Raw genomic sequence first — 83422 nt, 5'->3', positions numbered from 1 at the left:
ACGAGAAGTGGGGCGAGGCGGTCAAGGCCGTCGTCGAGCTGCGCGCCGGCATGTCCGCCACCGAGGGCGAGGTCGTGCAGCTCTGCCGCGACCGGCTCGGCGGGATGAAGGCGCCGAAGTCCGTGGATTTCTGGGCGGCGCTGCCGCGAAGCCCCGTCGGCAAGGTGCTGAAGCGCGACGTCCGCGAACATTACTGGGCCGGGCAGGCCCGCCGCGTCTGACCCCGAGGGAGGATCGCCATGGCCGGCCGCCGCATGAAGACCCGGATCGCCACCTCCGACGCGACGTCCATCACCGTGCGCGGTCTCGACCTGGTGGAGGAGGTGATCGGCCGCTACGGCTTCACCGAGATGCTCTATTTCCATCTCGCCGGGCGCTTTCCGAGCGCGGCCGAGACCCGGATCCTCGACGCCTGCCTCGTCACCCTGATGGAGCACGGCGTCACGCCGTCGTCGCTGATCGCGCGCCTCGTCACCGACAGCGTGCCGAACCAGATGCAGGTCGCGGTGGCGGCCGGGCTGACGGTGGTCGGCGACGTCTTCGTCGGCACCATGGAAGGCTGCGCCGCCATCCTCGCCCGCGGCATCGCCGAGGGCGGCGATGCCGACGACTTCTGCCGGAGGGTGGTGGCCGAGCACCGGGCCGCCGGCCGCCGCCTGCCGGGATTCGGTCACCCCTTCCACAAGCCCGACGACCCGCGGACGCCCAGGCTCTTCGCCTTCGCCCGCTCGCAGGGCGTCGCCGGCCGGCACATCGCGCTCCTGGAGCGACTGAATGCCGCGCTCGACGCGGCGGCCGGCCGCCACCAGACGATCAACGCGACGGGCGCCGTCGCCGCCCTGCTGCTGGAAATCGGGCTGCCGGCCGACATGTTCCGCGGCATCGCGCTGGTCTCGCGCTGCGGCGGCCTGCTCGCCCACGTCCAGGAGGAGCGCCGGGAGCCGTCGGCGCGCCACATCTGGGCCGTCGTCGAGGAGAACATGGAGTACCGCGACCCCGACTGATCGCGGGACCGGTATGGACAAGGCCGGCCGCCGGGACGAAGACTGAGCGCACGGGCGCCCTGGGCTCGCCCGGGGAAGAAGGACGGCGTGAACGGTTCGGGACAGCTCGCGCGCGTGGCGGAGGCCGACCGCCCGATCGTGCGATTGACGTTGGACGGCCAGGAACTGCCGGGCCTCGCCGGCGACACGGTGCTGACGGTCGTGCTGACCCAGGGCCGGCGGCTCCGCGACAACGAGTTCGAGGGACGGCCGCGGGCGGGCTTCTGCCTCATGGGCGCCTGCCAGGACTGCTGGCTGTGGCGCCCGGACGGCAGCCGGGTGCGCGCCTGCTCGACGCCGGCCGAGGACGGGATGGCCCTGCTGTCGCGCTCGCCGCTGGAACGCTGGGCCGGAGCCCACCCATGAGCGAGCCGCGGATCGTCATCGTCGGCGCCGGCCCGGCCGGCACCCGCGCGGCCGAGACCTTCGTCCGCCACGGGCTCCGTCCGACCGTGCTCGACGAGGCGCCGCGGTCGGGCGGGCAGATCTACCGCCGGCAGCCCGCCTCCTTCCGCCGTCCGGCCCGCGCCGTCTACGGCTTCGAGGCCGGCCGGGCGGAGGCGCTGCACGCCGCCTTCGACGCGCTCGCCGGCCGCATCGACCACCGGCCGGAGACGCTGGTCTGGACGCTCCGCGACGGTACCGTCCATGCGCTCCCGGCGATGGGCGGCCAGTCGCAGGCGTTCCCCTACGACGCGCTGGTGCTGGCGACCGGCGCCTGCGACCGGGTGATCCCGTTCCCGGGCTGGACCACCGCCGGCGTCTACACCCTGGGGGCGGCCCAGATCGCCCTCAAGTACCAGGGCTGCGCCATCGGCGACCCGGTCGTCTTCCTCGGCACCGGCCCGTTGCTCTACCTCGTCGCCTACCAATACGCGAAGGCGGGGGCGAAGGTGGCGGCGGTCCTCGACACCACCTCCTTCGGCACCAAGCTCGCCGCGCTCGGCCGGATGCTGGCGGTGCCGCAGGCCTTCCTCAAGGGCGTCTACTACCTGGGCTGGCTGCGCTCGCACGGCGTCGCGATCCACGAGGGCGTGGTCCCGGTGCGGGCCGAGGGCACGGCGGCGGTGACGGCGCTGGTCTGGCGCGGCGCCGACGGCGCCGAGCGGCGGACGGAATGCACCGCCGTCGGCTTCGGCTACGGCCTCCAGTCCGAGACCCAGCTCGCCGACCTCGCCGGCTGCAGCTTCGCCTACGAGGACCATTCGCGGCAGTGGCTGCCCGAGGCCGATGGCGACGGCCGCTCGGACGTGACGGGCGTCTATCTCGCCGGCGACGGGCGGCGGGTGCGCGGCGCCGACTTCGCCGAGATGGGGGGCGAGCTGGCGGCGCTGGCCGCGCTGAAGGATCTCGGCCGGACCGTTCCGGAGCCGCGGATGGCGGAACTGCGCCGCGGCCTCGACCGCGGCCTGCGCTGGGGCGTGGCGATGCAGACGGTCTTCCCGGTGCCGCATCACTTCGTCGCCGGCCTGCCGCCCGAGACGGTGCTGTGCCGCTGCGAGGGGGTGACGGTGGGCGACGCCCGCCATGCCGTGACCGGCCTCGACGCCAAGGAGATCAACCGGGCCAAGGCGCTGTCGCGCATCGGCATGGGGCGCTGCCAGGGTCGCTACTGCGGGCTCACGGCGGCGACGGTGCTGGCGGAGACGGCGGGCGCGGCGCCGGACGCCGCGATGCGCCTGCGCGGCCAGGCGCCGGTCAAGCCGGTGCCGCTGGTGCGGCAGGAACCGGCGACGCGGGAGGGCGGCGCATGAGCCCCGAACGCTACGACGTCGTCATCGTCGGCGGCGGCATCATGGGCGCGTCGACCGCCTTCCACCTCCGCACCGTCCACGGCAAATCGGTGGCGCTGCTGGAGCGCGGCTTCGTCGGCGCCGGGGCGAGCGGGGTCAATTTCGGCAATGTCCGCCGCCAGGGCCGGTTCCTGCCGCAGATCCCGCTGTCGCACCGCTCGCGCGCGATCTGGGGCCGCCTGCCCGAACTCCTGGGCGAGGATTGCGAGTTCCTGCCGACGGGCGGCCTGCGCGTCGCCTACACGCCGCAGGACATGGCGGTCGTCGAGAAGCATGTCGCCGAGGCGCGGGAGTGGGACCTCCATCTCGAGATCCTCGGCCAGAATGTCCTGCGCGACCGCTGGCCCTGGCTCGGCCCGGACGTCATCGGCGCCTCGCTGTCACCCGAGGACGGTCATGCGAACCCGCGGCTCGCCGCGCCCGCCTTCGGCCGGGCCGCCCGTCGGGCCGGGGCGGTGATCCACGAGCATTGCGAGGTCGCCGACATAGAGCGCGAGCCGACGGGATTCCGCGTTACCGCCAGGACCGGGCTCGAGGTCCGCGGCGAGGTGCTGCTGAACAGCGCCGGCTTCTGGGGCTCGCGCATCGCCGCCCAGTTCGGCGAGCCGGTGCCGATCGTCGCCCGCGGCCCGCAGATGGCGGTGACCGAGCCGCTGCCCTACTTCATCGAACCGGTGCTGGGCGGGGTGTCGGCCGACATCTACCTGCGCCAGGTGAAGCGCGGCAACGTCGTCTATGGCGGCGGCCTGCGCGGCCCCGTCCAGACCGACCCGCCGCGCGCCCGGCCGACCCCCGACCTGTCGATGGCGCAGTGGGGCCGGCTGCTGCGCTTCGTGCCGGCGCTGGCCGGAGTGCAGGTGATCCGCACCTGGACCGGGGTCGAGGGCTACCTGGAGGACGACATCCCGGTGATGGGCGAGAGCGCGACCACGCCCGGCCTCTTCCACGCCTTCGGCTTCTGCGGCCATGGCTTCCAGCTCGGCCCCGGCGTCGGCGCGGTGATGGCCGAACTGATGGCGACCGGCCGCACCAGCACGCCGATCGAGCCGTTCCACATCCGCCGCTTCGCCGGCCGGACGGTGGCGCAGGCGGCCGAGCCGCCGCCGACGGGGTGACGGCCCGGCGCCTCAGGCCGCCGCCGGCGGAGCGACCGAGAGGCCGTCGGCGCCGAAGCGCTCGATCAGGCCGGCGACGAACCCGCTCGCCTTGGCCTGCTCGACGAACTCGGCGAGGAAGCGGGCGCCGGCAGTGCGGCCGCGCGGCGTGCCGATCGCCTGCTGCACCGCCATGAACCTGCCGTCGAGGATGCGGGCCCCCGGGATGCGGCGGAGGTCGGCGAGGAGGCGCGGCCGGAGCCCTGCCAGCACGTCCAGCCGGTCGGCCAGGAACCGCGCGCAGGCATCGTCCAGGGATTCGGTGCGGATCACCGTGGCGTGCCGGATGTTGCGCTCGAGCCAGAGGTCGTAGGCGGCGCGCGCGGTGGACGCGATGCGCACGCCCGGCCGGTCGACGTCGGCGAGGACGCGGATCGGCGAGCCCGCCGGCACCAGATAGGTCGCCTCGATCTCGCAATAGGCGGCGGTGAAGGCGATCTTCTCCGCCCGTTGCGGCTCGGCGCCGATGAGGCCGATGTCCCAGGCGCCGTCCGCCACCGCGTCGGCGAGTTCGCCCGGCCGGGGATAGGGGACATAGGCGACGGGCACGCCGAGCCGGTCGGCGATGGCCTTGGCCATGGAGGGCGAGACGCCCTCGGGATCGCCCGCGGGCGTACGGCCGGTCACGAGCAGGAAGTTGCTGAGGTTGATGGCGGCACGGAGCGTGCCGGTCGGCGCGAGTTCGGCGACGAGTTCGGGCGAGACGGCGGGCGACATGGCGATCCGGGTCTGGTGGGGTGGGCGGGGATGCAGCAAAGGCCGATCCGTGGCCCTGCGACAAGCCCTTTCCCCGGCTCGTACAGCAACTTATGTTCGAGGGCGCAATGGACGCCCCTCCGACCCGCCGTCCGGCCTCGCCCGATCGCGGCGTGACCGAGCCCAGCCTGACCATCGTGCGCCGGATCAAGGCGCCGGTCGCGCGCGTGTTCCAGGCCTGGACCGACCCCGACCGGCTGGCGCAGTGGTGGGGCCCGCATCACACCCGCGTCGAACGCGCCGAACTGGACGTGCGCGTCGGCGGCGATTTCCGCACCGTGCTGCGGGAAGACAGCGGCGAACGGCACGAGGTGTCCGGCACCTACACCGAGGTCGTGCCGGAGCGTCGACTCGTCTTCACCTGGGCCTGGAAAGCGACCCCGGAACGGCAGTCGCGGGTCACCGTCGAGTTCCGGCCGCTCGCCGAGGGGACCGAGGTGACGCTGATCCACGACCGCTTCGCCGATGCCGACGCCGCCACCCGCCACCGCCGCGGCTGGACCGAATCCTTCGAGCGCCTGTCGGCCTGGCTCGACGTGCCCTGAAGCGCGCGGGGGGTGGAGCCGGGGCCGGCTCCACCCCTGCCGGGTCAGTTGAGGATCTCGATGACCTGGCGGGTCGAGGGATCGACGATCACCTGGCGGTTGTTCACCACCGTGTAGCGGTACTGATCGACCTGCGGCACCGCATAGAACTGCACCGTCGGCGGCAGCACCGTGCCGGGGCGGACCTCGTAGTTCTCGATCATGACGGAGGGCCGCCTCTGCTGCACGACGTACTCCTGGACCACCGTGCGCTGTTCCGGGGCCAGCGTCGTGCTGCGCGTGGTCGTGGTGGTGGTCATGGTCTGGGCGAAGCCGGCGCCGGTGGACGTCAGGATCGCCGCGGCGACGGCGCCGCCGATGAGAAACTTGCTCATGTTATCTCTCCCGCAATTCACACTGCCGAGAGAGAACCCGGTTCGCCGCGGATCGTTCCGAAAGAGAATTCGCCGGCCGGCGCCGAAGAATCGGGACCGCTCGGAGGGCCCCTCAACTTGCCGGTTTCTGCAGGGCTTCCAGGATCGCGATCAGCTTGGCGTCGCGGTCACGCGCGAGTTCGCCGATCGACCGGCCCGCGGCTTCCTCGGCCACGCCCTCGATCAGCCGGCGCCGGACCTCCGGCGTCAGGTGCGGCCGGCCGAGTTCCTCCCAGCGCGTCTCCATGAACTCGCCCAGATGGTCGAGGAAGTGCGGCATGCCGCCCTCGCCGCCGGCGAGCGAGAAGGTGAGGGTCGGGCCCATGATGGCCCAGCGCAGGCCGGGCCCGTAGGCGACGGCCTTGTCGGTGTCCTCGACGCTGGCGACACCCTCGGCGATGCAGTGGACGGCCTCGCGCCAGAGCGCGCTCTGCAGGCGGTTGGCGAGGTGGCCCGGGATCTCCTTGAGGAGGCGGATCGTCTTCTTGCCCACCCGCTCGTAGAAGGCGATCGCCCAGCGGACCGCCGCCTCGTCCGTGCGCGCGCCGCCCACCACCTCGACCAGCGGGATGAGATGCGGCGGGTTGAAGGGGTGGCCGACGACGAGACGCCCCGGGTGCGCCATCCGCGACTGCAGGCGCGACGGCGTGAAGCCGGAGGTCGAGGAGGCGATGACCCGGTCGGGCGGCAGGACGGCGTCGATGCGGGCGAGCAGGTCCTGCTTCAGTTCCTCGCGCTCGGGCGCCTGTTCCTGCACGAAGTCGGCGCCGCGCACGCAGGCCTCGACATCGGCGGTGAACGCGAGGCGTCCCGGATCGGCGCCGGGTGCGAGGCCGAGCCGCTCCAGGGTCGGCCAGGCGCGGGCGACGAAGCCGCGGGCGAAGGCCTCGCCGTCGGGCGCGGGATCGGTCGCGCGGACGTCATAGCCACGGGCGAGGAACCAGGCGGCCCAGCTGGCGCCGATGGTGCCGGCGCCCACGATCGCCACGCGCCGCACGTCCTCGAGTCCGATCAATGCCATTTGCGTCCTCCCCGTTCCGGGCGGGCAGGATCGCGGGTCGCGGCGGCCGCCGTCAATCGTCGGCGGCGCTCAGGCGGGCGGCTCGAGCCCTTCGGCCGCGAGGGCGGCGCGCTGGCGCGTCTCCAGCGTGGCGCGGTCGAAATCGTCGACGAGGCCGTGGAAGAGACGATGCCAGTTGAGCTCGGCGCCGAGGCGCAGGAAGACCGAGCCGAGGCCGATCGCCGAGCGGTCCATCAGCACGAACTCGCGCGGCGGCGTGACGCCGCCGATGCGGCGCAGCTCCTTGTGGACGCCGGCCGCGACCTCGGCGCCGTAGAGGCCGCTCTTCGCCTCCTGGATCGGGCCGGTGCGGTCGGCCATCAGCGGCGCATAGACGAAGCGGGCCCAGCGGTTCATCACCTGGATCAGCTCGCGGCTGGGATTGACGAAGCCCCAGGTCTCGTAGGCATGCACGGCCAGCGCCTCGTCCTCGTCGCGCAAGGCCCGGTAGAGGTCGATCACGCCCTCGACGAAGGACGGCCGGAAGATGCGCACGCACCCGAAATCGAGCAGGTTCAGCCCGTCGTCGTCGCGGAGCGTGTAGTTGCCGAGGTGCGGGTCGCCGTGGATCACCCCGTAGCGGTAGAAGGGGATGTACCAGGCCTGGAAGAGGTTGCGGGCGATGCGGTTGCGGCGCTCGACCGGTGCGGTCTCGGCCGCCGCCAGCGGCCCGCCCTCGAGCCAGGTCATGGTCAGCAGCCGGTCGGTCGAGAGCTCCGTCCAGGCGCGGGGCACATGGACGCCGGCCTCGCCCTCCAGCATCCGGGCGTAGAGGGCCATGTGCCGCGCCTCGCGGCGATAGTCGAGCTCCTCGCGCAGCCGGTCGGCGATCTCGGCATGGATCTGGTCGAGCCCGACCGAGCGGTCGTAGCGCTGGTAGATCGCGAAGGCGAGCCGGAGCTGGCGCAGGTCCGCCTCTACCGCCGAGCCCATGTCGGGATATTGCAGCTTGCAGGCGAGCCGGGTGCCGTCGAGGGCGGTCGCGCGGTGGACCTGGCCCAGCGAGGCGGCGCGCGCCGCCTCGCGCTCGAACTCGGCGAAGCGGCTGCGCCAGCCCTCGCCCAGCTCGGACGCCATGCGCCGGCGCACGAACGGCCAGCCCATCGCCGGCGCGTGCGCCTGGAGCTGCTGGAGCTCGCGGACATAGGCCTCGGGCAGGGCGTCCGGGATGGTGGACAGCATCTGCGCCACCTTCATCAGCGGCCCCTTGATGCCGCCCAGCGCCGCCCGCAGCTCGGCCGCCTGCCGGTCCTGGTCGGGAGCCATGCCGAAGAGGCGCCCGCCCGCCATCCGCGCGGCGACGCCGCCGACGGTGGTCGAGACCCGGGCGTAGCGGCGCAGCCGCCCGCCCAGCGTGTTCTCGGTCGCCATCGCCGGGATCCCGCTCAGCCCATCCGTTCCAGCTCGTCGATCATGCCTTCGACGACGCCGAGCCCGCGGCGCCAGAAGGCGGGGTCGGCGGCGTCGAGCCCGAAGGGCGCCAGCAGCTCGCGGTGCCGCTTGCTGCCGCCCGCCCGCAGCATGTCGAGGTACTTGGCGGCGAAGCCCGCCTCGGCACCCTGGTAGACCGAGTAGAGCGAGTTCACGAGGCAATCGCCGAAGGCGTAGGCGTAGACATAGAAGGGCGTGTGGATGAAGTGGGGGATGTAGGCCCAGTACCACTCGTAGCCCTGGCCGAGCCGGATGGCGGGGCCGAGGCTCTCGCCCTGGGTCTCGCGCCACAGGAGGCCGATCTCCTTGGCCGTCAGTTCGCCCTCGCGACGGCGGTCGTGCAGCCGGCGCTCGAACTCGCAGAGCGCCACCTGGCGGACGGCGGTGTTCAGCATGTCCTCGACCTTGGTCGCCAGCATGATGCGGCGGCGGGCCGGCTCGGTCTCGCGGGCGAGCATCGCCTGGAAGGTCAGCATCTCGCCGAAGACCGAGGCCGTCTCGGCCAGCGTCAGCGGCGTGTCGGCGAGGAGCGGTCCCTGGCCCGCGGCCAGCACCTGGTGGACGCCGTGGCCGAGCTCGTGGGCCAGCGTCATCACGTCCCGCGTCTTGCCCTGGTAGTTGAGCAGCAGGTAGGGGTGGGCGCTCGGCACGGTCGGGTGGGCGAAGGCGCCGGAGGCCTTGCCCGGCTTGACCGGCGCGTCGATCCACGGCTGGTCGAAGAAGCGGCGGCCGATCGCCGCCATCTCGGGCGAGAAGGCGTGGTAGGCGCCGAGCACCGTGTCGCGCGCCTCCGACCACGGGATGACGCGGTCGTCGTCGCCCGGTAGCGGCGCGTTGCGGTCCCAGTGGTCGAGCTGATCCTGCCCGAACCAGCGCGCCTTCAGCGCGTAGTAGCGATGCGTCAGGGTCGGATAGGACTGGCGGACGGCCGCCAGCAGCGCGTCGACCACCTCGTCCTCGACGAAGTTCGAGAGGTTGCGCGACGAGATCGGTCGCGCGAAGCGGCGCCAGCGGTCCTCGATCTCCTTGTCCTTGGCGAGCGTGTTGGTGACGAGGGCGAAGAGGCGGGCATTGTCGCCCAGGACCTGCCCGAGGCTCGTCGCCGCCTCGCGCCGCACCGCCGGGCTGCGGTCCGACATGTGGTGCAGCACCTCGGCCATGGTCAGGCGCTCGTCGCCGACGGGGAAGCGGAGCGCGGCCGTCGTCTCGTCGTAGAGGCGCACCCAGGCGGAGCGCCCGGCGACCGACTTGTCGTGCAGGAGCTGCTCGGCCTCGTCGGAGAGCTGGTGCGGGCGGAAGGCGCGGGTGTCGTGGATCCAGGGCGCATAGCGGGCGAGCGCCGGGTCGGCGAGCCGGGCCGCCAGCGCGTCGTCCTCGATCCGGTTGAGCTCCAGGGTGAAGAAGATCAGGTCGGACGTGATGTCCGTCACCCGCTCCTGCATCGTCTGGTAGAAGCGTCCGACCGTCTCGTCCGACATGGCACGCGAATGCACGAGCTGGGCATAGCTCATGATCCGGCCGAGCAGGTCCTGCAGCCGTTCGTAGGCGGCGACGGCGGCGCCGAGGCCGGCGCCGTCGAGCCCCGCCAGCCGGCCTTCGTGGGCCGCCCGGAACGCCTTCGCGTCGGCGGCGGCGCGGGCGAGGTCGGCCTGGAGCGCCGGCGAATCCGGCGCCGGGTAGAGGTCGCTCAGGTCCCACTCGGGAAGCGCGTCGATCGCGGCCGGCGCGGCATTGCTCGCCATGGTCTGTCCTGGAAGGTTGGTGTGCGGGTCGACGGAGATATAGGGCGGGGGCGGGACCGGCACCACCCGCGCCGACGATGGCCAGCGAGAGCGGCGGCACCCGGATGGACGACCGGGCCAAACCGGACGTGGCGGAGAAGGGGATCGAGGGCAGCTCCGGTCAGGGCCGGTCCTGGCCTCTCCAGGGTTGGGTGACTGCCGGCCTCTCGAGCGCGCGCCGCCAATGAATCGGCGCGATACGTCCCTTGATACACAGTCGCAACTGCGCATTGGCGCGTGCATCACTCGACAAGCCGGGGAAGTGATCCACTTGCGGAGGTTACTCGCCCCGCGTTCTACTTCCCGGACTGTCGGCAATCAGTGCATGCGGGATCGTCCATGAAGCGCTTCGTCACCGCTATGGTCAAACACGAGACCAACACCTTCTCGCCCGTGCCGACCCCGCTGACGGCGTTCGGGCGCTACGGCGCCCAGGCGGGTCCTGCCTACGGGGCGGCGGCGATCGCGGCCTATCGCGGGACCGCCACCGCGGCGGGGGCGTTCATCGACCTCGCCGAGGAGGCCGGCGCGGCGTTCGCGTTTCCCATCGCAGCCAATGCGACGCCGGGCGGGTGCCCCGAGGACTCGCTGATCGACCATGCTGCCGAGCGCATCCTCGAGGAGGTCAATCGGGGGTGCGACGCGCTGTTCCTCGATCTGCACGGCGGCATGGCGACGCCCGGCTATGACGACCCGGAAGGGGAACTGCTCGCCCGCATCCGCAAGGCGGCCCCCGGGCTGCCGATCGCCGTGGCGTTCGATTTCCACACCAATCTCTCGCAGCGCACGATCGACAACGCGACGGTGATCACCGCCTATCGCACCTACCCGCACGTCGACCAGTACGAGACGGGGGCCCGCGCCGGGCGGACGCTGCTGCGCGCCCTCGCCGGCGAGGTGGAGCCGAAGATCCTCTGGCACTCGCTCCCCATCCTGTCGCACCTCAACTGTCAGACGCCGTCGCGCCAGCCGATGAAGGACATCATGGACCGGGCGATCGCCGCGGAGGCGGACGGCACCGTGCTCAACGCCTCCGTCCTCGGCTGCTTTCCGCTGGCGGACATCCCCTATGTCGGCATGCACGGGATCGTCGTCGTCGACGCGCGGACGGATCGCGGGCAGGGCGGCCGGTTGCTGCACGACCTCATGTCGATGGCCTGGGAGCGGCGTTCGGACTTCGTGTTCCATGTCGAACCGGTGGAGACCTCCATCGCGCACGCCAGGACCCTCGGCGACGGGCCGATCCTGCTGGCCGACCACGGCGACGTGGCGGGCTCCGGCGGCTCGACGGACGTCATGGCGGTGCTGGAGGAGTGCATCCGCCAAGGCCTCGACGAGATGTGCGTCGGTCCGATCTGGGACCCCGTGGCGGTCGATCGGATGATCGCCGCCGGGGTCGGCGCACCGGTGGACCTCGAAGTGGGCGGACGCACCGATGCGCCGGCCATCGGCCATGTCGGCAAGCCGCTGCGGCTGTCGGGCACGGTCCGCAGGATCACCGACGGGCGGTTCAAGGTCACCGGGCCGATGGGCACCGGCACCAGCCAGAATCTCGGCCGCTGCGCCGTGCTCGACACGGGCTGGGCCGAAATCGTCGTCTGCTCGGAGCGGCACGAACCGTTCGACACGGGCTGCTTCACCCACGCCGGCATCGACCCGGCCCGCAAGCGCTACATCCTGATCAAGTCGCGCCAGCACTTCCGGGCCGGCTTCGCGCCGATCATCCGGCATGTCGTGATGGTGTCCGGACCGGGCATCACCACCTCCGACTACTCCCAGTATCCCTGGGACCGGGTTCGCCGGCCGATCTATCCCCTCGACCCCGACACGCCGAGCAACCTGCCGCCCTCGTTCTGAGCGGGCCGGCTTTCCGCGCCCTCCGCCGGCAACTTCGACCGATCGAGTGTCAGTATCGAGCCTCACCAGGAAGTATAGACTGCATCAATAGCAGATATAGATAGGAATGGCGTAGACGATGCCCTTCGCCCGCCTGCATCATCGATCAAACGATCGGCGATGCGGGGGCTCATGTTCTCTTGCGCCAGGCGGAGGCAGCCGGCTCCTGCTGCGTCAGTGGGCTTCTTGTTACTTCCGGGCGGGTGGTCGGGTGCGCCCGAAGACCGAAGAAAGTTCCTGCAACTGCAACAGGTGAGGCGAGCGATGAACCGATTTGGGAGACTGACGGCCCGGTCCATCGGCCGCGGCGCAGCGCTGTCGCTGGTCGCATTGGCGATGGTGGCGGGCCCGGCCGCGGCGCAGCAGCGCGGCGGCGTCATCAAGGTCGCCTCCGACGCCCCGCCGGTCGGGCTCGACCCGCACATCGCCATTCCCTATTCGTCGCTCGCCGCCTACGAGCACGTCTACGAGACGCTGGTCCGCTTCAACGCCGACATGGAGCTGGAGCCGGCCCTGGCCCAGTCCTACAGCCAGCCGGACGACCTCACCTACGAGTTCAAGCTCCGGCCCGGCGTGAAATTCCACGACGGCGAGCCGATGACCGCCGAGGCCGTGAAGTTCAGTTTCGACCGCATCCTCGACCCGGCGACCGGATCGCCGCGCGCCAGCCTGATGTCGCCGATCAAGGAGGTGAAGGTCGTGGATCCCGGGACGGTCCGGGTGACGATGAAGGAACCCTTTCCGGCCTTCCTGACGATCATCGCCTCGCAGAACTATGCCGCCATCGTGTCGCCCAAGGCGGCCGCTTCGGGTGAGCTCCAGACCAAGCCGGTCGGGACCGGGCCGTTCCGGTTCACGCGCTACGAGACCGGCGTCCGCATCGTCTATACCCGCTTCGAGGACTATTGGGACAAGGGCAAGCCCTATGTCGACGGCCTCGAATTCACCTTCACCCGCGACGAGACCGCCCGCATCGCCGGTCTGCGCCGGGCGACCGCGCATATCGGCTGGGTGCGCGAGCCGCGACTGGCCCAACTGCTCGAGCGGGAACGTCACCTGACGATCCAGCAATCTTCCCCGATCCGGCACCAGCGCCTGTTCTTCCGCACGGACCGGCCGCCGTTCGACAATGTCCTCGTGCGCCAGGCGGTCTCGGCCGCGACGAACCGGGACGAGATCATCAAGACGGTGCTGCTCGGTTTCGGCACCCACAGCGCCGCCCTGCCGCCCGGCATGCCGCCCTACGCGGTGCCGGCCAAGGAGGTCATGGACCTGCCGTACCAGAAGTACGATCCGGAGCTTGCGAAGAAGCTGCTGGCGCAGGCCGGACTGCCGAACGGCTTCGAGTTCACCTTTCTGACCTCGCCCCAGGGCTTCGACTACGTCACCACCGCCGAGGTGCTGCAGAACCAGTGGGCCCGCGTCGGGATCAAGATCAACATCGAGTCCGTCGACTGGAGCGCGGCGATGCAGCGCTGGCGCGGCAAGGACTTCACGGCCTTCCTGATCGCGAGCGCGTGGGCGCCGGACCCCGACAACCAGGTGACCGAGCTGTTCCACAGCAAGTCGACGGCGAACTACTACGGCCACAACGACCCGAAGCTCGACGCGCTGCTCGACGCCCAGCGGACCATGACCAAGCTCGAGGAGCGCGCCAAGGCCTGGCGCGAGATCCAGCGCTACGTCGCCGAGACGGCGCCCGCGCTCTTCCTCTACGCGATGTCGCCGCGCTACGAGGCGGTCGACCGCTCGGTGCAGGGATATCGCTTCATGGCCAACGCGTCGCGCTCGTACCTGCGCGAGGCGTGGCTGAAGAAGTAGCGCGGGCCAGGGGGCGGGGCGGCCGGACATGCTGCGCTACATCCTGTTCCGACTGCTCGGCCTCGTCCCGGTGCTGTTCGGCATCTCGGCGCTCGTCTTCGCGGCGATCTGGGTGATCCCGGGCGACATCGTCGACGTGATGATGGGCGACGAGGTCGCCCAGTCCGAGAAGGCGATGGCACGGCTGCGCCAGCAGCTCAACCTCGATGAGCCGATCTGGATGCGTTACCTGATCTGGGTCGGCAATGCGCTCCGGGGCGACCTCGGCGTCTCGATGATCTCCGGCGAACCGGTCGTGGACCAGATCCTCGACCGGGCGCCGGTCAACCTCCAGCTGGTGCTGATCGCGATGGCCTTCGTCATCGTCATCGGCATTCCGCTGGGAGCGCTGGCGGCCTACCGCCAGTTCACCTGGGTCGACAACGTCATTCGGGTGGGCGCCATCTTCGGATACGTCATCCCCAACTTCTGGCTGGCGACGATCGCCGTGCTGATCGTGTCGCTCTACTTCCCGCGCGCCAGCATCCTCGACTACGTCCCGTTCAGCGAGGACCCCATCGCCAATATCAAGGGGCTGCTGATACCGGGCTTCGTCCTCGCGCTCACCACGCTGACCTACATCGTCCGCCTGACCCGCTCGACGGTGCTCGACGCGCTGCGGCAGGACTATGTCCGAACCGCACGCGCCAAGGGCCTGGGCGAGCGGGTGGTGCTGACGACGCATGTGCTCAAGAACTCGCTGATCCCGGTCGTCACCGTTCTCGGCATCCAGGTCGGGGTGCTGATCGGCGGGCTGGTGCTGACCGAGGAGGTCTTCATGCTGCCGGGCCTCGGCCGGATGATCCTGCTGTCGATCGAATCCCGGGATTTCATGGTGCTTGCCGGAGGGGTCCTGTTCCTGGCCGTCGTGTTCGTCGTCGTGAACCTCGTGATCGACATCCTGTACGCGTTCCTCGACCCCCGCATCACGTACTGAGCCATGCAGACCCGTTCCACGGCCGCGGCGGCTTCCACGATGGCGGCGAAGGACCAGATCCTGTCGCCCACCCGGCTTGCCTGGCGCAGCTTCCGCCGCCGCAAGCTCGGGCTGCTCGGCACCGCCATGGTGCTGGTCCTGATCCTCGTCGCGCTCGGCGGCACGCTGCTTGCGCCCTATGACCCCAACGCCATGAATTCCGCCGCCTCGCTGGTTTCGCCGAACCTGGCGCACCCGGCGGGGACGGACCGCTTCGGCCGCGACCAGCTCAGCCGGCTGATGGAGGGGACGCGCATCTCGATGCTCGTGTCCTTCGGGTCGGTCGGGCTGTCGCTGCTGATCGGGCTGCCGCTCGGGCTGGTCGCGGGCTACTACGGCGGCCGCCTCGGCGGCTTCATCATGCGGCTGGAGGACGTCGTCTTCGCCTTTCCGACCATCCTGCTCGCGCTGATGATCGTGGCGACGCTCGGCCCCAACCTTTCCAACCTCGTGATCGCGATCGCGATCATCTTTCAGGCGAACGTCGTGCGCATCGTCCGGGCGCAGGTCATGAGCGTGAAGGAGAAGGAGTTCGTCGAGGCGGCCCGCGCGGTGGCGGCGCGCGACGCCGTCATCATGGCGCGCTTCATCCTGCCGAACATCCTGTCCCCGGTGATCGTCCAGGCGACCTTCCATCTCTCGCTCGCGATCTTCATCGAGGCCAGCCTCAGCTTCCTCGGCCTCGGCGCCCAGCCGCCGACGCCGTCCTGGGGGCTCATGCTGAACGAAAGCCGCACCTTCATGGAATTCGCGCCCTGGCTGACCGTATTCCCCGGGCTGGCCATCATCTTCGCGGTCCTCGGGTTCAACCTGATGGGCGATGCGCTGCGCGACGCGCTCGATCCCCGGCTCAGCGAACGATGACGGGAGCGGCGGACACGCCGGTCCTGCGGGTGCGGGACCTCCGGACGCACTTCACGACCGGACTGGGCGTCGTCAAGTCGGTCGACGGCGTCGACCTCGATGTCGGTCGCGGCGAGACGCTGGGGATCGTCGGCGAATCCGGGTCGGGCAAGAGCGTCACGGCGCTGTCGATCATGGGGCTCGTCGCCTCGCCCCCCGGCCGCATCGTCTCGGGCACGATCGAGCTCGCCGGGCAGGATCTCCGCAAGCTCGAGCCCGCCGCTCTGCGGCGCATCCGCGGCCGGCGCATGTCGATGATCTTCCAGGATCCGCTGGCCAGCCTGAACCCGGTCCTGCGCATCGGTTTCCAGCTCGGGGAGGTGTTCCGCCACCATCTCGGGCACGACCGGCGCCGCGCCGTCTCCGAGGCGGAGCGGATGCTGAAGGCGATGGACATTCCCTCGCCGGAGACGCGCGTCCGCAACTATCCCCACCAGATGTCGGGCGGCATGCGCCAGCGCGCGATGATCGCCATGGCGCTCTCCTGCCAGCCCGAGCTTCTGATCGCCGACGAGCCGACCACCGCGCTCGACGTCACCGTCCAGGCCCAGGTCCTCAACCTGATGAAGGAGGTCTGCCGGGAGCGTGGCACGGCGCTCCTGCTGATCACCCACGACATGGGCGTCGTCGCGCACATGTGCGACCGCGTCGCCGTCATGTATGCGGGCCGGATCGTCGAGTATGCCGATGTGCGCACGCTCTTCCGCCGGCCGGCCCATCCCTACACCGCCGGCCTCCTGCGCTCGCTGCCACGCCTCGGCGGCAATGCCCGCCGCCTCGCCTCGATCGAGGGGCAACCGCCGCGTTTGACGGCCCTGCCGCCCGGCTGCCCGTATGCGCCGCGCTGCCCGCGCGTGCAGGAACGCTGCCGCCGGGACGCGCCCGAACTGGTCTCGCTGGCCGAGGGACATCAGGTGCGCTGCCACTTTCCGCTCGATCATGCCGCGGAGGCCGCCTGATGGGCGCCTTCATCGAGGTCCGCAACCTCGCCAAGCACTATCCGGTTCGGCGGGGAAGCCTGCTGAAGGCCGTCGACGGGCTCGATTTCGACATCCGGCGGGGGGAGGTCCTGGGGCTGGTCGGGGAGTCCGGCTGCGGCAAGTCGACGGTGGGGCGCCTGATGCTCCGCCTGCTTCCGCCGACGGCGGGAAGCATCCGGTTCGACGGCGCCGACCTGACGGCGCTGGGGCACGAGGAGATGCGCCGGATGCGGCGCCGGATGCAGATCGTCTTCCAGGATCCCTATTCCTCGCTCAACCCGCGCATGACGATCGGCGCGACGCTGACCTTCCCGATGCGGGTGCAGCGGATGCACCGGGGCGAGGAGGCGGATCGGGCGGCGGCGCTGCTCGCCCGCGTCGGCCTCGACCGGTCCGCCATGAACCGCTACCCGCACGAGTTCTCGGGCGGCCAGCTTCAGCGCGTCGGCATCGCGCGCGCGCTGGCGGTCGAGCCGGACTTCATCGTCGCCGACGAGCCGGTCTCGGCGCTCGACGTCTCGATCCAGTCGCAGGTGCTGAACCTCTTCAAGGACCTGCAGGAGGAGTTGCAGCTCACCAGCCTCTTCATCAGCCACGACCTCAGCGTGGTCGAGTTCCTGTGCGACCGCGTCGCGGTCCTCTACATGGGCCGGCTCGCCGAGGTGGCGCCGGCGCGGACCCTGTTCAGCGGCTGCCGGCACCCCTACACCGAGAGCCTTCTCGGCGCGATCCTCCATCCCGATCCCGACCTGGAGCGCGCCAAGCCCCCGCTCGCCCTGCGCGGGGAAATCTCGACCCCGATCGACCCGCCGCCGGGCTGCCGGTTCCAGGCGCGCTGTCCGCACCGCATGGAAATCTGCCGGCAGAAGGACCCGCCGCTGGTGACCCTGGGCGAGGGGCACCAGGCCGCCTGCTGGCTCCATGCCGACGCGAACGCCGCCGTGGCCGGAGGGGCGACGACCGCCTGACGGACCGGCTCCGTCGCGCGGTCCGCGGCGGCTTGCCAGCCGGCACCCGGATGGCAGAAGCTCGGCTGCCAACGACAAGGGCGAGCGGCCCATCCTGGCCAGCCGCCGGCAGGGGGAAACGGGGACCCATGGACTTCGATCGCTGGCAGAGCCTGCCGGCCATGCTCTTCGACATGGCCCGGCGCCGGGCGAAGCAGCCCTTCCTCGTCCACAAGCGGGACGGCGCCTGGCACCCCGTCGACTACCGTACCGCCGCCGAGCGGGTGTCGATGCTCGCCCGGGCGCTGGTGGCGGAGGGCATCCGGCCCGGCGACCGGGTGGTGCTGGTCGCCGAGAACCGCCCGGAATGGGTGATCGCCGACTTCGCCATCATGGCCGCCGGCGCCGTCACCGTCCCGGCCTACGTCACCTACACCGTCGCCGACCACGTCCACATCCTCGCCAACAGCGGCGCGCGCGCCGCCATCGTCTCCTCGGCCGCGCTGATGCAGCGGCTGGCGTCGGCGGCGGCGCAGACGGCCGGTCTCCGCTTCCTGGTCGCGATCGACCCGCCGGGTGCGCAGCTCCAGTCGCCGGTGCCGGTGCGCGCCTGGGACGACCTGCTGGCGCAGGGCGCGGCGCTGCCGGACGACGTCGCCGACCGGGTGGCGGGCATCGCCCGCGACGACGTCGCCTGCATCATCTACACGTCCGGCACCGGCGGCGTGCCGAAGGGCGTCATGCTGAGCCACGGCAACATCCTCGCCAATGCCGAGGGGGCCTGGCACGCGCTGCTGACGCTGGGCGTCGAGGACGAGACCTTCCTCTCCTTCCTGCCGATGTCCCACTCCTACGAGCACACGGCCGGCACCATGTTTCCGATCTCGATCGGCGCGCAGATCTGGTTCGCGCAGGGCGCCGAGACGCTGGGGGCGGACATGCTCGACGCCCGCCCGACCCTGATGACGGCGGTGCCGCGGCTCTACGAGACGCTCTATGCCCGCATCCGCCGCGGCGTCGAGCGGCAGAGCCCCTTCCGCCGCCGGCTCTTCGAACTGGCGCTGGCACTCGGCCGCAAGCGGGCGACGGCGCCGGGTTCGCTCACGCTCTGGGAGCGGATGCAGGACCTCGTCGTCGAGCGCCTGGTGCGGGACAAGATGAGGGCGCGCTTCGGCGGCCGCCTCAAGGCGCTGGTCTCGGGCGGCGCGCCGCTCAATCCCGACGTCGGGCTCTTCTTCACGGCGCTCGGGCTGCGCCTGCTGCAGGGCTACGGCCAGACCGAGGCGTCGCCGGTGATCGCCGTCAACACGCCGACCGCGCCGCGGCTGCACACGGTCGGCCCGGCGCTGCACGGCGTCGAGATCCGGATCGCCGAGGATGGCGAGATCCTGGTGCGCGGCGCCAACGTCATGAAGGGCTACTGGCAGGATCCCGAGGCGACGGCGGCGACGATCGTCGACGGCTGGCTGCACACCGGCGACGTCGGCCACCTGGAGGCGGACGGCTATCTCGTCATCACCGACCGCAAGAAGGACTTCATCAAGAACGCGGGCGGCGACATGATCGCGCCGCAGCGCATCGAGGGCCTGCTGACCCTGGAGCCGCTCGTCGCCCAGGCGATCGTCCACGGCGACCGCCGCCCGTACCTCGTGGCGCTGCTGGTGCCGGACGAGGAGCGGGCCAAGGAGTGGGCGGGCGAGCACGGCAAGCCCAAGGACCTGCGCCTGCTCGTCGACGACGAGGCCTTCCGCAAGGCCGTGGGCGAGGCGGTCGGGCGGGTCAATGCCGGCCTGCCGGCGATCGAACGGGTGCGGCGCTGGACCCTGGTGGCGGACCCCTTCTCGGTCCCCAACGGCCTCCTCACTCCGACCTTCAAGATCCGGCGGCACCGGATCCGCGAGGTGTACGGGACGCTGCTCGATCGGCTCTATGACTAGGGAAGCGTGATCTGATCGCTTGATCGGGGCGCGGCGCGGATGCACCATCGTCGCCGACGCCGTTTCCCGTTCGTGGAGGACCGCCTGCCCATGGCGATGGAGAGGATCACCAGCCGGGCCGCCTGGAAGGGCTCGGAGATCGATTACCGGGCCGAGATGATGCATCTCTTCACCGACGCGGAGGTGGCGGAGATCGACGCCGCGCTCCGCGCCTGCGGCGAGCGCGACCTGCCCGAAATCACGCCCGCGACCTTCCCGCTGCCCGAGTTCGGCCCGCGGATGCTGGCCTTCCGCGACGAACTGCACGACGGCCGCGGCGTGCTGCTGCTGCGCGGCTTCCCGCGCGAGCGCTATTCGGCCGACGAGATGGCGCGCATCTATGTCGGCCTCGGCGCCCATCTCGGCCAGCCGGTGGCCCAGTCCTGGCAGGGCCAGCTGCTCGGCAGCGTCATCGACATCTCCGACGTCGTCGAGAAGGTGCGCGGCTACAACGCCGGCGGCGCCCAGCATTTCCACATCGACAGCTCGGCCTGCGACATCGTCTCGCTGATGTGCCTGCGCCGGGCGCTGTCGGGGGGCGCCAGCCGGATCGTCAGCGTCTCGGCGATCCACAACCACCTGCTCGACACGCGGCCCGATCTGCTCGAGGTGCTCTACCGCGGCTACTATTTCCGCAACCACGAGATGGACGCCGCGCACTCGCTGTTCCCGGCGCAGAGCGCCGAGCGCATCCCGGTCTTCACCCAGCGCGACGGCCGGCTCACCACCGTCATCGATTCGGGCAGCCTGCGCTATGCGGTGCAGCAGGGCGGCGTCACCATGTCGGACCTGGAGATCGAGGCCTACGACGAGCTGCAGCGCCTCGCCCGGTCGGAGGAGTTCTTCCTCGACATGAATTTCGAGGAAGGCGACATCCAGTTCCTCAACAACCGCGTCATCATGCACGCGCGCACCGCCTACGAGGACCATCCCGACGTGGCGAAGCGGCGGCATCTCCTGCGCATGTGGCTCCGGGTCGACGCCTGGCCCGAGCGCCTGCCGCACCAGGTCTTCCTCAGCGATGCCGACTGCGCCCACTGGCAGGCGACCAACCGCCGCCCCTTCATGGAGCTGCCGAGCCGCTGGCTCGCCGAGATGACGGCGATGCAGGAGCGGCGGCGGCGCGAGAAGACGGTGCTGCCGCCGCTGGCGACGGCCGGGCGGTCGCCCAGCGCCCGCGGCTGGCACGAGGAGCGCGAGCGCGCGGCCGGCTGATCGGCCGACCGCTCCGACGCCGGTGCACGGCGGCGCGGACTGGCATACCATGTGCGTACCCGAGGCCGGCGACGTTTTCAGCGCCGGGGCGATGAAGGAGTGGCTGCCGTGGAGATGACGAGGATCGGAGGCCCCGCCGCCTGGAAGGGGTCCGAGGTCGACTACCGGACCGAGATGATGCACCGCTTCACCGACGGCGAGGTGGCGGAGATCGACGCCGCGCTGAAGGCGTGCGGCGAGCGCGACATCCCGGAGATCACGACCGAGACCTTCCCGCTGCCCGGCATGGGCGCGACCATGCTGCGCCTGCGCGACGAGCTTCTCGACGGGCGCGGCGTCGTGCTGATGCGCGGCTTCCCGCGCGAGCGCTATTCGGCCGACGAGATGGCGCGCATCTATGTCGGCCTCGGCGTGCATCTCGGCCGGCCGGTGGCGCAGTCCTGGTTCGGCCAGCTTCTCGGCAGCGTCATCGACGTCAGCGACATCGTCGAGAAGGTGCGCGGCTACGCCGCCGGCGGCGGCCAGCATTTCCACATCGACACCTCGGCCTGCGACATCGTCTCGCTGATGTGCCTGCGCCGGGCGCTGTCGGGCGGGGCCAGCCGGATCGTCAGCCTGTCGGCGCTGCACGACCACATGCTGGCGACCAGGCCCGACCTGCTCGAGGTGCTCTATCGCGGCTTCTACAACCAGCACCACGAGATGGACGCCCGCCATGCGGTGACGCCGCCGCTCAGCGCCGAGCGGATTCCCGTCATGACGCAGACCGCCGGCCGGCTCATGGGCGTCCTCGATTCCGGCAACCTGCGCTATGCGGTCCAGCAGGGCGGCGTCACCCTGTCCGACGTCGAGATCGAGGCCTACGACGAGCTGCAGCGCCTCGCCCGGTCGGAGGAGTTCTTCCTCGACATGAATTTCGAGGAAGGCGACATCCAGTTCCTCAACAACCGCAACATCATGCACGCCCGGACCGACTACGAGGACGATCCGGAGGTGGCCCGGCGCCGCCACCTCCTGCGCCTGTGGCTGCGCGTCGATTCGTGGCCGCAGCGGCCGCCGCATCAGGTCTTCCTGACCGACGCCGACACCGCCAACTGGCTGAAGAACCGTCGCCCCTTCATGGAATTCCCGTCGCGCTACCTGGCCGAGATGACGGCCCTGCAGGAGAAGCGCCGGCGCGAGAACACGCTGCTCCGCCCCGAGAAGCCGTCCGGCACCTTCGTCAGTGCGCGCGGCTGGCAGGAAGCGCGCGACCGGCAGATGGCGGCCGCCGGCTAGATGCGAGGCACATCGGCCGGACCGGGCGGCGCCCGGTCCGGCCGCCAGGATCACGAAACGATCGACGAGCGAGCAGGAGAGGGTTCCATGACGCGGCGTTCCGACGGCCCCAGCAAGGCCCCACCCGGCCTCATTCTTCCCCGGCGACGGTTCCTGCAGCTCGCGGCGGCGGGGGCCGCGGCGGGCGCATTTCCGGGCGGCGTCGCGTGGGCGCAGGGCGCCCGCCCGCCCAAGGGCGTGCGCAAGGGCCAGGTCACGGTCGGCATCTCCCAGGAGCCGACGGTGTTCAACCCGCTCCGGGCACGCATCGAGGTGGACGAAGGCGTCCACATGAACCTCTTCAGCCCGCTGTGGTCGATCGACCCCAAGGGCAACCTCGTGCCCGAACTGGCGGTCGAGATCCCGACGGTCGAGAATGGCGGCGTCTCGGCCGACGGCCTCAACTGGCGCATCAAGCTGCGCCCCGGCGTCACCTGGCACGACGGCAAGCCGTTCACCGCCGAGGACGTCAAGTACACGCTCGACCTCATCAACGACCCGAACTTCCCGGCGATGCTGCGCTCGGGCCACAACCAGCTTCGCGACATCAAGGTCGTCAGCCCGACCGAGATCACCTGGCGCATGGAGACCTTCTTCGCGCCCTATTTCTCGGTGCTGGCCTGGACCTACATCGTGCCCAAGCACATCCTGGGTGCCGGCGGCGATCCCAAGGATTCGCCCTTCAACAACAAGCCGGTCGGCACCGGACCCTTCAAGTGGGTCGACCGCCGGCCGGGCGACCACATCCTGCTCGAGGCGAACGACAAGTTCTACGGCGAAGGGCCGTTCATCGAGAAGCTGATCTTCAAGTACATCCCCGACCTCACGGTCCTGAAGACGCAGTTCCAGACCGGCGCCATCGACCATATCGGCCTGCAGGGCATCACCGCCGACAATTTCGCCGAGGCCAAGGGCTATGCCGGCCGCAAGGTGCAGGCGGCGCCGCTGCCCTTCGTCGAGGCGATCGTGCTCAACAACGAGCGGCCGTACTTCAAGGACGCGGCGGTCCGCCAGGCGATGTACCTGGCGATGGACAAGAACACCATCATCAAGGACCTCTTCTACGGCGTGCCGCGCCCGACGGAGAGCTTCCTGCCGCAGGAATCCTGGGGCTACAACCCGGGCCTGCCGGTGCACAAGTACGACCCGGCGCAGGCGAAGAAGCTGCTCGACGACGCCGGCTGGAAGCCCGGCGCCGGCGGCGTGCGCGAGAAGAACGGCGTCAAGCTGGACTTCACCACCTCGACCACGGCCGGCAACCATCTGCGCGAGCAGACGCAGCAGTTCCTGCAGCAGGGCTGGCAGCAGATCGGCATCAAGGTGACGATCAAGAACTTCCCGCCGGCGGTGATGTGGGGCGACTACTGGCGCAAGGGCCAGTTCGACACGGCGATGGCGGGCTCGGTCTACAGCGTCGGCTCCGATCCCGACCCGTCCGAGCGCCTGTCGAGCGGTTCGATCAGCGCCAAGACCGGCACCGGCCAGAACACCTCGCAATACTCCAACCCACAGGTCGATGCCCTCCTGGCGGCGAGCCAGAAGGAGGTCGACCGGGACAAGCGCAAGGCCAACTACCACAAGGTCCAGGAACTGGTGCGGGCGGATCTGCCGATCCTGCCGATCTACCAGTGGAGCATGATCGAGGGCGTCAAGAGCGGCCTCGTCGGCTACCAGCCCAACGTCAACTACCGTTCCAATTGCTGGAACATCAACACCTGGTACTGGGCCTCGTGAGGCTCGGGATCCGCCCGGCGACGGGTGCGGCCGGGGGAGGGCGGGAAGCATGACGAGCTTCCTCCTCCGCCGGCTCGCCCAGAGCATCGTCCTCCTCTTGATCGTCTCGGTGATCGGGTTCGCGCTGCTGCACCTGACGCCGGGCGGTCCCCTGTCCCAGTTCGCCAATACCCCGGGGATGACGGACGAGGACCTGAACCGGCTGGCCGAGCAGATGGGCCTCAACCGCCCGCTGCCGGTGCAGTACCTGGAATGGTTCGGGCGGATGCTGACCGGCGACTGGGGCCGGTCCTACCGCGACGAGAGCCCGGTGCTGTTCGTCATCGGGTCGCGGCTCGGCGCGACGCTGGAACTGATGGTGACGGCGACCCTGATCGCGGTGCTCGTCGGCGGCTTCGTCGGGGTCGTCGGCGCCGTCCGCCGCTACTCGATCTTCGACCAGTGCGTCACCATCGGCGCCATGGTGGCGCTGTCGATCCCGACCTTCTGGTTCGGCCTCGTCGTCATCTACCTCTTCTCGGTCAAGCTCGGCTGGCTGCCGCCGGGCAACATCTCGCCGGTCGGAAACGAGTCCTTCCTCGTCTTCCTGCACCACCTGATCGGGCCGTCGATGGTGCTGGGGCTGGTGACGACCGCGATCTGGAGCCGCTTCATGCGCTCCTCGATGCTCGACGTCATCAACCAGGACTATGTCCGCACCGCCCGCGCCAAGGGCCTGTCGGAGCGCATCGTCCTGGTCAAGCACGTGCTGCGCAACGCACTCCTGCCGATGATCACGATCGCGGGGCTGGAACTGCCGACGCTGCTCAGCGGGGCGCTGGTGACCGAGACGGTCTTCACCTGGCCCGGCATGGGCCGACTCTTCCTCGATTCGATCGGCTACCGCGACTATCCGGTGGTGATGGGGCTGCTCACCTTCACCGCCATCCTCGTCATCATCGGCAACCTTCTGGCCGACATGCTCTATGTCGTCGCCGATCCGAGGATCCGGCTGCAATGACCGCCGACACCGCGCTCGCGTCCCATGGCGGCCAGACGCTCCGCCGCCATACCCGCTACCGCACCCTCAAGCGCTTCGCCCGCCACCGGCTGGCGATGTTCGGGCTGGTCGTCATCGTCCTCCTGGTCCTGGCCTGCGCCATCGGCCCCAGCCTGGTGCCGTTCGACCAGTTCCAGCTCAACATGCGGGCCCGCTTCCGCGAACCCTTCGTCAGCGTCCATATCCTCGGCACCGACGAACTCGGCCGCGACATGCTGGCCCGCCTGCTGATGGCCGGGCGCATCTCGCTCACCATCGGCTTCGCGGCGATGGTCATCGCGGTCACCGTCGGCACCGTCGTCGGCACCGTCGCCGGTTTCTATGGCGGGGCGATCGGCACCGCGCTCATGCGCTTCGTCGACGCCGTCCTCTGCTTCCCGACGATCTTCCTGCTGCTGACGCTGGCCGCCCTGGTGACGCCCGGCATCGTCACCATCACCCTCATCATCGCGCTCACCGCCTGGATGGAGGTCGCGCGCGTCGTCCAGGGCCAGATCCGGTCGCTCCGCGAGCGGGACTTCGCCGTCGCCGCCGAGGCGATGGGCGCCCCCGACCGCTGGATCATGTTCAAGGAACTGCTGCCGAACGCGGTGGCGCCGATCGTGGTCGCGGCGACCCTCATCATCGCCCGCGGCATCCTGCTCGAATCCTATGTCAGCTATCTCGGCTACGGCATCCAGCCGCCGGTGGCGAGCTGGGGCAACATGCTGGAGAAGGCGCAGCAGTACCTGACGACCGCACCCTGGCTGGCGCTGCTGCCGGGGCTGATGATTACGCTGGCGGTCGCCAGCTTCAACTTCCTGGGCGACGGACTGCGCGATGCGCTCGATCCGCGCAGCGACCTGACATGACGGCGGGAACCATGCCGGCCGGCGACCGGCCGCCGCTGCTCGAGGTCCGCGACCTGACGGTCGAGTTCCGCGGCCAGACCGGCCGCGTCGCCGCCGTCAACGGGGTCAGCTTCGACGTCCGCCCCGGCGAGACGCTGGCGCTGGTCGGCGAGTCCGGCTCCGGCAAGAGCGTCACCAGCCTCGCCATCATGCGGCTCATCCACCGCGCGGCCGGGAACCGGGTCGGCGGCAGCATCCGGCTCCGCCGGCGCAACGGCAGCACGGTCGACCTGCTCTCCGTCAGCGAGGAGGAGATCCGCGACATCCGCGGCACGGAGATCGCGATGGTCTTCCAGGAGCCGATGACGTCGCTCAACCCGGTGCACACGATCGGCGCCCAGGTGGCCGAGGGCATCGTCTTCCACCGCCGGGTGTCGCGGAAGGCGGCGCTGGCCGAGGCGGTCGAGCTGCTCGACCTCGTCGGCATCCCCGAGCCGGGGCGTCGCATCCACAACTACCCGCACCAGCTCTCGGGCGGGATGCGCCAGCGCGCCATGATCGCGGTGGCGCTCGCCTGCAAGCCGAGCCTGCTCATCGCCGACGAGCCGACGACCGCGCTCGACGTCACCATCCAGGCCCAGATCCTGGAGCTGCTGCAGAACCTGCAGCGCCAGACCGGCATGTCGATCGTCTTCATCACCCACAATCTCGGCGTGGTGGCGGAGGTCGCCGACCGGGTGCTCGTCATGTATGCGGGCCGCATCGTCGAGCAGGCGCCGGTGGTGCCGCTCTTCGGCCGGCCGCTGATGCCCTATACGCAGGGGCTGCTGCGTTCGGTGCCGCGCCTCGACATGCTGAGCGAAGCGCACGAGGAGCTGGAGGCGATCCCGGGCAACGTGCCCGACCCGACGGCGATGCCGGGCGGCTGCGCCTTCCATCCGCGCTGCGCGCATTTCGAGGCCAGCCTCTGCGACGTCGCCGTGCCGGCGCTGGAGGCGGCCGATCCCGACCATTCCGTCCGCTGCGCGCGCTGGCGCGAGGTCGCAGCCGGGGCCTCCGCATGACCGATACCGCAGCGCCCGTGCTCGAGGTCGACGGCCTCGTCAAGCACTTCCCCATCCATGCCGGCCTCTTCGGCCGCAGCCGCGACAAGGTCCGTGCCGTCGACGGCGTCTCCTTCACGGTCGCCAAGGGCGAGGTGCTGGGGCTGGTCGGCGAATCCGGGTCGGGCAAGACGACGGTGGGCCGCACCGTGCTCCGGCTCGACACGCCGACCGACGGGGCGATCCGCTTCCTCGGCCAGGACATCACCCGCCTGACCCGGCGCCAGCTCCGCCCGTTCCGGCGCCAGATGCAGCTCGTCTTCCAGGACCCGTTCTCCTCGCTCAATCCGCGCATGCGGGTGGACCGCATCATCGGCGCGCCGCTGGTGATCCACGAGCCGGCGATGCCGGCGGCCGAGCGCATGGCCCGCGTCGAGGACGCGCTCGCCATGGTCGGCCTGCCGCGCAACTCGGGCGAGCGCTTCCCGCACGAGTTCTCCGGCGGTCAGCGCCAGCGCATCGGCATCGCCCGCGCGCTGATGCTGCGGCCGGAACTGCTGGTCGCCGACGAGCCGGTCTCGGCGCTGGACGTCTCGATCCAGGCCCAGGTGGTCAAGCTGCTGCTCGACGTCCGCGCCCGGCTCGGCCTCACCATCCTCTTCATCGCCCACGATCTCGCGGTCGTCGGCCACGTCTCCGACCGGGTGGCGGTGATGTATCTCGGCAAGCTGGTCGAGATCGCCGACACCCGGACGCTCTTCCGCGACCCGCGCCATCCCTATACCGAGGCCCTGTTCTCGGCCGCGCCGGTGCCCGACCCGACGATCCGCCGCAAGCGGATCGTGCTGACCGGGGACATTCCGAGCCCGATCAACCCCCCGTCCGGCTGCGCCTTCCGCACCCGCTGCCGCTACGCGCTGCCGGCCTGCGCCAAGGAGGTGCCGCCGCTGCGCGAGGTCGGGCGGGGCCATCTCAAGGCCTGCCTGCGCGACGATCTCGACCTCGTTCCCTGGCAGAGCCAGGCGTCCGCCCCGGCGGTCGCGGCCGCGGCGGGATGACCGCCGTCCGGCGGCGGCTGGTCGGGCTGCTCGACCGGCCCGAGGTGCTGCCCGCGCCCGGCGTGCCCGACCCCTTGTCGGCCCGCCTCGTCGCTGAGGCCGGCTTCGAGGCGGTCTACATGTCGGGCGACGCGACGACCGCCGTCCGGCTCGGGATGCCCGACGTCGGCCTGCTGACCATGAGCGAGATGGTCGACAATGCCGGCCGCATCGTCGACGCCGTCGACCTGCCGGTGATCGCCGACGCCGACACCGGCTATGGCGGGCCGGTGAACGTCCGCCGCACCGTGCGCGACTACGAGCGCGCCGGGGTGGCGGCGATCCAGATGGAAGACCAGGTCTGGCCGAAGCGCTGCGGTCATCTCGCCGGCAAGCGGGTGATCCCGGCCGCCGAGATGGCGGCCAAGGTGAAGGCGGCGGTCGACGCCCGGCGCGATCCGGACCTTCTGGTCATCGCGCGCACCGACGCGCTCGCGGTCGAGGGGTTCCAGGCGGCGCTCGACCGGGTCGCGCTCTACGGCGAGGCGGGCGCCGACATCCTCTTCGTCGAGGCGCCGACCAGCCTGGAGCAGCTCCGGACGATCGGCGGGCTGCCGGCGCGCACGATGTACAACGCGTCGGCCAGCGGCCGGACGCCGATCCTCGACACGGGCGAGCTGACCCGCCTCGGCTTCGCGCTCGCGATCTATCCGGGGCAGGCGCTGTTCGCCGCCATCCCGGCGATCCGCGCCGCGCTGGGGCACATCCGCCGGACCGGCGATCCGCGCGGCATGCCGGTGCCGCTCGCCGGCTTCGCGGACTATGTCCAGCTTCTCGGCATCGACGAAGTGCGCGCCTTCGAGGCCGCGCACGGTCTGCCGGAGGACCAGCAGGTCGGGATCTGATCCGTCACTCCGCCGCCTGCGCCAGGGGCGCGGGCGCGGCCGGCCGGGCGATCTCCTCCAGCCACGCCAGGAGCCGCGGCTCGTGGCAGACGGTGACGTTGAGGCGCATCCAGGGGCAGCGCTGCAGGTCCGGCCGGAAGACGGCGCCGGGCGCGATCACGATGCCGCGCTCCCGCGCGCTCGCGACCAGTTCCATCGTGTCCTCGACATGCGGGAAGCGGACCCACAGGAACAGCCCCGCTTCCGGCTCGACCATCAGTTCCAGTCCGAGCCGCTCGCAGGTCTGGATCGCCGCCAGCCGCGCCTCGTCCAGGCGCTTCAGCAGGCGGCTCAGATACTTGCGGTAGTGGCCGTCGACCAGGACCGTGTAGAGCACCCGCTCGGCGAACTGCGAACTGGTGATGCTCGACAGCATCTTGACGTCGGCCAGTTCGTCGATGATGCCCTGCCGGGCCGCCGCGAAGCCGACCCGCAGCGCGCCCGACAGCGTCTTCGAGAAGCTGCGGACGTAGATCACCCGGTTCAACTGGTCGAGCGATGCCAGCCGCGGGACCGCCCGGCTGTGCAGGTCGCAGAAGATGTCGTCCTCGACGACCAGGAAGTCGTACTGCTCGGCCAGCCGCAGCACGCGGAAGGCGACGTGCGGGCCCATCGTGGTGCCGGTCGGGTTCTGCAGCACCGACTGGGTGAAATAGACGCGCGGCCGATGCTCCGCCGCCAGCCGCTCGAGGACCGCGAGATCGGGGCCGTCGGGACCGCGCGGTACGCCGGTCAGCCGGGCGCCGGCGAGGCGCAGGCTGCCGAAGAGGTTGTAATATCCGGGGTCGTCGACGAGCACCGCCTCGCCCGGGCGGACAAAGCGCCGGATGACGAGGTCGAGCGCCTGGCTCGTCCCCTGGGTCAGGACGATCTGGCCCGGGCCGGCCGCGATGCCGCGCTCCGACAGCAGCAGCGACAGGCGTTCGCGCAGCGGCGCATAGCCGAGCGGGTTGCCGTACTCCAGCAGATGCGGGCCGGGCCGGCGGACGACCGTGCCGAGCGCCCGGCGCAGGCCGGGCTCGTCCATCCAGTCGTTGGGGAGCCAGGCGCCGCCGGCCAGGATCAGCCCCTCGCCCGCCTGCAGCAGGTGGCGGATCAGCGAGACCAGGGCCTCGTTGTGCCGCTGGCCGGGGGCGGGGGCATCGCTGGTGCGCTCTTCGCGCGGGGTCGCCGTGTAGAAGCCGGAGCCCCGCCGTGCCTCGAGATACCCTTGAGCGACCAGCCGGTCGTAGGCCTCGACGGCGGTGAAGCGGCTGACGCCGTGGGCGTCGGCGAACTGGCGGATCGACGGCAGTCGCGTCCCCGGCCTGAGACGGCGTTCGTCCACATGACGACGCACGTCGTCGACGATCTGCTCTACCAGCGATCGCTTGTCGGCGGGGTCTATTCGTACTGCGATCATCCGTCTCAGTATCCGGCCCGATCCTGTACCGTCACGACGGCCGTTACAGTTACAGGATACTTGGGGGCAACTGTACATCGATCGGCGGACGATTGACAGACATGGTCCGCGGCGTTCGCAAACACCACCCAAGGGAGCATGGGAATGAACGCCACCACCCTCGCCGGGCGGCCCGCAGCGGCCGCGCCGGGGCCCGATCTCGTCGCGCTGAAGGCCCGCCAGCAGAGCGCCTGGTCCTCGGGCGACTACGCCGTCATCGGCACCACGCTGCAGGTCGTGGGCGAGCAGCTCTGCGAGGCCGCCGACCTGCGCTCGGGATGGTCAGTCCTCGACGTCGCCGCCGGCAACGGCAACGCCTCGCTCGCCGCCGCCCGGCGCGGCTGCGAGGTCGTCTCGACCGACTACGTGCCGGCGCTGCTGGAGCGCGGACGCGAACGCGCCCAGGCCGATCGCCTGGCGATCGAGTTCCGTCAGGCCGACGCCGAGGCGCTGCCCTTCGCCGACGCCAGCTTCGACGCCGTCCTCTCCACCTTCGGCGTCATGTTCACGCCGGACCAGGACAAGGCGGCGGCCGAGATGCTGCGCGTCTGCCGGCCGGGCGGCCGCATCGGGCTCGCCAACTGGACGCCGGAAGGCTTCATCGGCCAGCTCTTCCGCACGATGGCCGGCCATCTGCCGCCGCCGCCCGGCGTCCGCTCGCCGGCGCAGTGGGGGACCGAAGCGCGCCTTGGCGAACTCTTCGGCGCCGGCGCCAGCGACATCGCAGTCAGCCGTCGGCACTTCGTCTTCCGCTATCGCTCGCCCGAGCACTGGCTGGATATCTTCCGCACCTGGTACGGCCCGACCCTCAAGGCCTTTGCCGCGCTCGACGGCACGGGGCAGGCGGCGCTGACGAGCGACCTGCTGGCGCTTGCCGACCGCTTCAACCGGTCCGGCGATCCCACCATGGTCGTGCCGAGCGAGTATCTCGAAATCGTCGTCACGCGGCGATGACGGAGGGCGCGATGAGGTCTTTCCACATCCTCGCGGCGGCCGCCCTGCTGGCGGCCGCCGCCGCCGCGCCGGCGGCGGCCCAGCAGCATGGCGCCAGCCACGCCATGCTGCTGCCGAACGCGATGACCTGGGTCGACGTGCCCTCGCTGCCGGCCGGAGCCAAGATCGCGGTCATCGAGGGTCCGCTCAACGAGGCCCGGCCGATCACGGCCCGCATCCGCTTCCCGGCGAACTACCGCCTGCCGGCGCACCACCATCCGGTGGTCGAGCATGTGACGGTGCTGTCCGGCACCTTCCACATGGGCATGGGCGAACGCTTCGACCGGGCGAAGACCACGGCACTGCCCCCGGGCGGTTTCGCGGTCATGCAGCCGGGCACGCCGCACTTCGCCTGGACCGAGGAGGAGACGGTGGTGCAGATCCACAGCGTCGGGCCGTGGGGCGTCACCTACGTCGACCCGGCCGACGATCCGCGCCGGAAGTGAGCGGGAGGGCGGCTCCGGCCGCCCTCCGCTCAGGCGTCGCCGCGGGCGGCCTCGAAGGCCGCGATGCGGTCGGTCATGCCGAGCGTCAGCGCCAGCGTGTCGATGCCGGCGAGCAGGCAGCGCCGCCGCCGCGGGTCGATCGCGAAGGAAACCGTGCGATCGTCCCAGTCGACGGCCTGGCGCTCGAGGTCGACCGTCACGACCGTCGCCGGGGCCGCCTCCAGCCGGGCGATGAGCGCGTCCACCGCGGCGCGGTCGAGCGCGACCATCGGCAGGCCGTTCTCGAAGGCGTTGTTGGCGAAGATCTCGGCCGGGGAGGGACCGACGACGACGCGGATGCCCCAGTCGAGAAGGGCGAAGATCGCGTGCTCGCGCGACGAGCCGCAGCCGAAATTGGGTCCGGTCACCAGGATGCCGGCCTGCCGCCAGGCCGGGCGGTTGAGGGCGAAGTCCGGCCGCTCGCGCCCGTCGGCATCGAAGCGCAGGTCATGGAAGAGGCAGTCGGCGAGGCCGTCCTGCGGCCGGCGGTCGATGAAGCGCGCCGGGATGATCCGGTCGGTATCGATATCGGCGTCCGGCAAGGCGGCGGCGGCCGCGGCGAGGCGGGTGAAGGCGCGCATGTCAGGCCCGGCCGAGCCGGCGATGGTCGGTGAGGCGGCCGGTGACCGCGGCCGCGGCCGCCGTCGCCGGGCTCACCAGATGCGTGCGCGCGCCCGGCCCCTGCCGGCCGACGAAGTTGCGGTTGGTGGTCGAGGCAGAGCGTTCCCCGGGCGCCACGACGTCGCCGTTCTGGGCGACGCACATCGAGCAGCCGGGCTGCCGCCACGCGAACCCGGCGTCGCGGAAGACCCGGTCGAGCCCCTCGGCCTCGGCGGCCGCCCGCACCCCGGCCGAGCCCGGCACGACCCAGGCCGGCACGACGGCGCGGCGGCCGGCGACGAGGTGGGCGGCGGCGCGCAGATCCTCGATGCGGCCGTTCGTGCAGGAGCCGATGAACACCCGGTCGATGGCGATGCCGTCGAGCGGCGTCCCGGGGGCGAGGTCCATGTAGTCGAGGGCCCGCCGCCAGGCGATGCGGCGGCCTGCGTCGGGCGCCGCCTCGGGGTCGGGCACGCGGGCCGAGATCGGCAGCACCTGGTCGGGGCTGATGCCCCAGGTGACGAGCGGCGCGAGGTCGGCGGCGTCGATCGCGACTTCGCGGTCGAACGCGGCACCGGGGTCGCCGGGCAGCGTGCGCCAGCGCGCCACCGCCCGGTCCCAGGCGGGGCCGGCCGGCGCGTGCGGCCGGCCGGCGAGATAGGCGTAGGTCGTCTCGTCCGGCGCCACCATCGCGCCGCGGGCGCCGCACTCCGTCGCCAGGTTGCAGAGCGTCAGGCGACCCTCGACCGAGAGCGCGCGGACGGCCTGGCCGGCGAACTCGACGACATGTCCGGCGGCGCCCGCGGCGCCGAGTCGGCCGACGACGGCCAGCGCCAGGTCCTTGGCGCCGACCCCTTCGGGGGCGCGCCCGTCGATGACGACGCGCATCGTCCGCGGCTTCTTCATCCACAGGGTCTGGGTCGCCAGCACATGGCCGCACTCGGTCGAGCCGATGCCGAAGGCGAAGGCGCCGATGCCGCCATGGGTCGGGGTATGGGAGTCGTTGCAGACGATGGTGGTGCCGGGCAGGCTGATCCCCTGCTCCGGACCGACGACATGGACGATGCCCTGGCGCGGGTCGCCCAGGCCGAAGTGCGGGATGCCGTGCCGCGCCGCGTCCGCTCCGATGTCGGCGATGCCGCGGCGGCGGCCCTTCGGCACGTCCTCCAGCGGCGTGCCGTCGGTCGGGACATAGTGGTCGACCGTGGCGAAGGTGAGGTCGGGCCGGCGGACGCCGACGCCCGCCTCCTCCAGCACCTCGAACTTCCGTCGCGGCCCGTCCTGGAGGAAGTGGCGGTCGATGTAGAGGAGGCCGAGCCCGTCCTCCTCGGCCACCAGGTGCGAGCGCCAGATCTTCTCGAACATCGTCAGCGCCATGGCCAGCGCCTCATGCAGGATTGTGGCCGCGGAACCATTCGACGAAGGCGGGGATGCCGATCTCGAGCGGCGTGCGTGGCGCGAAGCCGAGATCGCGGCTCGATTCGGTGATGTCGGCCGCCGTCGCCTCGACGTCGCCCGGCTGCATGCCGGTCGGCTCGACGATCGCCTTGCGGCCGAGTGCCGCTTCCAGCAGCGCCACCAGCCGCGTCACCGGCTCCGGCCGGTTGTTGCCGAGGTTGTAGAGCCGGTGCGGCGGCCCGTCGCCCCAGGCGAGCGGGCGGTCGAGCGCCGCCAGCACGCCGGCGACGATGTCGTCGACATAGGTGAAGTCGCGCCGCAGCACGCCGTTGCCGAAGAGCCGGATCGGCCGGCCTTCCGTGATCGCGCGGGCGAAGAGGAAATAGGCCATGTCGGGCCGGCCCCAGGGGCCGTAGACGGTGAAGAAGCGCAGGCCCACCAGCGGGATGCCGTAGAGATGGGCATAGACCCGCGACATCAGTTCGTCGGCCCGCTTGGTCGCGGCGTAGAGCGAGACCGGCCGCTCCACCGGGTCGGTCACGGCGTAGGGGCGCTTGGCGTTGTCGCCATAGACGGACGAGGTGCTAGCATACACCATGCGCGTCAGCCGGGGCAGGCGGCGCGCCGCCTCCAGCATTTCGAGATGGCCCGAGACGTTGGCGCGGATATAGGCGCGCGGGTTCTCCAGCGAATAGCGCACCCCGGCCTGGGCGGCGAGGTGGACGATGCCGGCGATGTCGGGATGGGCGGCGACGACACCGTCCATGGTCGCCGGGTCGGCGAGGTCGCCGCGGACGAAGGCGAACCCGGGCCGCGGCGCCAGCCGCGCCAGCCGCGCCTCCTTCAACCGGACGTCGTAGTAGGCGTCGAGGCTGTCGACGCCGACCACCGGCCGCCCGGCGTCGAGCAGGGCCTGGGCGACGTGGAAGCCGATGAACCCGGCGGCGCCGGTGACGAGCACGGTCGACATGGGCGGCGAACATACAGAATAGGGCGCCGCCGTCAGTGCCAAATCGCCGTCAGTCCGGACGCGTCGGCGCCGCGATTTGTCGGGCGTGGCGCATTGTCGCTGACGGGGGCGGCCGCTACCTTGACCCCACGAAGTCCCTGACCGGCTTTCCGGAGGAACCCCCGATGGCGTTGGCGGCCGTAACGCTCGACGACAAGTACGCGCTCGAATCCGGGCGCATCTTCCTGACCGGCACCCAGGCGCTGGTCCGCCTGCCGATGATGCAGCGCCAGCGCGACCTCGCTGCCGGCCGCAACACCGCCTGCTTCATCTCCGGATATCGCGGCTCGCCCCTGGGCGGCCTCGACCAGGCGCTGGCGTCGGCCAGGCGCTTCGTCGAGAAGAACCACATCCGCTTCCAGCCCGGCGTCAACGAGGACCTGGCGGCGACCGCGATCCTCGGCAGCCAGCAGCTCAACCTCTTCCCCGACGCGAAGTACGACGGCGTCTTCGCCATGTGGTACGGCAAGGGGCCGGGGGTCGACCGCTCGGGCGACGTCTTCAAGCACGGCAATTCGGCCGGCACCTCGCCGCACGGCGGCGTGCTGCTGCTGGCGGGCGACGACCATACCTGCAAGTCCTCGACCTTGGCGCACCAGAGCGAGTTCGCCCTGATGGACGCCTACGTGCCGGTGCTCAATCCGGCCGGCGTGCAGGAGTTCCTCGACCTCGGCCTGCACGGCTGGGCGATGTCGCGCTATTCGGGCTGCTGGGTCGGCTTCAAGACCGTGGCCGAGACGGTGGACAGCGCGGCGTCGGTCCATGTCGACCCGTCGCGCCTGGTCACCACCCTGCCGACCGACTTCGAGATGCCGCCGGGCGGCCTCAACGTGCGCTGGCCGGACGAGCCGCTGGAGCAGGAGAAGCGCCTGCATCTCCACAAGGTGCCGGCGGCGCTCGCCTATGCCCGCGCCAACCGGCTCGACCGTGCGGTCTGGGACGGGCCGCGCCGCCGCCTCGGTATCGTCACCACCGGCAAGTCCTATCTCGACGTCCGCCAGGCGCTGGAGGATCTCGGCATCGACGAGGCGAAGGCGGCGGAAATCGGCCTCAGCCTCTACAAGGTGGCGATGGTCTTCCCGCTGGAGGCCGAGGGGATGCGCGCCTTCGCCGAGGGGCTGGAGGAGGTGCTGGTCGTCGAGGAGAAGCGGGCCTTCATTGAGACCCAGCTCAAGGACGCGCTCTATCACCTGCCGGCCGACCGGCGCCCGGTCGTCGGCGGCAAGCGCGATCCCGAGGGGCGGCCGATCCTGCCCTCCCAGAACGAACTGCTGCCGAGCGGCATCGCCCGCGTCATCGCCGAACGGATCGCCCGCTTCTACACGAGCGACGCGATCAAGGCGCGCCTCGCGCTGATCGACCAGCAGGAGCGGCAGGCGGCGGCGACCAAGCCGGCGCTGGTGCGCACGCCCTATTTCTGCTCCGGCTGCCCGCACAACACCTCGACGCGGGTGCCGGACGGCAGCCGCGCGGTGGCCGGCATCGGCTGCCACTACATGGCCGTGTGGATGGACCGCAACACCGAGACCTTCACCCAGATGGGCGGCGAGGGCGCCTCCTGGGTCGGGCAGGCGCCGTTCAGCAACACGAAGCACATCTTCGCCAACATCGGCGACGGCACCTATTTCCACTCGGGCTACCTGGCGATCCGCTTCGCCGTCGCCTCGAAGACGACCATCACCTACAAGATCCTGTTCAACGATGCCGTGGCCATGACCGGCGGCCAGCGCCACGACGGCGACCTCAACGTCCCGGCGATCACAAGGCAGGTCCATGCCGAGGGCGTGCGCCGCATCGCCGTCGTCACCGACGAGCCCGACAAGTACCCGCTCGGCACGGACTTCGCGCCGGGCGTCACCATCCATCACCGCGACGAGCTCGACGCGGTCCAGCGCGACCTGCGCGAGTGGCCGGGCGTCTCGGTGCTGGTCTACGACCAGACCTGCGCCGCCGAGAAGCGCCGGCGCCGCAAGCGCGGCACCATGGTCGACCCGCAGCGCCGCGCCTTCGTCAACGAGATGGTGTGCGAGGGCTGCGGCGACTGCTCGGTCAAGTCGAACTGCCTCTCCGTCGTCCCGGTCGAGACCGAGTTCGGCCGCAAGCGGGCGATCGACCAGTCGAACTGCAACAAGGACCTGTCCTGCGTGAAGGGCTTCTGCCCGAGCTTCGTGACGGTCGAGGGCGGCAGCCTGCGCAAGCGCAAGGCCGCGGCCGGGCCTGCGCCGGTGGTGGCCGACCCGCCGGAGCCGGCGCTGCCGGCGCTCGATCGGCCCTACGGCATCCTGGTCACCGGCGTCGGCGGCACCGGCGTCGTAACCATCGGCGCGCTGCTCGGCATGGCGGCCCATCTCGAAGGGAAGGGCTGCTCGACGCTCGACATGACCGGGCTGGCGCAGAAGGGCGGCGCCGTCTTCAGCCATGTGCGCATCGCGCCCCGGCCCGAGGACCTGCACGCCACCCGGATCGCGGCCGGCGCCGCCGACCTCGTCGTCGCCTGCGACATGGTGGTGGCGGCGAGCGGCGACGCCATGGGCAAGATCCGTCCCGGCACGACGCGGGCGGTCGTCAACAGCGCCGCGGTCGTCACCGGCGAGTTCACCCGCAATCCCGACTTCCGCTTTCCGGCCGACCGGCTGGAGAATGCGATCCGCGACGCCGTCGGTCCCGAGCGGACCGACTTCGTCGACGCCACCCGCATCGCCACTGCGCTCCTCGGCGACTCGATCGCCGCCAACCTGTTCATGCTGGGCTTCGCCTACCAGAAGGGGCTGGTCCCGGTGTCGGGCGAGGCGATCGAGCGCGCCATCGCGCTCAACGGCGTCGCCGTCGAGTTCAACCGCCAGGCCTTCCGCTGGGGCCGGCGCGCCGCCCACGACCGCCCCGCGGTCGAGCGGGTGGCCGCGCCGACCACCGCCCGCCCGGCCCCGGCGCAGACGCTGGACGACATCGTGGCACGCCGGCGCGAGCAGCTCACGGCCTACCAGGACGCCGCCTACGCCGACCGCTACGAGCGGCTGGTGCGGCGGGTCCAGGCCGCTGAGGCCGCGCAGGCGAAGGGGATGACCGGCCTCGCCGAGGCGGTCGCCCGCAACTACTACAAGCTGCTCGCCTACAAGGACGAGTACGAGGTGGCGCGCCTCTATACCGACGGCACCTTCCGCCGCCGGCTGGAGGAGCAGTTCGAGGGCGACTTCAAGCTCCGCTTCCATCTGGCGCCGCCGCTGCTGGCTGCCCGCGACGAACAGGGCCATCTGACGAAGCGGGCCTATGGCCCATGGATGATGGCCGCATTCCGTCTCCTGGCGCGGCTCAAGGGGTTGCGTGGCACCGCCTGCGATCCCTTCGGCCGGACCGAGGAGCGCCGCGCGGAGCGCCGCCTGATCGCCGAATACGAGGCGGCGATCGAGGAGGTCCTGGCACGGCTCGACCACGACACGCACCGGCTCGCGGTCGACATCGCGGCCGTCCCCGACCGCATCCGGGGCTTCGGCCACGTCAAGGAGGCGAACCTGAAGGCGGCCAAGCGCAGCGAGGCGATGCTGCTGGCGGCGTTGCGCGCGCCGCCGGCCCGGGCGACCGCGGCGGAATAGGGCGGGCAGCGGGCGGAGCCGGCCGGGATTTCCGCTTTCCCCGGCCGGTCGGCGGCCCCATTCTGGGCGAAACCAGTCCCATCCGGGGAGGATGCCGGCGGCCGTGCTCGAGACATTCTCGGACAGCCAGATGATGGCGGTGCTGGAGCAGATCGCCTGCGCCGCCTTCGTCGTCGACGTCGATCCCGACGGCGGTTTCCGGTATGTCGGGCTGAACAAGGCGCACACCGCGTCGAGCGGCGTCACGCTGGACATGATCGCCGGGAAGCGGCCGCACGAGGTGCTGCCGCAGAATGTCGCGGACCGCGTCTGCGACAACTACCGCCGCTGCGTCGAGGCCCGGGCCCCGATCCGCTACGACGAGCACCTGGTCCTGGTGCGGCAGAGCCGCTGGTGGTCGACGTCCCTGATGCCGCTCTCGGGGGCGGACGGTCGGGTGGTGCGGATCCTCGGGACGTCGTTCGACATCAGCGCCCGCAAGGCGATGGAGACGGAGCTGCGCCGCTCGCGGGAGTTCCTGCAGTCGGTGATCGACCACGTGCCGCTGCCGCTCTTCTGCAAGGATGCCGGCGACCTGCGCTACGTGTTCGTCAATCGCGCCGCCGCCGGCCTCGTCGGCCAGGAACCGGGCGCGGTCGCCGGCAGCACCGACTTCGATCTCTACCCGCCGGACCAGGCCGCCGCCTTCCAGGCCGGCGACCGCACCGTTCTGACCAGCGGCGAGCCGCTGACGATCGCCAACGAGATCGTCACGACGCCCGTGGGCGACCGCGTCCTGCGCACGCACAAGGTCGCGATCCCGGACGAATCCGGCGAGCCGCGGTGGCTGCTCGGGGTTTCCGAGGACGAGACCGAGCGCCGGCGCAGCGAGGACGCCGCCAACGCCGCCAACAGCTTCCTCAACGCCATCCTCGACAACCTGCCGGCCGTCGTCTTCTGCAAGGAGGCGCCGAGCCTGCGCTACATCCTGGTCAATCGCGCCGGCGAGGAGTTCACCGGCCGGCCGCGCGAAGAGCTGCTCGGCCGCACCGACTTCGAGCTCGTTCCCGAGGAGGTCGCCCGCGCGCGGACCGCCGAGGACCGGCAGATCCTGGAGAGCGGCCGGGCCCTGACCAAGGTCGAGAACCTGCCCGCGACGACCGGACTGCGGCGGGTCCGGACGACCAAGCTCGCCGTTTCGGGCCCCGACGGCACCAGCCGGATCATCCTCGGCATCCGCCAGGACGAGACCGAGGCGCACCGGGCCGAGGCGCGGCTGCGCGACGCGATCGAGAGCCTGCGCGACGGCTTCGTGCTCTTCGATCGCGACGACCGGCTGGTGATGCACAACGCCCGCTTCCTCGAGTTCTACCCCTACCTCAAGGGTCGGCCCGTCATCGGCCGTACCTTCCGCGAGAACATCGAGGACGGCGCGGAATGGCGCCGCGGCCTGATGTCCGACGCGGAGGTCCGCCGCTACATCGAGCGGCGGCTCGCCAGCTGGCGCAGCGGCGGGGAAGCCTTCGAGCAGCAGCTGCCGGGCGGCCGCTGGGTCCTGGTCAGCGAGCGGCCGACGGCCGACGGCGGCATCGTCGGCGTCCACACCGACATCACCGAGCAGAAGCAGGCCGAGACGCGCCTGATGGATGCGATCGAGAGCATCGACCAGGGCTTCATCCTGTGCGACGCCGACGACCGCATCCTGCTGTCGAACCGGCGCATCCGCGAGATGTTTCCCAGCATCGGCCCGGCGATGCTGCCGGGCGCCTCGCTGCGTGATCTCGTCCGCCGGGCCGCGGAATCGGGCGACTACGTCCATCCCGGCGAGTCGGTGGAGGAGGCGACCGAGACCATCTACCGGATGTTCCGGCAGGGCACGGCCGAGGGCATCGAGCGGCGGCTGCGCGACGGCCGGTGGATCCTCTTCACCCAGACGGTCACGCCGCACGGCATGCTCGTCGGCCTGCGCACCGACATCACGCTGCTGAAGCAGCGCGAGCAGCAGCTGACCGAGGTGCGCGACCATCTCCAGAAGCAGACGGCCGAACTGACCCGGCTGACCGACGACCTCCACGTCGCCCGCCAGCGGGCGGAGGACGCGAGCATGGCCAAGTCGCAGTTCCTGGCGATGATCAGCCACGAGCTGCGGACCCCCTTCACCGGCATCCGCGGCATGGCCGACCTGCTGGCCGGGACGGCACTCGATCCCGAGCAGAGCCGCTATCTCGACGTCATGCGCCGGTCGATCGAACGGCTGCTCACGCTGCTCGACCAGCTGCTCGACTTCTCGCGGATCGAGGCCGGCCGCATCGAGATCGCCGATCTGCCGATGGCGCCGGCGCGCCTGGTCGCCGACGTCGCCACCACCTTCGCGGCGAGCGCCCGGGCCAAGGGCCTGGCGCTCGAGCGGGACATCGCCCCCGAGGTGCCGGACCGGGTGCTGGGCGACCCGGCCAAGACCAGCCAGGTCATCGCCAATCTCGTCGGCAACGCGGTCAAGTTCACCGAGCGCGGCCGGGTCGCGATCCGGCTTGCCGTCGACGCGGGGCCGGGCGGCCGCTTCCTGCGCTGGAGCGTCGAGGACAGCGGCATCGGCCTGTCGGCGGACGAGATGGAGCGCCTGTTCGAGCCCTTCACCCAGGCCGACGTCTCGACCAGCCGCCGCTTCGGCGGAACCGGCCTCGGGCTCGCCATCTCCAAGCGGCTGGTCGAGGCGATGGGCGGCACGATCGGCGTCGTCAGCCGGCCGGGGGAGGGGTCGAGCTTCTGGTTTCGCCTACCCTTGCGTGCGACCGATGCCGAGGCAGCCCCGGCACCGGAGCCGCCCTCGCCACCCCTGCCGCCCCCGCCGTCGCACCCCCGCCGCGTCCTGATCGCCGAGGACGATCCCATCAATCAGATGCTGATCGACACCATGCTGAAGCGCTGGGACTTCGAGACGATCGTGGTCGGCGACGGCCAGGCGGCGCTCGACCGGCTGGCGAGCGAACCCTTCGATGCGGTGCTGATGGACGTCAACATGCCGGTGCTGGACGGACCGACGGCGGTCGCCCGGCTGCGCGCGGGCGAGGGCCGCCAGCGCGACATTCCGGTCTACGCGCTGACCGCCGACGTGCTGCCGGAGCACGTCGCCCGCTTCCGCAGCGCCGGCTTCACCGACGTGCTGACCAAGCCCGTGGAATGGGGGCGGCTGCGCGAACTCCTGGACACCGCTGCGCGCCGGATCGGCCCCCTCGGCAACGGTCCCGGGCGGCAGGGATCCGGATGAGGGCTAGCGCCGGCGGCCCTTGCGGGCGCGGTCGAAGGAGACGACCTCGGAGAAGCGGCTGTGGCGGGCAACGGTGTTGCGGTCGCCGCGCTCGACGATGCTGGCATGGGCGACCGTGTAGCCGCGCTTCTCCAGCAGTTCGACGATCTGGCCGATGTAGTCGTTGACCACCGGCAGGGCCATCGCCTCGGCGATGTCGGTGCCGGCGGCGCTGAGCCGGTAGCACGGCAGCACCAGCTTGCGGTCGGGCTCGGCCGCGGACACGCGCAGGACCCGGTCCGCCAGCAGCAGGTGGGTCTGGAAGCGGTCCTCGAGCTGGCTCGGGAACTGCTTGACGTTGCTGCCTCCGGGCCGCAGCAGGCCGGATTCCTCGAAGTGGAAGAGGTCTTCGCCGTCGAGCCCGAACTTCTCGTAGAAGCTTTCCTTCAGCCGCACGACGAAGTTGCCGATCGCGAACTGGGCGAGCTTGGCGAAGCGGGCGAGTTCGCCCGCGTCCATGGCGCGCAGCCGCTGGAGGGCCGCGAGCGATACCGTGCCGGGGCGCAGCGCCTCGGTCGCCAGCATCTCCGCATAGACCGCCTGGACCGCCGGGTCGTGGGCGTCGGCGGCGGACTCGAGGAAACGGTCGAGCCACATCGGGCTCGGCCGGCCGTCGCCGATGCGGCCCGAGAGCCGCCGCCGCGCCTCGGCGCCGATCGCGAGCAGGGTGCGCCGGCGCCGGCGGTCCCAGGCGGACTGGAAGCGGTCGGGCTGGCGGTCGGCCGGGACGGAGTCGCCGGCCTCGTCGACCATCCCGAGCAGCGGGCCGACGATGTCGACGAAGCGCCGATGGCGCGCCCGCGCCGGCGGCTCCGCCCGCGGCGGGGCGGGGGCCGCATCCTCGGCCGGCTCGTCGGTCATCGGCCGGTCCGGTTCAATCCTCGACGTCGGGCAGCATGCCGAGCGCGCGCTTGTAGACCTCGATCAGCTCCTCCTGCTCCTGCAGGTCGGCCTCGTTCATCTTCCGGATGCGGATCACCTGGCGCATGATCTTGGTGTCGAAGCCCTCCGACTTGGCTTCGGCATAGACCTCCTTGATGTCTTCCGACAGCGCCTTCTTCTCCTCCTCCAGGCGCTCGATGCGCTCAACGAACGAGCGCAGCTGGTCGGCGGTGACCCCGGAGGTCACGACGCTTTCGCTCTTCTCCCCGCGGTCGCGGGCGAGCTCGGCCGCGCGTGCCATCAGTGACCCTGATGACCCTGGTCGAATGCCTTCTTCTGCTCCACGCTGGCCTCCTTCTGGTACTTCGCTTTCCATTCCTCGTACGGCATGCCGTAGACGACCTCGCGCGCCGCCGGGTCGGAGATGGCGACGCCGCGCTCCTCGGCCGCCGCCCGGTACCATTTCGACAGGCAGTTGCGGCAGAAGCCGGCCAGATTCATGAGGTCGATGTTCTGCACGTCGGTGCGCTCGCGCAGATGCTGCACGAGGTGGCGGAAGGCGGCCGCCTCCAGTTCGGTTCGCGTCCTGTCGTCCATGGGGTCGCTCCCGTCGATGCGTTCGGATTGCCGGACGGCGTAGAGCTTCGGGTCGGCGAGGATCGGTTTCAAGGCCAGGGCGAGCCGGGCCGCCCATTCGGCCTGGCCGGCCTCCTCGGCGATCAGGTCCTGGCGGATCTCGATCAGCACATGCGGCAGCCCGGTCCGGGTGCCGTGGACGGCGGTCGTGTAGCCGTGCGGCTGGCGCGCGGAATAGGGCTCGTTGTCGCCGACGACGAGCCGGGCGTCGGCACCGAGCGCGTCGAGCAGCGGGCGGGCGATGCGCGGATCCTCGTCCCACAGGATGCCGACGTGCCACGGGCGCGGGACGCCGTTCATGGCAGGCGTGAAGCTGTGGATGGAGACGAGCGCCGGCGCCGTCCCCGCCCGGGCGAAGGCCGCGAGCCGGTCGGCGATCGCCTGCTGGTAGGGCTGGAAGAGCGCCGCCACCCGGGCCGCCACCGCCGCCTCGGAGAGGTCGCGGTTGCCGGGGACGGCCACCCCGTCGCTCTCGGCCGGGATCGAGCCGGCGCCGCCGGGATGCCGGTTGCAGTCGAGCACGAGGCGCGAATAGCCCGACAGCAGGGCCGGGGCGTCGAGCAGGCCGGCCAGGCGCTCGGTCACGGCGGCGGCGCCGATGTCCCAGGCGATGTGGCGCTCCAGTTCGGCCGGCGGCAGGCCGAGCGTGCCGAGCGCCGTCGGAATGCGGTTGCTGGCATGGTCGCAGACGAGCAGCACCGGCGCCCGACCGCCGGGGTTGACGGCACGCCAGGCGGGCGCATCGGCGGGGCCGAGCAGCGGGACGGCATCGGACGGGAGGGCGGGTTCGGTCATCGGCGAGGGGCGGAGCGCAGTGCGATCGGGGGCAGCCGGGTCTTATAGGCGCGGGCGGCCCGTCGCGGAAGGGCCGGGCGCGATCCTCGCCCGCCATGAGTCCGGGGCCGCGATGCGCTATAAGCAGCCGGCCCGTGCCCAGCCTCTCGCCCATCCCCGGATCGTCGGCGGCCGTCCGCCTCGCCCTGCTCGCGCTGGCGGCGGGGGCCGCCTGCATCGCGCTGTCGCCGATCCTGGTGCGCCTCTCGGAGGTCGGGCCGACGGTCACTGCCTTCTGGCGCGCCGCGCTCGCGGTGCCGTTCCTGGCGGCGCTGGTCGCGTTCTCCGGGCGGGCGCCGCGGGCGATCCGGGCCGGCGACCGCTGGCGCCTTGCCGCGGCCGGCCTCTTCTTCGCCGGCGACCTCGCCTTCTGGCACTGGTCGATCCGCTTCACCAGCGTCGCCAACGCCACGCTCTTCGCCAACTTCGCCCCGGTCTTCGTCGCCGCCGGCGCCTGGCTGCTCTTCGCCGAGCGTCCGGGCGGACGCTTCCTCGCCGGACTGGCGCTGGCCTTCGCCGGCGCCTTCTGCCTGCTCGGCGAGAGCCTGCGCGTCGGCGGCGACCACGCGCTGGGCGACGGGCTGGGGCTCGCCACCGCGCTCTGCCTGTCGAGCTATCTGCTGGTCGTGCGCAGCCTCCGGGCCCGGCTCGGCGCCGCCGGCATCATGCTCTGGACCTCGCTGGCGACGGCGGCCGTGCTGCTGCCCGTCGCCTGGCTGTCGGGCGAGGAATTCTGGCCGGCGACGCCGGCCGGCTGGGCGGTGCTGGTCGGGCTCGGCCTCTTGTCCCATGCGCTGGGGCAGGGGCTCATCGCCTTCGCGCTGGCGCACCTGCCGGCCGGATTCTCGGCGCTCGCCCTGCTGCTGGAGCCGGTGCTGGCGGCGCTCTTCGCCTGGCTGTGGCTGGCCGAGGGGCTGGCTGTGCTGCAATGGCTGGGCGGCGTCGCGGTTCTCGCCGGCATCGGCGTCGCCGCGCGCGGCCTGCGGGGCCCGCGCCGGCCGATTGCCGATCCGGCGCGCCGCCCATAGTCTGGCGGTCCCGCTCCAGGCCCCCACCTGCTCCCCGCGAGATTGCCTGCATGACCGTCGCGACCGATCCCGACCAGTTGCTTCGCGCGCTCTTCGAGGCGGCGCTCGCCGCCGCCGATCCGGCGGTCGCGGTGCCGCGCTTCCTGCCCCCGGCGCCACGTGGGCGCACCATCGTCGTCGGCGCCGGCAAGGCCGCCGCCAGCATGGCGCGCGCGGTCGAACGGCACTGGCCGGGGCCGCTCGAGGGGCTGGTCGTCACCCGCTACGGCCACGCCGTGCCGTGCGAGCGCATCCGCGTCGTCGAGGCGTCGCATCCGGTGCCCGACGAGGCCGGAACCCGGGCGGCGGCGGAAATCCTGGCGATGGTGCGGGGCCTCGGGTCCGACGACCTCGTCCTCTGCCTCGCCTCGGGCGGCGGCTCGGCCCTGCTCGGCCTGCCGGCCGCCGGCATCACGCTCGCCGACAAGCGGGCGCTGACGGGCGACCTCCTGCGCTCGGGCGCGACGATCGGGGAGATCAACACGGTCCGCAAGCATCTCTCGGCGATCAAGGGCGGCCGCCTCGCCCAGGCCGCGGCACCGGCGCGCCTCGTGACGCTGGCCATCTCCGACGTGCCGAACGACGATCCGGCGGTCATCGCGTCCGGCCCGACGGTGCCCGATCCCAGCACCTATGCCGATGCCCGCGCCGTGCTCGCCAAGTACGGCATCGTCCCGCCGCCGGCGATCGCCGCCCGCCTGGAGGCGGCGGCCGAGGAGACCCCGAAGCCCGGCGATCCCGTCTTCGCCAACAGTTCCTTCACCTTGATCGCGACGCCGCAGATGGCGCTCGACGCCGCGGCCGAGCGGGCCCGGGCGGCCGGCGTCACCCCGATCGTGCTCGGCGATGCGATCGAGGGCGAGGCGCGCGACGTCGCGCTGGTCCATGCCGCGATCGCCCGCCAAGTGCAGCGCCGCGGCCAGCCGCTGCCGGCGCCGGCCGTCCTGCTGTCCGGCGGCGAGACCACGGTGACGGTGCGCGGCCGCGGCCGCGGCGGCCGCAACGCCGAGTTCCTCCTCGCCCTGGCGGTGGCGCTCGACGGCCAGCCCGGCATCCACGCGCTCGCCGGCGACACCGACGGCATCGACGGAACCGAGGACAATGCCGGCGCCGTCCTCCGCCCCGACAGCGTGGCGCGCGGGCGGGCCGCCGGCATCGAGGCGCGGGCGGCGCTCGCCGACAATGACGGCTACGGCTTCTTCGCGGCGCTGGGCGACCTCGTCCGCACCGGCCCGACCCTGACCAACGTCAACGACTTTCGCGCCATCCTGGTACTGCCTCCGTCGTAACCGCGGTGTATCGTCGGCGGCGGTGGTCGAGCTTCCCGGAGGAACGATGCGGCGGACACGCAGCACCAAGATCGTGGCGACGCTGGGGCCGGCCAGCGGCTCGCCGGAGGTCATCGGGGCGCTCTTCGACGCCGGGGTCGACGTCTTCCGGCTGAATTTCAGCCACGGCACCCACGACGAGCATCGCGCGCGCTACGACATCATCCGCGCCGTCGAGCAGGAGCGGAAGCGCCCGATCGGCATTCTGGTCGACCTCCAGGGGCCGAAGCTCCGGGTCGGCACCTTCGTCGACGGCAAGGTGGTGCTGAAGGCGGGACAGTCCTTCCGCCTCGATCTCATCGACCGACCCGGCGACGAGACCCGGGCCTTCCTGCCGCATCCCGAAATCTTCGAGGCGATCTCGCCCGGCACCGATCTCCTGCTCGACGACGGCCGCATCCGCCTCCGCGTGGTGCGGCTGCGCGGCAAGGTGGCCGAGACCGAGGTCGTCACCGGCGGCCCGCTCAGCAACCGCAAGGGCGTCAACGTGCCGAACGCGGTGCTGCCGCTCTCGGCGCTGACCGAGAAGGACCGCCGCGACCTCCGCTTCGGCCTCGACCTCGGCGCCGACTGGATCGCGCTGTCCTTCGTCCAGCGGCCGGAGGACGTGGCCGAGGCCCGCCGGCTGATCGAGGGCCGGGCGGCGATCATGGTCAAGCTCGAGAAGCCGCAGGCGATCGAGCGGCTGCAGGAGATCCTCGACCTCACCGACGCGGTCATGGTGGCGCGCGGCGACCTCGGCGTCGAGATGCCGCCGGAGGACGTGCCGGGCCTGCAGAAGCGCATCGTCCGGGCCTGCCGCGCCGCCGGCAAGCCGGTCGTGGTGGCGACGCAGATGCTGGAATCCATGGTCAGCGCCCCGGCGCCGACCCGCGCCGAGGCCTCCGACGTCGCGACGGCGGTCTATGACGGCGCCGACGCGGTGATGCTGTCGGCCGAGACCGCCGCCGGCGCCTACCCGCTGGAGGCGGTGGCGATCATGAGCCGCATCATCGGCCGGGTCGAGCAGGACCCGCTCTACCGGCCGATCATGGATGCCGAGCATTCCCCGCCCGAGCACACCGCGGCCGACGCCATCACCGCGGCCGCCGCCCAGGTCGCGCAGACGATCGGGGCGGCGGCGATCTGCACCTTCACGACCTCGGGATCGACGACGATGCGGGCGGCGCGCGAGCGTCCGACGTCGCCCATCCTCGGACTGACCGCCAATCTCGCAACCGCGCGGCGGCTGGCGGTGTTGTGGGGGGTGCATTGGGTGCCGACCCGGGACATCCGGTCCTTCTCGGACATGGTGGAACGGGCGCGGCGGGTTGCGGTACAGGAGGGCGTCGCCCAGTCGGGCGACCGACTCGTCATCACCGCCGGCGTCCCGTTCGGGACGCCCGGCTCCACCAACACGCTCCGCATCGCCTGGGTCGAATAGGCCGCGCACAGGCCCCGGTCGAACCGGCGGACGTTCCAGGCTAGGATTGCGAGTCGATCGACTCTCGTCGGCGATTGAGGAAACGAGCCCGTCTCCATGAAGATCAAGGTTTGGGCGGAAGAGATCGCCCGGCGTCACCTGGACCCGGACGCGATCCGACGGACCTACGACCGCTATGCCCGCGTCTACGACGGCATCTTCGGTCCCATCCTCAATCCCGGCCGTCGCCGCGCCGTCGTCGCTGCCGAGCGCGCCGCCGGCCTGCGCATCCTCGAGGTCGGGGTCGGCACCGGCCTGTCGCTGCCGCTCTACCGCCGTTCCCGGGTGGTGGGAATCGACGTCTCGGACAAGATGCTGGAGCGTGCGCGGCGCCGGGTCGAGCGGCACGGGCTGACGAACGTCGAGGACCTCCAGGTGATGGACGCCGAGGCGACCGCGTTCCCGGCCCAGTCCTTCGATTCGGTCGTGCTGATGCACGTCGCCTCGGTGGTGCCGCACCCCGACCGCCTGATGCTGGAGATGCGGCGGGTGCTGCGGCCGGGCGGCGAGGCGGTCGTCCTCAACCATTTCTGGACCGGCCGCGGCCCGATGGCGGTGATCGAGCGGGCGCTGGCGCCTGCCTCCAACACCATCGGCTTCCGTCCGCTGTCGCTGGACGAACTGATTTCGGTGACGCCCCTCACCTTCGTCTCGGAGGAGCGGGTCAACCTCTTCGGCTACTGGAGCCTCGTGCGCTTCCGCCGGGACTGAGTGCCGGCGCAATCTCCGGATATCGGGAGCGCAGCCGGGGGCATTAGGTAGGGGCATCACTTTTCGGGAGCCCTGCCATGGAAGCGATGCCGATGGACGAGCAGGCCTGCTGGACGGCCGTGGTCGAGCGCGACGCGGCCGCCGCCGGGCGCTTCGTCTATGCCGTCGAGAGCACCGGGATCTTCTGCCGGCCCGGCTGCGCCAGCCGCCGGCCGAAGCGCGAGAATGTCCGCTTCTTCCCGATTCCCGAGGCGGCGCGCGCCGCCGGCTTCCGCGCCTGCCGGCGCTGCCGCCCGGAGGCGGCGGAGGCGGCGGACGAGCGGGTGACGCTGGTGCGCCGCGCCTGCCGGCTGATCGAGGCCGCCGAGGACAGCCCGCCCGGCCTGGCCGAACTCGGGGCGGCGCTCGATGCGAGCCCGTTCCATCTGCAGCGCCTGATGCGCCAGTTCCTCGGCCTGTCGCCCAAGGAATATGCCGACGCGCTGCGCATCCGCCGCTTCCGCGACGACCTCAAGGCGGGCGAGGGGATCGCCGGGGCGACGTTCGGGGCCGGCTTCGGCTCCTCCAGCCGGGTCTACGAACGGGCAGGGCGGGAACTCGGCATGACGCCGGGACGCTACCGCCGCGGCGGCGCCGGCGAGCGCATCGCCTACGCCACCGCCGACGGACCGCTCGGCCGGGTGCTGGCGGCGGCGACCGAGCGCGGCGTCTGCTTCGTCGCGCTCGACGACGATCCGCGGCGGCTGACGGCGGCGCTGGCGGCCGAGTTTCCCGAGGCCGACCTCGTGCCCGACGCCCCGGCCCTGGCCGAGGTGCTGGGGGCCGTCGTCGCCTATCTCGAGGGGCGCCTGCCGCATCCCGACCTGCCCCTCGACCTGCGCGGCACCGCCTTCCAGCGCCGCGTCTGGCAGGAACTGCAGCGCATTCCGCCGGGCGCCACCGCGAGCTATGCCGAGGTCGCGAGGCGCATCGGCCAGCCGACGGCGGCGCGCGCCGTCGCCCGCGCCTGCGCCACCAACCCGGCCGCCCTCGTCGTGCCCTGCCATCGCGTCGTGCGCGGCGACGGCCAGACCTCCGGCTATCGCTGGGGCGCCGAGCGCAAGACGGCGCTGCTGGAGCGCGAACACGAGCGCCAGCCGTCGCCGGCGGCGCGCAAGGCCGCAGGCGGCGGTTGAAGGCGGGGCCCCCGTCCGGTGCATACTTGCACCCGACGGGGTGCCCCATCGGCGGGCGCCCCAGGCGAGGGAGTGAGACCAGCCATGAATCGTGCCTTCAATCCGCCCGGCGTGGCGGCGCCCGCCGGAGCCTACAGCCACGGCGTCGAGGTGCCCGCCGGCGCCCGCCTGCTCTTCGTCGCCGGCCAGGTCGGCACCAACCCGGACGGCAGCGTGCCGCCCGACGTCGGCGCCCAGACCGACCGCGTGTTCGAGAACATCAAGGCGATCCTCGCCGGCGCCGGCATGGCGATGGCGGACGTCGTGAAGCTGAACGCCCTTCTCGTCTCGCCCGAGCATCTGGCGGCCTTCCGCGAGGCCCGGAACCGCCATCTCGGCCCGTGCCGGCCGGCCTCGACGCTCGCCATCATCAGCGCGCTGGCGAGCCCGGCCTTCCTCGTCGAGGTCGAGGTGATCGCCGCCAAGTCGCCCTGAGCGGCGGCGCATGATGCGGCGCCGGGGCCGTCCGACGGCCCCGGCGCCTCAATGCAGGAGCAGCAGGGCGACGACGCCGACCGCGACCAGCAGGATGCCGACGAGTTCGCGCCAGGTCGGTGGCTCGCGGAAGCCGAAGCGCGACACCAGGACCGTGAAGACGAGTTCCACCTGGCCCAGCGCCCGGACATAGGCGACGTTCTGCAGCGTCATCGCCGTGAACCAGCCGGCCGACCCCAGCACGCTCATCACCCCGACCGGGGCCGCATGGCGCCAGGCGCGGATCACCCGCATCACCTCGCCGCGCTCGACCGCCTGCAGATAGGCGGTCATGAGGACCGTCTGCAGCGCCGTGACCGAGGCCAGCGTCATCAGCGAGCGGACGACGAAGTCGGCGTCGCCCAGGGACAGCGACGCGCCGCGGATGCCGATCGCCGACACCCCGAAGAGCCCACCCGAGGCGAGGCCGTAGAGGGCGGCGCGGTCGGTGACGCCGAGCAGCGCCTGGCGCCAGCCCGACGCGCCGGCCGGCACCGAGAGGGTCAGCACCCCGGCCAGCCCGATGACGATCGCCACCCACCCGCCCAGCGTCAGCGGCTCGGCCAGGAAGATGGTCGCGAGCAGCGCGGTCTGCACCGTCTCGGTCTTGGAATAGGTGGTGCCGGCCGCGAAGTTCCGCATCGTGAAGGAGAGGATGAGGAAGCTGGTGGCGACGATCTGGGCGACGCCGCCGAGGAGGCAGAAGAAGAGGAAGCGGCCGCCGGTCGCCGGCATCGCCACCCCGGACAGCCCGAGATAGGCGAAGAAGGCCGCCGCCGCGATCGGCGCGCCGTAGATGTAGCGCGCGTAGTTGACGCCGTTGGTCGACAGCCGGCCCTTCAGCACCTTCTGCTGGGCCGTGCGCAGGCATTGCAGCAGCGCCGCCGCCACCGTGATCGGCACCCAGAGGTCCATGGTCGCCGCCCTCCCCGGAATCGCCTCAGGCCGGCCGCGGGTTCACTTCTGGATGACCATGAAGAGACGGCGGAAGGGGAAGAGCGTGCGCCCGTCCTTCTCGGGCGGGTAGGCGGCGGCGATCTGCTCGGCGTACGCGGCCTCGAAGGCGCTGCGGTGCGGCTCGTCGAGCGCGTCCAGCAGCGGCTTCAGGGCCGAGCCCTTGGTGAACTCGACGACCGGATTGTCGCCCGTCAGCACCTGCATGTAGACGGTCTCCCAGATGTCCGGCCGCTCCGCATGCTCGGCGAGGAAGCGGTAATAGGCCTCCGGGGCGGCGACGGGCGAGGGACGCAGCAGCGGCTCCAGCACCGGCCGCCAGGGGCCGGCGAGCGCGGTGTCGAGGATGCGGGTGTGGGAGGCCGCCTCGTAGTTGCGCGGCATCTGGACCGCCAGCACGCCATCGGGCGCCAGCCAGTCCATCAGCCTGGGGAAGAGCCGGTTGTGGTCGGCCAGCCAGTGCAGGGTGGCGTTGGAGTAGATGACGTCGACCGGGCCCTCCGGCTCCCAGGTCGCGATGTCGGCCTCGATCCAGGTCACGTCGGGCATGGCGGCGCGCGCCTTGGCCATCATCTCGGGGCTGTTGTCGACCCCGATGATGCGCGCCCCCGGCCAGCGCCGGCGGAGATGGACGGTGACGTTGCCGGGTCCGCAGCCGAGATCGATTACCGTGCCCGGCTGCTCGGTCGGGATGCGCGCCAGCAGGTCGAGGGCCGGGCGCAGCCGGTGGTCGGCGAATCTCAGATACTGGCTCGGATCCCAAACGGGCATGGCGCGTCCTTTCCGCTCCGGTTTGCGGCAGCGGTTGGTGCCATGGCGGCCGGCCCCCCCGCAAGGGGCGATCAGGCGGTGGCGAGCCGGCTCGGGCGCAATTCCCCCGCTTCCTCGAGGATCGGGTAGGCGACGGCGATCAGGTGCGAGTGGATCCGCTTCAGGTCGCGCAGCACGTCGAGATGCAGCGAACTCGTCTCGATGCTCTCGATGCGCCCGCTCTGCAGGCGTTGCAGATGCCGCTCGGCCGCCTTGCGCTCGGACTCGCGGAACATCGTCTTCTCGGCGATCAGGCGGCGGGCGATCGACACGTCGCCGCCGACGAAGGCGGCGAGCGAGAGCTTCAGCGTCTCCAGCACGCGGCCGTGGAGGTCGGCGATCTCGGCCAGGCCCTCGCTCGAGAAGGCGAGGTGGTTCTTGATCTTCTTCTGGGCCAGTTCCATCAGGTTCTTGTCGATGATGTCGCCGACATGCTCGAGGTTGGTGGAGAAGACGATGATCTCCATCACCCGCTTGCCGTCGGCCGGGCCCATGACCTCGCGGCTGATCTGGGTCAGGTAGCGCTTGATCGCCTCGTGCAGCCCGTCGATCACGTCGTCGCGGCGGCTGATGTCGGCGACGAGCTTGCGGTCGTCCTGGCGGAACACGGTCATCGCGTCGCGCAGCATGCTCTCCAGCGCATCGCCCATGCGCAGGGCCTCGCGCTGCGCGGCGGCGATGGCGACGGGCGGGCTTTCCAGCGCCGCGCGGTCGAGATGCCGCGGCAGGGCGGGGTCCGCCGGCATCTCGGGGGTCGGCAGCAGCCGCTCGATCAGGCGCGCGATCGGGCTGAGGAAGGGCAGGAAGACGACCGCGATCGCCAGGTTGAAGACGAGGTGGAAGGCCACGACCTGGCGCCCGATCTCGCCGCCGGCGAGCGGCGCCAGCTCGGCCACGAACGGCAGCAGCGGCAGCGCGGCGGCGACGCCGATCCAGCGGAAGGCGGCATTGCCGCGGGCGACGCGGCGGGCGCCGATCTCGCCGCGCCAGGTCGCCATCAGGGCCGGGATGGCGGCGCCGGCGTTCACTCCGAGCACGATCGCCAGCGCCAGCGGCAGCGGCACCAGCCCGCTGCTCGCCAGCGACATCACCAGGAGGATGGTGGCGAGGCTGGAATGGGCGAGCCAGGTGAGGAGGGCGCCGAACAGCACCGCCAGCACCGGCTCCTGGCCGAGGCTGGCGAGGATCGCCTTCAGCGTCGCCGAATCGCGGATCGGGTCGGAGGCATGGACGATGAGCTGCAGGGCAAGCAGCAGGAGCCCGAGGCCGACCGCCGCCCGGCCGAGGTCGCGGCGCAGCGAGTTCGCGGATGTCGAGAAGCCGAACACGCCGAGGAGGATGAGGAGCGGCGACAGCCAGCTGACGTCGAAGGAGAGGATCTGCGCGACCGCGGCGGTGCCGACGTCCGCCCCCAGCATCACCGCGAGTGCCGGGGCGGTGGCGACGAGGCCGCGCTCGGCGAAGGAGGCGACCATCAGCGCCGTCGCGGTGCTGCTCTGGAGCAGGGCGGTGACGCCGAGGCCGCTGGCGAAGGCCCGCGGCCGGCTGCTCATGGCGCGGCCGAGGATGCGGCGGAGATCGCCGCCGAAGGCGCGCATGACGCCGGTGCGGACCATGCGCAGGCCCCAGAGGAGCAGGGCGACGCCGCCGAGGAGATGGATGATGACGGTGGTTGCCAAAATGCCCGCGATCCTGACCCTGCGGCGCGGAGGGTGCCCGGCCGTAACAAATCGGTAACAATCCGCAATGTCGGCCAACCGGCCGGATTTTCAAGCGGAATCGTACCGGACCGGGCCGCGGCCGGGGTCAGATGATGGCGTGGCGGATGCGGGCCGACAGCCACTCGCTGGCGAGCACCGTCACCAGGATGACGAGGAAGATGACCGACGCCTCGCGCCAGGCGAGCTGGCTGATCGACGCCTCGAGCTGCAGACCGATGCCGCCGGCGCCGACGAGGCCGAGCACCGTCGATTCGCGGATGTTGATATCCCAGCGGAACACCGAGATGCCGGCGAAGGCGGGCGCGATCTGCGGCACCATGGCGTAGCCGATGACCTGGGGCCGCGTCGCCCCGGTCGCCTGGACCGCCTCGACCGCGCCCTCGTCGATCTCCTCCAGCGCCTCGTAGAGGAGCTTGCCGATGAAGCCGACGGAGCGCAGCGCGATGGCGAAGATGCCGGCGAGCACGCCGGGGCCGATGATCGAGACCAGCAGCAAGGCCCAGATCAGGGAGTTGATCGAGCGCGAGGCGACGATGACGAGGAGCGCGACCGGGCGCACGAAATAGACGCTGGGCGTCGTGTTGCGCGCGGCCAGGAAGGCGAGCGGCACGCCGAAGACGATGGCGATGAGGGTGCCGAGGGTGGCGATGTTGAGCGTGTCCCACAGCGGCCGCCACAGCCGGTCCATGTAGGACCAGCGCGGCGGCACCATGCGGCCGAGCAGGTCGGCCGCCTGGGTATGGGCGTCCTCGACGAACATCCACATCGTGCGGTCGCTGATGACCTCCCACGACAGGACGACGATGGCGGTGGCGACGAGCCAGCCGAACCAGATCGCGAGCTGGGCCGCGCGATCGCGGCGCTGCCAGGCCTTGGTGCCGGAGCGGACGGAGACCGGCATCACTGCACCCAGCGGCGGATCGCCGACGATCCGTACTCGGCGATCATGACGATGGCGATGATGACGAGCAGGATGGCGGCCGCGACGTCGTACTCGTAGCGGTCGAAGGCGGTGTTGAGGGTGGCGCCGATGCCGCCGGCGCCGACGATGCCGATCACCGCCGACTCGCGGAAATTGATGTCGAGGCGGTAGAGCGACAGGCCGATCAGGCGCGGCATCACCTGCGGCTGGACGCCGTAGTTGAGAAGCTGGAACCACGACCCGCCGGTCGCGCGGATCGCCTCGACCTGGCCCCGGTCGATGTCCTCGATGTCCTCGGCGAGGAGCTTGGAGAGGAAGCCGACGGTGCCGAAGACCAGGGTCAGCACGCCCGCGAAGGGGCCGAAGCCGAACATCGCGACGAAGAGGATGGCGACGATGATCTCCTGGAAGGTGCGCGACAGGGCGATCAGGCCGCGGCAGAAATAGTAGACCGGTCGCGGCGCCAGGTTGCGGGCGGCGCCGAGCGCCACCGGGATCGACACGACGAGCCCCAGCACCGTCGCCACCACCGTCATCACCAGGCTCTCGGCGAAGCCTTCGAAGATCTCGTCGAAGCGGCTGGTGAAGTTGGGTTGCAGGAAGCCGGCGACGAAGCGCCCGCCGCGCTCCATGCCCTCCGCGATCCGGGTCCAGTTGACCGGGATGTCGGTGACGGCGACGACGAGATAGGCCGCCGCCGCCACCAGGATGCCCCAGCGCAGAAGCGGGTTGGCGATCAGCGGCGGCGGGCGCCACCGCCGCGCGCGCTCCAGGGCGGCGGCGGTCACGTCAGGCCGGCCAGGCGTTCGCGGTCGACGGCGGCCGCCTCGCCATGGCCCGGCAGCGGCTCCGGCTCGCCCTCCTCGTCGGGCAGGCGGATCGTCTGCGACCAGTCCTCCTCGCCGTAGATGAGGGTCAGCACGTCGGCCGTCAGTCCCTCGGGCGGGCCGTCATAGACGATCTCGCCCGAGCGCAGCCCGACGATGCGCTCGGCGAAGAGCTGCGCCAGGGCGACGTCGTGGATGTTGATGATGGCGGCCAGCCCGCGCTCGCGGCAGAGCTCCTGCAGGAGGCGCATGATCTGCCGCGAGGTCTTGGGGTCGAGGCTGGCGGTCGGCTCGTCGACCAGCAGCAGGGTCGGGTCCTGGAGCAGCGCGCGGGCGATGCCGACGCGCTGCCGCTGGCCGCCCGACAGCGCGTCCGCCCGCTTGTCCTCGAAGCCGGCGAGTCCGACCCGTTCCAGGAGGGCGAAGGCGGCGGCGACGTCGGTCTCCGGGAAGCGCCGGAACCAGCTCCGCCAGAAGCCGACATAGCCGAGCCGGCCCGACAGCACGTTCTCCATCACGGTCAGGCGTTCGACCAGGGCGAACTCCTGGAAGATCATGCCCATGCGCCGCCGCGCCTGGCGGAGCGCGCGGCGCGACAGGCCGGTGACGTCCTGGCCGTCGAGGGAGATCCGGCCGGCCGTCGGCTCGACCAGTCGGTTGACGCAGCGGATGAGGGTGCTCTTGCCGGCGCCGGACGGGCCGATCAGGGCCATGATCTGGCCCTTCGGCACGGTCAGCGACACCCCCTTCAGCGCGCGGTCCCCGGTCGGGTACTGCTTCGCCAGCCCTTCGATCACCAGCACCGCGGCGCCCCCCTCCCCCGTGCCGTCCGCTCAGCTGCCCTTGCACTCGTACTTGACGCCGGTCAGCTCGTCGAACTTGCGGATCACCGCCCAGTCCTTCTTGAAGGCGATGGGCACGAACTTCTCTTGCGGCGGCTGGCTCTTCTGGAACTCCTTGAGGAGTTCGCTGCCGTCCCACGGGAAGCTGAAGAACGCCTCCTTCACCTTCGCCGCCAGTTCGGGCTTCAGGTTGTAGACGTGGCCGTAGCCGGTGGTCGGGAAGGTCTCCGACCGGAAGATCACCCGCAGCTTGCTGCCGTCGACGGCATTGCGGGCGATCATCCGCGTCTTGACCGAGTTGGCGATGGCGGCGGCGTCGTAGTCCTTGTTGGCGACGCCGAGGATCGAGTTGTCGTGCTTGCCGGAGAAGGCGGTCTTGTAGTCCTTGTCCGCCTCGAGACCGAAGTCGCTCTTGAGCAGGGCCGACGGCGCCTTGAAGCCCGAATTCGAGGTCGGCGAGGTGAAGGCCAGCGTCCTGCCCTTCAGGTCCTTCACCTCCTTGATCGGTCCGTCGGCCTGGACGATCAGTTCCATCTCGTAGCCGTACTCGTCCTTCCTCGAGGCCATCATCGCGAAGGGGACGAAGCCGGCGCAGTTGACGGCGATCGGGTTCGAGCCGGTGTTGAAGCCGGCGATGTGCAGGCGGCCGGCCCGCATCGCCTCGATCTGGGCGGCGTTCGACTGCACCGGGAAGAACTGCACCCGCTTGCCGGTCACCTTGGCGAGATGGGCGAGGAAGCCGTCCCACACCTTGCGGTAGACCTCGGGGTCCTCGACCGGGGTATAGGCGAAGATCAGGGTCGGCGGGTCGAGCAGGCGCTTGGGGTCGGTCGGGGCGTCGGCGACCATGTCGCCGTCGCGGTCGCAGAAGCGCTGGTCGAGCTGGCCGCGCGGACAGTCCTCGGTCTGGGCGAGCGCCGGCATGGCCGGCAGGGCGAGCGCCGCAGCGGCGGCGAAGGCGAAGCGGACGAACATCAGGGACTCCTCCCGCGGAAGCTTCGGGTGGCGGCGGTGCCGGTCACCTCGTTATCTGCGCCGCAGATTACATATTGATGGCGGTTCGATGAACCCCTGCGTGACCTCGGCCGCCGATTTCCTCGTCCGGCCGGGTCGCGCTATGCTGCCGGGCGCGGGGAGGGCGAGAACATGCGCAGGCTTCTGGTCGGCATCGCGATCGGCCTGGTTCTGGGGGGCGCCGGCGGCTTCGCCGCGGGCATCTTCTTCTTCCCGTACATCTTCCCGCCGCCGGTGGCGAACCAGGAAGTGGCCGACCGTGCCGCGCACGCGGTGCTCGGGACCGGCACCTTCGTCCATGCCGATCCCTCCGACCCGATCCATTGGGGGCGCGGCAGCGTGACCATCCTGCAGGACCCGTCCGGCCGGCGCATCGTCCATCTCGAGAAGGATTTCGAGGTCGGGCCGGGCCCCGACTACCGGGTCTATCTCGTGCCGCACCCGGCGCCGCGCGCGAAGGACGACGTGCGGGCCGCCTTCGTCGACCTCGGCGGCCTTGCCTCCTTCAAGGGCAGCCAGACCTACGCGGTCCCGGCGGACCTCGACCTCGGCCGCCAGGGTTCGGTCGTCATCTGGTGCCGCGCCTTCTCCCAGCTGATCTCCCCCGCCACCATCGAGCGCAAGCCGCAATAATCTGCGCAGGAGTCCGCCCGGCGGCGCGTGGAAGGTTGGACGGGCGAGCACGGCCCGTCGGCCCCCACCCCCCGAAAGGACGTGCCATGAAGTCTCTCGTTTCCGCCGCCGCGCTCGTCATCGGCCTCGCCGCCGCCGGCACCGTCGCCGCCGCCCCCGCCCAGGGCGACGGCGGTCCGTCGCGCCGCCAGGCCGGCATCATCAAGGCCATGGACAGCGACGGCGACGGCAAGGTCTCCAAGGCCGAGTTCATGGCCTTCCAGCCGCGCGGCCGGTTCGCGGTCGCCCCCGACGCCAGCATCACCCGCGAGGAGTTCATGAAGCGCGGCCCGCACCGCGGCGGTCCCGGCGGTCCCGGCGACCGGGCCGAACGCATGGAGGAGCGCCGTGCCGAGCTCTTCAAGTCGCTCGACAAGGACGGCAACGGCAGCCTCAGCCGCGAGGAGTTCATGGAGTTCCGCGGCGGCTGGACGAAGGGCCGGCACGGCGACCGCCGCGCCATGGCCCAGAGCCGGCGCGAGGAGGCCTTCAAGCGGCTCGACACCAACGGCGACGGGGTGATCGACCCGGCCGAGCGGGCCGCCCAGCGCGAGGCCGCCTTCGCCCGCATGGACCGCAACGGCGACGGGTTCGTCACCGCCGACGAGCTGCCGCGGCGCGGGCCGCGACCGGCCCGCTGAGCGCGGCCGCCGGACGGACGCACCGCAACCGGGGCGAGCCGCGATGACCTCCCTCGCCGGGACCCTGCCGGCCGTCCTGCCCTTCGGCGGGCGGTCCGGCTCGGCCGGGGAGGTCTATGCTCGGACGATGGTGGATGCGGGCGAGTCGGACGAGGAGTTGATGGCGCGCACCGGGCGCGGCGACCGTCTCGCCTATGCGCGCCTTCTCGACCGCCACCTCGCCCGCACCCACGCCGTCGCCCGTCGCTTCCTCGCCGACCCGGCCGAGGCGGAGGACGTGGCGCAGGAGGTGTTCCTGCGCGTCTGGACCCAGGCGCCGCGCTGGAGCCCCGACGGTGCCCGCCTCACCACCTGGCTCTACCGGATCACCATGAACCTGTGCATCGACCGCAAGCGCAAGGTCGTGCCGCTGCCGCTCGAGGCGGCGGGCGAGCCCGAGGACGCACGTCCCGGCGCCTTCGAGCAGCGCCATCAGGGCGAGGTGCAGGCGCATCTGGCCCGTGCGCTCGCGGCCCTGCCGGAGAACCAGCGCGCCGCCGTCGTGCTGAGCTATTTCGAGGGGCTCGGCAACGGCGAGACCGCGGCCATCCTCAACACTACGGTCGGCGCCGTCGAATCGCTGCTCGTCCGCGCCCGCCGCACGCTGCGCGAGCGCCTCGGGCCGCTGCTCGTCGGCGTGCTGGAGGAGGGATCATGACCGAAGAATCCCGTCGTCCGCCGCCCGCCGGCGCCACGCCGCCCGCCGGCGCCACGCCGACCGACCGCGACCGCCTCGACCGGGCGCTCGACCGGCTGATCCGGAGCGCGCCCGATCCGGCGCCGCCCGCCGATCTCGCCCGCCGCATCCTCGCCGCCACCGCGTCGGTGCCGCAGATGCCGCCGGCCCGCACGGCTGCCCGTCCGTCGATCGGGCTGCGTCCGCGCGCGCTCGCCGCGGCATTTGCCCTGGTCGCCGCGATCGGCTTCGCCGTCGGCTGGGCCGAGCCGCTGCTGATCGGTGAGGCCCAGGCGGTCGACGTCACCCCCTTCGTCCTGGGCTCCGACCTGGAGATCGATCTGTGAGCGACGTCCTTCCGGCCACGCCTGCCGCATCGCCGCCGCGCTGGCGCCGCTGGCTGCTGCCCGGCTGCCTGCTGGTGTCGCTTGCGGTCAACGTCTTCCTGGTCAGCGCGCTCGTCGGCCGCTACGCCCGCGACCATGGGCCGGGACCCGAGATGCTGGTCGGCTTCCGCGGGCTGACGGAGGGGTTGCCCGAATCCGCCCGCGACACGCTGCGCGAGAGCTTCCGCGCCCGCCGCGGCGAGATCGGGCGCGAACGGCGCGACCTGCGCGAGGCGCGGCGCCGGGTCGTCGACGCGCTCGCGGCCGAACCCTTCGACGCCGCGGCGGCACGGCAGGCCTTCGAGGGGCTGCGGGACGCCAACGGCGAACTCGCACGCATCGCCCAGGACGCGCTCATCGAGGCGGCCGGCCGCATGCCGGCGCAGGAGCGGCGCGAACTGCTGCAGCGCCGGGTGCGCCATCCGCGGCAGCCGGGCGAGGGGCCGCCACCGGGACCACCGGGCGGCGGCGCCGGCGGCCGCATCTGAGCGGCGTCGGGTTGCACGGCGCGCCGCCGGGCCTGTAGGGTCCGGCCGTCCGTCCCACTCCCGGAGCCGACATGGCCCTGTTCGGCGCCAAGACGCCGCTCGACCTCCTGCGCGACTATCGCAGGCGCCTCGTCACCGAGGTCTCGCCCGACGACCAGATGGTGCTGCGCTTCGACGACGCGACGATGGCGCGGATCGGCGAGAAGAGCTGGCAGGACCAGTATTTCCGGGTCGGCGAGGCGGCCCTGCGGACGGTCGTGCGGGCGATGGTCCTGGCCGAGAAGACCGACATCGCCTCGATCCTCGACCTGCCCTGCGGCCATGGCCGGGTGCTCCGGATGCTGCGCGCGGCCTTCCCGTCGGCGCGCATCGCCGCCTGCGACCTCGACCGCGGCGGGGTCGACTTCTGCGCCCGCACCTTCGGCGCGGTGCCGGTCTATTCCGAGGTCGAGCCGGCGGCGATCCCGCTCACCGAACAGTTCGAACTCATCTGGTGCGGCTCGCTGCTGACGCATGTCGACCGGCGCCGCTACGCCGCCTTCGTCGACTGGTTCGTCGACCGGCTGGCGCCCGAGGGGCTGCTCGTCTTCACCAACCACGGCCGCTGGTCGCTCGACTACCACCGCACCTACCCCTACATCGACGAGGATCGCTTCCAGGCGATCGCGGCCGAGGTGGCGAGCGACGGCTTCGGCTATCGCGACTATCCGCACCAGCCGGAATACGGCATCTCGATCGCGCTGCCGTCCTGGGTGGTGCGGCTGGTCGAGCGCCGGCGCGACGCGACCCTGCTCGCCTATCACGAGCGCGGCTGGGGCCATCACCAGGACGTGGTGGTGCTGTGGAAGAAGCCGATCGACGTTCCGCCCGGGCTGGAGCGGCCGCGGCCGGCGATCTACCGCGGACACCACGACAAGTTCGCGCCGGGGGCGCGGCCGGAAGGAGCCGGAGGAACGTGACGGAGGCGACCGCCGGACAGGAGCGGTGGGCCGGCCAAGCCGGGTTCCTGCTGGCGGCGGTCGGCGCCGCCGTCGGCCTGGGGAACATCTGGCGCTTCGCCTACATCGTCGGCGACAATGGCGGCGGCGCCTTCATTCTCGCCTATCTCGCGGCGCTTCTCGTCGTCGGCCTGCCGCTCCTGATGGCCGAACTCCTTGTCGGCCGGGAGGCGCGGGACGACGCCGCCAGTGCATTCCGGCGCCTGCGTCCCGGCGCCGGGGCAGCCGCCACGGGCTGGCTCGGAGTGACCGCGAGCGTCGTCATCCTCAGCTACTACGCCGTCATCACCGGCTGGGTCGCACGCTACATGGCCGGCTACTTGGCCGGCGGAGACATCCTGGCCGGCGCGGCGCCGCAGGCGGAGTTCGCGCGCTTCGTCGCCGGCCCCGTCGAGCCCATCCTGTGGCAGGCGGCCGTGCTCGTCGGCACCGCCGGCATCGTCTCGCTCGGCGTTGCGCGCGGTATCGAGGCCGCGAGCCGCCTCCTCATGCCGGTCTTCGCGCTCATCGTCGTGGCGCTCGCGATCTACGGGTTGAGCCTGCCCGGGGCCGGCGTGGCGCTCGCCTTCCTGTTCACGCCCGACTGGACGGCGATGGCGGAACCGCGGACCTGGATCGTCGCCATCGGCCAAGCGTTCTTTTCCATCGGGCTCGGCATGGGGGTGTTGGTCACCTACGGAAGCTACCTGCCGAGGTCGGTGTCCATCGTGCGCGCCGCCGGGTCGATCATCGTCGGCGACACCCTGATCGCCCTGGTGGCGGGAATCATGATTTTCTCGCCGCTGTTCACCTTCGGACTGAACCCGGCTCACGGCCCGGCCCTGGCATTCGTCGTCCTGCCCGAAGTGTTCTCCGGCATCGCCTTCGGCGGCGTGCTGGGCGCGGCCTTCTTCCTGCTGCTGCTGCTCGCCGCGCTGACGTCCGCCGTGGCGCTGATGGAGGTGCCCGTCGCCGTCCTGATGACGCGCTTCGGCCGATCGCGGCGCGAGGCGTCGATGTTGGCGGCGATCGGCGTCTTCGTGCTCGGCCTGCCGTCGGCGCTCGGATATGGGCCGCTCGGCGACGCGCTCCGGCTTCCGGCGCCGGTCCTCGACCTTGTCGACCACCTGGCTTCGGAGGTGCTGCTGCCGATCAGCGGGATGGCGATCGCGCTCTTCGTCGGCTGGCGCTGGCAGGCGGCCGGCACCCACCTGACGAGCGCGCCTGGGCGCTTCGCCTGGCTCTGGGTGCTGCGCCTGCTGGTGCCGTCGGCGATCGCCGTCCTGATGCTCGCCGGGCTGCTCGGCGGCTGACCCAGCCGTCAGCGACCCGCCTTGCGGATGACCAGAGGCTGGTCCGCCGTCTCCGGCAGGAAGAGGAAGTGGGCGGCCAGTTCCGGCTGCGGCACGAAGGATGAGGCCTTGGCATCGCGCAAGGCGGTCAGCCGGGCCGCCTCCGCCGCATTGCCCTGCCTAGCCTCCATCATGCTCCAGTAGTGGTAGGCGGTGACGCCGTGGGCGTCGCTCCGGACGGCGTTCCGGAAGTCGGCGGCGGCCTCCTTGACCATGCCGAGCCGCCACAGCGCGATGCCGCGGGTGACGAGCGCCGCCGCCATCACGTCGGGGTGGACGCCGCGCTGCGCCAGGACGCCGTTGACGACGGCGACCGCCTCGGCATGGCGTCCCTGCCGGACATGCAGGAAGGCGAGATTGGCCTCGTCGCGATGCAGCTTGGGGGCGAGGACGCTGGCCCGGACGAAGGCGCGCTCGGCCGTCTCCGGCTCGCCGGCGATCAGCGCGACGATGCCGGCGAGATTCTCGAACAGTGCCAGTTCGTCGGTGGAGACGGCGCCGAGCGCGGGGTCGCGCTGCTCGTCGATCACTTCCCGGAGCAGCCGCTGCGCGGCGGCGTCGTCCGCCCGGTCGATGATGAGGTGCATGGCATAGTCGTAGGGCCCGACGGCGCGGACGAAGCGGCCCGCGCCTTCCTCGATGAGGTCGAGATAGGCGGCGATCGGCTTCTCGACGTCGATGAGGAGCGGGCGTTTGCGATGGTCGTAGCCGGCGACGACCAGGCGGGCCTGCTTGTCGCGGCTCTGCAGGCTGACATGCAGTTCGATCGGGGTCATGCCGATCGCCTTCTGGGCGGCGACGCGGATCGGCTCGACCTTGAGGTAGGTGCCGATCGCCTCGATCAGCGTCTGCTGCCGCGAGGACCGCACCCGCGGGGCGCTGATGATCGTCGGATGCCGCGTCATGCGGGCGACGTGGTACTCGAAGAGCGTCTCGGCGGTGACGTCGTCGACGCCCGCCGACTTCAGTTCCGACGACACCGACATGTCGAGATAGACCGTGTCACCGCTGACGATCGCGTCGCCGGCAATGAGGCCGAACGCGGCCATGAGCATGAAGCCGAGCGTCGTGAGATCCATTCCTGCGCCCCCCATGCCGGCTGCTCCGGCAACGCCGGACGACGATAGCATGGGCGTCGCGGCCGCTCCATCGACCCGCGACCGCGCCCGACCGGCGGGCGCGCCGCTACTGGCCCGTGGCCGCGGGGCGCTCCGCCGTGGCGACGAGGAAACCGTCCGACGGCTGGACGCGGACCGCGAAGGGCACCCGGTCGACGGCGACGCAGGCGGCGACGTCGGCATCGTCCAGGCGCTGCCCGTCGGCGCGCAGCGCCATGGTGGCGACGATGCGGGCGAGGGCGTCCCGGTCGGGGGTGCGGCCGGCGAGCCGCGAGCGCAGGTAGAGCGCGCAGAGTTCGTCCTCGTCGGCGCGCTCGCGGTCGTGGTCGCCCATGGCGACGAGCGCGACCGGCACCCGCCCGAGCGCCCGGATCGCCTGTACCGTCGCCTCGGCGGAGACGAGGGCGCCGGCATAGATGTGCCGCGCCCCGGCCGCCGCGACCACCCCGCGGGTGCCGTTCGAGGTGGTCTGGATCAGCGTCTCGCCGTCGAAGCGCAGGCCCGCGATCTCGGCCGGCGAGTTGCCGAAATCGAAGCCGGGCGGGCGCAGGCCGCCGCGCTCGCCCATGCAGCGGCTGCCGACGCCGCGGGCGCGGAGCGCCAGCGCCGCGTCGAGGTCGTCGACCATGACGATCCGCCGCGCCCCGTTGGCGAGCGCGATCGCCGCCGTGGTGAAGGCGCGGAAGACGTCGATGACGACGGCGACGCCGGTCGCCGCGCGGGCGGCCGCGGCGAAGGACCCGACGGTGACTTCGGTCATGGGGGCGGGCCTGCTCCTCCGTCCGGTGCCGGGCTCAGTGGGAGAGGAGGACCGGCATGCGCAGCGCCTTCAGGATGCCACTGGTCGCGCCGCCGAGCACGAAGTCCCGCATCCGGGAATGCCCGAAGGCCCCCATCACCAACAGGCCGGCGCCGATCTCGGCCCCGTGGTCCTGCAGCACGGTGGCGATCGGGCGCCCCTGGCTGCGCAGTCGCGACACCGTCGCCGTGATGCCGTGCCGCGCCAGGTGCTCGGCCAGGCGCTCGCCGGCATCGGTCTCGGCGAGCGCCTTCTCGTCGGTCACCGCGGCGATCACGACCCGGCTCGCCCGCGCGAGGAAGGGGCCGGCATCGGTCACGGCGCGCGCGGCGACGCGGCTGCCGTCCCAGGCTACGAGGACGGTGTCCGGCTCGGCCACCGGCCGCTCTTCCGGAACCAGCAGCACCGGCTTGCCCGAGCCGAAGACGGCCGCCTCGGCCGTCGCCTGGGGCCACGCGTCGCGCGTCCCGAGGCCGACCAGGACGAGATCGTGGTAGCGCGCGAGGCGGGTGACGATCTCGCTCGCCGCCACCGGGAAGCAGTCCAGGCGGGTGATGCGGAGCGCCACGCCGTGCGCGCCGGCCTGCCGCTCGAGGGCGTCGACGACGGCGGTGCCGCGCTGCCGCGCCTTCTCCTTGGCGTCGCCGATCAGCGCCGGGATGTCGATCAGCAGGTTGCCGAGTGGGCTCGACAGCGGCGGGAAGTCGGCATTCAGGACCAGCGCGTGGAGGTCGGCCTTCGACCGGCGGGCGACGGCGACGGCATGATCGGCCAGGGTCGCGGCATTGCCGTCGAGATGGGTGTGGATGGGAACCAGGATCTGGACTGCCATGCGATCGATCTCCTCCCCGTTGCGGTGCTCGCGCGCCCGTTCGCCCGCCCGGACTATGTCGCCTGGATAGAATTGGCCCGAGTTAAATTTCCGAAACGCGCCGCCGGTCCCACGGCGGCGGCCGCTACCGCGTTGGCGCAAGGCGGCGGTAGAGGTCGAGCGTCTCGCCGACCACGACCGCCTCGCTGAAGGCCGTCTCGACCAGGCGGCGGGCCTGCCGCCCCATGCGGCGGCGCCAGTCGGGCTCGCGGGCGAAGCGCACCAGCGCGTCGGCCAGGCCGGCCACGTCCTGGTAGCGGACCCGCAGCCCGGTCTCGTCCGGGAGCGCCACCTCGCGGTTGCCGGCGACATCGGTGGCGAGCAGCGGCCGCTGGCAGGCGGCGGCCTCGAGCAGGGCCTTGGGCAGGCCCTCGCCGGAGGAGGGGAGGGCCGCGACATGGGCCGCCGCCCAGACCTTGCGCACGTCGGTCTGGAAGCCCCACCAGTCGACCAGCCCCTCCGCCGCCCAGGCCCGCAGTTCGGCCTCGGTGATCGCCGTCGGGTTGCCCCGGTCGGGGGCGCCCGCCAGCACGACCCGGACCGGGGTGCCGGCGCGGGTCGCCCGCCGCGCCGCCTCGACGAGGTCGCCGATGCCCTTCTCGTGGATCATCCGGGCCGCCATGGCGACGGTGAACGGGCCCTCGGGTTCCGGCAGCGGCGCGAAATGGTCGAGATCGATGCCGGCGCCGCGGATGATCGCGACGCGGTCGTGGCGCAGCACCCCCGCCCGCCGCAGCGTCGCCCGGTCGTCCTCGTTCTGGAGATGGACATGGACGTTGGGCCGGTTCAGCGCCCAGCGCAGCAGCAGCCCGACCGGCGGCCGCAGCAGGCGGGCCGCCGGCCGCTGCGAGGCGTAGACGAAGCCGAGGCCGTCGAGCGCGTTGATGACGGCGGGCACGCCTGCCCGGCGCGCCGCCCAGGTGCCGTAGACGACCGGCTTGATCGCGACCTGGTGGACGATCGCCGGGCGCTCGCGGCGGTAGATCGCGGTCAGGTCGGCGACGGCGGCCAACTCGGCGAGCGGATCGACCGAGGTGCGGCGGAGCTTGATCGGCACCAGTTCGAAGCCCTCGCCGCGGATGCGGTCGCCATGCTCGGCCTCGCGCGTCGCGACGACGACGCGGAAGCCGGCGTCGCGGGCGGCGCGGGCGATCGGGGTCCGGTGCGACCAGAAGAACCAGTCCTCGGTCACGAGATAGAGCAGGGTCGGTCGGCTCATCGGCGCTCCATGGCCTCGCGCAGGATGCGCACCTGGTGGGGCGCCCAGGCGGCCAGCGAATAGTGGACGGCGGCGCGCTCGCGCCCGGCCGCGCCCATGCGCCGGCGCAAGTCCGGATCGCGGGCGAGCGCCAGCAGGGTCTCGCTCCACGCCTCCGGGGTCGCCGGCAGGAAGCCGGTGCGGCCCTCGGCGACGATCGTGCCGTTGACGCCGACCGGCGAGGCGACGGCCGGCCGGCCGGCCGCCATGTACTGGATCAGCTTGTAGCCGCACTTGCCGCGCTCGAAGGGCGTGTCCGGCAGGGGCATGATGCCGATGTCCATGTCGGCGAGGTCGGCGGCCTCGCGCGCCTCGTCCCAGGGCCGCACCTCGCCCGGCAGGCCGCCCAGGGCGGCGGCCCCGCCGGCGCCGACCAGCAGCAGGCGGGCGCCCGTCTCGCGGCAGGCGGCGGCGAGGGCGGGCCGCACCGGGTCGAGGTAGCGCAGGTTGGCGGGCGTGCCGATCCAGCCGATGGTGGGCGGCCGGCCGGGCGCCGGCGCCTGCGGGCGGACGGCCTCGGTGTCGACGACCGTCGGCACGATCTCGACGCGGGTCGCGCCGGCCGCCCGCGCATGCTCGGCGATGTAGCCGTTGCCGGCGACGACGGTGGTCGCGGTCCGCATCACCGCGGCGATCTTGCCGCCGAGCAGCCGGCGCACGATCGCCCGCGGGTGCTGGTCGTAGCGATGGAACCAGGCGTCGTCGTAGTCGACGACCATCGGCACCCGCAGCAGCCGCAGCCAGGATTCCGCGACGGCCGGCAGCCATGGCAGGATCTCCTTCTCGACCCAGACGAGGTCCCAGCGGCCGGCGGTCGCCAGATGGGCCAGCCGCCGTCCATAGGCGGCGAGGATCGCCCCCGGGCGCAGCGGGCGCCCGTCGTGGAGGCGCCGCAGATAGTCGTCCCCCAGCAGCGCTTCGGCGCGCACCCGGATGCCGGCGGCGGCGAGGGCGGGCAGGAAGATCCGGTGCCGCTGGCGGCTAGTGGCGCCCAGCCGACCGTATCGGGCGAGGAGCAAGACCCGCATCGAGGAGGTCGGTGGACGGGGTGTTGAGGATGCGCGGCAGGTCGCCATAGAGGAGCTGGTAGGCGCGGAGCGTGTCCGTGACCACGCTGGGCGACCCGCGCAGGAGCGCCAGGAGCAGCCGCGACAGCGGTTCGACCAGAATGGTGACCGCGGTCAGCGCCGCCGCCCGGCCCCAGCCGAAATGCTTGCGCGCGTAGATGATGCGGCTGCGCAGGCAGTAGAAGATGCGTTCGGGCTTCACCTGCTCGGAGGTGCCGCCGCCCTTGTGGTAGGCGACCGCCTCGGCCAGGAAGAAGCAGGGCCGGCCGCTCGCCTGGGCCCGCCAGGCGAAGTCGACGTCCTCGAAATAGAGGAAGAAGCGCTCGTCGAAGCCGCCGAGCTGCTCGAACAGCGCCCGCGGCATCAGGAAGAAGGCGCCCATCACCTGGTCGACCGTCCGGCTGTCGCGATGGTCCCACTCCTCCATCAGGTGGCCGTGGAAGAGCGCCGGCAGGACCCGGTCGAGCCCCAGCACCTTGTGGACGAAGTGCCGCACCTTCGGGAAGCGGGCGCAGCTGCGATGGGTCCGGCCCTCGGCGTCGACGAGGCGCACGCCGAGGATGCCGATCGCCGGATGGTCGGCGAGGTGGGCGACCGAGCGGGCGAGCGTGTCGGGCTCGAGCCGCGTGTCGGGGTTGAGCAGCAGCAGGAAGCGCGAATCGCCCATCGCGGTCGCGCGGTTGCAGGCGGCGCCGAAGCCGAGGTTGGCGCCGTTGCGCAGGATCGCCAGCGGCAGGCCGACATCGTCCAGACGGTCGAGCGATCCGTCGACCGAGCCGTTGTCGGAAACGATGACGCGGCCGATATGGTAGCGGCCCGGGTTCGAGCGCGCGATCGACTCCAGGCACTGGCGGAGCTGCCCGCCCGAGTTCCAGTTGACGATGACGATGTCGAGGCTAGGGACCATCCGGCTCATGTCCATTCCCCGGACCTAATAGACCCGCGGGGTGTGCGGTGCAACCGGGCGCGGGACGGCCGTTCCCGGCGGCAGCGCCCGGCTTGACGGAGCCGCCGCCGGGCGGGATCGTCCGGCCACCCGGTCCCCCGCCGGCCCCCAGGAGAACCATCGATGCTCTTCCCCGCTCCGCTTCCCGCCGCCGACTCCCTGCGCGCCGCCCTGCGCCGGGCCACCCGGGCCGACGAGACGGCGGTGGTCGAGGGACTGCTGGCGGCGGCGACCCTGTCGTCCGACGCCCGCGACCGGGTGGCGATGCAGGCGCGCCGGCTGGTCGAGGCGGTGCGCGGCGGCCGCAGCGGCAAGGGCGGGCTCGACGCCTTCCTCCACGAATACGAGCTGTCGAGCCAGGAGGGCATCGTCCTGATGTGCCTCGCCGAGGCGCTGCTGCGGATTCCCGATTCGGAGACGGTCGACCGGCTGATCCGCGACAAGATCGGCCGCGCCGACTGGCAGCGCCACCTCGGCGCCAGCGACTCGACCTTCGTCAACGCCTCGACCTGGGCCCTGATGCTGACCGGCCGGCTGGTGCGCAGCGACGAGCGGCCGGGCTATGCCGGCGCCCTCCGGCGGCTGGTCGGCCGCGCCGGCGAGCCGGTCATCCGCGAGGCGGTGACGGCCGCCATGCGCATCCTCGGCCGCCAGTTCGTGATGGGCCGCACCATCGCCGAGGCGCTGGCCCGGGCGCGCCCGGCCGAGCAGGCGGGCTACCGCCATTCCTACGACATGCTGGGGGAGGCGGCGCGGACGGCGGCCGACGCCGAGCGCTATTTCCGCGCCTACGAGGCGGCGATCGCCGCCATCGGCGCCGAGGCCAGGGGCCGCGGCCCGATCGAGGCGCCCGGCATCTCGATCAAGCTGTCGGCGCTGCATCCGCGCTTCGAGTTCGCCCAGGCCGCCCGCGTCCATGGCGAACTCACGCCGCGGGTCGCCGAACTCGCGCGCCAGGCGAAGGCGGTCGGCATCGGCTTCACCGTCGATGCCGAGGAGGCGGACCGGCTCGACCTCTCCCTCGACGTCATCGAGGGGGTGGCGGCGGACCCGTCGCTCGCCGGCTGGGACGGGTTCGGGCTGGCGGTGCAGGCCTACCAGAAGCGGGCGCTGCCGCTCCTCGACTGGCTCGCCGACCTTGCGCGGCGGTCGCGCCGGCGGCTGATGGTGCGCCTCGTCAAGGGCGCCTACTGGGACAGCGAGATCAAGCGCAGCCAGGAGCGCGGGCTGGCGGGATACCCGGTCTTCACCCGCAAGGTCGCGACCGACGTCTCCTACATCGCCTGCGCCCGCCGCCTGCTCGCCGACGGCTCGGCCTTCTATCCGCAGTTCGCCACCCACAATGCCCATACCGTCGCGACCGTGCTGGAACTTGCCGGCAACCGCCGGGACTGGGAGTTCCAGCGCCTGCACGGCATGGGCGAGGCGCTCTATGGCGAAGTCGTCGGCCGGGACAAGCTCGACCGCCCGGCGCGCGTCTACGCGCCCGTGGGCAGCCACGAGGACCTGCTGGCCTACCTCGTCCGCCGGCTGCTGGAGAACGGCGCCAACACCTCCTTCGTCAACCGGCTGGTCGACGAGAAGGCGCCGATCGAGGAGATCGTGGCCGACCCCGTCGTCCGCCTCGGGCGTCTCGCCGTCAAGCCGCACCCGGGCATCCCGCAGCCGGCCGACCTCTACGGGGCGGAGCGGCGGAACAGCGCCGGCATCGACTTGGCCAATCCCGTCGCCACCCAGGCGCTGGCCGATGCGATGGCCGCGGCTCTCCGCCAGCCCGCCGCCGCCCTGCCGCTGGTCGGCGGCCGCCCGGCTGACGGCGCGGCGCGGCCGGTCGCCAGCCCGGCCGACCGCACGGTTCAAGTCGGCACCGTCGTCGAGGCGACGGGGGAGGTCGTCGACCAGGCGATCGCCCGGGCGGCGCGCGCCGCGCCCGACTGGGATGCGCTGCCGGTCGAGGAGCGGGCGGCCGTGCTCGACCGGGCGGCCGCGCTCTACGAGGCCGAGGGGCCGCGCCTGATGGCGCTCGTCGTGCGCGAGGGCGGCCGGACGGTGCCGGACGCCCTCTCGGAACTGCGCGAGGCGGTCGACTTCCTGCGCTACTACGCCGCCCGCGCGCGCGAGGATTTCCGGCCGCGCCGGCTGCCGGGCCCGACCGGCGAGCGCAACGAACTCCGGCTCGCCGGCCGCGGCACCTTCGCCTGCATCAGCCCCTGGAACTTCCCCCTCGCCATCTTCACCGGCCAGATCGCGGCGGCGCTGGCCGCCGGCAATTCCGTCCTGGCCAAGCCCGCCGAGCAGACCCCGCTGGTCGGCTCGGCTGCGGTCGGCCTGCTGCACCGCGCCGGGGTACCGGGCGACGTGCTGCAGTTCCTGCCGGGCGACGGCGCCACGGTCGGGGCCCGGCTGGTCGCCGATCCGCGCGTCTCGGGCATCGCCTTCACCGGCTCGACCGAGACGGCGCGGGCGATCAACCGCGTGCTCGCCGACCGGCCGGGCCCGATCGCCCCCTTCATCGCCGAGACCGGCGGCCAGAACGCCCTCATCGTCGATTCCTCGGCCCTGCCCGAGCAGGTGGTGCAGGACGTGCTGACGTCCGCCTTCAACAGCGCCGGCCAGCGCTGCTCGGCCCTGCGCGTCCTCTTCGTCCAGGACGACGCGGCCGACCGCACGCTTGCCATGCTGAAGGGCGCCATGGCCGAACTCCGCATCGGCGACCCGGCCCTGCTCGCGACCGACGTCGGCCCGGTCATCGACGCCGACGCCCAGGCGATGCTGCAGCGCCATGCCGAGCGGATGCGGCGCGAGGGCAAGGCGCTGGTCGAGATGGCGCTGCCCGCCGGCACCGAGCGCGGCACCTTCTTCGCCCCCGCCGCCTACGAGATCGATTCCCTGTCGCGGCTGGAGGGGGAGGTGTTCGGCCCGATCCTGCACGTCGTCCGCTGGCAGGCCGGCCGCCTCGACCAAGTGCTGGACGCCATCCGGGCCACCGGCTACGGCCTGACGCTCGGCATCCACAGCCGCATCGACGAGACGGTCCGCCACGTCACCCAGCGCCTGGGCGTCGGCAACACCTACGTCAACCGCAACATGGTCGGCGCCGTGGTCGGCGTGCAGCCCTTCGGCGGCGAGGGCCTGTCCGGCACCGGCCCCAAGGCCGGCGGCCCGCACTACCTCCTGCGCTTCGCCACGGAACGCACGCTCTCGGTCGACACCACCGCGGCGGGCGGCAACGCCTCGCTGCTGTCGCTGGCCGAGGGGGACGGGTGACGGATCGTCCCTACAGCAGACCCTGCCGGCGCCGCGCGCGGGGGGCGACGGAGCGTCCGGTGCCGGATCGCCTCCCGCATCAGGTCGCTGGCGGAGCCGCACTCGCCCGTCGCCATGGCTTCGCGCATCGTCGCGACCAACTCGCGCGTCCGGACGACGCCGGTCTTCTCCCTTCCGCCGATACGGCAGGAAACGCTCCTGCCGAGGCAAGGACGCTGACCTCGGCTCAGCGATCCGCCTCCACCATCGCCTCCAGGAACGGCGGCAGCGGGCGGTCGACGGAGAGGAGGTAGCGGCCCATGGCCGCCGCGACGCGGCGTACGGCCGGGCGGTCGGCCATGCGGGCGCGCCAGGCGAGCAGCGCGGGGGTGGCCTCGGTCATGGGCGCGCCCATGCGGGCACCGAAGAGCTGGGCCATGAAGAAGGCGATGTCGGCATAGGTGTAGGGGCCGGCCAGCCACTCGCTCGTTCCGAGCGTCGCCTCCAGGCGCCGGTAGAAGGCCGCACAGGCGTCGCGCGCGGCGACGGCCGCCGGCTCGTGGGGAACCGACTGCAGCCCCATCAGGCGGATCACCGGCGGGAAGTAGACCTCGTCCGACAGGTGCTCGATCTGGCGCGCCCGGGCGCGGGCGACCGCGCCCGCCGGCCACAGCGGCGGGGCCGGCCAGCGATCCTCCAGATATTCGAAGATCTGCGTCGAATCGAAGAGTTCGACCCCGTCGTCGACCAGCACGGGCACCTGGCGCTTGGGGTTGATGCGCGCGACCTCGGAGTGCTTCGGCTCGTAGAGCCGCTCCATGTCGAACGGCACCATGACGAGTTCGAAGGGCACGCCCTTCTCGTGCAGGGCGATCTCGGCCTTGGCGCCGAACATGCTGAGCGGACCGGAATAGAGGCGGGGCGGCATCGTCGAACTCCTCATGGGTGTTCATGATATGTTCCATTCCGACTCATGTCGGGCAAGCGCAGGTCGTTGCCGACAAGATTGCAACTCACTCGCAATATCGTTTAGAGTCGCCGTTCGAGCCCGAGCGCGGAGCGAGCAGGATGGCGACGACCAAACCGATTCCGACGGCGAAAGCGGCTCCCGGGCCGGCGGTCGAGACGCTGACCCCGGGCGAACGGCTGCTGCTCTGGTCATTCCGCGCCTGGGTCGCCGGCGCCGGCCACCGGCCGCTGGTGCTGCGCGAGTTCGGGCGGACCTTCCCCGCCGACGATGCCGGCCCGGCGATCCGCGCCCTCGACCGCTCGGTCGCCGCCATCGCCGGCCATGCACGGCGCACCATCGTCCACCACCCGGTCTGCGGCCAGCAGGCGAGCCCGGACGAGCAGGTCATCCTGGCGCTCTTCGCCGCCGTCCAGGCCGAGCGGGTGGAACTGGCGGTGCGCCTCGCCCGCTGGCTGGTGCGGCCGGCCGGCGTCACGCCGCTGGTGACCGCCGCCGCGGCGCTCGCCTTCGCGATGACCGAGAACGACCTCGACCTGCCCCTGCGGCCGGCACCACGTCCGGAGCGGGCTGGGCACGCGCGCGTCGCCGCCCTGCTGCCGCCCTGACGACCACTCCGCCACCAGGTGCGGCACGAAGACGCCGGTCTCGTCGCGGATGATCGGGCCGCGATCCTCCAGCACCCCGATCCCTTCCGCCCGCTCGCCGCCGATCACCCAGGCGTCGACCGTCGCGCAGGCCGGCCCGCCGCCGCGCACGAAGGCCGGGAGATAGTGCAGCGCCTGACCACCCGACCCTCGGCGGAGAGCACCAGCCTCGATGGCGGCTCCAGCACCTGCGGCGCGGCCGGGCCGGACGCAGTTCGCATTCGACCTCCCGCGGCTCGCAGCGGTGGCAGGCGTCCTCGGCCCAGTCGGTGTGGTGGGCGAAGCCCGGGCGCTGCCCCGTCCCGGTCAGTCCCGTCCCGGTCAGTCCCGTCCCGGGCGTCCGGGGACGGCGCGGCGCCTCACGGGTCGGGCGCGGGCAGCGGCCGGAGATCGGAGGGGCGCAGCGTGTCGCCGAGCTGGCCGAAGCCGCCGCGGGCCAGCGTCGGGCGCTGGGCCGCGGGGGAACGGGGCGGGGCGGGCGGCGTCGGCAGCGGCTCGGCCGCCGCCCCGGCACGGCGCCGGAACGGCGTCCCGGCCATGGCGACGAGGGCGACCTGCGGCGATCGCATCATGGCGGGGACGGCCGGTCGGCGCCGGTCAGGTCGGGACCACCGTCTCCTGGAATGCCGGCAGCGCGCCCAACCGGGCCGCCAGCGCCTCCAGCTTCGGATAGGCCCCGGCCGGCAGCAGGTCCGGCGCCATCGTCCGCAGGAAGTCGACCAGCACGGCGGCCGAGACGTCGGCCTGGGTCATCGACGGCCCGGCGAGCCACGGCTGGCCGTCGATCGCCTCCAGCGCGGCGAGGCCGCCGGCGACCTGGCTCTTCAGGTTGTCGATCCAGGGCTGGTGCTGGCGCTCGGCCGGGCGGCGCTTCGTCTCGTAGACGTAGCCGACCGCCTTCTCCATCGTGCCGACCGCGATCGCGACCCGGTTCAGCACCCGCCGCCGTTCCGGACCCGCCGGCGGTACCAGGGCCCGGGCCGGGCCGGCCGTCTCGTCGAGATGGTCGAGGATCGCCGCGGAATCGATCAGGCTCTCGCCGTCGTCGAGGATCAGCACCGGGACCCGCCCGACCGGGTTCAGCTTCCGGATCGCGTCCATGTCGGTCATGGTCGACAGCGGGCGGTGCTCGAACGCCATGCCGTAGAGCTTGAGCGTGATCGCGGTGCGCCGCACGAAGGGCGAGAGGTAGCGGCCGACGAGGATCATCAGGAGGGGCTCCGTCAGGACTGGCGGGGAACGAAGAGGGCGTCGACCGCCACCACCCCCTGGCCCGCGGGACGGACCAGGATCGGGTTCACGTCGATCGAATCGATGCGGTCGGCATTGGCGGCGGCGAAGACCGAGAGGCGCGCCAGCGCGTCGGCCAGCGCCGCGACGTCGGCCCTGGGCTTGCCGCGCGCCCCGTCGAGCAGCGGGAAGCCCTTGACCTCGCGGATCATCTCGGCGGCCTCGGCGGCCGAGAACGGGGCGACGCGCAGGGTCACGTCCTTCAGCACCTCGACGAAGATGCCGCCGAGGCCGAACAGCACCACCGGCCCGAAGGCGGGGTCGACGGTGACGCCCATGATGCATTCGACGCCGTCGGCGATCATCGGGCTGACCAGCGCGCCCTCGATGCGGGCCTGCGGCCGGGCGGCGGCGACGCGCGCCGTCATCGCAGTGAAGGCGGCGGCGACCGCGTCGGGATCGGCGAGGCCGATGGCGACGCCGCCGACCTCGGTCTTGTGCAGGATGTCGGGCGACGAGATCTTGAGCACGACCGGGCCGGCGAAGGCGCGGGCGGCGGCCGCGGCCTCCGCGGCGGAGCGGGCGAGCCGGTCCTCCACGGTGGGAATGCCGGCGGCCGCCAGGATGCGCTTGGCCTCGCGCTCGTCGACCATGCCGGCCGGGGCGGGAAGGGCGCCCGCGGGCAGCGCCGGCGGCGCCGCGCGCGGCGGCCGGGCGAAGGCCTCGCCGAAGCTGCAGAGCGCGGCCAGCGCCTTCACCGCGCGATGCGGGTCCTCGAAGACGAGGTAGCCGTCGGCCTCGTATTCCCTGGTCATCTCGGGCGTCGAGATCATGCACATGACCTGCAGCCGCCCGGGGAACTTGCGCGCCGCCTCCTGCATCGCCGGCCGGAGGCGGGCATTGATGACCTTGGAGCGCGGCACCGAGGTGAAGAAGTTGACGATCAGGTCGTAGCCGCCCTCCGCCAGCATCGTCTCGACGTTCTTGGTCACCAGGCTCATGTCGTTGAACGCCTGGGCGGTGATGTCGACCGGGTTGCGCACGGCGGCGAAGGGCAGGATCTCCTTCAGCCGCCGCTGGGCGTCGGCCGGCATCGGCGGCACCTCGAGCCCGGCCGCCGTCGCCGCGTCGGCGAGCACGACGCCGCCGCCGCCCGAGATGGTGACGATGCCGAGCTTGCGGCCCGTGGGGAAGGTGCGCTTGGTGCAGGCGTACGCGACATCCAGCATTTCCTCGGTGGTCTCGACCCGGAGCGCGCCGTAGCGGCGGAAGACGCTGTCGTAGACCCGGTCGGCGCCGGCCAGCGAGGCGGTGTGGGACTGGGCGGCCGCGGCGCCGACGGCCGAGCGGCCGACCTTCATCACGACCACCGGCTTGCGCCGGTCGTGCGCGTACTGCAGCGCCGCCGTCAGGCGCGCGGCGTCGACCACGCCCTCGATGTAGCAGCCGATGACGTCGACGTCGGGCTGGTCGGCGAGGAAGGCGATGCAGTCCGCCACCTGCACGTCGCATTCGTTGCCGGTGGTCATCCAGTAGGTGGTGCCGAGCCCCTTCTCGCGTGCCAGCGTCGCCATGTGGCTGCCATAGGCGCCGGACTGGCTGACGATGGCGATCCCGCCCTCGTGCGGGAAGCCGCCCAGGTCGAAGGACGCGGTGAAGGTGCAATAGTGGCCGATGGCGGCATTGAAGACGCCGAGGCAGTTCGGCCCGGCGATGCGCATGCCGCTCTCGCGCGCGATCTCGCCGAGGCGCGCCTGCATCGCCGGTCCGTCGCCGTCCTCCATCTCGGCGAAGCCGGACGAGAAGATGACCATGGCGCGCGCGCCCTTGGCGGCCGCCTGCTCGGCCGTCGCGACGACGGCGGCGGCCGGAATCGCGACCAGCACCAGGTCCGGCGCCTCGGGCAGGCTGGCGAGGTCGGGATAGGCCTTCAGCCCCTGGATCTCGTCGCGGTTCGGGTTGATCGGATAGATGGCGCCCGGAAAGCCGTTCTCCCGGTAGTAGCGCAGGGGCCGGCCGCCGATCCGCGTCGGGTCGTTGCTGGCGCCGACGATCGCCACCGAACGCGGCCGCAGCATCGCCGTCAGCGAGGCGGGGTCGAGAAGCGGCGTGGCCGGGGCGGCGGGTCGGGCGTCGGACAAGCGCATCCTCCTGGAACGGGCCGGGGATCTCGGACGGTCCCCCTTGGGCGAGGGCTCCATTCGTAGCGGCCGCCGCCGTCCGCGACAATCCGCCCCCGTGCCGCGGTCGGGTTTGAACAACCCCGCGCCACAATCGTTGTCCATGGTGGGTGGAGGCGGATGTTCGAACCGCGGGGCCGGTCGATGCGACGGACTGCGGGAAACCATGGGGGCGACGCTGGAGTCGCTGATGAAGACGGTTCGTGACTATCCGGGCAGCGCCGACGGCGCCGTCACCCGGTTCCTGCTGCTGCTGATCGCCGTCGGCGCATCGCTGATGCTGCTCGGCGGCGCGCTGGTGCCGACCGGCGAGGCCGACGGCGGCGCCCTCGGGCTGGAGGCCATCTCCGCCTCGGTCGAGCGCCTGAGGGCGTTCCTCGGCGGCTAGCCTCCGGGCGGGACCTCGCCGGACGCGGCCCGGCGGCGCAGTTCGCGCCGCACGATCTTGCCGGTCGCCGTCATCGGCAGGGCATCGACGAAGGCGATCCGCCGCGGATACTCATGCGCGGCGAGGCGCCCGCGCACCCACCCGCGGATCTCCTCGGCCAGTGCGTCCGAGCCGGCGTGGCCGGGCTTGAGGACGATCCAGGCCATCACCGCCTCGGTCCGGACGGCATCCGGTACGCCGACGACGGCCGCCATCGCCACCGCCGGGTGACCGAGCAGGCAGTCCTCGACCTCGCCCGGGCCGATGCGGTAGCCGGCGGAGGTGATGACGTCGTCGTCGCGGCCGACATAGTGCAGCCAGCCGTCGGCATCGGCCCGGCCGAGATCGCCCGTCAGCAGCCAGTCGCCGGCGAACTTGGCCGCGGTCGCGGCGGCGTTGTTCCAGTAGCCGAGGAACATCACCGGATCCGGCCGGCGGATGGCAATGTTGCCGGTCGCGCCCACCGGCAGCGGGCTGCCCTCGCCGTCGACGATGGCGACAACGTGGCCCGGCACCGGCCGGCCCATCGAGCCGGGACGCACCGGAAACAGGCCGGCGCTGTTGGCGACGACGAGGTTGCATTCCGTCTGGCCGTAGAATTCGTTGACGGTGACGCCCAGGGTGGCGCGGCCCCAGTCCAGCAGTTCCGCGCCCAGCGTCTCCCCGCCCGAGCCGACCGAGCGCAGCCGGAACCCGGCCGGCGGCTTCGCGCCCGACTGGCGCAGCAGCTTGAGCGCCGTCGGTGGAAAGAAGACGTTGCGGACGTCGTGCCGCGCCATCAGCGCGAGCGCCGCCTCGGGGTCGAACTTGCGGGCGCGGTGGGCCACGACCGGCACGCCGTGGTGCCACGCCGGCAGCAGCACGTCGAGCAGCCCGCCGATCCAGGCCCAGTCGGCGGGGGTCCAGAACCGGTCGCCGGCCCGCGGGAAGAAGTCGTGCGGCAGCTCGACCCCGGGCAGGTGGCCGAGCAGGACGCGATGGGCGTGCAGGGCCCCCTTGGGCGGCCCGGTCGTGCCCGAGGTGTAGATGATGAGCGCCGGATCGTCGGCGGCGGTGTCGACCGCGGCGAAGCGGTCGGCGGCCCGCTCGAGCAGCGGCCAGAAGGCGAGGTCGCCACCGTCGATGGTGACGATGTGGGCGAGCGCCGGCAGCCGGTCGCGCAGCGGCGCCAGCTTGGCGGCGTTCTCGAGGTCGGTGACGACGAGGCGCGTGCCCGAATCGGCGAGGCGATATTCCAGCGCTTCCGGCCCGAAGAGGGTGAAGAGCGGGACCGCGATCAGCCCCGCCTTGTAGGCCGCGACGTGGGCCAGCGCCGTCTCCGGCCCTTGCGCCAGCAGGATGCCGATCCGGTCGCCGGTCGCCAGTCCGAGGCCGACGAAGGCGTTGGCGAGGCGGTTCGACAGCCGGGCGACCTCGCCGAATGTCAGTTGCCGGGCGCGGCCGGTCTCGTCCTCCCAGATCAGGGCCGGGCGGTCGCCGCCGGTCGTAGCCGGGCGGTCGGCGACGTCGGTGCCGATGTTGAAGCGGTCGGGCACGGACCAGTGGAACCCACCGGCCAGCGCCGCATAGTCGGCGGCGGGCTGCAGCATCGGCCCATGATAGCGCGTCCGCCGCCGCCGCCCACCGGCGCCCGCACGACGACAGTTTCCGCGACCGGGATGAACCTCGGCGATGGCCGCTGCGTCCCAGCACCAGGCTCGATTCGCGAGGGAGGCGGACATGGCTCTCATCACCGGTACCGACGGCGCCGAATCGCTGGCGGGCGGCGACGGCGACGACAGCATCGACGGACTGGGCGGCAACGACACGCTCTTCGGCGGCGGCGGCGACGACATCGTCGAGGGGCGCGACGGCGACGATCGGATCGAAGGCGGTCCCGGCTACGACCAGCTGGGCGGCGGCGACGGCGCGGACACCATCTGGTCCGGCACGGCGGCCGAGACCGATGTCGACGGCTCGCAGCTGTTCGGCGACGCCGGCGACGACCTGCTGTTCGCCAGTGCCGCGGGCTCCAACATGCAGGGCTGGACCGGACAGGACACGATTCTCGGCGGCGATGCCGCCGACGCGGTCCTGGGCGGACCGGACGGCGACTCGATCCTGGGGGCCGGCGGGGACGACGAGGTGCTGGCGGGGCCCGGCGACGATTTCGTCGACGGCGGTGCCGGCGACGACACGATCTTCGGCGGCCAGGCGGCGACGATCGCCGATTCCGGCGACGACACGGTCCTGGGCGGCGACGGCCGGGACCAGATCGTCGCCGGCGACGGGTCGGACAGCGTGCTGGGCGGCGACGGCGACGACGACGTCAACGGCAACACCGGCAATGACCTCGTCCATGGCGGTCCCGGCGCCGACTTCGTCCGCGGCGGCCAGGATGCCGACGTCGTGCGCGGCGACGACGGCGACGACTGGCACGTCAACGGCAATCTCGGCGACGACACCGTCGACGGCGGCGCGGGCGACGATCTCGTGCGCGGCGGCCAGGGCGACGACCGGCTGTACGGGGACGATGGCGCCGACACGCTCTGGGGCGACCTCGGGGACGACGTCATGGACGGCGGCGACGGCGCCGACCGTTTCGCATTCGCGAGCGGCAGCGGCAGCGATCGTGTCGAGAGTTTCACGACGGGGGTCGATCGGATCGTCGTCGCGGCGGACGCGAACGGCAGCGGGATCGCGGACGCGGCCGACCTGCTGGCGCGCGTCTCCGCCCATGCCGAGGGGGCGCTGCTCGATCTGGGGGGCGGCCATTCGGTGCTGATCCTGGGCGTGGCACCGGGCGACCTCGCGGCGGCCGATTTCGCCGTCCTGTCGTAGGATCGCCCAGACCCCAACCCGGCGAGGCAGGATGCGGCGCAGAATCATCAACGCGGCCGACGCGCCACAGGCGGCCGGCGGCTATGCCCAGGCGGTGGAGATCACGGGCGCGACCCGGATCCTGCATGTCAGCGGCCAGATTCCGCAGGCCGCGGACGGCACGGTGCCCGCCGCCTTCGCCGACCAGTGCCGGCTCGCCTGGGCGAACCTCGAGGCGCAGCTGCGGGCGGCCGGGATGACGCTCGACCATCTGGCCAAGGTGACGACGTTCCTGGCCGACCGCCGCCATGCGGCCGAGAACCGGGCGGTGCGCCAGGCGGTGCTGGGCGACCGCGCGCCGGCCCTGACCGTCGTCATCACCGGCATCTTCGACGAGGCCTGGCTGGTCGAGATCGAGGCCGTCGCCATGGCGTGAGCCGTGTCCGCCATGCGCATTGGCCATGGCCGGGCCGGCCGGGGGGCGGCTATCCTCGCCGGCATCCGGTTTCGAGATGGGGAAATGCCATGGTGAATGCGGCGGTGGTCGGCCTCGGCCGATGGGGACAGGTGCTGGTCAATGCGGCCCGGGGCAGCGGCAAGATCCGCTTCGTCGCCGGCTGCACGCGGACGCCGGCCAAGGCCGAGGCGTTCGCCGCCGAGCACGGGTTCCGCCTGCTGGCCGACTATGCCGCCGTCCTGGCCGATCCCGAGGTCGAGGCGGTGGTGCTGGCGACGCCGCACACCCAGCACGCCGACCAGGTGAAGGCGGCCGCCGCCGCCGGCAAGCACGTCTTCTGCGACAAGCCGTTCACGCTGACCCGCGACAGCGCCGCCGAGGCGATCGCCGCCTGCCGCAAGGCGGGGGTCGAGATCGCGGTCGGTCACAACCGGCGCTTCCTGCCGGGCTATGCCGATCTCGGCCGGCTCGTCGCCGGCGGCGACCTCGGCACGGTGCTGCAGGTCGAGGGCGCGGTCACCGGCTCGGGCGCCTTCTCCTATGCGCCCGAGGGCTGGCGCGCCTCGCCGACCGAGAGCCCCGCGGGCGGCATGACCGCACTCGGCATCCACATGGTCGACGCCCTGATCGGCCTGCTCGGGCCGGTGGCGGCGGTGACGGCGCTGAGCTGGCGCCGGGCCATCCCGATCCCGATCGACGACACCACCGCCATGCTGCTCCGCTTCGCCTCCGGCGCGGCCGGCACGCTGGTCACCTCGCCGGCGACGGCGCAGAGCTGGCGCATCCAGGTCTACGGCACCAAGGGCACGGCCGAGATGCGCGGCGAGACCCAGCTCGTCGTCACCCCGGTCGGCGGCAAGCCCGAGATCCGGGACTATCCGCCGACGAACAAGGAACGGGCCGAGCTCGAGTCCTTCGCCGACCTCGTGGCCGGCCGTGGAACCTTCCCGGTCACCGATGCCGACGCGATCAACGGCGTCTCGGTGCTGGAGCAGGTCGAGCGTTCGGCCCGCGCCGCCGCCTGGCTCGACGTGCCCTAGGCTCGGCGTCGCGCATGGCCCTGCCGCGCCCGCCCGCCGCCGTCGTCTTCGACATGGACGGGCTGCTCTTCGACACCGAGGCGCTCTACCGGGAGGCGGCGATGACGGTCGCCGCCTCCCGCGGCCACGACCTCCCCGAGGCGCTGTTTCTCAGCCTCGTCGGGCGGCCCTGGACGGCCAACCGCGCCGCCCTCCTCGACCATTTCGGCGCGGGCTTCGCGATCGACGCCTTCCAGGCCGACTGGATCCGGCAGTTCGACACCATCGTCGACGGCCGCCTGGCGCTGAAGCCCGGCGTCCTGCGGCTGCTCGACACCCTCGACGCGCTGCGGCTGCCGCGGGCGATCGCCACCTCCTCGCACCATTCCGACGTCCGCCGGAACCTCGCCGCCCATGGCCTCGCCGGACGCTTCGACGCGGTCGTCGCCCATGGCGACTACGCGCGCGGCAAGCCCGCGCCCGATCCCTTCCTGCACGCGGCGGCGCGGCTGGGGGTTGCGCCCGAGCATTGCCTCGCGCTCGAGGACTCGCACAACGGCGTGCGGTCGGCGGCGGCCGCCGGCATGGCGGTGGTGATGGTCCCCGATCTGCTCGCACCGACGGCGGAGATGCACGGCCTCTGCACCCTGGTCGCGCCGGACCTGGAGCAGGTGTGCGACCTGCTGCTGGCGGCCTCGGCCGCGCCGGTCGGCCGAACGTCGGGAACGCTCCCGCCGCCCGCCCGTTTGGGAGGCACGGTCCAATCCTAGCAGTCCAGGAGCAGCTTCCATGGCCTACATTCCCGGCGGCAACGGCGCCGACACCCTCATCGGCACCGGCGGCGACGATTCCATCCTGGGCTTCGCCGGCAACGACCTGGTCCGCGGCGAAGGCGGCTTCGACACGATCGACGGCGGCTTCGACAACGACTTCCTGATGGGCAATGCGGGCGACGACCTCGTCTTCGGCGGCGTCGGCGCCGACACCATGTTCGGCGGCAGCAATGTCGACTTCTTCGGCACCGGCAACGACACGCTGATCGGCAACGACGGCAACGACGACGGCTTCGGCGGCGACGGCAACGACCTGCTGTTCGGCGACCTCGGCGACGACGCGCTCAACGGCAACACCGGCTTCGACGCCGTCTATGGCGGCCCGGGCGCCGACTTCGTCCGCGGCGGCCAGGACGACGACGTCGTCTTCGGCGACGTCGGCAGCGACTGGCACGTCAACGGGAACATCGGCGACGACCTCGTCTACGGCGGCGCTGGCAACGACACCATGTTCGGCGGCCAGGGCAATGACGACGTCTATGGCGAGGATGGCGACGACGATCTCGGCGGCGATCTCGGCGACGACAACCTCTATGGCGGCACCGGGAACGACCGTCTCCTCGGCGGTTCGGGGTTCGACATCCTGAACGGCGGCTCCGGCGCCGACACGCTCGACGGCGGCGCCTGGGACGACGTCCTCTATGGCGATTTTGGTGCCGACAGCTTCGTCGTCCGCAGCAACTCGGCCCGCGACACGATCGTCGACCTCAACTTCGAGGACGGCGACCGCGTTCTCATGGAGCGCAACATCAACGGGTCGGGCATCTTCGATTTCGACGACCTGATGGACCGGGCCTACGATGCCCCGGGTGGCGGTACCGGCTTCGATCTCGGCGGCGGCAACACCCTGGTCATCGGCAACCAGCCCCCCGACCAGTTCCTGCCACAGGACTTCGTCTTCTTCTGAGCGCGACGCGGCGCGCCCGACGCCGCCGTTCGCCCCGACGCGGGTTTCGAGCGAACCGGATGCTCTGAGGCATGCGGCCCGACCCGGCGCGGCGGGAGTAGGCGGTCGGCTGCGGCGACGCTACTCTCGGATCCCAGACATCCGGAGACATGGCCCGTGCCGCTCGACATCGTCCGCAGCGCTTGCCCGCATGATTGCCCGTCCACCTGCGCGCTGGAGGTGGAGCGCATCGACGCGCGCACGATCG

Annotated in this window: 75 protein-coding genes and 2 pseudogenes; 46 read left to right on the top strand and 31 right to left on the bottom strand. The window is 72.0% G+C overall.

The window, feature by feature from the left end:
• The 5 genes and pseudogenes from ACE3Q3_RS01475 to ACE3Q3_RS01455 all read left to right on the top strand — a co-directional run.
• A pseudogene (locus ACE3Q3_RS01475) lies at positions 1–221 on the top strand (long-chain fatty acid--CoA ligase); the annotation flags it as partial.
• A gap of 18 nt (positions 222–239) precedes the next feature.
• Complete coding sequence (locus tag ACE3Q3_RS01470) at positions 240–1004, top strand: citryl-CoA lyase (RefSeq protein ID WP_374440707.1); 765 nt, start codon at positions 240–242, stop codon at positions 1002–1004.
• A gap of 87 nt (positions 1005–1091) precedes the next feature.
• Positions 1092–1409 (top strand): (2Fe-2S)-binding protein, encoded by a 318-nt coding sequence (locus tag ACE3Q3_RS01465; RefSeq protein WP_374440704.1) that lies wholly within the window; start codon positions 1092–1094, stop codon positions 1407–1409.
• Positions 1406–2797, top strand: a complete 1392-nt coding sequence (locus ACE3Q3_RS01460) for an FAD-dependent oxidoreductase (RefSeq protein ID WP_374440701.1) — start codon at positions 1406–1408, stop codon at positions 2795–2797. The genes ACE3Q3_RS01465 and ACE3Q3_RS01460 overlap by 4 nt, the downstream gene beginning before the upstream one ends.
• Positions 2794–3951: an NAD(P)/FAD-dependent oxidoreductase gene (locus ACE3Q3_RS01455; protein WP_374440698.1), complete on the top strand. Its 1158-nt coding sequence runs from the start codon at positions 2794–2796 to the stop codon at positions 3949–3951. Before ACE3Q3_RS01460 ends, ACE3Q3_RS01455 begins: the two co-directional genes overlap by 4 nt.
• Before the next feature lie 12 nt (positions 3952–3963).
• Here ACE3Q3_RS01455 and ACE3Q3_RS01450 read toward each other — a convergent pair whose 3' ends face one another.
• Positions 3964–4746 carry an ABC transporter substrate-binding protein gene (locus ACE3Q3_RS01450; protein ID WP_374440695.1) on the bottom strand — a complete coding sequence of 261 codons (783 nt, stop codon included), beginning with the start codon at positions 4744–4746 and terminating at the stop codon, positions 3964–3966.
• A 113-nt stretch (positions 4747–4859) separates the two neighbouring features.
• Between ACE3Q3_RS01450 and ACE3Q3_RS01445 the strand changes: the two genes are divergently transcribed.
• Positions 4860–5291 carry an SRPBCC domain-containing protein gene (locus tag ACE3Q3_RS01445; RefSeq protein ID WP_374440693.1) on the top strand — a complete coding sequence of 144 codons (432 nt, stop codon included), beginning with the start codon at positions 4860–4862 and terminating at the stop codon, positions 5289–5291.
• A gap of 44 nt (positions 5292–5335) precedes the next feature.
• Here the strand turns inward: ACE3Q3_RS01445 and ACE3Q3_RS01440 are convergent, their stop codons facing one another.
• The 4 genes from ACE3Q3_RS01440 to ACE3Q3_RS01425 form a co-directional block, all read right to left on the bottom strand.
• A complete protein-coding gene (locus ACE3Q3_RS01440) occupies positions 5336–5665 on the bottom strand; it encodes a DUF1236 domain-containing protein (RefSeq protein WP_374440690.1) in 330 nt (109 codons plus the stop codon).
• A 112-nt stretch (positions 5666–5777) separates the two neighbouring features.
• Positions 5778–6725 carry a 3-hydroxyacyl-CoA dehydrogenase NAD-binding domain-containing protein gene (locus tag ACE3Q3_RS01435; RefSeq protein WP_374440687.1) on the bottom strand — a complete coding sequence of 316 codons (948 nt, stop codon included), beginning with the start codon at positions 6723–6725 and terminating at the stop codon, positions 5778–5780.
• Between the two features lie 69 nt (positions 6726–6794).
• Complete coding sequence (locus ACE3Q3_RS01430; protein WP_374440684.1) at positions 6795–8135, bottom strand: ABC1 kinase family protein; 1341 nt, start codon at positions 8133–8135, stop codon at positions 6795–6797.
• 14 nt (positions 8136–8149) lie between these two features.
• Positions 8150–9937, bottom strand: coding sequence for a M3 family oligoendopeptidase (locus tag ACE3Q3_RS01425; protein ID WP_374440683.1), 1788 nt, complete (start codon positions 9935–9937; stop codon positions 8150–8152).
• A gap of 378 nt (positions 9938–10315) precedes the next feature.
• On the opposite strand from ACE3Q3_RS01425, the gene ACE3Q3_RS01420 reads away from it, so the two are divergent.
• The 15 genes from ACE3Q3_RS01420 (at position 10316) to ACE3Q3_RS01350 (ending at position 28634) form a co-directional block, all read left to right on the top strand.
• Positions 10316–11833: a M81 family metallopeptidase gene (locus ACE3Q3_RS01420; RefSeq protein WP_374440681.1), complete on the top strand. Its 1518-nt coding sequence runs from the start codon at positions 10316–10318 to the stop codon at positions 11831–11833.
• Between the two features lie 303 nt (positions 11834–12136).
• Positions 12137–13693 (top strand): ABC transporter substrate-binding protein, encoded by a 1557-nt coding sequence (locus ACE3Q3_RS01415; protein WP_374440679.1) that lies wholly within the window; start codon positions 12137–12139, stop codon positions 13691–13693.
• A 28-nt stretch (positions 13694–13721) separates the two neighbouring features.
• Complete coding sequence (locus ACE3Q3_RS01410) at positions 13722–14669, top strand: ABC transporter permease (protein ID WP_374440677.1); 948 nt, start codon at positions 13722–13724, stop codon at positions 14667–14669.
• A 39-nt stretch (positions 14670–14708) separates the two neighbouring features.
• Positions 14709–15572 (top strand): ABC transporter permease, encoded by an 864-nt coding sequence (locus ACE3Q3_RS01405; protein ID WP_374440674.1) that lies wholly within the window; start codon positions 14709–14711, stop codon positions 15570–15572.
• On the top strand, positions 15569–16570 hold the full coding sequence (locus ACE3Q3_RS01400) for an ABC transporter ATP-binding protein (RefSeq protein ID WP_374440671.1): 1002 nt from the start codon (positions 15569–15571) through the stop codon (positions 16568–16570). The genes ACE3Q3_RS01405 and ACE3Q3_RS01400 overlap by 4 nt, the downstream gene beginning before the upstream one ends.
• Positions 16570–17559, top strand: a complete 990-nt coding sequence (locus ACE3Q3_RS01395) for an ABC transporter ATP-binding protein (protein WP_374440668.1) — start codon at positions 16570–16572, stop codon at positions 17557–17559. The genes ACE3Q3_RS01400 and ACE3Q3_RS01395 overlap by 1 nt, the downstream gene beginning before the upstream one ends.
• 128 nt (positions 17560–17687) lie before the next feature.
• Positions 17688–19475, top strand: coding sequence for a long-chain fatty acid--CoA ligase (locus tag ACE3Q3_RS01390; protein ID WP_374440665.1), 1788 nt, complete (start codon positions 17688–17690; stop codon positions 19473–19475).
• A 90-nt stretch (positions 19476–19565) separates the two neighbouring features.
• A complete protein-coding gene (locus tag ACE3Q3_RS01385; RefSeq protein WP_374440663.1) occupies positions 19566–20729 on the top strand; it encodes a TauD/TfdA family dioxygenase in 1164 nt (387 codons plus the stop codon).
• 114 nt (positions 20730–20843) lie between these two features.
• On the top strand, positions 20844–22007 hold the full coding sequence (locus ACE3Q3_RS01380) for a TauD/TfdA family dioxygenase (protein WP_374440660.1): 1164 nt from the start codon (positions 20844–20846) through the stop codon (positions 22005–22007).
• 87 nt (positions 22008–22094) lie between these two features.
• Positions 22095–23780 (top strand): peptide ABC transporter substrate-binding protein, encoded by a 1686-nt coding sequence (locus ACE3Q3_RS01375; RefSeq protein WP_374440658.1) that lies wholly within the window; start codon positions 22095–22097, stop codon positions 23778–23780.
• A gap of 49 nt (positions 23781–23829) precedes the next feature.
• Positions 23830–24780 carry an ABC transporter permease gene (locus ACE3Q3_RS01370; RefSeq protein ID WP_374440655.1) on the top strand — a complete coding sequence of 317 codons (951 nt, stop codon included), beginning with the start codon at positions 23830–23832 and terminating at the stop codon, positions 24778–24780.
• Positions 24777–25670: an ABC transporter permease gene (locus ACE3Q3_RS01365; RefSeq protein ID WP_374440652.1), complete on the top strand. Its 894-nt coding sequence runs from the start codon at positions 24777–24779 to the stop codon at positions 25668–25670. The genes ACE3Q3_RS01370 and ACE3Q3_RS01365 overlap by 4 nt, the downstream gene beginning before the upstream one ends.
• On the top strand, positions 25667–26713 hold the full coding sequence (locus tag ACE3Q3_RS01360; RefSeq protein ID WP_374440649.1) for an ABC transporter ATP-binding protein: 1047 nt from the start codon (positions 25667–25669) through the stop codon (positions 26711–26713). The genes ACE3Q3_RS01365 and ACE3Q3_RS01360 overlap by 4 nt, the downstream gene beginning before the upstream one ends.
• Positions 26710–27750 carry an ABC transporter ATP-binding protein gene (locus ACE3Q3_RS01355; protein WP_374440646.1) on the top strand — a complete coding sequence of 347 codons (1041 nt, stop codon included), beginning with the start codon at positions 26710–26712 and terminating at the stop codon, positions 27748–27750. The genes ACE3Q3_RS01360 and ACE3Q3_RS01355 overlap by 4 nt, the downstream gene beginning before the upstream one ends.
• Complete coding sequence (locus ACE3Q3_RS01350; protein WP_374440643.1) at positions 27747–28634, top strand: oxaloacetate decarboxylase; 888 nt, start codon at positions 27747–27749, stop codon at positions 28632–28634. The genes ACE3Q3_RS01355 and ACE3Q3_RS01350 overlap by 4 nt, the downstream gene beginning before the upstream one ends.
• A 4-nt stretch (positions 28635–28638) precedes the next feature.
• On the opposite strand, the gene ACE3Q3_RS01345 is transcribed toward ACE3Q3_RS01350, so the two are convergent.
• Positions 28639–30075 carry a PLP-dependent aminotransferase family protein gene (locus tag ACE3Q3_RS01345; protein ID WP_374440640.1) on the bottom strand — a complete coding sequence of 479 codons (1437 nt, stop codon included), beginning with the start codon at positions 30073–30075 and terminating at the stop codon, positions 28639–28641.
• Positions 30076–30219: 144 nt separating this feature from the next.
• Between ACE3Q3_RS01345 and ACE3Q3_RS01340 the strand changes: the two genes are divergently transcribed.
• Together ACE3Q3_RS01340 and ACE3Q3_RS01335 are read left to right on the top strand one after the other, a co-directional pair.
• Positions 30220–31068, top strand: coding sequence for a methyltransferase domain-containing protein (locus ACE3Q3_RS01340; RefSeq protein ID WP_374440638.1), 849 nt, complete (start codon positions 30220–30222; stop codon positions 31066–31068).
• An 11-nt stretch (positions 31069–31079) separates the two neighbouring features.
• Complete coding sequence (locus tag ACE3Q3_RS01335) at positions 31080–31553, top strand: cupin domain-containing protein (protein ID WP_374440635.1); 474 nt, start codon at positions 31080–31082, stop codon at positions 31551–31553.
• 29 nt (positions 31554–31582) lie between these two features.
• Here the strand turns inward: ACE3Q3_RS01335 and leuD are convergent, their stop codons facing one another.
• From leuD to ACE3Q3_RS01320, 3 genes are read right to left on the bottom strand one after another with little or no spacing between them, the layout of a single operon-like run.
• A complete protein-coding gene (gene leuD, locus ACE3Q3_RS01330) occupies positions 31583–32173 on the bottom strand; it encodes a 3-isopropylmalate dehydratase small subunit (RefSeq protein ID WP_374440633.1) in 591 nt (196 codons plus the stop codon).
• Position 32174: 1 nt separating this feature from the next.
• Positions 32175–33575, bottom strand: coding sequence for a 3-isopropylmalate dehydratase large subunit (leuC, locus tag ACE3Q3_RS01325; RefSeq protein ID WP_374440711.1), 1401 nt, complete (start codon positions 33573–33575; stop codon positions 32175–32177).
• 4 nt (positions 33576–33579) lie between these two features.
• A complete protein-coding gene (locus ACE3Q3_RS01320; RefSeq protein ID WP_374440631.1) occupies positions 33580–34560 on the bottom strand; it encodes an SDR family NAD(P)-dependent oxidoreductase in 981 nt (326 codons plus the stop codon).
• A gap of 164 nt (positions 34561–34724) precedes the next feature.
• Between ACE3Q3_RS01320 and ACE3Q3_RS01315 the strand changes: the two genes are divergently transcribed.
• Together ACE3Q3_RS01315 and ACE3Q3_RS01310 are read left to right on the top strand one after the other, a co-directional pair.
• Positions 34725–38189: an indolepyruvate ferredoxin oxidoreductase family protein gene (locus ACE3Q3_RS01315; RefSeq protein WP_374440628.1), complete on the top strand. Its 3465-nt coding sequence runs from the start codon at positions 34725–34727 to the stop codon at positions 38187–38189.
• A 103-nt stretch (positions 38190–38292) separates the two neighbouring features.
• Positions 38293–41436 carry a PAS domain-containing protein gene (locus tag ACE3Q3_RS01310; RefSeq protein ID WP_374440624.1) on the top strand — a complete coding sequence of 1048 codons (3144 nt, stop codon included), beginning with the start codon at positions 38293–38295 and terminating at the stop codon, positions 41434–41436.
• 3 nt (positions 41437–41439) lie between these two features.
• On the opposite strand, the gene ACE3Q3_RS01305 is transcribed toward ACE3Q3_RS01310, so the two are convergent.
• From ACE3Q3_RS01305 to ACE3Q3_RS01290, 4 genes and pseudogenes are all read right to left on the bottom strand, one after another.
• Positions 41440–42336 (bottom strand): DUF2806 domain-containing protein, encoded by an 897-nt coding sequence (locus tag ACE3Q3_RS01305; RefSeq protein ID WP_374440621.1) that lies wholly within the window; start codon positions 42334–42336, stop codon positions 41440–41442.
• A 13-nt stretch (positions 42337–42349) separates the two neighbouring features.
• Entirely contained in the window at positions 42350–42658 is a 309-nt protein-coding gene (locus tag ACE3Q3_RS01300; RefSeq protein WP_374440619.1) for a DUF2312 domain-containing protein, read from the bottom strand.
• Complete coding sequence (locus ACE3Q3_RS01295) at positions 42658–42954, bottom strand: DUF1244 domain-containing protein (protein ID WP_374440709.1); 297 nt, start codon at positions 42952–42954, stop codon at positions 42658–42660. Before ACE3Q3_RS01295 ends, ACE3Q3_RS01300 begins: the two co-directional genes overlap by 1 nt.
• 132 nt (positions 42955–43086) lie before the next feature.
• Positions 43087–43788: pseudogene (locus ACE3Q3_RS01290) on the bottom strand (N-formylglutamate amidohydrolase); the annotation flags it as partial.
• Positions 43789–43922: 134 nt separating this feature from the next.
• Here ACE3Q3_RS01290 and ACE3Q3_RS01285 point away from each other — a divergent pair.
• The 6 genes from ACE3Q3_RS01285 (at position 43923) to ACE3Q3_RS01260 (ending at position 50044) form a co-directional block, all read left to right on the top strand.
• Entirely contained in the window at positions 43923–44855 is a 933-nt protein-coding gene (locus tag ACE3Q3_RS01285) for a DMT family transporter (RefSeq protein WP_374440616.1), read from the top strand.
• A gap of 50 nt (positions 44856–44905) precedes the next feature.
• Complete coding sequence (locus tag ACE3Q3_RS01280) at positions 44906–46183, top strand: glycerate kinase (RefSeq protein ID WP_374440613.1); 1278 nt, start codon at positions 44906–44908, stop codon at positions 46181–46183.
• 46 nt (positions 46184–46229) lie between these two features.
• Positions 46230–47645 (top strand): pyruvate kinase, encoded by a 1416-nt coding sequence (pyk, locus tag ACE3Q3_RS01275; protein ID WP_374440611.1) that lies wholly within the window; start codon positions 46230–46232, stop codon positions 47643–47645.
• 96 nt (positions 47646–47741) lie between these two features.
• Complete coding sequence (locus ACE3Q3_RS01270) at positions 47742–48395, top strand: class I SAM-dependent methyltransferase (RefSeq protein WP_374440609.1); 654 nt, start codon at positions 47742–47744, stop codon at positions 48393–48395.
• A 77-nt stretch (positions 48396–48472) separates the two neighbouring features.
• Entirely contained in the window at positions 48473–49570 is a 1098-nt protein-coding gene (gene ada, locus ACE3Q3_RS01265) for a bifunctional DNA-binding transcriptional regulator/O6-methylguanine-DNA methyltransferase Ada (protein WP_374440607.1), read from the top strand.
• A gap of 84 nt (positions 49571–49654) precedes the next feature.
• The gene (locus ACE3Q3_RS01260) at positions 49655–50044 is read left to right on the top strand and encodes a RidA family protein (protein WP_374440604.1); all 390 of its coding nucleotides are present in this window, start codon (positions 49655–49657) and stop codon (positions 50042–50044) included.
• A 48-nt stretch (positions 50045–50092) separates the two neighbouring features.
• On the opposite strand, the gene ACE3Q3_RS01255 is transcribed toward ACE3Q3_RS01260, so the two are convergent.
• The 7 genes from ACE3Q3_RS01255 to phnD all read right to left on the bottom strand — a co-directional run bounded on the left by ACE3Q3_RS01255 (position 50093) and on the right by phnD (position 57134).
• Positions 50093–50998 carry an EamA family transporter gene (locus ACE3Q3_RS01255; RefSeq protein WP_374440601.1) on the bottom strand — a complete coding sequence of 302 codons (906 nt, stop codon included), beginning with the start codon at positions 50996–50998 and terminating at the stop codon, positions 50093–50095.
• Positions 50999–51040: 42 nt separating this feature from the next.
• Complete coding sequence (locus tag ACE3Q3_RS01250) at positions 51041–51808, bottom strand: methyltransferase domain-containing protein (protein ID WP_374440598.1); 768 nt, start codon at positions 51806–51808, stop codon at positions 51041–51043.
• 71 nt (positions 51809–51879) lie between these two features.
• Positions 51880–53526, bottom strand: coding sequence for a Na/Pi cotransporter family protein (locus ACE3Q3_RS01245; protein ID WP_374440595.1), 1647 nt, complete (start codon positions 53524–53526; stop codon positions 51880–51882).
• A gap of 127 nt (positions 53527–53653) precedes the next feature.
• Entirely contained in the window at positions 53654–54469 is an 816-nt protein-coding gene (gene phnE, locus ACE3Q3_RS01240; protein ID WP_374440592.1) for a phosphonate ABC transporter, permease protein PhnE, read from the bottom strand.
• Entirely contained in the window at positions 54469–55278 is an 810-nt protein-coding gene (gene phnE, locus ACE3Q3_RS01235; RefSeq protein WP_374440590.1) for a phosphonate ABC transporter, permease protein PhnE, read from the bottom strand. The genes phnE (ACE3Q3_RS01240) and phnE (ACE3Q3_RS01235) overlap by 1 nt, the downstream gene beginning before the upstream one ends.
• Positions 55275–56120 (bottom strand): phosphonate ABC transporter ATP-binding protein, encoded by an 846-nt coding sequence (gene phnC, locus ACE3Q3_RS01230; protein WP_374440587.1) that lies wholly within the window; start codon positions 56118–56120, stop codon positions 55275–55277. Before phnC ends, phnE (ACE3Q3_RS01235) begins: the two co-directional genes overlap by 4 nt.
• 30 nt (positions 56121–56150) lie before the next feature.
• Positions 56151–57134 (bottom strand): phosphate/phosphite/phosphonate ABC transporter substrate-binding protein, encoded by a 984-nt coding sequence (phnD, locus tag ACE3Q3_RS01225; RefSeq protein WP_374440583.1) that lies wholly within the window; start codon positions 57132–57134, stop codon positions 56151–56153.
• Between the two features lie 171 nt (positions 57135–57305).
• On the opposite strand from phnD, the gene ACE3Q3_RS01220 reads away from it, so the two are divergent.
• From ACE3Q3_RS01220 to ACE3Q3_RS01190, 7 genes are all read left to right on the top strand, one after another.
• The gene (locus tag ACE3Q3_RS01220) at positions 57306–57806 is read left to right on the top strand and encodes a DM13 domain-containing protein (protein ID WP_374440581.1); all 501 of its coding nucleotides are present in this window, start codon (positions 57306–57308) and stop codon (positions 57804–57806) included.
• An 86-nt stretch (positions 57807–57892) separates the two neighbouring features.
• Positions 57893–58486 carry an EF-hand domain-containing protein gene (locus ACE3Q3_RS01215; RefSeq protein WP_374440579.1) on the top strand — a complete coding sequence of 198 codons (594 nt, stop codon included), beginning with the start codon at positions 57893–57895 and terminating at the stop codon, positions 58484–58486.
• Positions 58487–58529: 43 nt separating this feature from the next.
• The gene (locus ACE3Q3_RS01210; RefSeq protein ID WP_374440576.1) at positions 58530–59183 is read left to right on the top strand and encodes an RNA polymerase sigma factor; all 654 of its coding nucleotides are present in this window, start codon (positions 58530–58532) and stop codon (positions 59181–59183) included.
• Complete coding sequence (locus ACE3Q3_RS01205; RefSeq protein WP_374440573.1) at positions 59180–59548, top strand: hypothetical protein; 369 nt, start codon at positions 59180–59182, stop codon at positions 59546–59548. The genes ACE3Q3_RS01210 and ACE3Q3_RS01205 overlap by 4 nt, the downstream gene beginning before the upstream one ends.
• Positions 59545–60075, top strand: coding sequence for a periplasmic heavy metal sensor (locus tag ACE3Q3_RS01200; protein WP_374440571.1), 531 nt, complete (start codon positions 59545–59547; stop codon positions 60073–60075). Before ACE3Q3_RS01205 ends, ACE3Q3_RS01200 begins: the two co-directional genes overlap by 4 nt.
• A 71-nt stretch (positions 60076–60146) precedes the next feature.
• Positions 60147–61034 (top strand): trans-aconitate 2-methyltransferase, encoded by an 888-nt coding sequence (locus tag ACE3Q3_RS01195; RefSeq protein ID WP_374440568.1) that lies wholly within the window; start codon positions 60147–60149, stop codon positions 61032–61034.
• Entirely contained in the window at positions 61031–62365 is a 1335-nt protein-coding gene (locus ACE3Q3_RS01190; protein ID WP_374440565.1) for a sodium-dependent transporter, read from the top strand. The genes ACE3Q3_RS01195 and ACE3Q3_RS01190 overlap by 4 nt, the downstream gene beginning before the upstream one ends.
• Positions 62366–62373: 8 nt before the next feature.
• Here the strand turns inward: ACE3Q3_RS01190 and ACE3Q3_RS01185 are convergent, their stop codons facing one another.
• The 6 genes from ACE3Q3_RS01185 to ACE3Q3_RS01160 form a co-directional block, all read right to left on the bottom strand.
• Positions 62374–63483 (bottom strand): hypothetical protein, encoded by a 1110-nt coding sequence (locus ACE3Q3_RS01185; RefSeq protein ID WP_374440562.1) that lies wholly within the window; start codon positions 63481–63483, stop codon positions 62374–62376.
• A 106-nt stretch (positions 63484–63589) separates the two neighbouring features.
• A complete protein-coding gene (locus ACE3Q3_RS01180) occupies positions 63590–64282 on the bottom strand; it encodes a 2-phosphosulfolactate phosphatase (RefSeq protein WP_374440560.1) in 693 nt (230 codons plus the stop codon).
• 34 nt (positions 64283–64316) lie between these two features.
• Complete coding sequence (locus ACE3Q3_RS01175) at positions 64317–65153, bottom strand: universal stress protein (RefSeq protein ID WP_374440557.1); 837 nt, start codon at positions 65151–65153, stop codon at positions 64317–64319.
• Positions 65154–65277: 124 nt separating this feature from the next.
• Entirely contained in the window at positions 65278–66411 is a 1134-nt protein-coding gene (locus tag ACE3Q3_RS01170; protein WP_374440554.1) for a glycosyltransferase family 4 protein, read from the bottom strand.
• Entirely contained in the window at positions 66408–67478 is a 1071-nt protein-coding gene (locus ACE3Q3_RS01165) for a glycosyltransferase family 4 protein (protein WP_374440551.1), read from the bottom strand. The genes ACE3Q3_RS01170 and ACE3Q3_RS01165 overlap by 4 nt, the downstream gene beginning before the upstream one ends.
• Positions 67432–68433, bottom strand: coding sequence for a glycosyltransferase family 2 protein (locus ACE3Q3_RS01160; protein ID WP_374440549.1), 1002 nt, complete (start codon positions 68431–68433; stop codon positions 67432–67434). The genes ACE3Q3_RS01165 and ACE3Q3_RS01160 overlap by 47 nt, the downstream gene beginning before the upstream one ends.
• 153 nt (positions 68434–68586) lie before the next feature.
• Here ACE3Q3_RS01160 and putA point away from each other — a divergent pair, with 153 nt between their 5' ends.
• Positions 68587–71730 carry a bifunctional proline dehydrogenase/L-glutamate gamma-semialdehyde dehydrogenase PutA gene (putA, locus tag ACE3Q3_RS01155; protein ID WP_374440545.1) on the top strand — a complete coding sequence of 1048 codons (3144 nt, stop codon included), beginning with the start codon at positions 68587–68589 and terminating at the stop codon, positions 71728–71730.
• 226 nt (positions 71731–71956) lie between these two features.
• Here putA and ACE3Q3_RS01150 read toward each other — a convergent pair whose 3' ends face one another.
• A complete protein-coding gene (locus ACE3Q3_RS01150; protein WP_374440542.1) occupies positions 71957–72637 on the bottom strand; it encodes a glutathione S-transferase family protein in 681 nt (226 codons plus the stop codon).
• Between the two features lie 140 nt (positions 72638–72777).
• On the opposite strand from ACE3Q3_RS01150, the gene ACE3Q3_RS01145 reads away from it, so the two are divergent.
• A complete protein-coding gene (locus ACE3Q3_RS01145) occupies positions 72778–73284 on the top strand; it encodes a hypothetical protein (protein WP_374440540.1) in 507 nt (168 codons plus the stop codon).
• Positions 73285–73682: 398 nt separating this feature from the next.
• On the opposite strand, the gene ACE3Q3_RS01140 is transcribed toward ACE3Q3_RS01145, so the two are convergent.
• Genes ACE3Q3_RS01140 through ACE3Q3_RS01130 form a run of 3 tightly spaced genes read right to left on the bottom strand, consistent with a single transcriptional unit; the run spans position 73683 to position 76694 of the window.
• Entirely contained in the window at positions 73683–73895 is a 213-nt protein-coding gene (locus ACE3Q3_RS01140; RefSeq protein WP_374440538.1) for a hypothetical protein, read from the bottom strand.
• 25 nt (positions 73896–73920) lie between these two features.
• Entirely contained in the window at positions 73921–74532 is a 612-nt protein-coding gene (locus tag ACE3Q3_RS01135) for a glutathione S-transferase family protein (protein ID WP_374440536.1), read from the bottom strand.
• Between the two features lie 14 nt (positions 74533–74546).
• Positions 74547–76694 carry an acetate--CoA ligase family protein gene (locus ACE3Q3_RS01130; protein WP_374440533.1) on the bottom strand — a complete coding sequence of 716 codons (2148 nt, stop codon included), beginning with the start codon at positions 76692–76694 and terminating at the stop codon, positions 74547–74549.
• Between the two features lie 229 nt (positions 76695–76923).
• On the opposite strand from ACE3Q3_RS01130, the gene ACE3Q3_RS01125 reads away from it, so the two are divergent.
• Positions 76924–77121 (top strand): hypothetical protein, encoded by a 198-nt coding sequence (locus ACE3Q3_RS01125; protein WP_374440530.1) that lies wholly within the window; start codon positions 76924–76926, stop codon positions 77119–77121.
• On the opposite strand, the gene ACE3Q3_RS01120 is transcribed toward ACE3Q3_RS01125, so the two are convergent.
• Positions 77118–78749 carry an acyl-CoA synthetase gene (locus ACE3Q3_RS01120; RefSeq protein WP_374440528.1) on the bottom strand — a complete coding sequence of 544 codons (1632 nt, stop codon included), beginning with the start codon at positions 78747–78749 and terminating at the stop codon, positions 77118–77120. The two genes, ACE3Q3_RS01125 and ACE3Q3_RS01120, sit on opposite strands and share 4 nt — an antisense overlap.
• A gap of 130 nt (positions 78750–78879) precedes the next feature.
• Between ACE3Q3_RS01120 and ACE3Q3_RS01115 the strand changes: the two genes are divergently transcribed.
• The 5 genes from ACE3Q3_RS01115 to ACE3Q3_RS01095 all read left to right on the top strand — a co-directional run bounded on the left by ACE3Q3_RS01115 (position 78880) and on the right by ACE3Q3_RS01095 (position 83175).
• A complete protein-coding gene (locus tag ACE3Q3_RS01115) occupies positions 78880–79980 on the top strand; it encodes a calcium-binding protein (RefSeq protein ID WP_374440525.1) in 1101 nt (366 codons plus the stop codon).
• 31 nt (positions 79981–80011) lie between these two features.
• On the top strand, positions 80012–80395 hold the full coding sequence (locus ACE3Q3_RS01110; RefSeq protein ID WP_374440523.1) for a RidA family protein: 384 nt from the start codon (positions 80012–80014) through the stop codon (positions 80393–80395).
• Positions 80396–80484: 89 nt separating this feature from the next.
• Positions 80485–81456, top strand: a complete 972-nt coding sequence (locus ACE3Q3_RS01105; protein WP_374440520.1) for a Gfo/Idh/MocA family protein — start codon at positions 80485–80487, stop codon at positions 81454–81456.
• A 14-nt stretch (positions 81457–81470) separates the two neighbouring features.
• Positions 81471–82205, top strand: a complete 735-nt coding sequence (locus ACE3Q3_RS01100) for an HAD family hydrolase (RefSeq protein ID WP_374440517.1) — start codon at positions 81471–81473, stop codon at positions 82203–82205.
• A gap of 19 nt (positions 82206–82224) precedes the next feature.
• Positions 82225–83175 carry a calcium-binding protein gene (locus ACE3Q3_RS01095; protein WP_374440515.1) on the top strand — a complete coding sequence of 317 codons (951 nt, stop codon included), beginning with the start codon at positions 82225–82227 and terminating at the stop codon, positions 83173–83175.
• Positions 83176–83422 lie beyond the last annotated feature (247 nt).

It is taken from the genome of Allostella sp., from assembly GCF_041913585.1.
Taxonomy (GTDB): Bacteria; Pseudomonadota; Alphaproteobacteria; order ATCC43930; family Allostellaceae; genus Allostella.
The sequence above is the reverse complement of the archived record's forward strand: the minus strand, read 5'-3'. Positions and strand labels throughout refer to the sequence as shown.

Bases quoted from the DNA above. Each gene is read 5' to 3' on its own strand.
- ACE3Q3_RS01470 (WP_374440707.1), top strand. From the start codon at position 240: ATGGCCGGCCGCCGCATGAAGACCCGGATCGCCACCTCCGACGCGACG.
- ACE3Q3_RS01460 (WP_374440701.1), top strand. From the start codon at position 1,406: ATGAGCGAGCCGCGGATCGTCATCGTCGGCGCCGGCCCGGCCGGCACC.
- ACE3Q3_RS01455 (WP_374440698.1), top strand. From the start codon at position 2,794: ATGAGCCCCGAACGCTACGACGTCGTCATCGTCGGCGGCGGCATCATG.
- ACE3Q3_RS01440 (WP_374440690.1), bottom strand. From the start codon at position 5,665: ATGAGCAAGTTTCTCATCGGCGGCGCCGTCGCCGCGGCGATCCTGACG.
- ACE3Q3_RS01435 (WP_374440687.1), bottom strand. From the start codon at position 6,725: ATGGCATTGATCGGACTCGAGGACGTGCGGCGCGTGGCGATCGTGGGC.
- ACE3Q3_RS01430 (WP_374440684.1), bottom strand. From the start codon at position 8,135: ATGGCGACCGAGAACACGCTGGGCGGGCGGCTGCGCCGCTACGCCCGG.
- ACE3Q3_RS01425 (WP_374440683.1), bottom strand. From the start codon at position 9,937: ATGGCGAGCAATGCCGCGCCGGCCGCGATCGACGCGCTTCCCGAGTGG.
- ACE3Q3_RS01420 (WP_374440681.1), top strand. From the start codon at position 10,316: ATGAAGCGCTTCGTCACCGCTATGGTCAAACACGAGACCAACACCTTC.
- ACE3Q3_RS01415 (WP_374440679.1), top strand. From the start codon at position 12,137: ATGAACCGATTTGGGAGACTGACGGCCCGGTCCATCGGCCGCGGCGCA.
- ACE3Q3_RS01410 (WP_374440677.1), top strand. From the start codon at position 13,722: ATGCTGCGCTACATCCTGTTCCGACTGCTCGGCCTCGTCCCGGTGCTG.
- ACE3Q3_RS01405 (WP_374440674.1), top strand. From the start codon at position 14,709: ATGGCGGCGAAGGACCAGATCCTGTCGCCCACCCGGCTTGCCTGGCGC.
- ACE3Q3_RS01400 (WP_374440671.1), top strand. From the start codon at position 15,569: ATGACGGGAGCGGCGGACACGCCGGTCCTGCGGGTGCGGGACCTCCGG.
- ACE3Q3_RS01395 (WP_374440668.1), top strand. From the start codon at position 16,570: ATGGGCGCCTTCATCGAGGTCCGCAACCTCGCCAAGCACTATCCGGTT.
- ACE3Q3_RS01390 (WP_374440665.1), top strand. From the start codon at position 17,688: ATGGACTTCGATCGCTGGCAGAGCCTGCCGGCCATGCTCTTCGACATG.
- ACE3Q3_RS01385 (WP_374440663.1), top strand. From the start codon at position 19,566: ATGGCGATGGAGAGGATCACCAGCCGGGCCGCCTGGAAGGGCTCGGAG.
- ACE3Q3_RS01380 (WP_374440660.1), top strand. From the start codon at position 20,844: ATGACGAGGATCGGAGGCCCCGCCGCCTGGAAGGGGTCCGAGGTCGAC.
- ACE3Q3_RS01375 (WP_374440658.1), top strand. From the start codon at position 22,095: ATGACGCGGCGTTCCGACGGCCCCAGCAAGGCCCCACCCGGCCTCATT.
- ACE3Q3_RS01370 (WP_374440655.1), top strand. From the start codon at position 23,830: ATGACGAGCTTCCTCCTCCGCCGGCTCGCCCAGAGCATCGTCCTCCTC.
- ACE3Q3_RS01365 (WP_374440652.1), top strand. From the start codon at position 24,777: ATGACCGCCGACACCGCGCTCGCGTCCCATGGCGGCCAGACGCTCCGC.
- ACE3Q3_RS01360 (WP_374440649.1), top strand. From the start codon at position 25,667: ATGACGGCGGGAACCATGCCGGCCGGCGACCGGCCGCCGCTGCTCGAG.
- ACE3Q3_RS01355 (WP_374440646.1), top strand. From the start codon at position 26,710: ATGACCGATACCGCAGCGCCCGTGCTCGAGGTCGACGGCCTCGTCAAG.
- ACE3Q3_RS01350 (WP_374440643.1), top strand. From the start codon at position 27,747: ATGACCGCCGTCCGGCGGCGGCTGGTCGGGCTGCTCGACCGGCCCGAG.
- ACE3Q3_RS01345 (WP_374440640.1), bottom strand. From the start codon at position 30,075: ATGATCGCAGTACGAATAGACCCCGCCGACAAGCGATCGCTGGTAGAG.
- ACE3Q3_RS01340 (WP_374440638.1), top strand. From the start codon at position 30,220: ATGAACGCCACCACCCTCGCCGGGCGGCCCGCAGCGGCCGCGCCGGGG.
- ACE3Q3_RS01335 (WP_374440635.1), top strand. From the start codon at position 31,080: ATGAGGTCTTTCCACATCCTCGCGGCGGCCGCCCTGCTGGCGGCCGCC.
- leuD (WP_374440633.1), bottom strand. From the start codon at position 32,173: ATGCGCGCCTTCACCCGCCTCGCCGCGGCCGCCGCCGCCTTGCCGGAC.
- ACE3Q3_RS01320 (WP_374440631.1), bottom strand. From the start codon at position 34,560: ATGTCGACCGTGCTCGTCACCGGCGCCGCCGGGTTCATCGGCTTCCAC.
- ACE3Q3_RS01315 (WP_374440628.1), top strand. From the start codon at position 34,725: ATGGCGTTGGCGGCCGTAACGCTCGACGACAAGTACGCGCTCGAATCC.
- ACE3Q3_RS01305 (WP_374440621.1), bottom strand. From the start codon at position 42,336: ATGACCGACGAGCCGGCCGAGGATGCGGCCCCCGCCCCGCCGCGGGCG.
- ACE3Q3_RS01300 (WP_374440619.1), bottom strand. From the start codon at position 42,658: ATGGCACGCGCGGCCGAGCTCGCCCGCGACCGCGGGGAGAAGAGCGAA.
- ACE3Q3_RS01295 (WP_374440709.1), bottom strand. From the start codon at position 42,954: ATGGACGACAGGACGCGAACCGAACTGGAGGCGGCCGCCTTCCGCCAC.
- ACE3Q3_RS01280 (WP_374440613.1), top strand. From the start codon at position 44,906: ATGACCGTCGCGACCGATCCCGACCAGTTGCTTCGCGCGCTCTTCGAG.
- pyk (WP_374440611.1), top strand. From the start codon at position 46,230: ATGCGGCGGACACGCAGCACCAAGATCGTGGCGACGCTGGGGCCGGCC.
- ACE3Q3_RS01270 (WP_374440609.1), top strand. From the start codon at position 47,742: ATGAAGATCAAGGTTTGGGCGGAAGAGATCGCCCGGCGTCACCTGGAC.
- ada (WP_374440607.1), top strand. From the start codon at position 48,473: ATGGAAGCGATGCCGATGGACGAGCAGGCCTGCTGGACGGCCGTGGTC.
- ACE3Q3_RS01260 (WP_374440604.1), top strand. From the start codon at position 49,655: ATGAATCGTGCCTTCAATCCGCCCGGCGTGGCGGCGCCCGCCGGAGCC.
- ACE3Q3_RS01255 (WP_374440601.1), bottom strand. From the start codon at position 50,998: ATGGACCTCTGGGTGCCGATCACGGTGGCGGCGGCGCTGCTGCAATGC.
- ACE3Q3_RS01250 (WP_374440598.1), bottom strand. From the start codon at position 51,808: ATGCCCGTTTGGGATCCGAGCCAGTATCTGAGATTCGCCGACCACCGG.
- phnE (WP_374440592.1), bottom strand. From the start codon at position 54,469: ATGCCGGTCTCCGTCCGCTCCGGCACCAAGGCCTGGCAGCGCCGCGAT.
- phnD (WP_374440583.1), bottom strand. From the start codon at position 57,134: ATGTTCGTCCGCTTCGCCTTCGCCGCCGCTGCGGCGCTCGCCCTGCCG.
- ACE3Q3_RS01220 (WP_374440581.1), top strand. From the start codon at position 57,306: ATGCGCAGGCTTCTGGTCGGCATCGCGATCGGCCTGGTTCTGGGGGGC.
- ACE3Q3_RS01215 (WP_374440579.1), top strand. From the start codon at position 57,893: ATGAAGTCTCTCGTTTCCGCCGCCGCGCTCGTCATCGGCCTCGCCGCC.
- ACE3Q3_RS01210 (WP_374440576.1), top strand. From the start codon at position 58,530: ATGACCTCCCTCGCCGGGACCCTGCCGGCCGTCCTGCCCTTCGGCGGG.
- ACE3Q3_RS01205 (WP_374440573.1), top strand. From the start codon at position 59,180: ATGACCGAAGAATCCCGTCGTCCGCCGCCCGCCGGCGCCACGCCGCCC.
- ACE3Q3_RS01195 (WP_374440568.1), top strand. From the start codon at position 60,147: ATGGCCCTGTTCGGCGCCAAGACGCCGCTCGACCTCCTGCGCGACTAT.
- ACE3Q3_RS01185 (WP_374440562.1), bottom strand. From the start codon at position 63,483: ATGGATCTCACGACGCTCGGCTTCATGCTCATGGCCGCGTTCGGCCTC.
- ACE3Q3_RS01180 (WP_374440560.1), bottom strand. From the start codon at position 64,282: ATGACCGAAGTCACCGTCGGGTCCTTCGCCGCGGCCGCCCGCGCGGCG.
- ACE3Q3_RS01175 (WP_374440557.1), bottom strand. From the start codon at position 65,153: ATGGCAGTCCAGATCCTGGTTCCCATCCACACCCATCTCGACGGCAAT.
- ACE3Q3_RS01170 (WP_374440554.1), bottom strand. From the start codon at position 66,411: ATGAGCCGACCGACCCTGCTCTATCTCGTGACCGAGGACTGGTTCTTC.
- ACE3Q3_RS01165 (WP_374440551.1), bottom strand. From the start codon at position 67,478: ATGCGGGTCTTGCTCCTCGCCCGATACGGTCGGCTGGGCGCCACTAGC.
- ACE3Q3_RS01160 (WP_374440549.1), bottom strand. From the start codon at position 68,433: ATGAGCCGGATGGTCCCTAGCCTCGACATCGTCATCGTCAACTGGAAC.
- putA (WP_374440545.1), top strand. From the start codon at position 68,587: ATGCTCTTCCCCGCTCCGCTTCCCGCCGCCGACTCCCTGCGCGCCGCC.
- ACE3Q3_RS01150 (WP_374440542.1), bottom strand. From the start codon at position 72,637: ATGCCGCCCCGCCTCTATTCCGGTCCGCTCAGCATGTTCGGCGCCAAG.
- ACE3Q3_RS01145 (WP_374440540.1), top strand. From the start codon at position 72,778: ATGGCGACGACCAAACCGATTCCGACGGCGAAAGCGGCTCCCGGGCCG.
- ACE3Q3_RS01140 (WP_374440538.1), bottom strand. From the start codon at position 73,895: ATGATGCGATCGCCGCAGGTCGCCCTCGTCGCCATGGCCGGGACGCCG.
- ACE3Q3_RS01135 (WP_374440536.1), bottom strand. From the start codon at position 74,532: ATGATCCTCGTCGGCCGCTACCTCTCGCCCTTCGTGCGGCGCACCGCG.
- ACE3Q3_RS01125 (WP_374440530.1), top strand. From the start codon at position 76,924: ATGAAGACGGTTCGTGACTATCCGGGCAGCGCCGACGGCGCCGTCACC.
- ACE3Q3_RS01120 (WP_374440528.1), bottom strand. From the start codon at position 78,749: ATGCTGCAGCCCGCCGCCGACTATGCGGCGCTGGCCGGTGGGTTCCAC.
- ACE3Q3_RS01115 (WP_374440525.1), top strand. From the start codon at position 78,880: ATGGCTCTCATCACCGGTACCGACGGCGCCGAATCGCTGGCGGGCGGC.
- ACE3Q3_RS01110 (WP_374440523.1), top strand. From the start codon at position 80,012: ATGCGGCGCAGAATCATCAACGCGGCCGACGCGCCACAGGCGGCCGGC.
- ACE3Q3_RS01105 (WP_374440520.1), top strand. From the start codon at position 80,485: ATGGTGAATGCGGCGGTGGTCGGCCTCGGCCGATGGGGACAGGTGCTG.
- ACE3Q3_RS01100 (WP_374440517.1), top strand. From the start codon at position 81,471: ATGGCCCTGCCGCGCCCGCCCGCCGCCGTCGTCTTCGACATGGACGGG.
- ACE3Q3_RS01095 (WP_374440515.1), top strand. From the start codon at position 82,225: ATGGCCTACATTCCCGGCGGCAACGGCGCCGACACCCTCATCGGCACC.